This window comes from Bacillus sp. EU55 (genome assembly GCF_038005925.1).
In the GTDB taxonomy this organism is placed as follows: domain Bacteria; phylum Bacillota; class Bacilli; order Bacillales; family Bacillaceae; genus Bacillus; species Bacillus velezensis.
Map to the genome: position 1 here is coordinate 403,187 of NZ_JBBOUE010000001.1, position 113,885 is coordinate 517,071.

Sequence of the window (113,885 nt, forward strand, 5' to 3'; positions counted from 1 at the left end):
AGTTTGAGCAATGTTTTAACGGCTGCAAGCGGCTGGTGCAGCGGTCCGGCCTGCTCCAAATAACCGATGAGCGCTTTGATGAGAAAATCCCGCGGCTGTTTGTCCGCTGATTCTTTCTCCAGCATAGCCGCCGCGGAAGCGAGTCCTGCGGCGTCATATTTTTCCTCCGGAAGGGCTGAGACGGCTTCTTTCAGTTCCTTCAGGCTTTCAGCCAGCAATACGGTTTTGTCTTTCGGCTCAAATGAGGAAGCGGAGGCGATATAAAGGTCAATCATCTCCTGAGGCAAAGCGGTTTCGGTTGTCCTGTTTTCGACGATGAGATTGAGATGGCGGATGATAAACTCCGTGAGCGGCTCCAGGGCGAGCGGTTCTTTTTCCAGCTTAATCAGCGTGATGCACTCTCTCAGGAGCCCCTGCAGGACGATCACCAGCTCCCATACATAAGGAATAATGTCATCGCCGTACGTCTGAATCAGTGAATCGCGATGCCAGCAGATAAAGGTGGAGCGGGCCCTGTGAATATGCCGTTTTACCCGCTCATTAATGGAAGAGGGGCTTCCGTACATCAGCATATTAAAAAACTGCTGATTGCGCCTGAAGCCTTCAAGCTCAGCCATCAGTTTTTTGGCAAACCGTTCCTCAGGGGAGAGGCTTGTTTCTTCATTCAATAATGAAGCGGCGGCTACCATCTGTTTCTGGTTAAAGTCGAGCAGCTCCAGGAGCAGGTCTTCCTTTGATTCAAACAGCTTATATAAAGATGCTTTGGAGACTTTGCACTCCTCTGCGATCGCCTGCATCGAAACTGACGAAAAGCTTTTCCCGGAAAAAAGCTTTCTTGCCGCCAGCAGAATATCCGTTTTCTTATCATTCATAAGCCCAGATTCCTTCTTTCGTCACAATAGAAAACCCATCGGTTCACAGAAAACCAATGAGTATATGATGAAAATATTAACAAAAATTTTTACACAGTGTCAACGCTTTTGTTTGTGAAAAAGAAAAAGCCTGCCGGAGTGTTTCCGGCAGGCTGATGCGCTTATTTATCCGTTTTAAACCCTTGTTTTTCAAGCATTTCACGAATGTGAGGATAATAAAGCTGTTTATAGTAGGAGGTAATGCCTTGTGACCAGTTTCTTGTTTCCTGTCCGCCGGTGCGGTTTTGCATGTATTCGGACATCTGCTTGTCATAAGCCTCAATATGTGTTCTTAAACCTTCCTCTTGATACGTTTCATGATGAAGAACGGCTGCTTGCGGCAGACGCGGTTTTTTCGCGGAGCGGTCTGCCGGATGGCCGATGACGAGACCGGAAACCGGGAAAACGTATTTCGGGAGTTTCAGCAATTCAATCAGTTCATCCGGCTTGCCGCGCACGGCGCCGATCGGCACAGTGCCGAGTCCCATTGATTCAGCCGCAGCTGTTGCCGTACCGAGCGCAATCCCGACATCTACGGCTCCGACAAGAACGGACTCTAAACCGTTCGTCACCTCAAGCGGTGTATCATTATATTCTTCAAGCGCAATTTTGGCGCGGTTAAAATCGGCGCAGAATAATAAGAAAACCGGCGCTTGGTCAATCCACGGCTGGCCGCCAGCCAATTCGGATATTTTTTTCTTTCGTTCTTTATCCTTTACCGCAATAACGGTAAATTGCTGGCCGTTAATGGAGGTCGGCGCTGCTTGAGCCGCTTGGATGATAAGATCCAGCTGTTCATCTGATACGGGCTCATCGGTGTAGCTCCGGATGGAACGGTGGTCTGTTAATATTTGAAGGACTTCATTCATGTCATTCATCCTTTCGTTACTCTGATAGCTCTGTGCGGACGACGTCAAGCGGCGCACTCAGCAGGTTTTTGGCTTTTGCCACGAATCCTTGGAAGTGGTCAGTGGCGTTGTGGGATTTCATCGCTTCTTCATCTTTCCATTGTTCAAGCATGACGAAAGTATTTTCCTCACCGACTTTTTCGAAAAGATCGTATTGCACATTTCCTTCTTCCGCGCGTGAATGCTGAACAAGTGATTGCGCTTCTCCTAAAAATTCCTCGCGTTTATCCGCTTTTACTTTCATGTAAGCCTGTAAGACGATCATTGTTATTCCTCCTGATTGAGTTAATTTGTTATAGTTCGAATATTATCGAACTAACTGTAACATGTATCATTGCGAATGGTAAAGGAAAAACCCTCACCGCCTAAATTGTCACCCGCCGCTTTTATGTGTTACATTTGACTCATGAACATTCCAAACCATCCTGAAACCGAACGCTTACAGCTGACAAAGGTTCTTCATGCTCTGAGTGATCCGCTCCGCTTAGAGCTGGTCAAACAATTGGCGGAAACAACAGAAAAAACGTGCGGAACCTGCGCTGATGTCCGGGTCGCTAAATCAACGCTGTCCCATCACTTCAAAGTGCTGCGGGAAGCGGGGATCGCCCAAGTGCGCATAGACGGGAAGCACCGTTATTATTCCCTGCGCAAAGATGATTTACAAGCGGCGTTTCCCGGCCTGCTGGAGGCGATTTTGCAGACAGAACCGGACCGCTGGTAAATAAGTCCCCGAATTCCGGGGGTTTTTTTATGCGCCGAAAACTGCCCGGTAAAGTCTGTAGACGCCTTCTTGAATATCGCTCTCCTTCAGGCGGGCGAATCCCAGAATGAGCTGCGGCTTGTTTGAATCGCCTCCCGCTTTCAGACGGAACCGGCTCATCGCAAACAGATCGAGCTGTTCTGCATCCGCCCGTGCCAATATCTCTTTTTCTGAACGGGCGCAGTCAAACTCAGTGACAAAATGAAGCCCCGCATTGGCGCCCTTTACACTGATTCTATCTCCGAATGTTTCTTCCAAAGCCGAAATGAGGCGTTCCCGCATGTTCTTATAATGCTGCTTCATCTTTTTAATATGTTTCTGATATTCACCTGAATCGATAAATTCTTTCAGCGCGAGCTGGGCAAGCGTACTGCACGTATGCAGGTCATACGTTCTCTCTTTGAACGTCCGCAAAAGCCCGGGCGGCAGAACCATATAGCTGATGCGCAGACCTGGGAAAAGGGATTTTGAAAAGGTCCCCATGTAGATGACATTTTGAAACCGGTCAAGGCTTTGAAGCGCCGGTATCGTATCGGCGTCATATTTAAATTCACTGTCATAATCATCTTCAATGATGAAGCGGCCGTTCTGTTCGGCGGCCCAGTTTAAAAGCTGAATCCGCCGGGAAGCCGGCATGATCACGCCTGAGGGGAATTGATGGGAAGGCGTGGTGATCAATACAGAGGGCCGGCGCTTTTCGATTTCGGCCATGGACATGCCTTTCTCATCAAGGCCGGTCGTTGCTGTCTTTTTCCCGAGGTTTTGCAGCAGCCGGTACATCCTCATATATCCCGGGTTCTCCATGGCGTAGAGCGCGTCTTTTGGCAGCAGTTCCGTCAGCAGCTGCACCAGCATTTGCGTGCCCGCTCCGAGCACGATTTGTTCCGGGCGGCATGTAACGCCCCTTGTCAGGGAAATAAGGCGCGAAATTGTTTCACGGACTTCATATAAACCTTGCGGATGGACGAGTTCTCCGAGTGTGTGAAATGAACGGGCGGCTGCTTTATGCTCACAGCGGAACCAGCTTTTCAGGGGGAAATGCGCCGTATCCACGCTCATATGAGAAAACGAAATTCAGCCGCTCTTATCCGGCTCCCGCTCTTTCAAATCATCAGGCAATAGGAGCGAAGGCGCTTCTTCATGATAAACCGTATCAATTTCCTCCACGAAAAAGCCTTTTCTTTCGACCGCATATAAATAACCTTCTGAAAGCAGCTGCTGATAAGCTGAATTCACTGAATTCACGCTGACCTTCAGCGTCTCGGCAAGCTCCCGTTTAGACGGCACCTTTGTGTGAGGCATCAGGCTGCGCTTCAAAACGGCCGCTTTTATGTGCTGATAGATCTGCTGATAGATATAATCCGCCGTTTCCGAATGATCAATGGAAATCGTCAGCATCCAGACCCTGCTCCTTTCTGATACCATGGATAAATTGATTTTGGTACTTTTCATCATACCAAAAAGAAGTCAGAATGATAAGAAAACAATGCAGGGGGATGGAATCTATGAGTCGAACAGCATCATCGGAAGTGACAACTGCCCAGTGGCAGCAAAAACGGGATCAATTCGTTTCCAAGGGGGTCGGCAACGGAAACCGCGGCATGGCGGTAAAAGGGGAAGGGGCGCTTTTGTACGATTTGGACGGCAGACGATTCATTGATTTTGCCGGAGCGATCGGAACGCTGAATGTCGGCCATTCCCATCCGAAAGTGGTGGAGGCCGTGAAGAAACAGGCGGAGGATCTGATTCACCCGGGTTTTAACGTTATGATGTATCCGTCTTATATTGAGCTGGCCGAAAAACTTTGCGCCCTTGCGCCGGGAGATCATGCGAAAAAAGCGATTTTTCTCAATTCGGGGGCGGAAGCGGTGGAAAACGCCGTGAAAATCGCCAGAAAATATACGAAGCGCCAGGCTGTCGTGTCATTTACAAGAGGGTTCCACGGCCGCACGAACATGACGATGAGCATGACGAGCAAGGTGAATCCTTATAAATTCGGTTTCGGCCCATTTGCCTCAGAGGTGTATCAGGCGCCGTTTCCTTACTATTATCAAAAGCCGGCCGGCATGAGCGACGAGCAGTATGACGACTTTATCATCAGCGCTTTTGAGGATTTCTTTATCGCCGCAGTTGCACCGGAAACCGTCGCCTGTGTCGTAATGGAGCCGGTTCAGGGAGAAGGCGGCTTCATCATTCCGTCAAAACGTTTCGTGCAGCACGTCGCCGCTTTTTGTAAAAAACACGGCATCGTTTTTGTAGCGGATGAGATCCAGACCGGTTTTGCCAGAACGGGAACATATTTTGCGATTGAGCATTTCGGAGCCGTTCCTGATTTGATCACCGTATCCAAATCACTTGCGGCCGGATTGCCGCTGAGCGGCGTCATCGGCCGGGCGGAAATGCTTGATGCCGCCGCGCCGGGTGAACTCGGGGGCACATATGCGGGAAGCCCGCTCGGCTGTGCGGCTGCGCTTGCGGTCTTGGATATTATTGAAGAAGAAGGGCTGAATCAGCGTTCCGAGGAGATCGGCCGGATCATCGAGCATCAAGCGCGCGAGTGGAAAAAAGAGCATGCCTGCATCGGAGAAGTGCGCAGACTCGGTGCGATGGCGGCCATCGAAATTGTCAAAGATCCGGACACGCGGGAACCGGACAAAGCAAAAGCCGCGGCGATCGCTAAAACGGCGAACGAGAACGGACTGCTGCTGCTGACGGCCGGCATTAACGGCAACATTATCAGATTCCTGACGCCGCTTGTCGTGACGGATGAGCAGCTCAAAGAAGGCCTTTCCATTATCGAAGTAGCTCTGTGAGTTCAATTATTGGAATGCCGGCGGATGTGTCTGCTATCATGAAAGTGTGAGATACATCAACTAGCATTCAATGGCTTTACTATAGCAGAGAAAGGAATGTTCAATATGCCAGAACAATTAACAGTGTACAACCCGGCAACGGGAGAGGCGATCGAAAGCATCCCCCAGCAGACGGCCGAAGATGTTGAAAAAGCGATTGAACGTTCACATCAAGCGTTTCAATCATGGTCCAAAACATCAGCGGGAGAACGTGCCTCACTTTTGAGAAAATGGTATGAGCTGATTGTTGAAAATAAAGAAGAACTTGCGGAGTTAATTACGAAAGAAAACGGCAAACCGTACGAAGAAGCGGTCGGAGAAGTTTTATACGGCGCCGGCTATATTGAATGGTTCGCCGAAGAAGCAAAACGGATTTACGGCAGAACAGTACCTGCGCCGACAACGGGCAAACGGATTGTCGTCACCCGTCAGGCGGTCGGCCCGGTAGCCGCGATCACGCCGTGGAATTTCCCGAATGCGATGATTACAAGAAAAGCCGCGCCCGCTTTGGCGGCAGGCTGTACGTTCATCATCAAACCGGCGGAGGATACGCCGCTTTCCGCTTACGCCCTTGCGCGTCTCGCATATGAAGCGGGAATTCCGAAGGACGTGCTGCAAGTGGTGATCGGTGACGGAGCCGAAATCGGAAACGTCTTCACCAGCAGCCCGAAAATCCGCAAAATTACCTTTACCGGCTCAACGCCTGTCGGCAAAATCCTGATGAAAAACAGCGCCGACACCGTAAAACATATGTCAATGGAGCTTGGCGGACATGCGCCGCTGATCGTGGATGAAGACGCTGATCTTGATCTGGCGGTAGCCCAAACAATGGCCTCTAAATTCAGAAATGCCGGCCAAACCTGCGTCTGTGCGAACCGGCTGATCGTACACGAATCCGTAAAAGACGAGTTTGCGAAAAAACTGAGTGAAGAAGCTGCGAAACTCAAAGTCGGAAACGGTCTTGAAAAAGGCGTAAACGTCGGCCCTGTCATCAACAAAAAAGGCTTCGATAAAATCGTCGGCCAAATTAATGACGCCGTGGAAAAAGGCGCAAAAGTGCTGACGGGCGGAACGTATGACCAAAACGATGAAAAAGGCTGCTATTTCGTGACACCGACCGTGCTGTCAAATGTAGATACATCCATGAACATCATGCATGAAGAAACATTCGGCCCGGTTGCGCCGATCGTTACGTTCTCAGATATTGATGAAGCGATCAAGCTTGCGAACGATACGCCGTTCGGGCTTGCGGCTTATTTCTTCACAGAAAACTACCGCCGCGGCATCTATATTTCTGAACAGCTTGAATACGGTATCATCGGCTGGAATGACGGCGGTCCGTCCGCGGTTCAAGCGCCGTTCGGAGGAATGAAAGAAAGCGGCATCGGCCGTGAAGGCGGTACGGAAGGCATTGAACCGTACCTGGAAACCAAATACATGTCTATCGGACTTTAATGAGCCGAAAAGAAGTGGCTGGGACAAAACTAGCTTCAAATAATGAGAAAGGTGAATTTGGGGGTACTCAAATTCATCTTTCTTTATTTTTATGTATAAATTCTTCTATTACCTTAGAAGTTGGCAGTGAATTTTCTTAAATTCACTGCCATTAATGCGAGACCCATTTCGTTTGCTACCTTCGATTTTCCTCGTACAGAAAATCGAGTGAAACGCAAATTAGCCTTCAAGAATCCAAAAACTGGTTCCACATCGGTTTTACGTTTTCGATAGATGGCACTCGTTTTCTCTTCTGAAAGCTTCGCTCTCACATATTCTTTTTGCTGTTCCCATTTTTTGTTCACCATTAGTTTTCGATTGTTTCCTTCTTTTGCCTTGGTACATGATGAACGGAATGGGCATCCTGAACAGTCTTCGCACTCGTAGACTTTGAAACTCCTTTGGAAACCTGTAGCGTCCGTTCGGACAGAATGATATTGAAATTCTAAACGTTTCTGATTAGGGCACGTATATGTATCGGTTTCTTGATCATATACCCAGTTATCAGGATTAAATGTATTTTGTTTGTACTTTTTCTTTTGTTCCTTCAAAAACATGTTATATGTTATCAGTGCTTCTCGGTTTCTGTTTGAGAGAATATCACTAAAGTTTTGTTCACTACCATAACCTGCATCTGCAACTATATGTTTCGGTAACTCGAAATAATGTTGCTCGATCTCATCTAAAAATGGAATTAACGTACGTGTATCTGTTGGGTTTGGAAATAGACTATAAGCAAGCGCATATTGACCTTCCGTTGCGATTTGTACATTGTAACCAGCTTTCAATTGCCCGTTTTTCATATAATCATCTTTCATTCGCATAAATGTCGCATCTAGATCTGTTTTAGAATAGCTATTACGTGGTCCAAAGATTTTAAGATCCTGTTGGTACTTCCGTTTTCTTAGGATAAAATCAATCAACTGTTTACGCACTTGTTTCGGGTATTTTCGTTCCCTTCGTAAGGCTTTTCGTTCCGTAACGTCTGAAGATGCTTCTATTTGTTTATCATATTCGGTCACTACTTCGTCTACTTTTTGAACCATTTGAGTGAGCTCTCCAAATGATAGCTGTTCATCACTTTCCCGTTCCATTTGGGGTATGATTTCGTTCTCAAGCAACTCATTGTACAACTGGTTTGACTTATCAATTAAACGCTGATGAAATTTCTCAATCGCTTTCTTCCAGACAAACGTAAATTTATTCGCATTCGCTTCAATCTTTGTACCATCGATAAATATCGCTTCTTGATCGATCAGTTTTTCTTCAATCAATTGGCAGCGAAATTGGATGAAACATTGACGGATTAAATCTTTCACTACTGGTTGAACACGAAATCGGTTAATTGTACGGTAGCTTGGTTCATACCCTTGAGCTAACCACATCATACGGATACTGTCTTTTAATAGGGCCTCTATTTTACGCCCTGAAAAGACAGATTGAGTGTAGGCACATAGAATAATTTTAAGCATCATGCGTGGATGATAGGCAGGACAACCTTCATTTCGAAGAAATGGTTCAAACGCTTCTTGAGGGATACTTTCCACTAAATGATGGACATGGTAGGCAATATCATTATTTTGTAACTTTACTTCTAAATCTAAAGGCAAAACGATTTGATTCATGGTATAATCTTTAAACATAAGGACACTTCTTTCTGATTAGATTTTGTATGGTAACTTAATTTTATCAGAAGTTGTCCTTATTTTTTATTGTAAAATAATCAAAAACGGTGAAAGTTTACTCGTCGTAAAATTTCACCGTTTTTTTCGTCTTAGAGGTGGGTTTTGTCCCAGCCCCGTTTTTATTGAGCAGTCTGCCGGTGAATATCGCCGGCAGGCTTTTTTGATCTTGCGGGAATAATCGGTTCGATTCCAGACAAAATAACAGCAAATACGATTGAAAGAAGGTCGCCATCATGGATATATTACTGGCTCTTCTCCCGGCTTTATTTTGGGGGAGCATCGTGTTATTTAACGTCAAATTAGGCGGCGGGCCTTACAGCCAGACGCTGGGAACGACAATCGGGGCGCTCATCGTTTCGTTTGTGTTGTATCTGTTTGTCCACCCGGTGCTGTCTGGGCGCATTTTTATTGTCGGCATCATCTCGGGGCTGTTTTGGTCGCTCGGCCAAAGCAATCAGCTTAAAAGCATACAGCTGATGGGCGTTTCAAAAACGATGCCGATATCAACGGGAATGCAGCTCGTCTCGACTTCTTTGTTCGGTGTGATCGTATTCAAAGAATGGTCAACCCCGATCGCGATTACGCTGGGTATTCTCGCCCTTATTTTTATCATTATCGGGATTGTGCTCACATCTTTAGAAGATAAAAAGGGGCGGGCGGACGGAGAACCGGGAAACTTAAAAAAAGGCATTGTCATCCTGCTGATCTCCACGCTCGGTTATTTGGTCTATGTCGTTGTGGCCCGGCTGTTCGGCGTATCCGGATGGTCAGCGCTCCTGCCGCAGGCGATCGGGATGGTCATCGGCGGACTGCTCCTGACGTACAAGCATAAACCGTTTAATAAGTACGCCCTCAAGAACATTCTGCCGGGAATCATCTGGGCGCTCGGGAATATGTTTCTGTTCATCTCACAGCCGCGCGTTGGAGTTGCGACAAGTTTTTCCCTCTCTCAAATGGGGATCGTCATCAGCACGCTCGGCGGAATCTTTATTCTCCGTGAGAGCAAAACGAAGCGTCAGCTGGTCGCCATTGCCATCGGGATTATCCTGATCATTGTGGCCGCGGTATTCTTAGGCGTTGCGAAATCAAATTCATAACAAATGCAGGAGGTTTGAACATGTACACGGATTTAAAAGGAAAAGTCGTTGCCATTACGGGAGCTTCATCAGGATTAGGAAAAGCGATGGCGATCCGCTTCGGACAGGAGCAGGCGAAAGTCGTGGTTAACTACTATAGTAATGAAAAAGACGCCCAAACCGTTAAAGAAGAGATTCAAAAAGCGGGAGGCGAAGCGGTCATCATTCAAGGCGACGTCACAAAAGAAGAAGATGTCAAAAACATCGTGCAGACCGCGGTGAAGGAATTCGGGACATTGGATGTCATGATCAATAACGCCGGCATGGAAAATCCGGTTCAGTCACATGAAATGCCGCTTAAAGACTGGAACAAAGTCATCAATACCAATCTGACCGGCGCTTTCTTAGGAAGCCGCGAAGCCATTAAATATTACGTAGAGAATGATATTCAAGGAAACGTCATTAACATGTCAAGCGTACATGAAATGATTCCATGGCCTCTGTTTGTTCACTACGCGGCGAGTAAAGGCGGCATCAAATTGATGACGGAAACGCTGGCGCTTGAGTACGCGCCGAAGCGCATCCGTGTCAACAATATCGGACCGGGAGCCATCAATACGCCGATCAACGCGGAAAAATTTGCGGATCCCGTTCAGAAAAAAGATGTGGAAAGCATGATTCCGATGGGATATATCGGTGAGCCGGAAGAAATCGCGGCTGTCGCCGTCTGGCTTGCTTCAAAGGAATCAAGCTACGTAACCGGCATTACGCTGTTTGCTGACGGGGGAATGACCAAATATCCGTCATTCCAGGCAGGCCGCGGATAAGAAAAAAAGCGATCGCAGGCTCTTTAGAGCCGGATCGCTTTTTGCTTACGCGCGTTTTTTCTTTACAAGCGCCGTGATGGAAAGGATAATCGCCGCAGCTGACAGAACGATGGCTGCAATATCAAGCGCTGATACGCCGGATTTGCTTTCTTCGTTTGACTGTTCAGCTCCGTGCGCATCCGTCACGCTGGCCGATTTCGTGATTTTCGTAATCGAGTGAGGCGTGTCGGCTTTCTCATCACCCGTCCATTCTACAATGCTGCCGTCTTTGTAATATTGGTAAGCGTCCCAAGCGGCATCTCCGCTCTTTTCAGGATTTTTCGCAACGAACGTGAACTGCTGGAATTGGCCGGGCTGAATGCCGCCGTCCTTTGCTTCCCAAGTGACGGAGACCGCTTTGTCATCATGTTTGGATACGGATGTTTTCCAGCCCGGAATCGGCTGATACTGCTGAAATTCAACGCCGGCGGGCATTTTCAGCACGACTTTCGTTGTCGGGTCATTCTTTTCCACAGGCACTTTCATCGTGTACGTTTCCCAAGAACCGGCCGCGGATTCCGCCGGTTTGACTGAGACGTGGGCGCTTGCTGTCGCCGTAAAACCGACGAGTGACAGGGTCACAGCGGATATGAATAATAAAGCCTTTTTTTTCAACATGAGATACACTCCTTAGTTTGTCGTTGAGAATATTTGGTTGATTTCATTAAAATCGTTTGTCAGCCCGTGGACTTTGATCTTCCAGTTTCCCTTTTCGGTGATGGACAGGTTGGCGGCTTCGAATGTGCCTTCTTTCGTCTTCTTCAAATCAAAGGTGCTTTCATGCTGTTTGCCGCTGAAGCCCGTCTGGTAAACAGTGACCGTAAATTGCTGAATGTCTTTTACCAAGCTGCCGTTGTGATCGGTGACAATGACTTGAAATTCATTTTTACCCGGCTGGTTCGGCGTAATGTGCAAGGACAGGGTTTCCCCGTTTCCGATCGTTTCTGAGCCGTTAAAAGGCAATGGCGCAGGCGGCGGCGGGCTGGGCAGGCTTGTGAAGACGGCGGTTGTAAATAATACCGCGATGCCTAGTGCCCATTCAGCCTTTATCGTTGCGCTGATGCTCCTTTTTCTGCTGAACTTCGTCATCCATACGTGAACGGCGCCGAGCGCAAGCATGATGACAAACAGTCCGATTTTCAAAAGGAGCGTCTTACCGTAAGCGGTGTGAAAGAGTGAATCAAACGTGCGGATAATGAAAAATCCGTTCAGCACACCTGAAAATAACAGCACACCGACAGAGGCGAACGCCCAAGGAGAAAACCGTCTGACCGTTTCCCAAGCGATGGTTTTATCGGGTTTTCTCCACTCTGATGAAAGAAGCAGCACAAGCGCGGCGATACCGCCCATCCATACAGAAGCGGCCGATAAATGGAGAAAGTCCATCGCGATGCCGACCGCTTTTTCGTCGATAACCGCCGCATGCCCGGCGAATGCTTTTGCCAAAAGCGAAGCGAAGAAGAACAACAGCGGCGCCGTCCAGTACGCAAATGACCGGAATGCTTTCTTCTTCAACAGCGGGATCATGGACAGGGCGAGCAGGATAAATAAGCTGATCTGGATCATCCAGACGTACCCGCCTGCCGTTTTCAGAAGCGTTTCTTTTACATAGTCCGGCTGGAACGCGGCGCTCCAAGCGCCGCCCGCGTTTTCTTTCGTCTGGATCGGGAGCTGGCAGATAAGTGCGAGCCCCGTTACACATAAAGAAATCACGAGCAGCTTTACAGTTCGTTTTGCTTTTGATGAATCTTTATTATTTCTGTACCAAAACAGATGGAAAAAAGCCGTGCCGATAAACAGGGAGAGAGCGGTGTACAAAATACCGCGGTCGATGGCCGCTTCGGGATGAAGCGCCGCTTGCGATGATGTCTGCTCCTGAAGTTCTCCGCCGGCTTTTCCGACACTGAAAGGGATGACGCCGGATACCGGATGTCCGTCGGCCGATACCGCGTTCCATTCCGCTCTGTAAATATCATGCGGCAGATTTTTTTTCAATGCCGCGGTCATGATGCGGGCATCATTTTTTTGAATCACCGTTTTGCCCGCATCGACCCGTTCGCCGGATGAATTATAGACCTTAATGGAGTGGAAGCCTTCTTCAATCTGTTCATTAAACTCAATTTCAATCTGCTTCGGCGCTTGTTTTAATTCGCTGTTCTCACCCGGATTTGAGTTTGTGATGTAGGCGTGGGCGAAGCTTGTTTTCGGAATCAAAACAAGGAACAGCAAAAAGATGAGCCAGCGTTTGTTCTGTCTCATGGATGATGACACCGCCTTCCGGTTGGTTGTTGTTATGTCTTGCTGCAGGTGCATCCCTTCTGCCTGTCGTGTAAGATGATGTCCGCCGCCTCGTCAAAGGTGCAAATGACCCCGCCGAATCCTTTTTGAAACCGTTCTGCGTAATCAAGCGTTGAGAAGGGAATCGCCTGAGGCCGGCAGCAGTGAAGGTCAATATCGGCATGGACTAAAAAGTATGCGGAAGCGGCCGTCAGCGTCGTCTGGAGAAGAAAATCTTTACAAATGACGTGGGACACTTCTTCCTTTTTATCCTCATACCGCAAAATCGCGCAATGAATGCAGCACATCTGCTCAACGGCTTGTGAAACGGTAATAAGCTGAACAGAATACGAATGCTGAATCGGCCGCAGGCAATAGCCGCATTGATTGGCGCTTCGTTCTGAAGCGGGAGGGAGCGTAATGCCGCCGGGTGTCCGGATAATCCGGTTTGCATCCGCCAGCTGATTGACGTCTCTGTACACGGTCATCTCGGAGACGCCGAATCTCTCGCTTATGTCAGAGATTTTCAGCGCGCCCTCTTCTTTCAGCCATTCAAGCAAGGTTTGCTGTCTGTGAATCGGAAGCAATTCTTCATCCTCCTTTTTATGCGAATGAGTGATGAACCTCCCTCTAAGAGTAGATGTTTTCACAAATGCACACAAGAGCCTGATGATAAAATATGTGAAAAAATGTTGAACAATCACAAATGTAAAAGACGTAGTCAGACTCTGTTATAATAGAAGAGTTGAATGGAGGAATAAACATGAAAGAAACGACCTGCCCGAACTGCGGCAAGCCGATTACAGGCGACATGGTCAGATCATCCATGATCCCGTGCCAGTTTCAGTGCGGGCATTGCCATGTGAAATTGCGTGAATATAAAGTATCAGCTCCGATTATGGCTGTGGCCATTGCGATTACGGTGCTTTTGATTTATCTTGTGCAGATGGCCAGAACCGCCGTCATGCCGATGTTTCCGGCAGCGCGGTATGTGCCGGCCGCCATTTTCGCGCTCGTATGTGCGTATCCGGTGTTTATTGTCAGTGAGCGGCTCATTGCCAAACTCGTCGTCACAAAAGGACACATTATATACAGAAAGCGGTAAGACACCTTTGATGAGGTGTCTTTTTTTTGTTAAGGAGTTGTCACAGTCTCTGTGCCAAACTCCTCTTTACTTTTCATTGAATGGGGATTGTAAGCGTTTTATGATGAAGACACAGGGGAGAGAGAGAAACCCCGTGTCTTATTTATTTTCATCTGAAGGCAAGCAAACAGGGAGGGAATGAACATGCAGCAAGAACAGCAAGCTGGCATGAAAGTGAAGATACAGCGGTTCGGCAGTTATTTAAGCGGTATGATCATGCCGAATATCGGCGCATTTATCGCATGGGGAATTATCACCGCGCTGTTTATTCCTGCGGGATGGTTTCCGAATCCGCAGCTGAATACATTGGTAAGCCCGATGATTACGTATCTACTGCCGCTTTTAATCGCATATACGGGCGGAAAAATGATTTACGATCACCGCGGGGGAGTCGTCGGAGCGACGGCCGCCATCGGAGTCATTGTCGGAGCGGACATTCCGATGTTCTTAGGGGCAATGATTATGGGGCCTTTGGGCGGTTATCTCATTAAACAATTAGACCGTGTGTTTAAAGATAAAGTCAGACAGGGTTTTGAAATGCTGATCAACAACTTCACGGCGGGAATTATCGGAGCTGTGCTGACGATTATCGCGTTTTATGCGATCGGCCCGGTTGTCCTGTCTCTTAACAAATTGCTGGCGGCGGGTGTGGAAGTCATTGTCCACGCGAATTTGCTGCCGATTGCAAGCGTTTTCGTAGAACCGGCGAAAGTCCTGTTCCTGAATAACGCGATCAACCACGGCATTTTAAGTCCGATCGGAATCGAGCAGGCCGCCAAAGCGGGTAAATCCATTCTGTTCTTAGTGGAAGCAAACCCCGGGCCGGGACTCGGTATTTTACTGGCATATATGTTCTTTGGGAAAGGCTCTTCAAGATCGACGGCTCCGGGAGCGGCGATCATTCATTTCTTCGGGGGGATTCATGAAATCTATTTCCCTTACATTTTAATGAAACCGATGCTGATCCTCGCGGCGATCGCCGGGGGAGCGAGCGGACTGCTTACATTCTCGATCTTTAACGCGGGTCTTGTCGCCGCATCATCTCCGGGAAGCATCATCGCCATTTTAGCGCTGACGCCGAAAGGAAGCTACCTCGGCGTGCTGACGGGCGTCAGCGTTGCCGCGGCCGTATCGTTTATCGTCTCGGCGCTTATTCTGAAATCGTCTAAAGCGGGCGAAGAAGATTTGACAGCCGCGGCGGAAAAAATGCAGGAAATGAAAGGCAGGAAAAGTGAAGCGGCGGCCGCATTGGCGGACAAAGAGGAAGAGCCGGAAAACAGCGCCGCTGATATTTCCGCCGACCAAGTCAGCCGCATTATCTTCGCGTGTGACGCGGGTATGGGATCGAGCGCAATGGGCGCCTCCATTTTAAGAAACAAAGTGAAAAAAGCAGACCTGGATATTGATGTGACAAATACGTCGATCAATAATCTGCCGAATGACGCGGATATCGTCATTACGCATAAGGACCTGACTGACCGCGCGAAAGCGAAGCTGCCGCAGGCGGTGCACATTTCGGTTGATAATTTCTTGAACAGCCCGAAATACGATGAACTGATTGAAAAGCTTAAAAACTAATCAAACAGAAAGAGGGATTTTCATCATGGAAGTATTGGCTAAAGCGAACATCAAACTGAACCAGACGGTGAACTCAAAAGAGGATGCCATCCGCCTCGCGGGACAGACATTGATTGATAACGGCTACGTGAAGAACGGCTATGTGGAAAAAATGTTCGAACGTGAAGAAACATCATCCACGTTTATGGGGAATTTCATCGCGATCCCGCACGGCACGGAAGATGCAAAGGATGAGGTGCTTCATTCAGGTATTTCCGTCATCCAGATTCCGGACGGTGTGGAATACGGTGAAGGCAATACGGCAAAGGTCGTTTTCGGTATCGCCGGAAAAAACAATGAACACTTAGACATCCTGTCAAACATCGCCATCATCTGCTCAGAGGAAGAAAACATCGAACGGCTGATCAGTGCAAAGACGGAAGAAGAACTGGCCGCTATTTTCAGCGAGGTGAACTGACATGATTGCCCTTCATTTCGGAGCGGGAAACATCGGGCGGGGCTTTATCGGCGCCCTGCTCCATCATTCCGGCTATGACGTAGTTTTCGCTGATGTGAATGAAACGATGGTCAGCCTTCTCAATGAAAAGAAGGAATATACCGTGGAGCTTGCCGACGGCGGCCGGCAGACCGAAATCATCGGCCCCGTTTCAGCCATCAACAGCGCGGTGCAAGAACAAGAGCTGTACGGGCTGATCAATGAAGCAGCGATCATTACGACGGCGGTGGGCCCGAACGTTCTCAGACTCATCGCCCCGTCCATCGCGGAAGGGCTGAAGCGCAGAACGTCCTCTGAGCCTCTCAATATCATTGCCTGTGAAAATATGATCGGCGGCAGCAGTTTTCTGAAAAAAGAAGTTTTCGGACATTTGACGGAAGCGGAGCGGGAACTCGTGAACCGGACGGTCGGCTTCCCGGATTCTGCGGTGGATCGGATTGTGCCGATTCAGCACCATGAAGATCCGCTGAAAGTATCCGTAGAACCGTTTTTTGAATGGGTCATAGACAGAACCGGCTTTGCCGGCGGCCAGCCGGTACTGGAAGGTGCGTTGTTTACGGATGATCTTACGCCTTTCATCGAGAGAAAGCTGTTTACCGTCAATACCGGCCATGCCGTTACGGCGTACGTCGGCTATCAGCGCGGATTAAAAACCGTCAAAGAGGCCATCGGCCATCCGGAAATCCGGCGTGTCGTGTACGATGCACTTTCAGAAACGGGCGAGTACTTGGTGAAAGCGTACGGCTTTAAGCAAGCCGAACACGAGCAGTACATGAAGAAAATCATCGGCCGCTTTGAAAATGAATACATCACGGATGATGTGACAAGAGTCGCCAGATCACCGCTTAGAAAACTCGGAGCGAATGACAGATTAGTAGGGCCGGCCAAAAAAATAAAAGAACCGAACGCGCTGGCAGAAGGCATCGCCGCCGCCCTGCGCTTTGACTATCAGGATGATCCGGAAGCGGTTGAGCTGCAAAAGCTTATCGCGGAAAAAGGCACGAGCGGCGTTCTTCAAGACATTTGCGGTATTCAGCCGCATGAGCCGCTGCACGGCATCGTGCTCAAAAAGCTCAATCAATAAAAATGAACCCGCGTCGGGGGACGCGGGTTTTTTCTTACGTTATAATGAGAGGGAAGGGAGGCTGCGTGATGAATCAGAAGCTATTGCCCCATCGTTTTCCGTTTCTTTTGATTGACGGCACGACGAACAGTGAAGCCGGAAAATGGGCGGCTGCTTACAAAAACATCAGTGAAAATGACTGGTTTATAACTGAATCCCAAAGAGAGATGCCATTTTCGCTCGTCGTTGAAGCAATGGCCCAAACGGCGGCTTGCGCGGGAATTACCGGCGGTGACGGCCTCGGTCTTTTATCCGCGGTGAAGAAAGCGGAAAGGTTAGGTGCCGCTTTGCCGGGAGACCGTCTGGATCTTTTTTTTGAGGTCACGCGAATCAGGCGCGGTTTTGTGTTCGGCCGGGCGAAAGCGTCCGTTGCCGGGAAGCCTGTGGCGGAAGCTGAGCTCAGCATATTTATCCAGCCATCGTAAAAAAAGCCGCCTCCAGCGGCGGCTTTCGGACAAGTCTGTTATTTTGTATCATAATCTCTTTCACTTTGTGAATTGTCCCTTTGGTCATGTTTGTGTTTTTCGTCATTGGCGTTTTCTTTCAGCTCTTCCAGCGGAATCGGATCGGTTAAATCATGATGTTCAGGATTTTCATTCGGTTTGTTCTTTTGTTTTCTTTCTTTCTTTCATCCTCCATCACCTCAATATTTCTTTTCCTCAACGTTCTCCCCGCCAAACGCAGGAAGCGGTTTTTTGTTCCTGCGGGTCATATGTATTAAAATAGAGACGACTACATTATAAAAAGTGAGGTACATATATGCCGATACAAAGAGAAGACGCAGATATTAAACTGATCGCGATTGATATGGACGGAACTCTGCTCAATGACGAGCAGCTCATCCCGGAGGAAAACCGGCGGGCGATCAAGGAAGCGGAGGCGAAAGGAATTCACGTCGTCATCAGCACAGGACGCACGCTGATGACCTGCCGCGAACTGGCTGAGTCTCTCGAGCTGTCATCCTTTTTAATCACGGCAAACGGCAGCGAAATCTGGGATTCCAACTTTGAGCTGGTTGAGCGCAAGCTTCTTCATACCGATCATATTCAAAAATTATGGGATCTGAGGAATAAGCACAACACGAATTTCTGGGCCTCTACCGTCGATAGAGTGTGGAGAGGGGAATTCCCGGAAACGATTACGGATCATAAGTGGCTTAAGTTCGGATTCGAAATCGAGGATGACGAAGTGCGGAATGAGGTGCTGAAAGAGCTCAAAGAATACAAGGAGCTCGAGATCACAAACTCAAGTCCGATCAACATCGAAGTCAATGCCCTCGGTATCAACAAAGCGGCTGCGCTTGCGAAGGTATCGGAAAAACTCGGCTTCACGATGGAAAATGTGATGGCCATGGGTGACAGTCTGAATGACATTGCCATGATTGAAAAAGCGGGTGTCGGCGTCGCCATGGGGAATGCGCAGGACATTGTGAAAGAAACAGCTGACTGGGTGACTGATGTCAACACGGAAAACGGGGTCGCCAAAGCGATCCGCCACTGGGTGTTATAATAGAAAAAAGAGAGAGTCTCGGTATGAGACTCTCTCTTTTTTGTTTTGTCAGATTTGTGACTAGGTCCATGGTAGGTTTTCTGACAAAAGGATGTTCAAACCTGTCAGAATTAAATATAATGAAGAGAAATCCAACAATTCGGAATAGTCATTCCGAATAGCGGAATGATAATAATATAAAACGTTTACAATACAGGAGGGATCTTATGTTTCAGATTGACATCAATTGTGATTTAGGAGAGAGTTTCGGTGCTTATAAAATCGGGCTGGATGAAGAGATTTTGGACTATGTGACATCTGCAAACATCGCCTGCGGCTTTCATGCGGGTGATCCCAGCGTGATGCGCAAAACGGTTGCGCTTGCGGCGGAAAAAGGCGTGAAAATCGGCGCTCATCCCGGGCTGTTCGATCTGCAGGGATTCGGGCGGCGGCAGATCGCGATTACACCCGAGGAAGCGTATGATCTGACGCTGTACCAAATCGGCGCGCTGTCAGGGTTTTTAAAAGCAGAAGGTGTCGAAATGCAGCATGTGAAGCCGCACGGCGCTTTATATAATATGGCCGCCGTCAATCCCGGCCTGTCAGAAGCCATCGCTCAGGCGGTCTGTCATTTTGATCCCGGGCTTATTCTTTTCGGGCTTTCCGGAAGCGAGCTGATTAAAGCGGGAGATCGAATCGGACTGAGGACGGCAAGCGAAGTGTTTGCGGACCGCACCTATCAGGAAGACGGCACGCTGACGCCGCGTTCAGAGCCGGATGCGCTGATTCAGGATGACAAAAAAGCGGTCGGTCAAGTGATTCAAATGGTGAAAGACAGCACGGTGACATCACGTAAGGGACAAGCTGTAAGCCTGAAAGCGGACACGGTCTGCATTCACGGAGACGGAGCCCACGCCCTCACATTCGCAAAAACAATCAAAAAAGAATTAAAAGCGGCAGACATTCAAATCAGCGCGCTTGCAAAAGACTGAGCAGCAGAGGGAGGAAGACAGCATGGAGCAAAAGAAAAAAACAGCCGGAAAGGCTTCCGGCAAATGGTCGCTTCTTTTAGGCGCGACATTTTTGATGGCGACATCATCAATCGGGCCCGGCTTTCTGACGCAAACGGCCACGTTTACCAATACATTGGCGGCAAGCTTCGGCTTTATCATTTTAATTTCTATTATTTTGGACATTTTCGCGCAAACCAATGTATGGCGGATTATCGCGGTTTCCGGAAAGCGCGGCCAAGAGATTGCCAATATGGTGCTTCCGGGCGCCGGTTATGCCATTGCTTTTCTGGTCGTGCTCGGCGGACTTGCATTTAATATCGGAAACATCGGCGGCGCGGGTCTCGGTCTTCAAGTATTATTCGGGATCAAACCGGAGATCGGCGCTTTAATCAGCGCAGCGGTCGCGGTGCTGATTTTTGTCATAAAGGAAGCCGGAAAAGTCATGGACCGTTTTATGCAGATCGCCGGAATCGTCATGATCGTATTGACGGTGTATGTTGCCGTAACGACGGCTCCGCCGGTCGGACACGCCGTTGTGAAAACTTTTATGCCTGATCATATCAGTGTGCTGGCGATCGTGACGCTTGTCGGCGGCACGGTCGGCGGGTACATTACATTTGCCGGCGGCCACCGTTTGCTTGATTCAGGCATCCAAGGGAAAGAAGTCATTCCTCAGGTCACGAAAAGCTCCATCACAGGCGTTCTGATTACATCGATTATGCGGATTGCCCTGTTTCTCGCCGTGCTCGGCGTCGTCTCAAAGGGCCTGAGCATTGATCCTGATAATCCTGCGGCTTCTGTATTCCGGCTTGCGGCGGGAAATGTAGGCTATAAAATTTTCGGCGTCATCATGTGGTCTGCCGCTATCACGTCTGTCATCGGCGCCGCCTATACATCGGTGTCATTCTTCAAATCGTTTTCAACAAAAATCGAAAAGCACTCACATGGCGTAATTATCGGTTTTATCATCGTATCCACTCTTATTTTTGTCACGATCGGCCAGCCTGCTAAAATTTTGGTCGCGGTCGGTTCGCTTAACGGCTTAATTCTGCCGCTTGCATTAGCGATGATTCTGTTGGGCGCTTATAAGAAAAAAATCGTCGGCGATTACAAGCATCCGATCTGGCTCACGATTGCAGGGGCGATCGTAGTGGTTGTCATGGCGGTTATGGGTATCTATACATTATTCACGCAGATGCCGCAGCTATGGAGCTGATGATATGAAAAAACATATGAGAGACATGAGCCCCGAAGAAATCAGACAGCTGATCAGGAAGGGGCAGATGACCGGGCCGACGGCGGGGGTGGCCGCTTCTTACGCACAAGCCAATCTCGTCGTTTTGCAAAAGGATCTTGCCTTTGATTTTCTCTTATTCTGCCAGCGCAATCAAAAGCCTTGTCCGGTGCTTGACGTGACGGATGCGGGTTCACCCGTTCCGGCAATAGCGGCGCCGGGAGCTGATATCCGGACGGACTTGCCGAAATACAGGATTTATCGGCATGGCGTGCTTACTGAAGAGGTAACGGATATTACGCCGTATTGGAAGGATGATGATGTCGGGTTTTTGATCGGCTGCAGTTTTTCATTCGAGCAAGCCCTTATCAATCAGCAAATTCCAATCAGGCACATCGATGAGGGTTTGAATGTCCCCATGTATAAAACAGACATTGACTGTGTTCCCGCCGGCCCGTTTTCGGGAAAGATGGTCGTCAGCATGAGACCGATTCCGGAAAGGCTTGCAGTCCGCGCGGCGCAGGTCACGTCACGTTTTCCCGCCGTGCACGGCGCCCCCGTCCGCATCGGAAATCCGCAAAGCATCGGCATCAGCGATTTGCATCAGCCGGATTTCGGAGATGCCGTAACGGTGCGGGAAGGTGAAGTTCCCGTATTCTGGGCTTGCGGCGTTACACCCCAGGCGGTGATCATGGAAGCAAAGCCTGACATCGTAATAACACATTCACCGGGGCACATGCTGATCACCGATATACGAAATTAATCGCTTGCTGTCCTGTAAAGTGAGAAAGAATACAACGAGGTGATGACAATGATGCAGTATAGCGGAAATACAGCGCTTGATATACAGCCGTACGGTGATTCCGCCGTTATCATCCGCTTTGGCGGGCACATCAGCGAAGAGGTCAACAGCCGGGTGCATGCGGCGGCAGCCTGTATGGAAGAACGGCCGTTTCCGGGCTTCGTTGAATGTATTCCGGCATTCACAAGCTTAACGATCTTTTATGATATGTATGCCGTCTCAAACATAAAAAAAGGCGTCTCTCCTTTTGCCCTGGTCAAGAAAGAAGTGACAGAACGTCTCAGTCATATAATGACCGACCGCCAGGAAGAGCGCCGGGTGATGGAAATCCCCGTTTGCTACGGCGGTGATTTCGGTCCCGATTTAGAAGAGGTCGCTGAGATGAACGATCTGACCCCGGAAGACGTCATCCGCATTCATACTGAAGGCGAATATCTCGTTTATATGCTCGGATTTGCGCCGGGATTTCCGTTTTTAGGAGGAATGTCTGAGCGGATCAGAGCGCCGAGAAAGGCGTCGCCAAGGCCGTCCATCCCGGCCGGTTCAGTAGGAATCGCGGGAATGCAGACCGGTGTGTATCCGATATCCACTCCCGGCGGCTGGCAGCTGATCGGCAGCACCCCGCTCCGGCTTTTCAGGCCGGAAGAACATCCGCCGAGTCTTTTGAAAGCGGGCGATACGGTGAAATTCGTCCGGATCACGGCAGAGGAGTACAGCCGCATCAAGGAGGGAGCCGAATGAGTATGAAAGTGGTAAAACCCGGTCTCTTGACGACGGTTCAGGACACGGGGCGGACGGGGTATCAGAAATACGGTGTACTGGGAAGCGGCGCAATGGATACGATCTCTCTGCGCATCGCCAATCTTCTTGCCGGAAATCAAGAAAAAGAGGCGGGGCTGGAAATTACGCTTATGGGGCCCGGGCCTTCCTTTGAATTTTCAGAACCTGCGGTTATTGCCGTCACGGGAGCTGATTTCGCCCTTCATATTAATGGGGAGCCCGCCCCTCTGTGGAAACCGGTTTTGATAAAGGAAAACAGCGTCGTCTCGTTCGGGCCGTGCAAGATGGGGAGCCGCGCTTATCTCGCCGTCGCGGGGGGATTTGACGTGCCCGCCGTCATGGAAAGCAAAAGCACGTATGTCAGAGCGGGGATCGGGGGCTTTTGCGGAAGAGCGCTCCAAAAAGATGATGAGCTGCCGCTCGGCCGTATGACGCCATGTTCGGAATCAATCGCGTACCGTCTGAGCGATTCTTTCGGACAGCATGGTTTCTCAGCGCCTGATTGGTCTGTCAGCAGCAGGGGATTTCTGCCGCTGAAAAAAAATCCGGTCATACGAGTGCTTGAAGGCGCTCAATTTCACGCTTTTACAGAAGAAGCAAAATTGCGTTTTTATCAAGAGTCATATACGGTCACGCCTCAATCCGACCGAATGGGCTACCGGCTGAAGGGCGCTCCGCTTGAATTGCGGGAGCCGCTGGAGATGGTATCTGAGGCCGTGACGTTCGGAACGGTGCAGGTGCCGCCGGACGGCAATCCGATTATTCTGCTGGCTGACAGACAGACGACGGGGGGCTATCCGCGGATGGCGCATATCATATCCGCCGATCTTCCTCTCGTCTCCCAAACGATGCCGGGGGAACATATCACGTTCCGGGCCGTTTCGCTGGAGGAAGCGGAAATGCTGCTTTTGGAGAAGGAACAGCAGCTGAAGGAGCTGAAAGCAAGGCTCAAAATGGAATGGCTGATCTGACAAAGGGGCTAAAGACCATGGAAAACAAAAACAAAACCGTTATCAAATCAATGGAACTGCTTCATTTGTTTCTGACTGAACCGAGTCTGAGCTTAAATGAGCTGGTTTCTCTATCGGAAATGCCGAAGACCTCGGTTCACCGGATGGCAAGCTCACTGGAGGAAACGGGGTTTCTCACCCGGGCGGCGGACGGCCGTTATCAGCTTGGTCTGATCTTTTTACAATTCGGCCAGCTCGTCTCTGAACGTCTGGATATCAGGAAAATAGCCAAGCCGATTATGGAAGAGCTGTGCGGCGAAGTGGATGAGGCCGTTCAGCTGATCATGAGGGACGGAGATGAAGCCATTTACGTCGAGAAAATTGAAGGCACCCAAACCGTCCGCCTGTATACGGCAATCGGCCGCCGGTCGCCGCTGTACGCGGGAGCGTGCGCCAGAAGCATTCTATCGTTTCTGCCAAAAGAGGAGATTGACACATACATTCAGAAGACAAAGCTTGCCGCAATCGCCTCAGGCACGATGACGGATCGGGCTGAACTTCTTCAATCCATTGAAAGATCCTTGCAATCAGGGTATACGATCAGCTATTCGGAATTAGAAGATTACACGGCGGCGATCGGAGCGCCGATTTTCAATCACGAAGGTAAGGTGGCTGCCGGAATCAGCATCGCCGGCTTCGAAGCCCGGTTTTCAGAGGACAGGCTGCCATATTTAACCGAAAAGGTCAAAAACGCAGCACAGCATATTTCTGAGAAATTGGGTTATTGACCGAGCCAATTTTTCTTCACTCGCGTACATTACAATATCGATAGTAACGAGTGGAGGAAAGTAAATGGGACTTGTTTATACGGCGCTGGGGGATTCTTTGACGACGGGGAGGGGGGCCGGACCGTTTTCCGCCGGTTTTGTCCAGCGGTTCGGGCGTATGCTGGCAGAAGATTTACAGACAAGAACTGACGTATCCATCTTTGCCAAATCAGGCCTTGAGACGGGAGAAATTCTCGGGCTTATGTCCTTGCCGTACATTCAGAGGCGGATTCAGGCTGCTGATATGATTACGATTACAGGCTGCGGCAACGATTTGATCGATTCGGTTCAGGCATATCAGCAAACATCGGACGCTTCGGTGTTCACCAGCGTGTCCAGTCACTGCCATGAGAACTTTGAAAAGATGATAGCCAAGATCGCTGCCTTAAAAGGACCGCACCCGTCTCCTTATGAGATCCGCGTCTTTAATTTATACAATCCTTTCCCGGGAATCTCCATTGCAGAAAAATGGATATCCTCTTATAATGCGCACCTCAGCACACTCGCATCGGCGCCGCACGTCAAAATCGCCGACGTCCACAGCGCTTTCAAAGGAAAAATGAATGAATATCTCTCTCATGACCGCGTACACCCCAACAGCAAGGGATATGAAGTCATGGCATGCGTCCTGCGGGGGCTCGGATACGGAAGCCTCGCCCGCTCATAACGCGCGCTCCTTTTCATCGGGAGCGCGCTTGTCGTGCTCCTTAAAACAAACTTAAAATTGTCCGACTTTCGTTCTATCCGCGCAAAAAATACGCTAGAATAATGGGGGATAAAGACAGAAATAGAATTGTGTTCAAAAAATGATAACAGAAAGGATGGATTGCTTTGCTGCGCGCCTTAAAACTATCACTCGCGATGCTGATTATTATACTTGCGGCCGCCGCATTTACGTATGCGGAACATACCTCTGTCATACAGCCGGTTATGCTCGTGTTTCTCGGTGCGGTCATGTTCATTCAGGGGCTGGAGGAAAAACGGAAAGAAAACGACGGTTCCGGGAAATTCAATATCTATACCGCCGTTTTTGTATGGTCAATCTCCTTAATCGGTTTTACGCTTCACGCGATCTGAGTCTGATAGATCCTGAAAATGCTCCACAACGGGAAATGGTGAATAAAAACGGTGCAGTAAGGCTTTCCATTCCTGATATTCCGGCGATCCGCGAAAGCCTTTTGTATGATCTTCCAATGTCTCCCATTCCACAAGCAGTAAATATTTATGCGTCTTTTCCATACATTTGGACAAGGAATGGGACAGATAACCTTTCATGCCCGCTATAATCGGCTCCGCCCGGCGGAATGCCTCTTCGAATTCCCCCTCAAGACCTTCTTTTACATACAGCATGGCTGCTTCTCTGATCATCTGAAATTCCCCCTTTTTTTAATAGATACATTGTATAAGAATATGGCCCGTGACGGCAGGAAAAACAAAAAAATTTTAAACAATATGAGAAAAAAATCCTTGCCAGCCTGATTTGGTTTAGGAGAAAATAACAGTTGGAAGGCAGGGGAATAGACAGTGAAAAAAGGGTTATACCTATTACTTTTACTCGCAGGAATCATAGGTTTGATCGGCTGCTCAAAAACGGAATCGGCCGAAGACAGAATGAAAGATTTCGTAAAAGACTGGAACGGCGGTCATTACGATAAGATGTACCAAAGCCTCACCCAGGATGAAAAGAAAAAGCTATCCAAAAAGGATTTTGTAAAACGATATGAAACCATTTATGAACAAGCAGGGGTCAAAAATCTGAAAGTCACTGCCGAAAAACAGGACGAAGACGACAAGAAAAAAGATGACCTCCAGCACATCGATTATAAAGTCAGCATGGATACAAAAGCAGGGAAGGTCGCTTTTGAAAACACGGCCGTCCTGAAAAAAGAAAAAACAGACGATGGAGAATCATGGAACATCGACTGGAATCCTTCTTTTATTTTCAAACAGCTTTCCGATGACAAAACCGTGCAGATCGCAAATGAAGAACCGAAGCGCGGACAAATTTACGACAAAGACGGAAAAGGTCTCGCCGTGAATACCGAGGTGCCGGAAATCGGCATTATCCCTGGAAAACTCGGCAAGGATAAAGACAGCGTGATCAAAAAACTGTCTGAAAAACTGGACCTTTCTGAAGACGATATCAAAAGCAAACTGAACCAGGGCTGGGTAAAAGACGACTCCTATGTCCCGCTTCAAAAAATCAGACCGGATGATGAAAGCAAGGTCAAAAGCCTGCTCGCATTAGACGGCGTGACGAAAACGAAAGTCAGCTCCCGCTACTATCCGTACGGCGAAAAAGCGGCCCATCTGACCGGTTATATTAAAACCATCACAGCGGAGCAGCTGAAAAAAGCGAAAGACGGCCAATACAGCGATACTTCCAAAATCGGCATCGCCGGCCTTGAGAATGTATATGAAGACAAGCTCCGCGGCACGACCGGCTGGAAAATTTACGTCCCGCAAACAGGTGAGGTCATTGCAGAAAAGAAAGCCGAAAGCGGGCAGGATATTCATGTAACGATTGACATGAAAACGCAGACGAAGCTGTATGATTCTATGAAAGATGACAGCGGAGCGGCAGTCGCCCTCGAACCGCAAACGGGAGAGACCCTCGCGCTCGTCAGCGCACCGTCTTATGACCCGAACGGCTTTATTTTCGGCTGGAGCGGCAAAGAATGGAAAAAGCTGAATGAAGATAAAAACAATCCGTTTTCAGCGAAATTCAACAAACTTTATGCGCCGGGATCAACGATTAAACCGATTGCCGCGGCAGTCGGCCTGACAAACGGCACATTGAAAGCGTCAGAAAAGAAAAAAATCACCGGAAAAGAGTGGCAGAAAGATTCAAGCTGGGGCGGTTACCATGTCACACGCGTATCAGAGCGCCTGAATGAAGTGGATCTCGAAAACGCGCTGATCACATCGGACAACATCTACTTTGCGCAAAATGCCATAGATGCCGGAGCGGACGCGTTTACAAAAGGATTAAAAACATTTGGCTTTGATGAAGAGATTCCGTACCAATTTCCGATTGAAAAGTCTTCAATCGCTAACGGCAAGCTTGATTCCGAGATCCTTCTCGGAGATACGGGCTACGGCCAGGGGCAGATGCTGATGTCTCCGCTGCACTTAGCGGCTGACTATACCGCATTTGTAACAGACGGAAATCTCGTCAAACCGACATTGATCAAAGACGGAGAAAAAACACCGCAAATCTGGCATAAGCAAGTGGTGTCGGAAGCCAATGCCGAAGAAATCACAAAAGGGCTGAGAGGCGTCGTTGAAGATCCGCGCGGCTCTGCATATCAGCCGGCCGTAAGCGGCATTACCGTAGCCGGGAAAACCGGTACAGCCGAGCTGAAAACGTCTAAAGAAGATAAAGACGGCAAAGAAAACGGCTGGTTTGTCGGTTACGATTATAAAAAGAAAGACCTCTTGATCGCGATGATGATTCAAGACGTCAAAAAACGCGGCGGAAGCCATTACGTCGTTGAAAAAGCGAAAAAGCAGTTTCAGAATCATTAAATGACGATTTTTTGCGGGCTGAAAGGAAAATCGGCCGCCGAAGCAGAATGAAACAGCATGGGCAATTCCTGAAAACAGAGATACAAGAGGCTCTAAGAAAAAGGGGGATTTCACATGCAGCGCATTCAATTGGCTGAAGACCTGGAATTTTCAAGAGTGATACACGGGCTTTGGCGTCTGAACGAATGGAATGTTTCAGACGGAGAGCTGCTGAATCTGATTGAATGGTGTATCAGCCAAGGCATCACCACCTTCGACCATGCCGATATATACGGCGGTTATACGTGTGAAAAGCTGTTCGGCGGCGCTTTGTCCCTTTCGCCTTCAATAAGGGAGCGAATCGAAATCGTCACAAAATGCGGGATTGTCATTGAATCACCGGAACGGCCCGGAAACAAGTCGCATCATTATAATACGTCGAAGTCTCACATTTTAGCGTCGGCGGAGCAGTCGCTTTTGAATCTGAATACGGATTATCTGGATGTGCTGCTCATTCACAGACCGGACCCGCTTATGGACCCGGAGGCGGTGGCTGAAGCGTTTCACGCGATGAAAAGCTCGGGAAAGGTCAGATATTTCGGGGTGTCGAATTTTAAAGCGCACCAGTACAGAATGCTCGAATCCTATTTGGATGATCCGCTCATCACAAACCAAATTGAAATCTCGGCGTACGAGCTGGAAAATATTCATGACGGCACGCTGGATTTCTGTCAGGAAAAACGCATTCCGCCGATGGCGTGGTCACCGCTTGCGGGCGGGAGCGTCTTTACCGGACAATCAGATAAGGACGTCCGTATCCGTGCCGCGCTTCGATCCGTACAGGAAGAAATCGGCGCCGCTTCCATTGACGAAGTCATGTACGCATGGCTGTTCACTCACCCGGCGGACATCATGCCGATTGTCGGCAGCGGAAAAGAGAACCGCATTTCCGCCGCGGTGCGTGCATCCGCGTACAAACTCAGCCATGATCAGTGGTTCCGGATTTATACCGGTGTCCAAGGCTGCGATATTCCATAAACAGAACAAACGCCCGGAAGCTATCTTCCGGGCGTTTGTTTATGTGGTGTGCAATGTCTAAAAATAAGTAAGGTCACTTTGAAGTATAGCCGTGCGGACCAAGAGTAACAAGCGTCATGGCATATTATCTGACACATTTTTCTTTTTCAATACTGTCACACGGCCCAGTGCCAAATTGCCATTTGAAAATGGTTGAATAATCATTGAAAGCGTTTTATATTATAACTTACACCACTTTCCCCGGCAGCACTCCCCATATGCCATACTTCTCACAACTAGAAAATCTGGAGGCGCGTTTCATGTATATGACAGCGAGAGAACAAAAATTAATGAAACATCTATTACTGCAGAACCGGTACGAGACAGTGCATGAACTGGCGGAAGCTTTACAAGTCAGCACAAGAACCGTTCACCGCGAGTTGAAAACAATCAAACCGATGATGGAATCATTCGGTCTGGCACTTGATAAACAGCCCGGCAAAGGACTGAAAGCGGTAGGAAACCCGGAGGACAAACAAAAACTCCTGTCAGACCTGTCCTATGAACAGCATGAATACAGCGCTGAGGAGCGGAAACTTTTAATTCTATATTCACTATTAGAGTCTCAAGAGCCGATCAAGCTCTACAGTCTGGCGAACGAACTGCAAGTGACAAACGCGACGATCAGCTATGACCTGGATGAGCTGGAGACTTGGATTGCGCCCTTCGGCTTGACGCTGATCCGAAAAAGGGGCTTCGGCATTCAGCTGACGGGGCCGGAAAATGCGAAACGGAAAATCGTCGGCAATCTCATCGTCAACCGCCTTGATATTCAAAGCTTTTTGGAAGCGGTTGAATTGAATATTAAAGGAAAACCGGACGATGCTGAAAAAATGTTCGGCGTCGTAAATAAAGCGGAACTTTTGAAAATGGACCGGCTCTTAATTCAGCTCAAGGAAAAAATCGCGATCGCCTTATCTGACAGCTCATACATGGCGCTTGCGGTTCATTTAACCTTTGCGATGGACCGGATCAGGCTCGGAGAAACCATCACGATGGAGGCTTCGGAACTAAAAGCGCTGCAGCAGACGAGGGAGTACGGCTCTGCGCTGGAAATGGCAAAAGAGCTTGAAAAAGCGTTCGGCGTTTCAATTCCGGAAGCTGAGATCGGATATATCACCATTCATTTGCGGAGCGCCAACCGCAAATACAAAACGGAATTCAAACCGGAAGACATAGAGGTTGAAACGGCCTTGCAAACGAAGCAGCTGATCGGCTTCATTTCTGAAAAAATTAAAATTGATCTGACGGAAAATGGCTCTTTATACGACGGTTTAATCGCCCATCTCGAGCCTGCGATCAACCGGGTAAAAGAAAATATCGACATGTACAACCCGATGACCGAGCAAATTAAACGCGACTACTTTCTGCTGTACATGGCCGTAGAAGAAGGAATGGAAAAATTCTTTCCGGGGCTTCTTTTCTCTGATAATGAGATCGCTTTCATCGTTCTTCACTTCGGCTCCGCTTTGGAAATCAAACGGGAAGAAGCGAAGATCAAAGCGCTGATCGTCTGTTCAAGCGGCATCGGGTCGTCCAAAATGCTCGCATCCAGGCTGAAAAAAGAGCTTTCGGAAATCCGTTCCTTTGATATGTCTTCCCTCATCGAACTGAAGGACCGAGACACCGCTGCGTATGACATGATCGTATCCACTGTTCCGATCCCGTATGAAAACATTGATTACGTCATGGTCAGTCCGCTTTTAAACGAAGAAGACGCTGATCAGGTCAAGCAGTACATCAAAAGAAAAATTCCGCTGATTCATGACAAAAAAAGAAACGGTAAAAGAGAAGAGAAGCAGCCGGAGACGCCTGATATGCTGGAAGCGGCCGGCCGTATGGCGCATTACGCGGCGGTTATCCAAAGCGTGCTGCGGAACTTTTCGATCAAATCCATTGATTCAAACACGGCGTATGAGCTGTTTTTGAACCGTATGTTTGACATGCTGGAGCAAGAAGGATTGGTTCATAATGCCCAAAAAACCGCACAGCGCCTTGCTGAGCGTGAACGACAGGGCGGACTCGGCATTCCGGGAATGGCGATGGCCCTGTACCATCTCAAAAATGAAGAAATTGTCACGCCTTTTTTCAAAATTTATGATTTGACAGCTCCATGCAGTGTCAAAGGCATGGACGGAAATTCCCTGACCGCCGACCGCGCTTTGGTGATGATGGCGCCGGCTGATATGCCCGCTGAAGGGTCGGAAATACTAAGTGCGGTCAGCTCGGCCATTATCGAGTCTGAAGACAGTATAAAAGCCTTCCAGACGGAGGATGAGGCCGATTTATACAAACGTTTAAACAAGCTGTTTTATCATTTCATTCAGGAGAAAGGACAGCGGTAAACAGGAAGCGCACACCTCATGTGGGGTGTGTTTTTTTGTGCATGTATGAGGGTAAGGGGAAGGGAAGAAACTAAAAACACGGGACTATTGTATCATTCACTGATGGAATAGTTCTAAAACAAAATAGTTTTACAAGTTATATTTTTTGGTTTAAAATGGGTTGCGTGAGAAAGAAAATCTGACAGAGTTTTTTTGTGATTTATCATTATGGGAGATGAAAATATGGAGACATTACAGCATCTGATTCTGCATGACATTTCAAATAGCGAAGAGATCGAAGCTGTAAAAAGCGGTGCGTATACCCTGACCTACGCGGAATATCGAAAACGAATCAACCAGCTTGCACAAGCGCTTCTTGATAAAGGAATAAAAAAAGGCGACAGAGTGGCGATGCTTTGCAAAAACGGCCACGCGGCATCCATTGTCATGTTTGCGGCACTCGAAATCGGCGCGGTGGTTGTGCCGGTCAGCTGGCAATTAACACCTTACGAAATGAAAGGCATTTTAGCAGCCTGTGAACCGAAAGCTGTTTTTTACAGCACTGAATTTAAAGAGATCATGGAAGAAGTGCTTCCTGCGCTTGCATCTTCTCTTAAACTGAAGGTCGTAACAGGAACAGCTACGGAGACAACGCCTGAGTTTGACGCTTTATTGACAGGCTCCGGTGATACACCGGATGTCGAAACGGTGTCTGAAAACGATACGGCATTGCTGATGTTTACCTCAGGTACAACCGGCAATCCGAAACGCTGCATGATCACTCACGGCGGCATATACAACTACGTAAACGCGACATTGGCATACACGGGGAGAATGCAGCATGTCCGCTTCTTAGCATGCCATCCGAATTACCATACGAGCGCGATTATCTGCCAGATGGTCGGCACGATGAGCGGAACGACATTCATTATGACAGACAATCAGGACCCTGTGGAAAACTTGAAGCTCATCGAAAAAGAGAAAATTCAAACCGTGATGGCGCTGCCTGTCTATTACACATACCTGCTGAAAGCATGGGAAACGCATCAGACTGACATGTCTTCTATCGTTTATATGATGACGGGAGGCACAAAGGTGCCAAGCAGTCTGATCCAGCAGTATCTCGACATCGGCATCCCGCTCATGCACGGATACGGAAGCACGGAAGCGTGGGGCATCAGCTCTTGGAATCCGCAAATGGGAATGGATAAAGCCGCTTCCGCGGGTAAACCGATGGAAGAAGTGGACGTCCGCGTTGTAGATCCGGAAACAGGCGAAGTCCTTCCGCAAGGCTCAATCGGAGAAGTCGTTGTGACAAGTCCGTTTTTATTCAAAGGCTACGAAGGTAACGAAGAAGCGACACGAAAAGTGCTGAAAGACGGCTGGTTCCATACCGGCGATTCCGGCTATGTGGATGAAGACGGATTTATCTTTATCACCGGACGTTATAAAGATGTCATCATCTACGGCGGGGACAATATTTATCCCGACCAGATTGAAGAGGTCATTCAGCAAGTGCCGGGCATTCTCGAAACGGCGGTTGTCGGTATCCCTGATCCGCTCTACGGCGAAAAGCCGAAAGCGTTCATCGTGACAAACGGCAGAGAAGGCCTGACAGAAGAAGAAGTGACCCGATTCCTTCAAGAACGTCTTGCCGCCTTTAAAATTCCTGAAATTGAGTTCGTCAGCGAACTTCCGAAAAACAACCTTGGAAAAGTGAGAAAAGACGTGCTCCGCAAACAAGCGGTACGTTCATAATAGAAAAAAAAAACCCGGCTGCCGGGACTGACCCCTGTTTTTGAGACAGGGATCAAAACACCTTCATACAGCCAATTGCCGATATTGTATCGGCGATTGGCTGTTTAGTTTCGTTTGAATACGAATATTGTTATAATAATGAATGTATTCTATGGCAGTGCGTTCTACGATGGTCGTCGTAGTTCGATCAATGCTGTTAAGATAGAACGTTTCAGACTTTAGTGAGGAATGAAACGATTCGATGGAGGCATTATCAGCGGGCGTCCCTTTGCGGGACATGCTCATGGTAATGCCTTTTGTTTTAACAGCTTTCTGATACTCATAAGATGTATAAACAGAACCTTGGTCACTATGTAACACGCAGTTCTCTGGCAGTGCGGGCAGCTGATCAAGTGTGTGTAAGACAAAGTCTGTGTCCTGTCTATCGCCAATTGTAAAAGCAATCACTTCTCCATTGTATAAATCCAATATACTGGAAAGATACAATTGTTTCTGCCCATAAGGCAAATATGTGATATCCGTTACTAGCTTTTCCAGAGGGCGTTCAGACTGAAAGTTTCGATCCAATATATTCTCGGCCACGGCATATGGCTGCCCATCTTTCTTGCGCTTTTTCACCTTAACCCGGCATTGCCACTGATTCTTCTGCATAATGCGCTGAACCGTTTTATGATTCACACGCATTCCCTTTTTTAATATGGCTGTGATTTTCCGATAGCCATATCGAAACTTGTGTTCTCGGCACAACGTGCCGATTTGTTTTTCTAAATGGTATTTAGGGTTATCTTTCATCAGATTCTTCTTCCAACGATAATAAGATGCTCGTGAGATACCTAAATGAATACAGATATCCTGTATGGTCATTGTGCCGCGCAATGCTTCTACAAGCTCGACTGGCGTTTCGCTATCAGCTTCCTTTCCAATTCGTTGCACTTTTTTAAAACTTCATTCTGTTGTCTCAGATAACGATTTTCTGCCTGCAGTTTCTCTAATTCGGAAGAATACTCCGGGCCTTTTCCGTAAGTGTATTGCTTTCCGACAGGCTGTTCGAATCGATGTGTATCCCCAGTCTTATGCCATCTAACCCATGTCTGAACCTGTGTCTTATTCTTAATATTCAATTCCTGCATGATCTCTTTCATAGGCACGCCTGCCAATCTCATTTCTACAGCCTTCTGTTTCACTTCAACCGGATAACTCACTCTTGTCCCCATAGAAAAAACACCTCCAAGTCTAATTTCGGCTAACAATCATCCGTTTTCAAACTTGAAGGTGTTTTTTGTTTGTCTCATCTTATGGGGTCAGTCCCGCCAGCCGGGTTTTTTTCTTGCGTTCCATGTGAAACATTTTTCTCCGAAAACGTTTTGAACTGTCTCATTCATGTTTATCCAAAAGACAGCCGAGGTAGACAAGAAATATGAGATCGAACAAGAAGGAGGAACTTGACATGGAAAACTATCCGAAGGAATTCCCGGCGGAATCACAAAACCGCCAGCCGGGCATTGAGAGCGAAATGAATCCGGCGCCTGTTTATGAATACAAAGAATATAAAGGCGCTGATAAATTAAAAGGGAAAACCGCACTTATCACAGGGGGCGACAGCGGTATCGGACGCGCCGTAGCGGTTGCTTACGCGAAGGAAGGCGCAAATGTCGCGATCGTCTATTTTGATGAACACGATGATGCGAAAGATACAAAAAAACGAGTGGAAGAAGAAGGCGTAAAATGTCTGTTAATCCCCGGCGATGTCGGTGAGGAAGACTTTTGTAATGTAGCCGTTGAAAAAACGGTTGAAGAATTCGGGCGTCTTGATATTCTCGTGAATAACGCCGCGGAACAGCATCCGAAAGAAAGCATTAAAGACATCACAAGCGAGCAGCTTCACAGAACCTTTAAGACAAACTTTTACTCACAATTTTATTTGACTAAAAAAGCGATTGATTACATGAAGCCGGGCAGCGCGATCATCAATACGACATCCATTAATCCTTACACAGGCAATCCGCAGCTGATTGACTACACGGCTACGAAAGGCGCGATTAACGGTTTTACGAGATCCATGGCGCAAGCGCTCGTCAACGACGGTATCCGTGTCAACGCCGTGGCGCCGGGTCCGATCTGGACACCGCTTATTCCGGCGACATTCTCAGAAGAAACAGTCGCTTCCTTCGGTCAGACTACGCCGATGGGCCGGGCAGGCCAGCCTGTTGAACATGTCGGCTGCTATGTGCTCTTGGCCTCAGACGAATCATCTTATATGACCGGGCAGACGCTGCATGTCAACGGCGGCAAATTTGTAACCACATAAGGGGGCTGAAGCATGACGATATCGAAACATGACGTGAATGCATACTATCAAAAAGCGGGAATCGTTCTGACTGATGATGAAGTCGAAGACATTCAAATCATGGATTACGGCTTAGACAAGCTTGAGGAAACCGGGCTTCAGCTGTTTATTTACGTGAATACTGACCGCTACTGTTCGAAAGAATTGGTGCTCTTCCCGGGCCAGACGTGTCCGGAACACCGCCATCCGCCGGTCGGCGGCGAGAAGGGAAAACAAGAGACATTCCGCTGCCGCTGGGGGAAGGTGTACCTCTACGTAGAAGGTGAAAAGACAGAAAACCCAAACGTCCTCCCGCCGGAAGAAGACAAGGAATACTACACCGTCTGGCATGAGATTGTGCTTGAGCCGGGCGGACAATACACCATTCCGCCGGATACGAAACATTGGTTTCAAGCGGGAGAAGAAGGGGCGGTCATTACGGAAATGTCATCGACAAGCACGGATGATCACGATGTTTTCACCGACCCGCGCATTTAAGGATGAGGCTGCACGCCTCATCTTTTTTTGTATGGAAAAAAATGAATTTACCTGTATAATGGCTAATAAAGGAAAGAAGGTGTGGTCGTGTTTTCCTGTCAAATCCGGGAACATCTGACGATCAGATTGCTTGCCAAAGAAGATACGGACGAATTGTATTCTGTTATGAAGCGAAATCAAAACCATCTCAGCGAATGGCTCAGCTGGGCGGAAGAACTGGCTGATATCGATACGTACCGAGATGTGATCATCCCTGAATGGCGTTATAAATACGCGGAAGAGAATGGGTTTGACGCCGGAATTTTTGTGAAGGGCCGGTTTTGCGGCATGATCAGCATCCATAATGCCGATCCAGTCAATCAAAAAGCAGAGATCGGCTACTGGCTGGATCGAGAGCATGAAGGATTCGGCATTATCACCGCAAGCTGCCGGGCGGTCATCACCCATGCATTTCAGGATCTCGGCCTGAACCGCATCATGATCAGCGCGGCTGAAAAAAACACGAAAAGCAGGGCGGTGGCAGAACGGCTCGGATTTCAGAAAGAAGGACTGACGAGAGAAGGCATTTTCGTACAGGGCGCCTATCATGACACGGTGACCTACAGCATGCTGAAGCGGGAATGGAGCGAAGATCGGCAGAAGAGCACATTTCTTGGTTTAAATGTCTCCCCAATGTGGAAAAGTAACAGCGGAGACGTTAAAAAGGAGTGATTCTTCATGAATCAAAATGAAATCAAAGAAAAAGTGCTTGAAGTACTGGATCATCATAAAGTCGGTTCGCTTGCGACGGTAGAGCAAGGCAAACCGCATTCACGCTACATGACATTTTTCCATGACGGCTTAACGATTTACACGCCGACGAGCAAAGACACTCATAAAGCGGAAGAAATTGAAAACAATCCGAATGTTCATATTCTGTTAGGGTATGACTGTGAAGGATTCGGAGACGCTTATGTGGAAGTGGCCGGAACCGCCAAACTGAACAACTCAGCAGATTTAAAAGAAAAGCTGTGGGATCCGAAACTGGAACGCTGGTTTGACGGAAAAGACGATCCGAACCTGGTGATTCTTGAAATTGAACCGAAGCAGATCAAGCTCATGAACGCGGGTGAAAAAACGCCGGCCGAGCTGGAACTTTAAAAATCATTTGATCATTCAGGGGCAATCTGTTATACTTAATTGCTAAGTGACAACATGCAAATAAAAAAGAAAGTAAACTTCTTTTTTCTGTTTTGATATAGAAGCTTCAGGCTTCAACGGACAGCTTGAAAAAAAGCTGAGCTTATTCTTTTCCTTCTGACATTCGCCCCTAACGAAGAGATGGAAAAAAGACTTTTTGTTTTACAATTCACACCGGCGCGGCTTCGGAGCCGCAGTGACGATTGAGAGGTAGGGCTTTCGTTGTCTTGTGTTCAAGAACTTCCATGGTGTTTACTTTCGAAGAATGATTCTGTCGGAACTGTTAATACGAATCACCCGCGGGCTAAGGCGGGCAACCATATATTATTTATTTGCGTAAGAAAAGAATAAGACAAGACCGCGCCGGACATCCGGGCGGTTTTTTTATGCAACCGGCCGAAACCTCGCCGCAGTCTGCAGAGTCTAATCAGTAGAAAAGATTTGGAGGAATCATACATTGCACGTTATTACTTCACAAGTACTGTTTATCTTCTGTTTTCTGCTGCTGATACATTCGATTGAAACGCTTGCCTATGCAACACGGCTTTCCGGCGCGAGAGTCGGATTTATCGCGTCCGCGCTGTCATTATTTAATGTCATGGTCATCGTGTCGCGCATGTCAAACATGGTCCAGCAGCCGTTTACCGGACATCTGATTGATGCCGCCGGATCAAACGCCCTGTCTCTTGTGGGCGCCCAGTTTCGATTTTTAATATTCGGCTCCACGGTCGGAACGATGCTCGGCATCTGTCTTTTGCCGACATTCGTCGCGTTATTCTCCAGGGCGATTATACACTTGGCGGACGGAGGAGGCTCCGTCATGCAGGTATTTAAAAAAGGATTTTCACTGAACGGGCTGAAGCATGCGCGTTCTTATATCAGACTGCCGTCAGTCTCCTATTTAAAGGGGCTTCAATTCCGAATGATCCCGAAACGCTTGTTTGTCATTAATATGGTCATTACGTCTATTTACACGATCGGTGTTCTGTCCGCTCTGTACGCCGGCCTTCTGGCGCCTGAGCACAGCACGACCGCCGTGATGGCATCAGGCTTAATCAACGGAGTTGCGACTATGCTGTTGGCTGTGTTTGTTGACCCTAAAGTATCCGTACTGGCAGACGATGTGGCGAAGGGCAAGCGCAGCTACGTCTCCTTAAAATGGACATCATTGACGATGGTCACATCAAGGGTCGCGGGCACGCTTCTCGCCCAGCTCGTATTCATCCCCGGCGCTTATTATATCGCCTGGGTGACGAAATGGATGTAACGCATGAAAAAAGCTCCTCTGCAGAAGAGGAGCCTTTTTATTGATAATTTCTCAGGCCGCGATCATAAATAAAATTACCGAACGGAATAAAGGCCGCGATAAAACCGGCGGCTGACCATTTCACATGCCATTTGACAGTAAACGCCGCATACGCCAGCACCGCCAGATAAATGATAAACAAACCGCCGTGAATGGAACCGGCAATGGTGACGGCGAGCGGATGATGAGCCCAATACTTCAGCGGCATCGCGATAAACAGCAGCACCAAAAGCGACATTCCTTCAATAAACCCCATCGTGCGAAGTCTGCCGATAGGCGTGTGTAACATACAGCTCCCTCCTGTCGGACATCTTTTTTCCTCTATACTATAAGCAAAGGGCAGTCCTAATATGACCATTTCGCGTCTGTTCCTGAAAAAACCTTCATGATTTCAGCCTGTTGTTCTTGTCATTTTTCGGATTTCTCTTGATAATATAGCCAAAAGGGTAAGGAAGGACTACAGTCATGAAACTAGATAATGTGGATCTGAGCATCATAAAAGAGCTGCAGCGGGACAGCCGCCTGTCTATGCGGGAACTGGGCAGAAAAATCAAATTGTCAGCTCCGTCCGTCACAGAGCGTGTCAGACAGCTTGAATCCTTCGGCGTTATTAAGCGCTATACATTGGACATTGATCAAAAAAAGATCGGACTTCCCGTTTCCTGCATTGTCGAAGCGACGGTGAAAAACGGAAAATACGATCAATTCAAAACCTACATTCAATCCATTCCCAACATTGAATTTTGTTTTCGGGTCGCCGGCGCGGCGTGTTATATGCTGAAGATGAACGCGGACAGCCTGGAAACGATCGAACACTTCATTAACCGCACCTCTCCGTATGCCCAAACCGTGACCCACGTCATTTTCTCAGAAATTGACACAAAAAACGTCCTCGATTAGAGAGAGCGTGAGGAAGTCTGTTATAATAACAGGATGATTGTGAAAGAAAGAGAAGTGAAAAGCATGTCAAAAACAGTTGTATTAGCTGAAAAACCTTCAGTCGGCCGGGACTTGGCCCGCGTGCTGAAGTGTCATAAAAAAGGAAACGGATATCTTGAAGGCGACCGCTACATCGTCACATGGGCGCTCGGACATCTGGTAACGCTCGCTGACCCTGAAGGATACGGCAAAGAATTTCAATCATGGCGGCTTGAGGATCTGCCGATTATTCCGGAGCCTTTGAAGCTCGTCGTCATTAAAAAAACAGGAAAACAGTTCAATGCGGTCAAAGCTCAGCTTGTCCGAAAAGACGTCAGCCAGATCGTAATCGCTACAGACGCAGGACGGGAAGGGGAGCTTGTGGCCCGCTGGATTATCGAAAAGGCAAACGTCCGCAAACCGATCAAGCGGCTGTGGATTTCCTCTGTGACGGATAAGGCGATTAAAGAAGGATTCCAGAAGCTCCGCAGCGGCAAAGAGTACGAAAACCTGTATCATTCCGCGGTTGCCAGAGCGGAAGCGGATTGGATCGTCGGCATCAACGCGACCCGCGCCCTGACGACGAAATTTAACGCACAGCTGTCATGCGGACGCGTTCAGACTCCGACACTGGCGATGATCGCCAAGCGTGAAGCGGATATTCAGGCGTTCAAACCCGTTCCTTATTACGGTCTCCGCGCGGCGGCTGATCAGATGACGCTGACATGGCAGGATAAAAAAACAAAGCAGACAAGAACGTTCGATCAGACGGTGACCGGCCGTTTGACAAAAGATCTGCAAGGAAAGCCGGCAGTCATTTCAGAATTGAAAAAAACGGCGAAGAAAAGCTTCGCTCCCGGTCTTTACGACTTGACGGAATTGCAGCGGGACGCTCATAAGCGCTTCGGTTTTTCCGCAAAAGAGACGCTGTCCGTGCTTCAAAAGCTGTATGAACAGCATAAGCTTGTCACTTACCCGCGGACAGATTCCAGATTCCTTTCCGCAGACATCGTGCCGACTTTAAAAGACCGTTTAAACGGCATGGAAGTTAAGCCGTACGCACAGTACGTCAATCAAATACTGAAGCGGGGCGTCAAAGCGCATAAAGGATTCGTCAATGATGCGAAAGTATCGGATCACCATGCCATCATTCCGACAGAGGAGCCGCTGATCCTTTCAAGCCTCAGCGACAAAGAACGAAAGCTTTACGATCTGATTGCCAAACGTTTTCTCGCCGTGTTAATGCCGGCGTTCGAATACGAAGAAACAAAGGTTACAGCCGATATCGGCGGCGAAACATTTACCGCAAAAGGGAAAACGGTTCAATCGCCTGGCTGGAAAGCCGTGTATGATATGTACGAGGATGACGACGATCACGAGGAAGACAAAGACCAGACGCTCCCGGATCTTCAGCAGGGTCAGCGCCTCACTGTCTCATCATTGAAAGAAACGAGCGGACAGACGAAACCGCCGGCGCGCTTTAATGAAGGCACGCTGTTATCCGCAATGGAGAACCCAAGCGCCTTTATGCAGGGAGAAGAGAAGAACCTAGTGAAAACATTGGGTGAAACCGGCGGACTCGGAACAGTCGCCACCCGGGCTGATATCATTGAAAAACTGTTCAACAGTTTCTTAATCGAGAAAAAAGAAAAAGATATTTTCATTACGTCAAAAGGGAAGCAGCTCTTACAGCTCGTCCCGGAAGATTTAAAATCGCCGGCCTTAACCGCTGAGTGGGAGCAAAAGCTCTCCGCCATCGCAGCGGGCAAACTGAAATCCGCCGTGTTCATTAAAGACATGAAAACATATGCGGGCAAAACGGTGAAGGAAATCAAAAACAGCAGCCAAACTTTCAGACATGACAACATTTCAGGCACCGCCTGCCCTGATTGCGGCAAAATGATGCTTAAAGTCAACGGCAAACGCGGCACGATGCTCGTATGTCAGGATCGTGAGTGCGGCAGCCGGAAAACGCTGGCAAGAAAAACAAACGCCCGCTGTCCGAACTGTCATAAGAAAATGGAGCTTCGCGGCCAGGGCGAAGGCCAAACCTTCGCATGTGTATGCGGCCACCGGGAGAAACTGTCCGTCTTTGAAAAGCGCAAGGCGAAAGATAAATCCGGACGCGCATCCAAGCGGGACATCAACTCTTATATGAAAAGCCAAAACAAAGAGGAGCCGATGAACAACGCGCTGGCAGAACAGCTGAAAAAACTCGGCCTGGATAAATAGATCAGAGAAAGGCAGCATTTGTAACGAAATGCTGCCTTTTGTTGTGTTTTTAACTGTAAATGGGAATGCGATCCAGACGAAGAGGGAAAAGGTGAGCAGACGGCGCCCTCATTTAAAATTTCCCAATGTGAAAAAATGCTAGTATTCTTTTATCGTTTCCTATATAGTAAAAATACTTTGTGAAAAAATAAGATATGGGTCTAAAAAAGGATTTATAAAATAGGAGGATGGACTGTGAAGCAATTCGTTTTTCGTCTGATGATCCTTTTGATTTCGATCGTTCTGACGGCGGGGTGCGCGGAGGCCGGTACTGAAAAACAGGCGGCGGCCGAACCGTCCGGACCGCTTCAGCCCGCAGAGCATTTTATTTATCATAAGTTGATGAACGGGCGGGGGATGATCCGGACGAACATAGCCGGTGAGCCGGAATATTTATCTGAGTCTCTCGGACTATGGATGGCATTTTTGCTGAACAGGAAAGATGAACGGCAGTTTCAAGCGCAATATCAGCTTCTCACCGATTCGTTTCTGACGAAAAACGGGCTCGTGTCGTGGAAGATTGACGGGAATAAAGCGAGCGGCACCAATGCCTTAATTGACGATTTCAGAATTATGAACTGTCTGAATGAGGCCGGAACCCTGTGGGGTAACAGTGAATACGGGAAAACAGCGGTGCAGATCGGGAAGGCGCTGGAAAAATACAATACGAATGACGGGTATTTTACGGATTATTATGATGCCGCTTCAAATGCCGCATCAAAGACCGTGACGTTGTCCTATGTCGACCCCGGCGCCTTACAGATGCTCAGAGAAAAGGGGATTATCGATGAGAAAACGGAAAACCGGAACCTTGATGTTCTCAATCTTGCGCCCCTGAAAAATGGTTTTCTGCCGAAATCGTTCAATACTGAAACAAAGGAATACAAATATGACAGCGAAGTGAATGTCATCGACCAGCTGTACGCCGCCGTGAATCTGAAGCGGGGCGATGACAAAGCCGCCGTGCTGTCAAAATGGATCATAGAAGAATGGAAGTCGCGCGGACAGCTGTACGGACGGTACATCGCAGACACGAAGAAGCCGGCGGTTCAATACGAATCACCGTCCGTTTACGCCCTGGCCGTTCTTTTTTTAGCAGAACAAAAAGCTGATCCGGCTGTCATCAAGCCGCTTTATGAAAGAATGACTTCATTTGAAACACTGGACACGCTGAAACCCGATTACGGCGGCTATATGAGCGGGAGCGATACACATTCTTTCGATAACCTGCTGCCGCTTCTGGCTGAAAGGAAATTGTTTAATGAAAATATCATTCAATGAATCACAAAAACTGTGCAGCTACACAGCAGTTATGTTAGCGCTGCTGTCTTTTTTTATTTACTATGCGTCTCAGCAATCCGCAGGGCTTCTGATAACCTGCATCACATTGCTTGTTGCGGGAGCCGGCATATGGTTCGGGGCAATCTACGCGCTCGTCATCACCTTACTCGTCTTATTTGTTCTCGGCAGCCTGCTCCTGTGGTTTCAGACCGGGAGCTTTATGGCGTCTGCCGGTGCCGAAAGTCTGCAGGTGCTGGTCATTTGGGGGATTGCGCTGCTCGTCTTTTCTTACATAGCGGGAAGGATTCACGAGTTGGCGAAGGGGCTTGAGCGCTCAGTGAAACAGCTGCGTGAAGAGATTACGAGCTTTGTCGCCGTCGACAGGGTGACCGGCTTTGACAACCATCTGCGGATGAAGCTGGAGCTTTCTGAGGAAATCAAGCGGGCGGAACGCTACGGCAATTCCTTCGTCTTTTTGCTGCTGCACATGCATTATTTCAAGGAATTCAAATCCCTCTACGGAGAAAAAGAGACCGACCGCCTGCTGGCATTTATCAGCCGCCAAATCCGGTCAAGCGTTCGGGAAACAGACAAAAAATTCAGGCCGTCCGCCGAACGGTTCGGCATCGTGCTGACCCATACGCCTGAAGAAAACATGCCGGCCGTTCTGGCGAAGCTGAAAAAGGAATTGGATACGTACCGGCTGCAAAACGGTAAATACGTCTCCATCACCTTCCGTGTATGTTACTTGGCGTACCGAAAGGATTTACAGACGGCCGAGCAATTTTTAAATGAACTGGAAAACGAGATGATGATGAATGAACTCTAAATGGATACGTCTCTTACTCTCGGCGCTCTTCATGATTTCGGCGGTCTATATTCCCTGTACGGCGGGAGCAATAGACAAAAAGGACGGCATTCTCATTATTTATACAAGCGCGGACGGCGAAGAAACCGCTGAAGTCAAAATGCTTGATTTGATCGCGGGCCATTTCTCATCCGCCGTGACCGTGAAAAGCGACGGAGATATCACAGCCGCCGACCTCAAAAAGAATCGGCGCGTCATCTATTACGGCGTCACGAAGAAAAAGCTCAGCAAACCATTTGTGTCGCTGATCGGCAGCATGCCGCAGCAGCTTATCAGCATCGGCTATAACGCCGGACAGTTCCGCCAATTTGCGGGTTTGTCCCTGACAGAGAAAGAAACGGTATACCGCATTTACGGCAAAGAAGAAAAAACAGACATGCCGCTTGAAAAAGGGATGTCCGTGCTCGGCGTATCGGGAGTAAAAGGAAAGCCCCTTTATACATACCGGTCCGGTGACGGCAGCACCCGCCCTTTTATGTGGAAAACGGCGCGCTCTGACTATTATTTCGGTGTGACGAGCCTGTTAAATGATTCGTTTCTGACGGCGAAAGCGCTGCGCAGCGCTTTCGGAGAATCAGAAGGCGGCACCCTCCTTTACTTGCGGCTTGAAGACATCAGTCCGATGTCAGATGAAACATTGCTTTACGAAGCGGGCGCTTACCTGCATAAAAGACACATTCCGTTTATTCTGGCAGTCATTCCGGTCTATCTCAATCCGGAAAACGGAGAAAAAGTATACCTGGCGGACAAGCCGAAAATGGTAAGTGTCCTGAAAAAACTTCAGCAAATGGGCGGCAGCATCATTATTCACGGCTACACGCACGCATACCGGTACAGCGAAACGGGAGAAGGCTTTGAATTTTGGGATGCCAAAGCGGATCAGCCGATTACGTCAGAAAATGCGGATGATACTCCGGTCAAGCTTGAAAAGGAACAGGATTTTCCGAATGAAAAAGCGTACCGGGCGTATGTGAAGCCTTTTTGTGAAAAAGAAAACATCTACACGAGAACGAAGCTGGAGCAGGCGATTGACGATCTGACAGAACTCGGCCTTTACCCGCTGTCATTCGAAGCGCCGCACTATACGATGTCTGAAGAAGGCTACAAAATCGCATCTTCTTATTTCTCCAGCATTTTCGGACAAGTGCAGCTCAGCGGCACGACGTGGAAAACCTCGGGCGCCCCTCCGTTCGTCTCAAAGCCGGCTATGCTGGACGGGATGACGCTGTACCCTGAAACAATCGGTTATGCCGATAACTCAAAGGAAAATCCGCTCGGAGATATGGAGAATCATATTTCGCAGATGATTGATTTCGGCGGCGGAACGGCGGGCGGTTTCTACCATCCGTATCTCGGCATGAAATACCTCCCCGAGCTCGTCAATCAGATGGAGCGGATTCCCGGCGGCGAGTGGCTCGATCTGAAGAAAACGAAGCAAACGGTAACGTCGGACAGCGTCAGGATCAAAACGGATGGAGACGGAACCATTCATGTGGAAAACAAGATTCATCCGATAACGGCCTTTTTCAATCACCATCAGCAGACGCCTCTGGAAAAAGCGCTTTGGATTCTCTCCGGCGTGGTGTTATTGTTTATCATCATGTTCGCCTGCTACGTTCTTTATTTGCGCGCCACATTAAAAAAACGAATCTTTAAGGAGAGAAGAAGCCTTGAGTAACATTCTGTTTTTTATCTCATTAAGTTTAATATGGGTGATGCTTCTCTATCACATGTTTCTGATGCAGGGCGGATTCAGGCATTATATGACCTTCGAACGGAACATTCCGAAATGGCGCGCAAAGATGGGGGAGCTCCCGAAGGTCAGCGTGCTCATTCCCGCGCATAACGAGGAGGTCGTCATCAGGCAGACGCTGAAGGCGATGGTGAACCTGTATTATCCGAAAGACAGGCTTGAGATCATCGTCGTTAACGATAATTCCTCCGACCGGACGGGAGACATCGTCAATGAATTTTCCCGTCAGTATGACTTCATTAAAATGGTCATCACAAAGCCTCCGAACGCCGGAAAAGGAAAATCTTCGGCGCTGAACTCAGGGTTCGCGGAATCGAACGGAGACGTGATCTGCGTGTATGATGCGGACAATACGCCGGAAAAAATGGCGGTGTACTACCTGGTTCTCGGTCTGATGAATGATGAGAAAGCGGGAGCGGTTGTCGGGAAATTCCGTGTCATCAACGCGGCCAAAACGATCCTGACAAAGTTTATCAATATTGAAACCATCTGCTTTCAGTGGATGGCGCAGGGCGGCAGATGGAAATGGTTCAAAATCGCCACCATCCCGGGGACGAACTTCGCGATCAGGCGGAGCATTATCGAACAGCTCGGCGGCTGGGATGATAAGGCGCTGGCGGAGGATACCGAGCTGACCATCCGCGTGTATAATCTCGGCTACCATATCCGCTTTTTCCCGGCGGCCGTGACATGGGAGCAGGAGCAGGAGCCTGAGACATGGAAGGTGTGGTGGCGTCAGCGGACAAGATGGGCGCGCGGCAACCAATACGTCGTTCTCAAGTTTTTATCCCAATTTTTCAAGCTGAAACGCAAGCGGATCATCTTCGATCTGTTTTATTTCTTTTTTACGTATTTTTTGTTTTTCTTCGGTGTGATCATGTCAAACACGATTTTTATCATCAATCTTTTTTACGACCTGCATCTGGCAGTCGGGTTTTTGGCGATGATTTTGTGGATACTGGCCTTTTTCCTGTTTATGACTGAGGTCATGATTACTTTAAGCATTGAAAAAACAGAAATGAACAAACAAAACTTCTTTATCGTATTTCTGATGTACTTTACATACTCTCAGGCTTGGATCGTGCTCGTCATCTGGTCATTATTCACAGAGATCAAGCACCGCTTGTTCAAGCAGGAAGTCAAGTGGTACAAAACGGAGCGATACAATCAAAATAAAAGCGGGTGACCTTTTTGAAAAAAGCGATCATATTGATAACCGGCCTTTTGCTATTGATGTATAACGGGCAGGCGGCCGCGGCCCGGGAACTGAAAACGGACGGTTCCGCCCTCGGAACAAGCGCCGGCGCAAAAGAGCAGCAGGCGCTGACTGGCGATCTGATGACACTGTACGGGGCGAAAGACAGCGCAGAGCTGACCTATCAGATTCCTGCGGGAGCTTCGAATGCCGATCAGTCGCTTCTGATTGATTACGAGGCGTCAAACTTATTAATTGCCCCGTCTTCTTTAACCATCGCCATTGATGATGAACCCGTCAAATCTATAAAGCTTGACGGCAGTTCCAAGCGGAAAACGGTGAAGCTCAATCTCAGCAAAAGCCAATCCGCCCAAGGCTATCACAATGTATCATTACGATTTTACGGCGTATTAAAAGAGGGCGTCTGCGTCAGGCAGGATACGTCAGGCAACTGGATAAAAATTTATCCGGACAGCCGCCTTGTACTTTCAGAAGCAAGCAAGTCAAAGGGAGCGGATCTCGGCCATTTCCCGTATCCGTTTGCCCAATCAGGCAATACGGGTGAAGAAACCGATATTATTCTTCCTGACAAACCGACCTCGGCGGAAGCTGAAGCCGCAGTCAAAACAGAAGCATTTCTGAAAACGGCAGACAGCAGGCTGAAGGTATCCTATGTAAAAGAATCCGACGCCGGCAAAATCAGCAATCCGTCAATTGTCATCGGCGCTGATCAGCATTGGAACGGGAAAATAAAAGAACTTTTCGAACAGGGGAACATCAAAGCGGAAGACAACAAACTTCTTCTCGCTGAACGGGTTCTGACATCAGGGGACAAACGGCAGCCCGTCCTGTTTGTCACGGCGCAATCAGACAAAACGCTGGCGGATAAAATCCGCGTCATCACAGACAGCGCTTATTCAGCTCAGCTGGGCGGAGATACTTTGACAATCGGCCGCCTTCAGCCCGCTGCGGAAAAGACAGGCAATAAACTGACATTAGAGGACTTCGGCGCGGGAAATGTAACGATCGGATCAAACAAAACGGCGTCAGAGCACTTCTTTTACCCTGCGGCGGCCGCTGTTGATAAAGACGGTAAGGTCAAGCTTTCACTTACATTAAAAACGTCGGAATCGATCCGGACGAAGGCGGATTCAGCAAATGACGCCGAGAGAGCGGAGCTGAACGTCATGGTCAACGGACAGCCGAATGCGGTGCGTCTTGATGATCTCGGCAATAAAGATAAAGACGGCTTTTACCACGTCTCAATCCCGATTGATCCGAAGCTTTTGCGAAGCAGCAGGTACATTGATCTGCAATTTGTCACATCAGGCTTGAAACATAACAATCCGTGTATCGACCGTGACGAAAACAAATGGGTCTATATTGATAAAAGCAGCACGCTGACGTATCCGGTAAGCGATGCGGCGCAGAAAGCTGATTTCGGGCAATGGCCGCTCCCGTTTGCGGGCGGCGGGAAAGAGAAAACAGTGATCGTCATCCCGGATGACGTAAACATGCAGACACTGAAAGAGCTTTCTCTGGTGGCGGATTCATTCGGAAACGGCTTTACCGTAAAGACGGCATCAGACATGAAGGAAGCGGACGCCAAAGGCCGGAATGTTGTGTTTATCGGAGGCCTGCCGCAAATTCCGCTTTTGAAATCAAACGCCTCTAAGCTTCTCGTGCCCTCAGACCGCAGCGGAGCTTACGATGTCTCTTCGTTTCAAATGCTGAATGAGACAACGAAACAAGTCGCGTTTACACAGGAATCACCTTGGGACTCCGGCCGGAGCATCGCTGTTTTTGCTCCGTTATCAGGAAGCGGCGCGTCTGTCACAAAAGAGCTGATCAGCTTTTTAGACAGCACAAGCGATGCCGCAACCGTCATTAACGAAACGGCCGGCCGGCAGCTGTTTTCGAATCATCAGCAAATCAAGTCCGATGACAGCAGTCCGGCGGCTGATACGAAAAGCGGGTCCGCAGCACTGAACGTTACGTATATCGCTGTTTTCGCGGCGCTTATGATCATTGCGGCCGGTCTGATCTGGCTGACGGCAAGAAGGAAAAAAAGAAAAACGGATCATGAAAAAAGCGAAGAGTAATGAAGGAAAAAGAGGCCGTTAACAGGCCTCTTTTTTTGTATTTTTATTTCCATTTCTGGCGGCGGTTTTTTTATTTTTGAAACAGCATAAAAGCCCCTTTACAACTGAACGGGACGGGAGTATGATCTCTTTTATAATCTATATCGCTTAATCTGTAATCAGAGCGGGGGAACCAATTTGCGGCGCGTGATGCCGCTTGGGGTGAATCCTTTTTCAGGTAGGGCCAACTCTCATCAGCCCGAATCCGACAGCTAACTTCGTAAGCGTTCATGAGAGGAGATGAATGAAACCTGTGCACGATTATGGCGCAGGGGCATCCGTTTGCCTCTGTGTCTTTTTGCTGTGCTGAAATAAGGCATGCAATCAGCATTCGGAGACATCATAGCAGTAAGGGTTTGTAAATCAAACGGAAAATGAAAAAAAGGGGAAGACAACAAATGTACCATTCAATCAAAAGATTTTTGATTGGGAAACCGCTGAAATCACAGGCGGCCGGAGAGCAAAAACTCACGAAACTCAAGGCGCTCGCCATGCTTTCTTCAGACGCGCTGTCATCAGTTGCTTACGGAACGGAACAGATTCTGATCATTTTGGCTGCGGTAAGCGCGGCCGCGTTTTGGTATTCCATTCCGATCGCAGCCGGCGTTCTCATTTTGCTGCTTGCTTTGATTCTGTCCTACAGACAGATTATTTACGCTTATCCGCAAGGCGGGGGCGCTTATATGGTTTCAAAAGAAAACCTTGGTGAGAAGCCGGGTCTGATTGCGGGCGGCTCATTGCTTGTTGATTATATTCTGACGGTGGCGGTAAGCATTTCTGCCGGAACTGACGCCATTACATCGGCATTTCCGGCCCTGCACCCGTATCATTTGCTCATTGCTGTTTTGCTTGTAATTCTGATTATGATTTTAAATTTGAGAGGACTGTCAGAGTCGGCGTCCATTTTGGCGTATCCCGTCTATCTGTTTGTGGCGGCGCTTGTCCTTTTGATCGTCGTCGGACTGTTTAAGCTCATGACGGGCCAGGTTCATCCGGCCGAGCATACACCAATCGGCACACCCGTGGCGGGCATCACGCTGTTTTTGCTGCTGAAGGCCTTTTCATCCGGCTGTTCGGCACTGACCGGTGTGGAAGCCATTTCAAACGCGATCCCGGCCTTTAAAAATCCTCCGGCAAAAAACGCGGCCCGCACTTTGGCCATGATGGGGATTCTGCTGGCGATCTTATTTACGGGGATTACGGTGCTGGCGTACGGATACGGCACGGGACCGAAGCATGACGAGACCGTTATTTCGCAAATCGCCGCGGAAACTTTCGGACGGCATACGGTGTATTATTTCATTCAAGGCGTTACATCCTTGATTCTCGTGCTTGCGGCGAATACGGGCTTTTCCGCTTTTCCGCAGCTGGCGTTTAATTTAGCGCGCGATCAGTATATGCCGAGAATGTTTACGGTACGAGGCGACCGGTTAGGATTTTCAAACGGAATCATCTTTCTCGGTATCGCATCCATCTTGCTCATTCTTTTATTCGGCGGCCGCACGGAACATTTAATTCCGCTTTATGCCGTCGGCGTGTTCATTCCGTTTACGCTGTCGCAGACGGGAATGTGCATCAAGTGGATCAGGCAGAAGCCGAAGGGCTGGGCGGTAAAAATGCTGATCAACTCATGCGGCGCCGCCATTTCATTTATGGTGCTGTGTATTTTATTCGCGACGAAGTTCAATCTTGTCTGGCCGGTGCTGTTATTCATGCCTGCTGTCGTCATGCTGTTTTTCGTCATTAAAAATCACTACACCGCGGTCGGCGAACAGCTGCGGGTCGTTGATCAGCAGCCTGAGGAAATCAGGGGAACCGTCGTCATCGTGCCTGTCGCCGGTGTCACCACCGTCGTCCAAAAATCGATTCAGTATGCGAAATCATTATCGGATCAGGTCATTGCGGTTCATGTTTCCTTTGACAGAGAAAACGAAAAAAAGGTGGAAAAGCGCTGGGAAGAACTTCATAACGGCGTCCGCCTCGTCACCCTGCATTCCTCATACCGCAGTTTGGTTCACCCGTTTGATAAGTTTTTAGAAACGGTCGAACAAAAAGCGAAAAAAGAACAGTTCTCCGTGATGGTGCTGTTTCCGCAATTCATTACGAAAAAACGCTGGCAGACCATCCTTCACAACCAATCAGCCTTTTTACTCCGAGTCCGGCTGTTTTGGAAGAAGGACATCATCGTCGCCACCCTGCCGTATCATTTTAAAAAGTAACGGCAAAGACCGCAGGCTGAAATGCCGCGGTCTTTTTTGTAAAGGAGGACGCCATGGCTCAAGGCGCTTTTGTCATCATTCAAAATGACGGGCGGGACATATTGCTCGTAAAACGAAAAGACATTCCCTTATGGGATTTGCCCGGGGGCAGGATCGCAGAAGGTGAAACACCTGAATCCGCAGCCGTAAGAGAGGCCTTCGAAGAAACCGGTTATAACGTGACCATCATAAAAAAAGCCGGTGAGTATGAAAGGCCGGCATTTGAAGATACACAACATGTCTTCATCGGAGCCATTACCGGAGGAACACCGCTGATGAACGGGCCGGAAACCGCCGCATTACGCTGGTTTTCCCCAAACCGGCTGCCGCTGTTCATGGTGCCGAACAGGAAACTCCAAATAAAAGACGGACTCAATGGGGCGGCAAATCGTAAGGCAGTCCTTAAAGACCGAAATCTGTTATCCATCCTTGATCTGCTGAGAAAAAAGCTGAGAGTATAGCCCGTGTTTCAACCCGTATGAAAAAGGGGATGAATACAGGTAAAAGGAGGATGCAGTATGCCAAGTAAAACAGCAGGACACGTAATGACGGAGCTGCTTGAACAATGGGGAGTCGGTCATATATACGGCATTCCCGGAGACAGCATTAATGAATTTATCGAAGAACTGAGACATGAACGAAATAACCTGACATTCATCCAAACCCGGCACGAAGAAGTCGCAGCCCTGGCCGCCGCGGCTGAGGCAAAACTGACCGGGCAGATCGGTGTCTGCCTTTCAATCGCAGGACCGGGGGCCGTTCATCTGCTGAACGGTTTATACGACGCCAAAGCGGACGGCGTTCCGGTGCTGGCGATTGCGGGACAGGTGGCTTCCGATGAAATCGGCCGTGACAGCTTTCAGGAAATCAAATTAGAGCAAATGTTTGAGGACGTGGCGGTATTCAACCAGCAAGTACATACGGCAGAAGCGCTGCCCGATCTTCTGAATCAGGCGATCCGCACGGCTTACAGCAAAAAAGGCGTTGCCGTTTTAACCGTTTCTGATGATTTATTCGCGCAAAAAATCAAACGGGAGCCGGTTTACACATCGCCGATATACCTCAAAGCTGATATAGAGCCGAAAAAAGAACATCTCGTGACATGCGCGCAATATATTAACAACGCAAAAAAACCGGTCATTCTCGCCGGCCAAGGGTTAAAATCAGCAAAAGAGGAGCTGCTCGCATTCGCCGATAAAGCGGCCGCTCCGATTGTCATTACCCTTCCGGCAAAAGGCGTCGTGCCTGACAGCCATCCCCACTTTCTCGGGAATCTCGGACAAATCGGCACAAAGCCCGCCTACGAAGCAATGGAGGAATGCGATCTGCTGATCATGCTCGGCACATCGTTCCCATACAGGGATTATCTCCCGGATGATACGCCTGCCATTCAGCTTGATTCGGATCCGGCGAAAATCGGCAAGCGCTATCCCGTCAATGCGGGAATCGTCAGTGATGCGGCTCTGGGGCTGAAAGAGCTGACGGAATACATTGAATATAAAGAAGACAGAAGATTTTTGGACGCCTGCACCGAGCACATGAAGCATTGGTGGAAGGAAATCGAAAAGGATGAAACCGAAGCGACTCATCCGCTCAAGCCGCAGCAGGTCATTGCCCGGCTTCAGGATGCGGCCGCAGAGAACGCCGTCCTGTCAGTGGATGTCGGAACGGTTACGGTGTGGATGGCCCGCCATTTTAAGATGAAGAAGCAGGACTTTATCGTCTCAAGCTGGCTCGCCACGATGGGATGCGGGCTTCCGGGAGCGATTGCCGCAAGCCTTGCCGAACCTGAGCGGCAGTCCATCGCCATTTGCGGAGACGGCGGATTTTCAATGGTGATGCAGGATCTGCCGACGGCTGTTAAATATAAACTGCCGATTACAGTTGTCATTTTAAACAACGAAAATTTAGGCATGATTGAATATGAACAGCGAGTCAAAGGCAACATTGACTACGTCACCCAGCTGCAAAATGTGGATTATGCCGCTTTTGCAAAAAGCTGCGGGGCAAAAGGGATCAAAGTGACGAAACACGAAGAATTGGCTCCCGCTTTTCATGAAGCGCTCAACTCAAATGAACCGGTCGTCATTGACGCCGTCATCGGCGACGAGCCGCCGCTTCCGGGAAAAATCACTTACGGCCAAGCGAAAGGCTTCAGCAAATACATGCTGAAAAACTTCTTTGAAAACCAAAAAATCGAAATGCCGTCACTCAAGAAAAGCTTAAAACGGCTGTTTTAAGAAGCCGGCGGTTATAAAAAAATAAACAGGCAGCATGCCTGTTTATTTTTTTAGGCTTTCTTATTGATGATTATTTCTTTACTGACCCCTTCCATGGTAAGGAAGTGGTCAGCAGTTTGAACCCGCTTGGAAGCTTAGAGGACGGGAACCGTAACCGAAAGTATATCGTATTAAAATCTGCGGAAACGGTAAAGAAAATCGTAAAATCTGCAGCTAGCAAGCGACGGCTGATAAAAAAGCTTTTGGAGGGCCAGGACAGTTCATAACAAACGTGGTTCGCACATTAGCATCGCACAGCCCTTATCAGCAAAAACAGGAACAAAGACTGGCGTGGCGACGTACACCGTCAAGAAGGGAGATGTCCTCCCTGTAATTGCACAGAAAACTGCCGTAAACATGGCCACCATCCAGAGATTGAACAGTATCAAGGACCCGAATTTTATCAAAGTCGGCCAAGTATTAAAGCTGACGGACTCGGCCAGCTCTCCAACAAAAGGAAAAAAATCATCTTACACGCTGCCATCGGGCGTTTTTAAAGTGACAAGCCCCTTAACTAAGGGAACGGCCGTGAAACAGATCCAGACAGCTTTGGCAGCTCTCTATTATTATCCGGACAAAGGGGCAAAGAACAACGGAATAGATGGCTATTACGGTTCGAAAACAGCAAACGCGGTCAAACGATTCCAGTCCATGTATGGACTGCCTGCTGACGGCATTTACGGGCCGAAAACGAAAGCAAGGCTTGGAGAAATGTTAAAAAGGGAATAAAAAAGCAGGCTCTAAATTGCCTGCTTTTCTTTTTATTAGCCTAATTTCTCTTTTGAGATCTTATCCAAATTAGTAAAAAGTATATCCAGGCCCGAAAATAAGAAAGTTATGAAGAATGAAAGAAGAATTTCTCCACCTTGAAATATAGATATGTTTTCAATGAAATTACTGGAAACATATTTAATTGAGAAGTAAACAGCAGCCCATGCAAAAATGAATTCAAGTATATAGGCTAACCAAGCAGGTAATTTAAAAATATGAGTAATTCCTTTTACAATTGCCATAAGGATTAGCATATAAATTAAAGCTAAAATACTTACGACAACAGAAAATATGTATAAGTCTGAAAGTGAACCATAGATGATATACTCTCCGAAAAAATGATTTACAGTTATAGCTACAAAATAAATAACTAGGCTAGGTACAGTTATAGCGAAGAACAGGGAGAATCCAATAAGCCCTATGAATGCTACATGAGCTAAGTGGTTGGGTGGTGTATCCACAATCTCCTTTTTTAATAGAATCATAAAAATAAGAGATGAAATAACAAGACAGCATAGTATGGTGAGCAATACGGTAATAAAGATAGCCATGTTAACCTCCAATGAAAAAGTGCTATTAGAGTGAATCTAACAGCACTTTAAATTTTAAATATGTTAAATCAAAGCAACAATGAATTTAGCTAAAGTGGTAGCTACATCTGTAGGAGCTCCGATAGCTTTAAAAGCTTTTGTAAATTGTTTTACACCCCAATTTTCACCTTTATCCATAATGTCGGCAACCTTCTTAGAGTTTTTTCTAATCCATGCCGCAGCTTTAGGGGAGAATGGCTTTAAGGCTTTTGATAAAAGCCATCCACCTGAACGGCAGGCAGCTCTGAAAGCCTTATAGGACCACGAAACTACACCTTGGGTTTGGTAGTCACCATTGAGAGCCGCTTTGGTTGGAATAGTGCCAGGCATTCCAGTTGGAATAGTACCTGGTGCAGTTTTCGTTACCGGTACAGGAGTTGTGGTTCTGTTTTCAGCTGCTAAAGCACCTGAAGTACCCAAGAATGATGTAAGTAGAGTTGCGCTTAAAACTACAGGGATTACTTTCTTCTTCATATATATTTTCCTCCTAATAATTTATGAATAACAATAAAATGTTTCATCGCTAACGTTGTCCAATGAGCGAGGCTTTTAGCCTTGTCAGAAAGTCCAGACTTTTTAAGTGAAAGATAAAGATTCTCTCCACGTCAATACAACTCAAGGCAACATATTCGTTTAATAGCTTCTTTAAAACCAGTTTAAGCTAAAAGGAAAACGGCTTATCAATTATTATAAAAAATTGGTTTGGTAATTCCAGTGGCATTAGTAGTGATATCTCGGTTTTCTTCAGCTCAGGATGTGGGGACAAAAGAAGCAGTTACAAGGGCTAAAGATGTGGCGAATAGAATACCGTTAGCTACGTGTTTAATGAAAAATCCTCCTTTAGGAATGTAATCTGCCAGCGAAATGAAAGACTATGTATTTAGGATAGTCCTATATTATTCGCTTTGAATATTTTTCCACCTCCTTCAGAAACCATTCTATCAATAGGTATTTTTTGGGTAAATAGTATTTTTATACAGTATTTTTATGTTGAGGTATAATTTCCCTGTGTCTTAAAAACAAGTTAATCAGGTGAGTATGACGCAAAAGTAAATTGCGGTTTTTTTTCGTTTTCACTTTATGTTCAAATAGTTATAATATTGCAAAAATAGTGATTAGAGGGAGAGGTATATATGGATCAAGTTTTGCCGTCGTCCCAAGTTGGTGTCAAGATCAATGAATGGTACAAAATGATTCGCCAGTTCAGTGTGCCTGATGCTGAGATTTTAAAGGCTGAGGTCGAACAGGAAATAGAGGAGATGGAAGAGGATCAGGATTTGCTTGTTTTTTATTCATTGATGTGCTTTCGTCACCAATTGATGTTAGATTCCTTGGAGCCGGAAGACAGATATCGAGATCGCCCCACAGTCGACGAACTGCTTGAAAAAATAGAAAAGCCGCAAAAAAGACTTACAGGCCTCTTGAAGTATTACTCATTATTTTTTCGTGGAATGTATGAATTTGATCATAAAGAGTATGTTGATGCGATAAGCTATTATCGCAAAGCAGAGAGAGAGTTGAATGCTGTATCAGATGAAATGGAGCAAGCTGAATTTCATTACAAAATAGCTGATGCCTATTATCAAATTGATCAGCACTTTGTTTCCCTCAATCATTTGAAAAAAGCCAAGCAATTGTTTGAAAAAAATCAATTATACAAAGTGAAAGTGATTGGCTGTAATATGATGGTCGGTGCTAACATGTACGATATGTACAGGCTGACGGAAGCAGAATCATATTATCGGGAAGCATTAAGTATCGCCCGTGGGTTGGAAGAGGAAAAAGTGAAAAGGATTATCGGGTGATCTTTCATAACTTAGGCTTAGTTTATTTAAGAGGGGAAAGTTTGAGTGCCGCTGAAGAGAATTTTAAAAAGGCAATAGACGCTACTTAGAAGAGAAGCGCCTTTGGTCTGATTTCGCAGAGCTGACTGAAAAATTAGGTGACTTTCATTTTGAAAAGAGAAACTATGCAGAGGGAAGAAACTTTTTAAAGAAAACCATACATGCCCAAACACAAATCCTTAAGGTTACGGAGGCTATATCATGAAGAAGGTTATAATCAGCTCCGCTTTAATTGGTATTCTTTTTACTGGATTATTAAGTGTAACAAATGTTTATACTGCTGAAATGAGTGATTCTGGAACTTTCCACATCGCTGAAAAAGCTATAAATATTTAAGTGTTCTCCAATTTTTGACCTCCACCTTTTAAGACTGGGGGATTTCTTTTTCTTATCCAGTAATCAACATACGCAGCTTCATAAGGTTCTTAACCGCTGCGTGTATTGCGTTCACCTTTCCGTTTTGCTGTGAAGTGTTTTCTTGAACTATGCATGCATGAGAAAGACGCCGTCCATTTTTAAGCCTTTCTTCAATCATTCAAGGAAAAACAAAGGAGCTATCGAGAAGATCTCGACAGCTTGATAAACAGGCAGCATGCCTGTTTATTTTTTTGTTTGTTGAGCGGCTTGCTTGCATATAGCCGTCCTAAACGAAAACGGAGATTGTGAAAAGCCACGGCTGGCGAGCGATGGCTGATCAAAAAACTTATGAAGGACCAGTGCAATTCATCTCAAGAACAGCCAGAGAGCGGTCACAACAGCGATCATAAAGTAATCTCCATCATTCAGTGTAGTTCCATTTTTGACAAACATACGTGCCGTCCGGTTTGTCTTTGTCCCTTTCGGGGTTTTAAGCGCAATGTTCTTCCCTATATTGTAATAAACAATTTTAAACAAATAATATGCCAGCGAACAGAATAAAAAGAGCAACATGAACTTGCCAATAAACAATATCATGTTTCATTACTCCCTTTTGCAGTTTTTTCGTTTGAATATATGACGGAAAGGTCAGGATGTTATATAAAAGGAGAAGTATTTTACAGAGGCTGGTGTTATTCATTAATGAACGGTTCGCCGCAACATCCCCAGATCCGGATTTCAAAACGAAAGAGAAGCCCGAGGATTATTAAAAAACAGTCCCTAATGTGTCCGCTTTTTTTTGAAAATTTGATCCAAGATGAACATAAAGAGAGTGAATAAAAAGGACACCGTAATCATATCTATCAGAAATATATTAGGAGTATCTTTTATTAATAGCAGCCATACCACCTGCAAAACTAAAGAAATAGAAAAATAAGATATATATGTCATGATCCTCATATTTGTTACCCCCTTAGCCTAATTTCTCTTTTGTGATCTTATCCAAATTAGTGAAAAGGATATCCAATCCCGAAAATAAGAAAGTGATGAACAATGAAAGAAGAATTTCTCCACCTTGAAATATAGATATGTTCTCAATGATATGATTGGAAACGTATTGGATTGAGAAGTAAACAGCAGCCCATGCAAAAATGAATTCAAGTATATAGGCTGACCAAGCAGGCAATGTCAAAACATGAGTCATTCCTTTTACAATTGCCGTAAGGATTAGCATATAAACTAAAGCTAAAATACTGACGACGACAGAAAATATGTATAAGTCTGAAAGTGAACCATAGATGATATACTCTCCGAAAAAATGATTTACAGTTATAGCTGCAAAATAAATAACTAGGCTAGGTACAGTTATAGCGAAGAACAGGGAGAATCCAATAAGTGCGATGAATGCTGCATGAGCTAAGCGGTTTGGCGGTGTATCCACGATCTCTTTTTTTAATAGAATCATAAAAATAAGAGATGAAATCACAAGGCAGCATAAGAAAGTGAGCAAAACAGTAAAAAAGACAGTCATGTGACATCTCCAATGAAAAAGTGCTATTAGAGTGAATATAACAGCACTTTGCATTTACTTCATACGTATTTTTCTGACGATCATTTATGAATGATTTTAAAATGCTTTCATTGCTAAAGTTGTCAAATGAGCGAGGTTTTTAGCCTGACTGTCAGAAAGTCCGGACTTTTTAAGTGAAAGATAAAGATTCTTTTCCACGTCAGTCCAGCTTAAGGCGACATACTCGTTCAGCATTTTCTTTAAAACCGGTTCTATGTGTTGATTGAAAACGGATTCGAGTTCATTTCTTATTTTCTTTCCTGCTAATTTTTCAACAAGATTGAATAATTTTGTTTTATTTTTCAGCACTTCTCTGATTACATCTTTGACTGGTTTTGACACAGATGCATCGCTTTGTGCTTTAAGTCCGTAGGAAAATTGCGTATCAGTCTGATAAAAAAATGATTTGGTCGTTCCAGTGGCATTGGCAGTATTATTATGATTTTCTTTAGCTAAGGATGCGGGGACAAAAGTAGTAGTTACAAGGGCTAAAGATGCGGCAAACAGAATGCCTTTAGCTGCGTGTCTAATGGGAAATCCTCCTTTAGAAATGTAGTGTAGAGAGAAATGAAAGACTATGTATTTAGGCGGGACCTTTATTATCCGCTTTGAACATTTTCCCCTCTCAGATACCATTCTATCAATAGGTATTTTTGGGGTAAATAGGATTTTCATACAGTATTTTTCTTATAATTCAAAATCTTCTTTAGCAGGATTCATTTTGGCTGCAGTTTCGACGATGGGACATGTGCTGAAGCCTATATAACACATGTACAGGCTGTTTGAGGTGGAATCACATTATCGGAGCGGTTTTATAATTTAGGGTTAATGAATAAAAATAAACAGGCGGCATGCCTGTTTATTTTCGTTTGCGTGAAAGAGCGAAGAAAAATGGGAAGGCGGAGCCGGCCAATAACGTACCGAATAAAAACATGCCCCCGATGAACACATGATAGTTCACCCCGCCGATCCAAAGCCCCGTGATTAAGGAAACGATGCTTAATGCGATCATCAAAAACCCGGGAATCAGACGTTTCTTACCCGTTGTCCGATAAGCAAAAAGAGAACAGAAGATGCCGATGACAATCGGCACAATCCACAGATAAAAAAGGATAAATACTGACATAAGCAAAACTCCGATTTTTCTTCTATCATACCAAAAACGCCCGGAAAAAGATACGAACGGCACCCGGCGTCAAAAGAAAAACCGGCCGCTATGGCCGGTTTTTTTAACGAAATGAATCGTAGATCACAAACAGATTAAGCGCGATCACCAAAACCGCAATCAGCCAGGCGAGAGCCGTCACCCATTTTCGGTTCGTCAGGGCGCCCATCAGGCGTTTGTTGCTTGTAAACATAATCAGCGGCACGAGTGCAAAGGAGATGCCAAATGAAAGAACGACCTGGCTCCATACGAGCGCTTCTGTGGCGTTGACCCCCGAGATAATGATGATCATCGGCGGAATGATGGTAATGAAACGCCGCAAATAAAGCGGGATACGGTAACGGATGAAGCCCTGCATGATAATATCGCCTGACAATGTGCCGACAGAAGAGCTTGAAAGCCCTGCGGCCAGCAGCCCGATCCCGAAGAGAATGGCTGAAGCCGGTCCGATATAGTGGCCGAATTGCTGATAAGCCACGTCTAAATCTTCTACATACAGCCCGTTCTTGAAGAAAAGCGCGGCAGCGACGATGAGCATGCTTGCGTTAATCGCCCCGGCGATCACCATCGCGATGAGAATGTCAATCGTCTCAAATCTAAAAATCTTTTTCCGCTCACTATCCGTTTTTCCGACGACACGGCGCTGTGTCAGTGCGGAATGTAAGTAAATGGCATGCGGCATCACGGTTGCGCCGAGTATACCGGTTGCCAAGAGCACACTGTCCATTCCGTCAATTTTCGGGATAAACAGCCCTTCGAGAACGGAGGCGGCGTCAGGTTTGGCAAAGAAGGTTTGCAGAGCGAAGGCGATCACCACGACAAACAGAAGTCCGGCGATGCCCGCTTCCAGCGCCCGGTAACCCCGGCGCTGCAGCTCTAAAATCGCGAATGATCCGATCGCCGCGATAATGGCCGCTTCAACCATCGGTATGCCGAACAGCAGGTTGAGCCCGAGCGCCGCCCCGATAAATTCTGCCAGATCAGTTGCCATAATCACCAGTTCACCCTGTATCCACAGCCCGGCGGATACCCATTTCGGATACCGGTCTCTGGCGATTTCCGGAAGGTTTTTACCCGTGGCAATGCCGAGCTTCGCGGAAAGAACTTGAATTAAAAAAGCCATCAAGTTTGAAAAGAGGATGACCCACAGCAGCATATACCCATACTTCGAACCAGCTGAGATATTCGTAGCGAAGTTTCCCGGATCAATGTAGGCAATCGCCGCGATAAAGGCGGGGCCTAAAAAAGGCAGAAGCCGCTTGAATCCCTTGCTTTTGCCGTCAAGTGCATCCTGCACGGCTTTTGCTTGCAGTGATTGTGCTGAGATGTCTTTGCTCATTATGTCTCACCTAAATTCCGATAGATTTTTAGCTAAATAACAAAAAGTTTCCTAGATGCAAATTATTTTATCTACATCATAAATCCGCTATTATAAGATGTCAAGTTCTTTATGTTCAATAAACCGGCACATTGATGCCCTGTTTTATCTATGATATGTATCCCGCCGAAGAAAGATCCGAAAATGAAAACGACATCGTTCCGGGAAAGAAGCGATGCCGTTCGCAAAGCGTGTTTCCGCGTCGGATCATGCGCGGATGCGTGGAGCGTTCTTTTAAAAAGATGAAAAGAGGACACTTGCTCATATCACTTCACAACTTTCTGTCCGGTGCAACTGATCCTGAGAAAAAGACGCAGTATTTCCTCCGTTTTCCCGGGTAAAGAGAATAATAATGTTTCTTTCCATTGGAAGATAAAACCTTTCTGTACCATTCAAATGACCTCCGGAAAAACTCCGGCCGCTCTGAATAAACGTTTGAATCAACGATATATCAGTGATTCCAGTCCAATAAACCGCTGTTATCTATCAAAAATGAATCGTCATGGTCACTTGCGAAGAAAAGAAGTTGGAGCATTAGACTTATTTCAGTCTCCCGGGCGAAAAAGTATAATAACGTCAGGAAAGCTTTCCGGCCATATGATAAAAGAGGGGGAATTTTCTTGGTACGTCGTTTGTCGATCATTTCTTTAGCCATGATTTTTGCTGTTTCTTTATTCGCTTTTGGCGGCTCTGCATCAGCAGCAGCTTTCAAACCTAAAGCTGAACCGGACGTTTCCATTTTAGCCAGCGGGGGCACAGTCGGTATTTACGGTGCTAATATGCGCTCATGCTCTAAGGTCAGCTGTTCAACGATCACAACATTCTCAAGCGGTAAAAAAATTACAGGTTCTTGGGTAACCGGAGAATATGTTCAAGGCCACTACACCAATTCTAATAAATGGCTGAAAGTCACGTATGCAGGAGCGACAGGCTACGTTTCAGTCACCACGCTATCTTATTATTACGGTTTATAATCAGAAAAACCTCGTTCTCTTGAGAGCGGGGTTTTTCCTTTATTCCGATTCAATTTCCGCGTTTCGTTTCATCATCGTGTTTCATCAGCTGATCGATTTCTTCCTTAGAAGCGTTTTTTTTCCACTCTTTCGCCTGACTTGTTGCAATGGGAATGGCCCGTCCTTCTTCATAACCCTCATCTACCATCGCATTCGCGATTTCGATCGCTTTTTTCTTCACAGGTTCCTCGAGATTCTTCAATGATTGCGGATAATCCTTCATAGACCAAGGCATGTCTATCACTCCTTTATGAAAAGTGTTTCCCGCCTGAAGAAAAAGAAAACCGCCTCATCAAAAAGAATGACAGCTATTTTTACGAGAGACCAGCAATTTCTGAATAAAATATAAAGGATAAAGAAGCAAGTACAGATTGAATGCCCACCACATAAGATCAAAATCACCGATAAATACCCAAAAGGCTATCGCTTGCAGGCCTGAACAAAAGGTCAGCACAAGTGATATTAATGCGAAAGAGCGCCATAACGCATGTTTCCGTTTATAAAGAAACAAGCTGTACAGCCCGGTTATCGAAATGAAAATATCTAAGGGAAAGAATGACCAGTTCCAGGCCATGATCATGGCGTTATCATAATCTTTAAACACCATGTTTTTTGGAACCCACTCAAAAAAAGTAACAATCCAATAAACGATAAATCCAATATCTGTAATGAGGAAGAGAACCTTTAACCCTTTCATCATCTGTTTCTGTCCGTATGAACGCTGATGCCGTTTGATGACGTTTCACTTTCAGAAATAAAGTTTAAGGAAACGACACCGATGATGATCAGAAGAACAGAGACGGCTTTTATGACAGAGAACTGTTCATGAAAGAAAAAAATTCCGATCACGGAAATCAGCACGATCCCCATCCCCGACCAGACCGCATACGCGATGGAGACACTTATATATTTCAAAGTCAAAGTAAGAAAACAAAGGCTGCCGATATAAAACAATAATAATAAAATACTTGGGACAAGTTTTGTAAATCCATTTGATAATTTCATGCTGACCGTACCCAATACTTCAAAAATGATCGCTAAACTTAAATAAATCCATTGCATTCAACATTCTCCTTCAATCGTATTACTCAAAATTATACAATATACAGAATTTGAAGAAAATTAAACAATGGGATGTTTTCCGGATAAAAAATCCGTCCGGGTGTAAAAAGAAAACGCCATAAAGGTATACTATGAACAAAGAAATCAGAAAGGACGTGCAGGACGGGTGACAGAAGAGCGGACAGACCTGGAAAGACAACTGAGAGACATTCAAAAATGGGAAAAGGCGCAGCAGAGGGTGATGTTCTGGCAAACATTCACCCGCTTGCCGTTTCAGCTTTTGGACAAGCTGACACCGCAATTTATTCAGAGGAAAATCGGACTCATTCTCGATGAAACGGGAACGTTTATTCAGTCAGGCGGACAGTACCTTACATCAGAAAAGCGCATCATGAAAAAGTTTCAAAAACGGCTGCCGCACGGTACATGTCAAACGCTTCACGACATCCGCAATGCGCCGCTTGCCGTCATGGACGAAATCGCAGAAGCCATAGCGCGTACAAGCGTAAAGGCCGCGACGGTGCAGGGAGCCGCAACGGGAGTCGGCGGCGTATTCACGCTGGCGGCAGACATTCCGGCGATGCTCGGCCTGTCCTTAAAGACGCTGCAGGATATCGCGGTTGCTTACGGCTTTGATCCGAAAGACAAAAAAGAACGCGTGTTTATCGTCAAATTGCTCCAGCTTGCATCCAGTGACGTCATCGGAAAAAAAGCGATCCTGCAAGATTTACGGCAATATGATCAAAACGACCGCGCCTATCAGCGCGTCGCCTCGCAGATCCAAGGCTGGCGGGAAGTCGTTTACAGCTACCGCGATACGTTCGCCGCGAAAAAACTGCTGCAAATGGTTCCGGCCGCAGGCATCATCTTCGGCGCGTCCGCCAACCGTTCAGCTTTAGAAAGCATCGCGGAAACAGGCATCATGCTTTATAAAAAACGCCGGATTCTAAAACGCATGAAGGATACAGAATAATAAAAAACCACCCGAAAACACATTCAATGTGTTTTCTTTGTTTAGCAGTTCTGAAATCGGGAAACCAACAACCAACACCAATTAAAGGAGGAATTCAAAAATGGCACAAGATAATAACAAAATGAGCAGAGAAGAAGCAGGTAAAAAAGGCGGAGAAGCGACAAGCAATAACCATGACAAAGAATTCTATCAGGAAATTGGTCAAAAAGGCGGAGAAGCCACAAGCAAAAATCACGACAAAGAATTCTATCAGGAAATCGGTGAAAAAGGCGGAGAAGCCACAAGCAAAAATCACGACAAAGAATTCTATCAGGAAATCGGTGAAAAAGGCGGAGAAGCCACTAGCAATAACCATGACAAGGAATTCTATCAAGAAATCGGCCAAAAAGGCGGAGAAGCCACAAGCAAAAATCATGACAAAGATTTTTATAAAGAAATCGGCCAAAAAGGCGGAAACAGACGAAGCAGCTAATAAAAGCATAAAGGCAGACAACCTGCAGATCAAAAGTGATCCGGCGCATCAGCTGGATCGCTTTTTATTTTGGGGAAATCTTGATCTGAGCCGCCGTTGCGATACAATTAAATGAAAAAGGGGTTTTTCACTCGTGTCTGACATGCTGAATTTGCTCGCTATCGCCAATAAAGTCAAAGAAAAACACGACAATTTTTCAATCGCGGAGATCAATGACCACTGTGTGCGCCTCGCAGTGTTTACGGGAGAATATGACTGGCACCATCACCCTGACTCAGATGAATGGTTCATCGTTCTGGAAGGGGAGCTGCTGATTGATTTTAAGGACAAAGAAACCGCAGTGCTCAAAGCAAATGACAGCCTGCTCATCCCGAAAGGCACGATTCACCGCACCCGCTCTTACGTCAGAACCGTGAATCTCTGTGTTGAGCATACGCATGCGAAAACAGTCATCACAGAGGGACTGCCATGCTGATCAAAAAGATTGTATGTGAAACAGACGCCGCAAACGCTGAAGCATTTGCGCAAGCACAGTCAAGGTGGGGAGCATTATCATGTGTAAATGGCTTCGTCAAACAGGCCGGCGGCTGGCGGAAAAACGCAGACGGCCTGTTCATTGCAGAGATCATCAGCGTTTGGGAGAACAGACAAGCCTATGATGATTTTATGGAGAACGAACATGACCGCATATACGAAGAAAACGAGCAGAAGGCTGCGATTCTTTCAATAGAAGTGATGCTGTACGAAGAGGATGAACCTGTCATTTATAAGCTGTTACATCATCCGGACATCCGATACGAACCGGACTGGACGGTTCTGAAGGCATAATGAAAGCCCAAAACAGTTTGTTTTGGGCTTGTGTCTTTACTCGCGTCCGGGAAGCGTGTTATGGACATACGGCGGGACGGGATCCAGCTTAGCTATTTCGCCGTGCGCTTTCGGTTCCTTTTCGTATTCGAATGGTTCTCCGTCCGGCGCTGTTTCCTTCAGCCAATTTTGTTCAGCGCTTTCTGCTCCATCTGAGAAATGAATAAGCTTATGGGAGAATGACTGTTTTTCCAGCGCCTTCGGGAATGTGGAAGGAACGACCGGACCTTCCTGTTCTTCTAATTCTTTAATGGCCGCAAGCCATTGGTTTTGATGCATGGTATCGCGGGCCAATAAAAAGCTGAGCATATCTTTCACGCCTTTATCATCGGTCATTTCATACAGGCGTGCGACTTGAAGCCTTCCTTGTGATTCGGCGTTCAGATTGGCGCGGAAGTCTGCCAGAAGGTTTCCGCTTGCGACGATATAGCCTGCGCTCCACGGAACGCCCGTGCTGCTCTCCGGCATTGCGCCGAGTCCTGACACGATCGCATGATGCGGATTCATGCCGCCTAAAATGGACCCGATGACCGGATCATCAGCCGCTTTTTCCTGCTCTGCCAGCGGGGCGTCTTCTAACAGTCTCGCAATCATCGTCGCGATCATTTCGACATGGCCGATTTCTTCCGTCGCGGTATCCATCAGAAGATCCTTATATTTTTCATTGCCCCGTGTATTCCATCCTTGGAACAAATATTGCATGGCGACGGATATTTCCCCGTATTGTCCCCCTAAAATTTCCTGCATCTTTTTTGCGAACAGCGGGTCAGGACGATCCGGTTTAGCCGGATGCTGCAGTTTTTTCGTATGTGTAAACATGTCTCCATCTCCTTTTTTGATCTGTCCCTATTTACTTCCCCGGCGGGAAAAGGGATGAAACGGAGATGGGCGTATTGGTCCTGCTAAGGCTCGCGGCGCAAGGATAACAAATCCTGCACAAGCCCGCGGCCGATCACCTGTTCATATTGTCCGTAAATCGGGTCGAGGCGTTTCATCCATGTGTTCTTTTCCGCTTTGCTCAGCACATGAATATGAATGGATGAATTCTTCTTTATCTCTTCAAGCTGGTCTTTATTCATTTTCTCAGCGGATGCCTCGTTCCACTCCGTCGTTTCTCTCATCGCCTCCGTTAAGATGGTTCTCGTTTTTTCTGTCTGCGAATTCCAGAAATGCTCGTCGGTCATCACGGCATAACCGAGGTACCCGTGATTGCTGATTGTCAAATAATCTTGAACATTATAAAATTTTTTAGAATAGATATTTGAAATCGTATTTTCTTCTCCGTCTACGAGATTGCTTTCCAAGAGCTGAAACGTGGAATTAAAGGAATCCTGCCGCGGGTGCGCGCCGAGCAGACGGTACTGGTCTTCGATCACGCTGCTCGGCATGATCCTGAGCGCCTGTCCTTTCAAATCGTCCGGAGTGAAGATCGGCCCTTTATTTGACGTGAGCTGCTTAAACCCGTTCGTCCAGTACGCCAGTCCTTTCAAATGATGCTTTTCTAATGAAGCGAACAGGCGTGTGCCGATTTTGCCGTTGAGGCCTTCTTGCACGGCTTTATAGTTTGTAAACGCGTACGGCAGATCCAAAACACCCCATTCGGGAGACAGTGATCCGAGCTTTGAGGTGGAGGGAGCGATGAATTGCACGTCCCCGTTTTGGAGGGCGTTTATTTCTTCATTATCTGAATAGAGGCTCCCGTTTGGAAACACCTCTACTTTAATGGTGCCGCCGGACTTTTGATAGACAAGGTCCGCAAACTTATTCGCTGCCCGCCCTTTAGGCGTGTTCTCAGCAACGACATGGCTGAATTTGAAAACGATTTGATCTTTCAGGCCTTCCTGTTCGTCATCATAATACGGTTCTTCCGTTGAGAAACGATCATGAAAGCCGATGAATAAAGCGGTTCCGATACCGAGTACCATCAGGCTGAGACAAGTCAGCAAGCTTTTCATCGAAAACCCCCTCCGCCATTTTCTATAACAAGCATAATCGGGCGGGCCGTTTTCGTAAAGAGACGGAAAGGAAGAGGCCAATGACGAAAAAAAAGCTCACCATCCGCTGGAAAATCACCATACTTTCGTATATCGTCGTGCTTTTTACCTTTTTGATCGTCGGCATCGTGCTGATCGGCAATATTCAGCATACAGAGGAGCGCGAGCTGAAAAAACGGCTGATGAATACCGCGCGGACGGTATCTGAGATGACCGATGTCAAACGCGCCCTCGAGCAGAAAAAACAAAGGGAAGACGTGCGCCATGCGGTCGAAGAAATAAGGATCATCAATGAAGCGGACTACATCGTCGTCATGGATATGGATCATATCCGCTATTCACATCCCGTCAGCACAATGATCGGAAAGCGTTCAAGGGGTGAGGACGAAGCCGCGGCGTTCGCCGAGCACATTTATTTTTCCGAAGCAAAGGGAGAGATCGGCACCGCCGTTCGCGCTTTTTATCCCATCAAAGACCGGGATTTGAATCAGATCGGCGTCGTTCTGGCCGGTAAAACGCTGCCCGGATTCGGTGAAATTCTTCTTCAGCTGAAACATGAAATACTGTTTATCGTTCTGCTGGCGCTAGGGTTCGGACTGGCCGGCTCCTTTTTGCTGGCCCGCCACATCAAAAAACAGATGTTTTGGCTGGAGCCCCATGAGATCGTGAGAATGTATGAGGAACGGACCGCTACGTTTCATTCGATGAATGAGGGCGTCATCGCGATCGATAATCAGCATCACATCACCATTTTTAATGAAAAAGCGAAGCAGATATTCAATGTAAGACAAGAGACCGATGGCAGGCTGATCTGGGACGTGTTAAAAGATTCGCGGCTCCCTGAGATCGTCGAGCGGAACCGAGCCGTATATAATGAAGAAATCCAAGTCAGCGGAAAGGTGATCATGAGCAGCAGAATTCCGATCGTCATGAAAAAGAAGGTCATCGGAGCCGTCGCCATTTTTCAGGACAGGACGGAAGCGGCGAAAATGGCGGAAGAACTGACAGGTGTGAAAAATTTTGTCGATGCGCTCAGAGTCCAAAATCATGAACATATGAACAAGCTTCACACCATCGCGGGACTCATTCAGCTCGGAAAATCAGAAAAAGCGCTCCAGCTTGCTTTTAAGGAATCATCAGAACAAGAAAGCGTCACCGATTTTCTTCATCAGGCCATTCAGAATGACGCTGCGGCGGGGCTGCTGTTAAGCAAAATCAAAAGAGGAAAAGAGCTTGGCATTTCTGTGAAAATTGATGAAAACAGCAGTTTCTCGGCATTTCCGGAGCATGTCGACCAGCATGACATCGTCGTCCTGCTCGGCAATTTAATCGAGAATGCGTTCGGCGCATTCGAAACAGCGGACACGGAGGACAAACATATTGACATCAGTATCGAGCAAAATGATGAGGTGCTTGCTATATTAATAGAAGACAACGGAAGCGGGATTTCCGATCAGCACATCCCGCGCCTTTATGACAAAGGGTTTACCGTCAATAAAACGGGAGGAACGGGATACGGCTTGTACCTCGTCAAACAAATCGTCGACAAAGGGATGGGCGTTATTGAAGTCGACACACGGCAGGGACAGGGAACGGCATTTTCTATTTTATTTCCGATGAAGGGGGAGGAATCATTCGATGGACATCAAGGTGCTGCTTATTGAAGATGATCCGATGGTGCAGGAGGTGAATAAAGAATTTATCACCGGTGTTTCGGGGTTCAGCGTCATCGCCACAGCCGCTGACGGAGACGAGGGAATCAGGCTTATTAAAGATCTGCGGCCCGGGCTCGTGGTATTAGACGTATATATGCCGAAAAAAGACGGAATTAAAACGCTCCAGGAAATCAGAAAACAAAAGCTCGAAGTGGACGTCATCATCGTCTCGGCCGCAAAAGACAAAGAAACAATCCAGCTTATGCTGCAAAACGGTGCGGCCGACTATATTTTGAAGCCGTTTAAGCTGGAGCGGATGAGACAGGCGCTCGAAAACTATAAACAATATAAACGGAAAATTGAAGAGCATGACACCATGTCGCAAGAGCAGCTTGACATGCTGCTTAAAATTCCGCAAAATCCGTCCCGGGATCTGCCGAAGGGGTTAAATCATTTTACGATGAATGAAATTTTGACCTATATGAAACAGCAGACGGAGCCGCTTTCAGCTGAAGAAGCCGCCAAAGCGCTCGGAATCGCCAGGGTGACGGCGCGGCGTTATCTTGATTTTCTTGAGAAAGACGGCCAGATTAAGCTCGATATTCAATACGGGGGAGTGGGCCGGCCGGTTAACCGCTACAAATTCGTCCGCTAGCCGAGACCAAAAAGACCAAAATGTCCGTTATGATCATAAGCTTCCCCCCTTCGTTTGAAAACGCTATCATTTTCATATAGACGCAGCGAGAGGCAAGGGGGAGCAGGGATGAAAATTTTCAAAAATCTTACGGTGCAGGTCATCACGGCGGTTATCATCGGCGTCATTGTCGGACTCGTATGGCCTGAGGCCGGGAAGCAGATGAAGCCGCTCGGCGATACATTTATCAATGCGGTAAAAATGATTATTGCACCGATCATATTCCTGACGATCGTGCTTGGCATCGCCAAGATGGGAGACATGAAAAAAGTCGGCAAAGTCGGGGGAAAAGCATTTATTTATTTTGAAGTCGTGACCACCATCGCCCTTATTATCGGACTTCTGGTCGTCAATATCATGAAACCCGGTGAGGGGCTTGATTACAGCAAGCTTGAAAAAGGGGATGTCTCTCAGTACACGCAAAACGGGGGACAGGGGATTGACTGGATTGAATTTATCACTCACATCGTTCCGTCAAATATGGTTGACGCTTTCGCAAAAGGCGACATTCTTCAGGTCTTATTCTTTTCTGTTTTATTCGGTGTCGGCCTGGCGGCGCTCGGTGAAAGAGGCAAAAGCATTATTGATTTCTTTGATAAACTGTCGCATGTTTTTTTCAAAATCATCGGCTACATCATGCGCGCGGCGCCGATCGGCGCATTCGGGGCCATGGCCTATACGATCGGGCACTTCGGCCTTGATTCCATCAAGCCGCTGGCGAGTCTGATGCTGTCTGTATACGTTACGATGTTCCTGTTTGTATTTGTCGCTTTGAATATCATTTGCAAACTATTCGGTTTCAGCTTGTGGAACTATCTCCGTTTTATTAAAGATGAACTGCTCATCGTTCTTGGCACAAGCTCTTCTGAGTCCGTCCTTCCGCGGATGATGGATAAAATGGAGCGCTACGGCTGTTCCAAATCGGTTGTCGGCCTTGTCATTCCGACGGGATATTCTTTTAACCTGGACGGCACCTCGATTTATCTTTCCATGGCGACGGTTTTTCTGGCGCAGGTGTTCGGCGTTGACCTTACCATCGGCCAGCAGGTTACGATCATTCTCGTGCTGATGCTGACATCAAAAGGCGCGGCGGGCGTAACCGGAAGCGGATTTATCGTGCTCGCCTCCACTTTATCGGCGCTTCAGGTTATTCCGCTGGAGGGGCTGGCGCTGCTCCTCGGCGTCGACCGCTTTATGAGTGAAGGAAGGGCGATCGTCAACCTGATCGGAAACGGAATCGCCACCATCATCGTAGCCAAGAGCGAAAATGAGTTTGACGAAGTGAAAAGCACACAGGCCGTAAAAGAAATGAAAACGGCGGTATAAAAGGAAAGGAACGGCATGCATCGGGCATGCCGTTCTTTTTTTCGGCTGCCATGAGTAAAAAAGATAAATTTGTTTAAATTTATTAGGAGGTGGACAAAGACCTTAGCGTCATTTTGTTATATAATTTACAATTAGAGAGTGAAAGATGAAATCTAAGGGCTTTTTGTCCTAGCAGGAGTGTATAAATGGCGGCTATTTTTAAATTTTTTCAGCATCCGGGTGTCAGACGTTTTTCGGTTTTTCTTGTTTTGACTGGGGTGTTAGTTGTATTCCGAAGTATGATTAATTTGATTTTGCTTACGTTTATTTTTACTTTTCTGATGGATCGGCTGGAGACTGTCATCCGGCACGTGTTGAACCATTTTTTCCGGATCAGCCAGAGGGTGGTCATCACCATTTTATATATTGCGCTGGCTGTCGGGGCGACTGTCGGAGGCTTTGTCTTTTACCCGATTGTTGCCAAGCAGATTGAACAGCTGATTAAGCAGATCAAGCACATCGCGTATCATCCCGATGTCATTCCGTTTTATGATGAGATATCGAGCGTGTTCGGCGATATCAATATCGGTTCCTATGTAAAAGAAGGTTTTAATGTACTGTATACATACTTGGCCGATATCAGCACTTTCGGTTTGCAGGTCGTGATGTCACTGATTCTCAGCATGTTTTTCCTGTTCGAGAAAAAGCGGCTCACGGAGTTTATGAAAAAATTTCAGCACAGCAAGCTGTCTGTTTTTTACTACGAACTTGCTTTTTTCGGCAGCAAATTTGCGAGAACATTCGGCAAAGTGCTTGAAGCCCAATTTATTATCGCGCTGGTGAACTGTATCCTCACCTTGATCGCATTGGCGATTCTGCATTTTCCGCAGCTGTTCGGCCTGTCAATCATGGTCTTTTTCCTCGGGCTCATTCCCGTGGCGGGTGTGGTGATTTCGCTCATTCCGCTCAGCATCATCGCGTATACGACGGGCGGCGCTGCGTATGTCATCTACATCGTGCTGGTCATTTTCGTCATCCATGCGATTGAGACGTACTTCCTTAATCCGAAACTGATGTCAGCGAAAACGGAACTGCCGATCTTTTTTACCTTTACGGTTCTGATTTTCTCGGAACATTTCTTCGGCATTTGGGGCTTGATTATCGGAATTCCGATTTTTGTGTTCCTGCTTGATATTCTGGATGTCGTCAATAATGAAGAGAAGGAAAAAAAAGGACCGGTCCCGGATAAGACATAACGTCGGCTCCGGCTCTTCACGAATATATGACTAATGTTATAATGCAGACAGTGCCTATATACGGGCACTGTTTATTTTTTGTGAAAAAGGAGGAAGGCTGTATGACTGAGCCGATTTTACATATTGAAGGCCTTGACAAAACAATAGGCAAGAAGCACATTTTAAAAAACATCAGCATGGATGTCAGGCAGGGCGAGATCATCGGTTTGCTCGGTCCGAACGGGTCGGGAAAAACCACACTTATCCGAATCATCGTCGGTCTTTTAAAGAAAAACAGCGGCACGATTACAATTAACGGCTTTCAGCATGATGCTGATTTCGAAAAAGCGCTTGAATCCGTCGGAGCGATCGTGGAAAATCCTGAATTCTACCCGTACCTGACGGGGTGGGAAAATCTGAAGCACTTTGCCAACATGCACAAAAACATCAAAGAGGACAGGCTTCAGGAAGTCATCGAGCGGGTCGGGCTCACAAATGCCGTTCATGACAAAGTTAAAACGTATTCCCTTGGTATGCGTCAGCGTCTCGGGATTGCACAGGCCATTCTTCACCGTCCGAATCTGCTCATTTTAGATGAACCGACAAACGGGCTTGATCCCGGCGGAATGAAGGATTTCCGCGATCACTTAAAGGAACTCGCGGAGTTTGAAGGGACGAGCATCCTTTTTGCGACGCATTTATTGCGTGAAGTGGAGGACCTTTGCGACCGTGTCATCATCATTCAAAAAGGTGAGATCAAAACAGAGGTTGTTCTGCGCGGCGCTGAGGAAAAAGAAGAAAAAGCCGTCCTCGACATTCAGCCGGCTGACGAAGCCTTCGAATGGCTGTCCCAACAGCAATTTGCTCCGGAGAAAAACGGCGGGGGCATTACCGTCACCGTAGCGAAGAAGGACATCCCGGCATTAAACCGTGCGCTCGTCGGACAAGACTTTCTCGTGTATTCCATCATGCCGTATGCGGAATCGCTGGAGGATGAATTCATGAAAGTGACGACGGCGCTTCAAGAGGAGGGAGAGACGAATGTTTAAATTGACAGCGAATGAGCATATGAAACTCTTTAACCGAAAAGTCTCATTGGTGGCGCTGATTCTGATGGCCGTTCTCCAATTTATTATGGCGCTTGTCATTAAACGGCTTGTCATCAGTTCCGGAACGGATGAGAATTTCATCGGCTATATGGCGTACGCGCCCGGGCTGAATATTCTGCTTGAGGCATTAACGATCGTGATCGCGGCAACGATCATTTCCGCTGAATTTGATAAGAAAACGATCAAATTTTTATTAATCCGCCCGGTAAAGCGGGAGCGGATTTTTGTATCTAAACTCATTACCGTATTTTTGGTCAGCTTGTACCTGTATGCGGCGTACTATATTCTGTCTCTGCTGTTCGGCATGGCTTTCTTCGGCGTGTCGGTGACATCTGAATCAGGGACGCTTCTTATGAACACCCTGAAAGTAATCGGCACGAACTGGGTCGAGGCGTTTGCGATGGCATGCTTTGGCTTGCTGTGTTCTTCTGTATTCCGAAACAGCGCAACGGCCGTCATTTTGTCATTTATCGTGCTGTACGGCGCAAAATCACTCGTGACGATTATGTCGCTCTTCCAAAACAAATGGGGAAGTTTTCTGCTGTTCGCAAATACTGACCTGACGCAATATATGAGCGGGGCAAAACCGCTGTTTGCGGGAATGACGCCGTTATTTTCCGCAGGCATTATCATTATCCATATCGTATTCTTCTTAGCCGTCGCTTGGTGGAGCTTTTGCAAACGTGATGTTCGGGTATAAAGTAAAGGAATGACATTTTTGTGAAAAAGATCACGATAAATCAATAATTTATGCTATTTTGATTTATAATAAAGGTAATGACGGAGGTGCTCACTTGAGAAATTTTATTACCGCATTACCGATTGTGTTATTGCTTGGTTTTTCCTTTGTGTCATTCATGTTCCAATTCGAACATCTTGTTTATTTCAGGCTTGCGCTGGGTTTGTTTTCTACAGTGGGGCTGTTTCTCTTATATAAAATGAAGTCGGGATTCCGTTATTTCATCATCTACCTGTATGCAAGCTGGATCGTGCTTGCGGCGGTTACCGCGTTTGAAGAGCCGATTTTTTCAAGCTTTTTCTTTGGCGGGCTTGTGATGACGATGGGTTATCTCACATATATGCTGATTTATCTCGGGCTTAAGCAGGACCGCGGCCCGGAAGCAGCCTGAACGCGCTATTCCATGGAATAGCGTGTTTTTTTTGTACAGCCTCACAGTTGCGAAACGAGACTTGAATCTCTATAATACTTATTAACTTTATCGGAATTATAATGGGGGGATTCCAGTGTCTTTATGGATACAGAATGAACGGCAGAGGGAATGGGTGGAAAAAATCGGCCTGCTTGCAGACGAATTTCAAAAAACAGCCGCGCTTGATGATGAGGCGGGCCGTTTTCCCGCGGAGAAAATTCAAAGACTGCGCGACGCGGGATATACGGCGTTAACGGTACCTGAGGCATTCGGCGGTGCAGGCATTTCCGTTTATGATATGGTGCTGTTTCAGGAACGGCTGGCGCGGGGAGACGCGGCCGTTGCTCTCGGAATCGGCTGGCATTTATCCGTCATGGGTGAGCTCGGAGAAGGAAACAGCTGGGATGAAGGTGTCTTTTCATTTATCACAGAAGAGGTGAAAAAGGGAGCCGTCCTGAACAGGGCAGCGACGGAACGGCAGACCGGCAGTCCGACGAGGGGAGGAAGACCCGGCACCTCCGCTGTCAAAAAAGACGGAAAATGGGTGCTGAACGGCCGAAAAACCTTTACAACCCTTTCGCTGACTTTGGATTATATGCTTGTGACGGCATGGATTGAAGAAAAACAAACGACCGGTGTTTTTCTCATTCATAAAGATCAGGCAGGTGTTTCAGTCGAAGAAACATGGGATATGATTGCCATGAAGGCGACCGGAAGCCATGATCTCCTTTTAGATCATGTCACGGTCAGTGATGAGCGGCTTGTGGAGCTTATCAGCGGGCCGAGAGCGGCGAAAGTGAATGGCTGGCTGCTTCACATTCCCGCTGCTTATCTGGGTATCGCTCAAGCGGCAAGGGACTATGCCGTCCGGTTTGCATCCGAATATTCGCCGAACAGCCTGAACGGACCGATTAAAGACGTGCCGGCCGTTGGGCAGCGTGTCGGGGAAATGGAGCTTGAATTGTTAAAAGCGAGACAGTTTCTCTTCACGGCGGCGCAAATGTATGATGACCCGAAACGCCGCCCTTTCATCAAAAGCGAGCTCGGCGCGGCAAAACATATTGTGACAAATGCCGTCCTTTCTGTTGTTGATAAAGCAATGAGAATCACCGGCGCAAAAAGCCTGGAGCGAAATAATCCGCTTCAGCGGTATTATCGGGATGCCCGGGCCGGCCTTCACAATCCGCCGATGGACGATGCGGTCATCGGCAAATTAGCGGCGGAAGCCTTTGAGCAATAAAAGGGGCTGGGACAAAACCCACCTCTAAGACGAAAAAAACGGTGAAATTTTACGACGAGTAAACTTTCACCGTTTTTGATTATTTTACAATAAAAAATAAGGACAACTTCTGATAAAATTAAGTTACCATACAAAATCTAATCAGAAAGAAGTGTCCTTATGTTTAAAGATTATACCATGAATCAAATCGTTTTGCCTTTAGATTTAGAAGTAAAGTTACAAAATAATGATATTGCCTACCATGTCCATCATTTAGTGGAAAGTATCCCTCAAGAAGCGTTTGAACCATTTCTTCGAAATGAAGGTTGTCCTGCCTATCATCCACGCATGATGCTTAAAATTATTCTATGTGCCTACACTCAATCTGTCTTTTCAGGGCGTAAAATAGAGGCCCTATTAAAAGACAGTATCCGTATGATGTGGTTAGCTCAAGGGTATGAACCAAGCTACCGTACAATTAACCGATTTCGTGTTCAACCAGTAGTGAAAGATTTAATCCGTCAATGTTTCATCCAATTTCGCTGCCAATTGATTGAAGAAAAACTGATCGATCAAGAAGCGATATTTATCGATGGTACAAAGATTGAAGCGAATGCGAATAAATTTACGTTTGTCTGGAAGAAAGCGATTGAGAAATTTCATCAGCGTTTAATTGATAAGTCAAACCAGTTGTACAATGAGTTGCTTGAGAACGAAATCATACCCCAAATGGAACGGGAAAGTGATGAACAGCTATCATTTGGAGAGCTCACTCAAATGGTTCAAAAAGTAGACGAAGTAGTGACCGAATATGATAAACAAATAGAAGCATCTTCAGACGTTACGGAACGAAAAGCCTTACGAAGGGAACGAAAATACCCGAAACAAGTGCGTAAACAGTTGATTGATTTTATCCTAAGAAAACGGAAGTACCAACAGGATCTTAAAATCTTTGGACCACGTAATAGCTATTCTAAAACAGATCTAGATGCGACATTTATGCGAATGAAAGATGATTATATGAAAAACGGGCAATTGAAAGCTGGTTACAATGTACAAATCGCAACGGAAGGTCAATATGCGCTTGCTTATAGTCTATTTCCAAACCCAACAGATACACGTACGTTAATTCCATTTTTAGATGAGATCGAGCAACATTATTTCGAGTTACCGAAACATATAGTTGCAGATGCAGGTTATGGTAGTGAACAAAACTTTAGTGATATTCTCTCAAACAGAAACCGAGAAGCACTGATAACATATAACATGTTTTTGAAGGAACAAAAGAAAAAGTACAAACAAAATACATTTAATCCTGATAACTGGGTATATGATCAAGAAACCGATACATATACGTGCCCTAATCAGAAACGTTTAGAATTTCAATATCATTCTGTCCGAACGGACGCTACAGGTTTCCAAAGGAGTTTCAAAGTCTACGAGTGCGAAGACTGTTCAGGATGCCCATTCCGTTCATCATGTACCAAGGCAAAAGAAGGAAACAATCGAAAACTAATGGTGAACAAAAAATGGGAACAGCAAAAAGAATATGTGAGAGCGAAGCTTTCAGAAGAGAAAACGAGTGCCATCTATCGAAAACGTAAAACCGATGTGGAACCAGTTTTTGGATTCTTGAAGGCTAATTTGCGTTTCACTCGATTTTCTGTACGAGGAAAATCGAAGGTAGCAAACGAAATGGGTCTCGCATTAATGGCAGTGAATTTAAGAAAATTCACTGCCAACTTCTAAGGTAATAGAAGAATTTATACATAAAAATAAAGAAAGATGAATTTGAGTACCCCCAAATTCACCTTTCTCATTATTTGAAGCTAGTTTTGTCCCAGCCACTATGTATGGCTGTTGTGCCGGAGCAGTTTTTGATGCTTGCGGTCAATTCTGTCATAGATCACATTCATCAGCTTTTGATTATTCATAATGGCCGCCTTGTTTTCTTTTATCAGCTGTTCGTATGTTTTTATTTTACGTTTCGCCATGAGCCCGCACCTTCCTTATATATTTGTATTCGCTTTCTAATTCTCCGAGCGATAATTCATATAAATGCCGTTCCGACTTTTTGTATATTCCGTTATTGATCAGCAAATGGATCAGATGTTTTTTTCGTCCTTCAACTGATGATCTGAGCTGAGGAGAAGACCTCATGATTACCCTCCTAATCAAATGATATTGAGAATCATTATCAGTTAATGAAAGTATACAATGGGCATATTCATATGTAAAGGAAAAATACCGCCAATTTTTCGACAAAAAGTTTCCCGGGGAATAATGCTGTCGAATATTGCATTTGCTCAGATCAAAGCTGCTATTTTTCCGCTTTTCCATCCATACTATGAATGAGAATGGAGGAGTCCTTACATGAATGATCAAACGGCAAACTTAAAACGGGGCGAAAAAGGCGCGATTCTTAATATCGCCGCGTACCTCATCCTTGCCGCCGTCAAACTGGTGATCGGTCTTATTTATCATTCCGAAGCGCTCAGAGCGGACGGATTAAATAATGCCACGGATATTGTCGCATCACTGGCTGTGCTGATCGGGCTCCGGATTTCCCAGCGCCCCGCGGACAGTGATCATGCTTACGGACATTATCGGGCTGAAACAATTTCTTCATTAATTGCGTCTTTTATTATGATGGCGGTCGGTATTGAAGTGCTGATCGGAGGGGCAAAGGCGATTGTCAGCGGAACGAAGGCCGAGCCGAGCTTCATTGCGGCATGGACGGCGCTCGGGAGCGCGATTGTAATGTACGGCATGTATGTATATAACAGCCGACTTGCGGATCGGGTTAAAAGTTCTGCGCGCGCTTCATGCGGCGGCGAAAGACAGCCGTTCTGACGCCTATGTCAGTATTGGGGCGTTTATAGGCGTCTTAACGGCCCGGCTTCATCTGCCGTGGATTGATCCGGTCATTGCTTTTCTGATCGGAATCATCATCTGTAAGACGGCATGGGACATCTTCAAAGATGCATCCCACTCATTGACGGACGGATTTGATCTGAAAGATTTGGAGCCGTATAAACACACAGTGAAAGAAATAAAAGAGGTCAGCAGGCTGAAGGATGTGAAAGCAAGGTATTTGGGGAGCACGGTTCATGTGGAAATGGTCATTACGGTAGATCCGGGACTGTCTGTGAAAGAAGGCCATGAAGTAGCCGATGAAGTCGAATATGCAATAAAACATGAACATGATGTGACTCATGTCCATGTTCATGTAGAGCCTGAAGTCATAAACAAAGATCGTGAAACGAATTAAATATGCTGTGATAAAAACTCTGTGACTTCTTCGGGCGTTTTCGCGTTTGCGCTGTGAAGATGCGCTTTCTTTTCGCCGTTTTTAAAGATCAGAAGGCTCGGTATGCCCATTACCTGATATTTGTCGGCAAGCTCAGGGAGCTCGTCTCTGTTCAGCTCATACCAATCATTTTGATTATATTCTTCCAAAATATCGCCGATGAACATATTCATGCGCGTGCAGTCAGGGCACCAGTCAGCGAAAAATTTCACGATGATTTCCTTGTCGGATTGAATAAGTTCATTAAATTGTTCTGTTGTACTGATTTTTTTCATATGACACATCTCCTTTTCCATGCCATTTTAATATAAAATAAAAAGGAATTACATACAAATGCTTTCATATTCAGAATGCCCAAAAATAATTAGATCATTTTCTGAGGAAAGTGATAAGATAGTAAAGATGAATTGTTGTGGGGGGAATATCCATTGAAAACAAGTCTAGGATTGGTGTACGGCGGAAAGTCAGCCGAACACAATGTATCGCTGCAGACAGCATTAGCTGTAACAAAAGCGCTTAATACTGAGAAGTTTGATATACATCCGATTTACATCACTGAAAAAGGAGAATGGCAAAGAGGCCCGCTGCTGACTGAGCCGGTTTCCAACGTGAAAATGCTTCAGCTGGAACAAAACGGTGAAAGTTTCGCTCTATCAGCATTGAACCGGGAAATGTTTCCTGAAGCGTCGCCTGACGAAAAGGCGCCGATCGATGTCGTATTTCCGCTTCTCCACGGACCGAACGGTGAAGACGGCACCATTCAGGGTCTGCTGGAATTGCTGAACGTTCCTTATGTCGGCAACGGGGTGCTTGCATCATCAGCCGGCATGGATAAAGTCATCATGAAGCATTTGTTCGCTCAAGCGGGGCTTTCGCAGGCGAAGTACGCCGCTTTCTTAAAAAAGGACTGGAAACAGACGCCGGACAGCTGCTTACAGCAGGTTGAAGAGGAGCTTGGGTATCCATGCTTCGTCAAACCGGCGAACCTCGGATCAAGCGTCGGAATCAGCAAATGCAGAAACCGTGAAGAGCTTGAAAAAGCCTTCGAACTGGCTTTTGAGTATGACCGGAAAATTGTGGTGGAAGAAGGAATCGCCGGCAGAGAAATCGAAATCGGCGTACTCGGAAATGACGAACCGAAATGCTCCGCCGTCGGTGAAATCGCGCCGAAAACCGACTTTTACGATTACAAGGCGAAATATGAAGACGGCGACACGGATTTAATGATTCCCGCGCAAGTGACGGATGAACAATATGCGGAAATCAGCGAGATGGCGATTAAAGCCTTCAAAGCGATTGACGGATCAGGCCTTGTCCGCGCCGATTTCTTCCTGACCAATGACGGTCAAGTGCTCATTAACGAAGTGAACACAATGCCGGGCTTTACGCCATTCAGCATGTTCCCGCTGCTTTGGAAAGAAGCAGGCGTAGATTACAGTGATCTGATCGAACAGCTGGTTGAGCTGGCAAAAGAACGCCATGCCGAAAAACAGCTGATTAAACATACATTTTAATGAAGACGGACACTGCCTGAAGGGGCAGTGTCTTTTCCCGTAACAGACAACATTTTCAGAAAGCGAGGTGCCACCTTTGATAAAGCGAACTGTAAAACGAATCGCAGATATGGTCAAAGGCACACTGACAAATCCCGTATTTGAACAAACAATGATTGAGGGCGCCGCAACCGATACGCGGACTTTGGAAAAAAATCAGCTGTTCATTCCTTTAAAAGGCGAGCATTTTAACGGCCACACCTTTGTGCCGCAAGCATTTGAAAAAGGCGTTTCCGCGGTGTTGTGGGACCGCTCTGAACCGAATCCGCCGGAAGAGCGTGCTGTCATCCTGGTCGATGACACGCTGGAGGCGCTGCAAACATTGGCAAAAGCTTATTTGAAAGAGCTCGGCACACGGGTTATCGGGGTGACCGGGAGCAACGGAAAAACGACAACGAAAGACATGCTTCACGCCGTTCTCGGCACGCAGTACCGCGTTCACAAAACCGCCGGCAATTTCAACAATCATATCGGCCTGCCGCTGACCGTGCTTGCCATGCCTGAAGATACAGAAATCGCCGTTTTAGAAATGGGAATGAGCGCGAGAGGCGAAATTGATTTTCTGAGCCGTCTTGCTGAACCGGAAGCGGCCGTCATTACCAATATCGGCGAATCCCACATGCAGGATTTAGGCTCAAGAGAAGGAATTGCGGAGGCGAAACTTGAAATTATAAACGGACTTCGGGAAGACGGCGTTCTGTTTTATTTCGGGGATGAGCCGCTGCTTCGCGAAAAGACGTACACTTGCCGGACAACGACATACGGCGCAGGCGCGGACAATGATCTCCGCCTGAAAGAAATAAAACAGGCGGAAGAAGGCACGTACTTCAATATCGACGGAATCGACCGTTCTTTCTTTATTCCGGTTCTCGGCAGACATAATGTGATGAATGCCATGTCCGCATACGCCGCCGGCATCTATTTCGGCATTACGCCGGAAAATGCCGCTCTGGGACTGAGCCGCCTGAAGGTGACGGGGATGAGATTGGAACTGGTCAAAACGGACAACGGCATCTCGATCGTAAACGACGCGTATAATGCGAGCCCGACGTCAATGAAAGCGGCGGTCGAATTAATCGAAACGATGAAAGGCTATCGGAAGAAAATGCTCGTGCTCGGTGATATGCTTGAACTTGGTGATGAAGAAAAAGCATTCCACGAAGAATGCGGAGCTGCGGTCAATCCGGCGGAAATCGACCATGTATTTACTTACGGCACACTCGGCGCATTCATCGCTGACGGAGCGCGCCGGCATTTTGAAGAAGGGCGCGTCAGCCATTATCTTGACAAAAAAGAACTGCTTCACGCCATACAGAAAATGGCCGATTCCGGCGATCTCCTTCTGTTTAAAGCATCGAGAGGTATGAAGCTCGAAGAAATCGTTAAAGATTTATTAGAGAAGAACTGAAAAAATACTGATCAGCATTATAAAAATATACAAAAATGAAGAAACTAATTCAGGGTGAAATAATTCTGTCCGTATGAAAAAGAAAGACCGCCGGCTGGGAAATCCCGTCCGGCGCGGGGTCCGGCCCCGTTCGCGGGAAGAATCCGGTCAGGCCGCTTCCGGCCGCCTGACCATCTCGCCTTATTGAAAAACACATAGTGTAATGGTAAGATTAAACGTAAAGTAATTCGGGCTTTGTATACGTATGATCCTGTCCTTTGGATGAAAGGGCGGTTTTTAGTGGTAAATCACGACATTACTGAAACAGCAATCAGAAGGAGTTTGAATAATTTGACTATAACGTTTCAAGATTTCCAATTAAGTTCTGATCTCATGAAATCAATCAATCGTATGGGATTTGAAGAAGCAACACCGATCCAGGCACAAACGATTCCGCTCGGACTTTTAAATAAAGATGTCATCGGACAAGCGCAAACAGGTACAGGTAAAACAGCTGCGTTCGGTATACCCCTTGTTGAAAAAATGAACCCCGAGTCTCCTAATATTCAAGCAATCGTAATCGCGCCAACCCGTGAATTAGCCATTCAAGTATCTGAAGAGTTATATAAAATCGGACAAGATAAGCGTGCGAAAGTACTGCCTATTTACGGCGGCCAGGATATCGGACGTCAAATCCGCGCATTGAAGAAAAACCCGCATATCATCGTAGGTACGCCGGGGCGTCTTCTTGACCATATCAACCGCCGCACGATCCGTTTAAATAACGTGAACACGGTTGTCATGGATGAGGCTGATGAAATGCTGAACATGGGATTCATTGATGACATTGAATCCATTCTCTCAAACGTGCCGAGCGACCACCAAACGCTCTTATTCTCAGCAACAATGCCTGCGCCGATCAAACGGATCGCAGAGCGTTTCATGACTGAGCCGGAACACGTAAAAGTAAAAGCGAAAGAAATGACTGTGTCCAACATTCAGCAGTTCTACTTGGAAGTGCAGGAGCGCAAAAAATTCGATACGCTGACTCGTCTTCTTGACATTCAGTCTCCGGAACTTGCGATCGTATTCGGACGTACGAAACGCCGTGTCGATGAGCTTGCTGAAGCCCTGAACCTTCGCGGATATGCGGCTGAAGGAATTCACGGCGACTTAACGCAGGCGAAACGTATGGTTGCGCTCCGCAAGTTTAAAGAAGGTGCGATCGAAGTGCTTGTAGCGACTGACGTTGCCGCCCGCGGACTTGATATCTCAGGCGTTACCCACGTTTACAACTTTGACGTGCCTCAAGATCCTGAAAGTTACGTTCACCGTATCGGAAGAACGGGCCGTGCAGGAAAAACGGGTATGGCGATGACGTTTATCACACCGCGTGAGAAAAGCATGCTTCGCGCGATTGAACAAACGACAAAACGCAAAATGGACCGCATGAAAGAGCCGACGCTTGACGAAGCATTAGAAGGACAGCAGCAGGTGACGGTTGACCGTCTGCGCACGGCGATCAGCGAAAACAACCTGAACTTCTACATGACGGCAGCTGCGGAATTGTTAGAAGATCATGATGCAGTGACAGTTGTGGCTGCAGCCATTAAAATGGCGACAAAAGAGCCGGACAGCACGCCTGTACGCCTCACTGATGAAGCGCCTATGGTCAGCAAACGCTATAAAAACCAGCGTACTTCTAAGCGCAGAGACGGCCAAGGCGGCGGCTACCGCGGCGGCAAAGGGAAAAACAACAACCGTTCTTCCTACGATAAAAAACGCTCAAGCGACCGCCGTTCTTCAGGTGACAGACGCCAGAAAAAATCATACTAAAACACAGGAAGCGGACCCTTTTACGGGGTCCGCTTTTTTTTTGATATGCCGGAAAGTGAATCTTTTTTGCAAATCAGCCGTATTTGTATGTATGATAAAAAATGGGAGGTAGGTATGTTGAGAGCACAGCCAAAAAATCGAATCAGTCCAAGCGGCTTAAAAGTCTGGCGTCTTCAGGAAATCATCCTGTCCGCCTTCTGTCTTCTGGCCGTTATAGCAGCAGCTGTTTTAAGCCATTTCTACCATTGGCCGTATTGGATCACCGGAGTCCTCGGCATCATTTGGGTTATCGGTTCAGTAATATCCGTCTATGCCATACCGAAAATCAGGCACAGGATCTGGCGCTATGAAGTCCATGAAAATGAAATTGATATTCAATCCGGCATTTTTATTATCAAACGGGTCATTGTGCCGATGGTGAGGGTGCAGCACGTAGATACTTCACAAGGCCCGCTCCTCAGAAAGTACCGTCTGGCCTCAGTCAAAATCTCCACGGCGGCAACCGTTCATTCCATTCCGGCGCTTGATATGGAGGAAGCTGACCGGCTGAGGGATTCCATTTCCCGTCTGGCAAGGGTGACGGAAGATGATGTCTGAGCCGAAACGTCTGCATCCGGCGGCCGTGATTTTGAACTTATTCCATATTATTATCGAAACCATTAAAAACATTATTCTGCCATTTTTTCTCGTCTATATTGTAAACTCCAACCACTTCATCCGCTTTTACGGAGGCATTGCGCTCGCCGTCCTGCTTATCTGGCTGATTACGGCTAGTGTGATTGAGTGGAGAAAATTTACATACCGGATTGAGGACGGAGAATTCAGAATTGAAGAAGGCTTGTTTTTTACGAAAAAGAGATACATCTCCATTGACCGGATTCAATCAATGAATACGAGTGCCGGCATCATTCAGCAGCTTTTTAAGCTTGTTAAGCTTCAAATCGAAACGGCCGGCGACGGGAAAAACGCCGAGGCCGTCTTATCCGCCATTACTGTGGAAGAGGCGGAACGGATCAGAGCGGCTGTTTTTCAGCAAAAAGCGGAGCAAGAAGAACGAGGGGAGACCGCAGCGGAGCAGGAACCGATGCGCGGGGAAGATGTGCAATCCGTTTACCGCCTGTCTGTAGGTGAGCTGCTTATGGCCGCCTCAACATCCGGGGGAATCGGTGTCATCATCTCAGCGGTATTCGCCCTCTTTTCTCAGATTGATGAAGTACTTCCGATGGACTGGCTCTATGACAGGTTTTCCTTTCTCAAGCATGCGAGCATCGGCATATACGCCGTGATCATTTTCATAGGATTGTTCATCGCCTGGCTGTTAAGCATCGCCGGTATGATGATCAAGCATGCCAACTTTAAAATAGAAAAAAAGGAACACGAATTGGTCATTACCAGAGGAATTATTGAAAAACATCAAGTGACAATCCCGCTCCGTAAAATCCAAGCCATTAAAATGAAAGAAAATGTGATCAGGCAATTATTCGGATACGCGACGGTGGCGATTGTCAGCGCCGGCAGTGCGGGGAATGAGAAAGAAGGAGCTCAGACGATTCTGTTTCCGATCATCCGCAAATCAAAGCTCGGAGTGATGCTGAACGGTTTCACACCGGATTACGTGCTGGAAGAAAACCGAAATCATTTGCCGAAAAGGGCGCTGCGCCGGTATTTATTCCGATCCATAATCTTCTCGGTTTTCGTGATCATCCCGCTTTGTATTCTGTTTAAACCGTGGGGATATGCATCGCTCCTTGTGCTTCCCGTCGAACTGGTGCTTGGATATGCCTCGTTTAGGACAGCGTCATGGTGCATAAACGGCGGCAGGCTTCAGATCACCACGAGGCTGGTCGGGAAGACGACCACGATTATGCTGAGAAGAAGAATGCAGATGTTTGAAGTCAGCCGCTCCTTTCTGCAAAAAAGAAGGCGGCTCGCATCTGTGGCTACCGCAGTGAAATCAGCTCACCACATGGAGCATGTCATGCTGAAGGATGTCAGCGAGGAAGATGCCGAACGCATCGGGCGCTGGTATTCATATGAAAAAGCGGACGGTTAATACCGCCGCTTTTTTTGCTGCACGCATAAAAAGGAAAGCAAAAATCCGCCTGCCAGTCCGAACAAATGCGCCATAATGTTAATATTAGAGTTGATAAACGTCGACAGCACCGCGATGATAAGCAGGGTCATAATCATTTTCGACTGATCCCGGCCGATCAGCTCCTTGCGGAAAACAGTCAAAAACACATACACGCCGAAAAGTCCGAAGATCGCGCCGGATGCGCCGACATGCACATAATCAAGCGGTTCGGCAAGATACGTGCCGATATTGCCGATGATGCCCGATACGATGTACACAATCAGAAAACGGACTTTTCCGAGCATCTGCTCAAGCGGGGGCGCGAATAAAAAGAGAGACATGGAGTTAAACAAAAGGTGAGTGAAATTCGCGTGTAAAAACATCGGTGTCACCAGCCGCCACCATTCTCCCGAGGAAACGCCGTAATTATAGCCTGTCACAGCATCTGACCACATCATGACGGAATGAAGCGGCATACTGAAAAACAGCCACAAGAACGCCTGCAGCGCCAAGATACAGCTGACGGCCGGATAACGTCTGATAAAAGTCTGGAAATTTTCCGTTCGTATAAACATCGCAAGCCCCTTTGCATCTGATTTGTTACATATATAGTAACACGTTTATGACATAAACCGTTTTTTAGTACGGACTTTTAGGAGGAATTCACATGATTTTCGGAATCGGAATCGACATCGTTGAACTGCACAGAATTGAAAACATGCTCAGCCGGCAGGCGAGGTTTCCGCAAAGAATATTGACGGAGGCTGAATACGCCCGTTTTACATTGCTGTCGGACAAAAGGAAAATTGAATTTCTCGCGGGAAGATTTGCGGCAAAAGAAGCCTTTTCGAAAGCATACGGCACAGGTATCGGCAAAGAGCTCAGCTTTCAGGATATTGAAACCGGAAACGACACGGCGGGAAAACCAGTGCTGACCTGCGCCAAGCTTGACGGCGCGGCGGTTCACGTTTCCATTACCCATACAAAAGAATACGCCGCGGCACAGGTCGTGATTGAAAGGTTGTCACGCTAGTCTGCATATTAGCCGAAACCCCTTCATATATTTGATAGTGCATTAAGGGAGACAAGTTGTTTGAGGCTTTTATGGTACGCGTCCGTCCGTTCAGGGCGTACCGTTAAAGTCAAACAAGCGATTTCTTCCCTTTACATCAATTGAGAAGAAGGGGTTGAAAAAGGTGAGAAAAAGCTTTGTTTTGCTTTTAACGGGACTGCTTGCCGTCCTTATTCTTTCGGCCTGCGGCCAAAAGTCACAGGAAGATATCGTGAACGGTTTAGATAAGAAGGCGAAAGAATACACCTCGTATAAAGCGAAAGCCAAAATGACCATTGAAACGGGGAGTGATCCGCAAGTATATAATGTGGAAATCTGGCATAAAAAACCTTCCCTGTACCGGGTCTATCTGGAAAATCCGAAAAAAGACCAAAACCAAGTCATTTTACGGAACGCCAACGGAGTCTTTGTCCTCACGCCGTCTTTAAATAAGAGCTTCAGATTCCAAAGCGACTGGCCGAATAACAGCAGCCAAGTATATTTGTTTGAGTCACTTATAAAGGACGTGCAGCATGACAAAGACGCCGTCTATTCCGCCAAAGATAAAAAGTACACGTTTGAAACAAAAACAAACTATCAGCACAACAAAATGCTGCCGACTCAGGAAATCACTTTCAACAAAAAGGACATGAGCCCGTCGCTCGTTAAAGTTATGGATACAGACCGGAAAGTGATGGTAAAAGTCGAATTCAAAAGCTTTGAATTCAACAAACCGTTTGATAAAGACTCTTTTGACGAGAAGAAAAATATGACGCTTTCCCAGATGGACGTCGCCACAAGCGCCAAGCCGTCTGATTCATTTGCGGTCAAAACACCGCTTCAAGTGCCGGCCGGCGTCAAAAAGCTTGAAGAGAAAGATATTTCAACTGCGGACGGCAAACGGATCGTCATGACTTACGGCGGAGAAAAATCCTTCACCCTTATTCAAGAAAAAGCCCATATCGCAAAAGCCGCCTCTGCCGTCACGCTGAAAGGCGAACCGGTTAATCTCGGCTTCACGGTGGCCGCATTATCTGATACGTCTTTAACGTGGACATATGACGGAGTGGATTATCTTCTGTCATCACAGGATCTGACAAAAGATGAAATGGTGGCCGCCGCCAAAAGCATGCAGGGACAGTCGTCAAAATAACGTCAAAAAAGAGGCCGCCGCTGTCGGTCTCTTTTTTGATTCCATTTCACTTTGCAGAATAATTTTAGTATGATAATAACAATATGAATCGAAAATAATGCTAGGAAGTGTATCGAATGAACACAGCATCCTTTTACAGAGAAACGTGGGCGGAAATCAACCTGTCCGCGATTAAAGAAAATGTCACGCATATGAAAAAACACATCGGGCAAAACGTCCATCTCATGGCGGTTGTAAAGGCGAACGCTTACGGTCACGGAGATTTGGAAGTTGGGAAAGCCGCGCTTGAAGCGGGTGCCTCTTGTCTTGCCGTAGCCATACTGGATGAAGCGATTTCATTGAGAAAGCGGGGCATTACAGCGCCGATTCTCGTGCTTGGCGCCGTGCCGCCCGAATATGTACAAGCAGCTGCCGAGTATGACGTAACACTCACGGGATATTCTGTTGAATGGCTTCAGGAAGCTGCGCGCCACCTCGGAAGTGCAACAGTGCCGTTTCATCTGAAAGTCGACACCGGCATGAACAGACTCGGAGTCAAAACGGAGGAAGAAATCCAAAGCGTGTTAAAAATCCTCGGTCAAAATCCCGGTTTAGTCTGTAAAGGCGTATTCACCCATTTTGCTACCGCGGATGAGAAAAACAGAGATTATTTCCTCTTCCAGTTTGACCGCTTTAAAAAATTGATCGCTCCGCTTCCTTTAAAAGAATTGATGGTGCACTGCGCGAACAGCGCTGCCGGACTTCGTCTTAAAAAAGGCTTTTTTAACGCGGTTCGTTTCGGCATCAGTATGTACGGGCTTCGTCCTTCTGCTGACATCCAAAGCGAAATTCCGTTTCAATTAAAACCGGCTTTTGCGCTGCACTCTGTTTTATCCCATGTGAAAAAGATCCGCAAAGGGGAAAGCGTCAGCTACGGCGCAACATATACGGCAGAGAAGGATCAATGGATCGGAACGGTTCCCATCGGCTATGCAGACGGGTGGCTCCGCAAGCTGAGCGGCACGTCTGTGCTGATCGGCGGCAAACGGATGAACATCGCGGGAAGAATCTGCATGGATCAATTGATGGTCGAATTAGATCAATCTTATCCGCCGGGCACCAAAGTCACCCTGATCGGCAGCCAGAAGGGAGAAACGATCACGATGGATGAAATCGCCGGGCGGCTTGGGACGATTAATTACGAGGTCCCTTGTACCATTAGTTCCCGCGTTCCCCGTATGTTTTTGGAAAATGAGAGTATAATGGAAGTAAGAAATCCTTTACTGCAAGATAATACAAGCAAGTAGCCGTCATCCGGAAAAAGAGAATTTATAAAACAGCTTTGCTTGACGTTTGAATAATGGTATCATTATGTCTGGATGGATGAATTGGTCGTATCCGTAAGTTTGGTGGAGGTGTATGTTTTTTGTCTGAATCCAGCGCAAGAACCGAAATGAAAATCAGCTTGCCCGAAAACTTAGTAGCTGAATTGGATGGTGTAGCGATGCGGGAGAAACGAAGCAGAAACGAACTGATATCACAAGCAGTGAGAGCGTATGTCAGCGAACGGACAACTCGCCATAACCGTGATTTGATGAGACGCGGGTATATGGAAATGGCGAAAATCAACTTGAATATCTCTTCTGAGGCTCACTATGCTGAGTGCGAAGCAGAAACGACCGTTGAGCGCTTAGTCAGCGGAGGATAATCATTTTGATTGTAAAGCGCGGCGATGTTTATTTTGCTGATTTATCTCCTGTTGTTGGCTCAGAGCAAGGCGGCGTACGCCCGGTTTTAGTGATCCAAAATGATATCGGAAATCGCTTTAGCCCGACTGCTATTGTTGCAGCCATAACAGCCCAAATACAGAAAGCGAAATTACCAACCCACGTCGAAATTGATGCAAAACGCTACGGTTTTGAAAGAGATTCCGTTATTTTGCTGGAGCAAATTCGGACGATTGACAAGCAAAGATTAACGGATAAAATAACTCATCTGGATGATGAAATGATGGATAAGGTTGATGAAGCCCTGCAAATCAGTTTGGCACTCATTGATTTTTAGTCATATTTTGGTTGCTCATATAGAGCAACTTTTTTTGTTTTCGAAAAACATAAGCGCTATAATAAAGAGATAATCAAACAAAATTTGTTGTTTTGTGTCGGGAGGTCAGTGAAACCCATGTCGAATCAGAAAGTGTATCAGTTCATCATTGATCAGCATGATGAACTGCTTGATACTTGGACAGCCAAACTAAAAGAAGTAGGCAATCAGGAAGACTATCAGCTTACGAATCACATATGTGAAAATATTTGTAAAGACTATATAGACATTCTTTTATTATCGACTAAAAATGACGAGGCTACGGAAGAGCAGATCAGTGAGCTCGCACTGCGCGCCGTTCAGTTCGGTCTGTCACTGAAACTTCTTTCAGCCACCCTGTCAGAGTTTTGGAAACTGCTTTACGAAACGATGGTCGACCTTAATATGGCCGATCAGGACAGAGCAGATTTGATTTTGGAAATAGACAGCTTTTTCAATCCGATCAACACGGAAATTTTAAATCAGTATTCTATCTCCTGGGAAAAAACGGTTACTTTGCAAAAAATCGCGCTTCAGGAATTGTCGGCTCCGCTGATCCCGGTATTTGAGCATGTAACGGTCATGCCGCTTGTCGGGACGATTGATACGGAGCGTGCAAAGCACATTATGGAAAATCTGTTAAACGGCGTCGTGAAGCACCGTTCACAGGTTGTATTAATTGATATCACGGGCGTGCCGGTCGTTGATACGATGGTGGCGCACCATATTATCCAGGCGTCAGAAGCGGTGCGGCTTGTCGGCGCGAAATGCCTGCTCGTCGGAATCCGTCCGGAGATTGCGCAGACGATCGTTAATCTGGGAATTGATTTGTCGCAGGTTATTACGAAGAATACCCTTCAAAAAGGAATTCAAACAGCGCTTGAAATGACAAATCGAAAAATCGTTTCATTGGGGGAATAACATTGTGAGACATCCAAAAATCCCGATCCTGAAACTGTATAACTGCTTATTGGTATCCATCCAATGGGAACTTGACGACCAGACAGCTTTGCATTTTCAAGAAGATCTGCTTAACAAAATCTATGAAACCGGCGCAAACGGGGTCGTCATTGACCTGACATCCGTTGACATGATCGATTCATTTATCGCGAAAGTGCTCGGCGATGTCATCACCATGTCTAAATTGATGGGCGCAAATGTCGTATTGACGGGAATTCAGCCGGCTGTGGCGGTCACATTGATTGAACTCGGAATCTCACTTGAGGAAATTGAAACGGCGCTCGATTTAGAGCAAGGGCTTGAGACATTGAAGCGGGAATTGGGGGAATAGCGATGAACGACCAATCCTGTGTGAAAATCATGACAGAATGGGATATCGTAGCCGCCAGACAGCTTGGCCGCAACGTTGCGAAGGAATTAGGCTTCGGCACGGTGGACCAGGCCAGAATCACGACGGCTATCTCAGAATTGGCCAGAAACATTTACTTATATGCAGGCAAGGGCCAGGTCAGCATAGAACAAGTAAACGACAGAGGGAAAAAAGGCCTTAAAATTATAGCAGAAGACAAAGGACCCGGAATCCCCGACATCCGTAAAGTGATGGAAGACGGCTTTTCAACGTCAGGCGGACTGGGAGCGGGACTTCCGGGCGTCAAAAGGCTGATGGACGAATTCAGCCTGCAATCTGTTGCAGAGGAAGGAACAGAGATTCAAGCCGTGAAATGGCTTCGGTAGGAGGTTAGAACGTGGATTTCAGGGAGGTTATAGAGCAGCGGTATCATCAGCTGCTTAGCCGATATATAGCCGAATTAACAGAAACATCTTTATATCAAGCCCAAAAATTCAGCCGAAAAACGATTGAACATCAGGTTCCTCCGGAGGAGATCATCAGCATCCACCGAAAAGTAGTAAAGGAACTGTATCCGGATCTGCCGGAAGATGTTTTTCATTCGCTGGATTTTTTAATAGAAGTCATGATTGGCTACGGGATGGCTTATCAGGAACATCAAAGTCTGAGAGATATCCAGCAGGAGCTTCGTTCAGAAATTGAAATTGCCGCAAATGTTCAGCAGACGCTGCTTGGCACAAAAATTCCTGAAGAAGAAGATCTGGATATCGGGGCAATCAGCGTCCCCGCCAAACAGATGAGCGGGGATTATTATCACTTTGTCAAAGACAAGGAATCGATTAACATCGCGATAGCCGATGTCATCGGAAAAGGAATACCCGCCGCATTGTGCATGTCGATGATCAAGTATGCCATGGACTCTCTTCCGGAGACCGGCATTCACCCCTCCCAAGTGCTGAAAAATCTTAACCGCGTTGTAGAACAGAACGTGGACTCAAGCATGTTTATCACCATGTTTTACGCAAACTACAATACGAAAAATCACCAATTTACATATGCTTCTGCGGGGCATGAACCGGGCTTCTACTACTCTGAAAAAGAAAAAAAGTTTTATGATCTGGAGGCAAAAGGATTGGTGCTGGGAATTTCTCAGGATTTTGATTACAGCCAATATGAACAGCACATGGACGAAGGAGACATGATCGTTCTTTTTTCTGACGGCGTCACCGAATGCCGTACCGAAAACGGTTTCTTAGAGCGCAGCGACATTCAGCGCATGCTGGAAGAACATATGGACTGCTCCGCGCAGGATATGGTCAAAAATATTTACGACAGCCTGCTGAGACTCCAGGACTTTCAGCTTCATGACGATTTTACGTTAATTGTTTTGAAAAGAAAGGTTTAAAAAAACAGCAGCACGGGTAAAAAGCCATTAGCACGAGTAAGGATAACTTTCAGAGGTGATACGATGAATTTAACGGTAGATATAAAGGAGAATCTTTCAGATATACAAATCAATATCGCTGGAGAAATCGATGTATACTCAGCTCCGGTGGTTCGTGAAAAGCTGATGCCCCTGGCAAACGAGGGGAAGGACATGAGAATCTGCTTAAAAGATGTAAACTATATGGACAGTACGGGTTTAGGCGTTTTTGTAGGCGTGTTTAAAACGGTGAGCAAGGAAGGCGGCTCTCTGAAGCTTGAGAATCTTTCCGACCGGCTCGTCCGTCTGTTTGAAATTACGGGGCTTAAGGACATCATCGACATTTCGGCAAAGTCAGAAGGTGGCGTGCAATGAGTACATCAGTTGATTATATAGAGATGAAAATTCCGGCCGAACCGGAATATGTAGGAATCGTCAGGCTTACGTTATCAGGGGTCGCAAGCAGAATGGGCTATACCTATGATGACATTGAAGATTTAAAAATCGCTGTCAGCGAAGCTTGTACAAACGCTGTCCAGCATGCATACAACGATGAAAATAAGGGAGAAGTATCCGTGCGGTTCGGTGTGTTTGAGGATCGGCTGGAGGTCATTGTCGCCGATCAGGGAGACAGCTTTGATTTTGATCAGAAGCAGCAGGATCTCGGGCCGTACACACCTTCGCACACAGTCGATCAATTGTCAGAAGGAGGGCTCGGTCTGTATTTAATGGAAACGCTCATGGATGAAGTCAAAGTTCAAAGCAACTCTGGCGTAACCGTGGCGATGACAAAGTATTTAAATGGGGAGCGAGTTGATCATGGCACAACCATCAAAAACTACGAAACTAACTAAAGATGAAGTTGATCGGCTCATACGCGACTTTCAAACACATGATAATAAAGAAGCCCAGGAAACACTCGTCGAGGTGTATACCAATCTCGTCGAAATGCTGGCAAAGAAATATTCAAAAGGAAAAAGCTTTCACGAAGACCTCCGCCAGGTCGGAATGATCGGACTTCTCGGAGCCATTAAACGGTATGATCCCGAGGTCGGCAAATCCTTTGAAGCATTTGCGATTCCGACCATCATCGGCGAGATCAAACGCTTCCTCAGAGATAAAACATGGAGCGTACACGTTCCGAGACGGATTAAAGAACTCGGGCCGCGCATTAAAATGGCGGTGGATCAGCTGACGACAGAGACGCAGCGGTCGCCGAAAGTCGAAGAAATCGCAGCCTTTCTCGATGTGTCAGAAGAGGAAGTGCTTGAAACGATGGAGATGGGAAAAAGCTATCAGGCGCTTTCTGTCGATCACAGCATCGAAGCGGATGCGGACGGAAGCACCGTCACGATTTTAGATATCGTCGGTTCGCAGGAGGAAGGATACGAACGCGTCAACCAGCAGATGATGATCAAAAGCGTGCTTCATGTGCTGTCCGACCGCGAAAAACAGATTATCGATCTAACATTTGTGCAAAATAAAAGCCAAAAAGAAACAGGGGACATTCTCGGAATATCTCAAATGCACGTCTCGCGCCTGCAGCGGAAAGCGGTGAAAAAACTGAGAGAGGCCTTGATTGGAGATCCCTCCATGGAGCTAATGTAATGATTCAGGTTGAAGAAAATGAACATGTTCAAACTCTTGTATACCAATTAAATAAAGAAGGCAAGTCCATATGCGGCGACAGCTTTTTTATGAAGGCGAATGAAGAAGAATTAGTTTGCGCGGTAGCGGACGGTCTCGGCAGCGGATCTCTTGCCAACGAATCCTCGTCAGCCATTAAAGACATCGTGGAAACGTATGCGGATGAGGATGTGGAAAGCATCATTGAGCGCTGCAATCAAGCGATGAAAAACAAAAGAGGGGCGACTGCCTCCATCTTAAAAATCAATTTCATCAAAAGGGAATTGACATACTGCTCGATCGGCAATGTCCGTTTCTTCCTGCACTCCCCATCAGGCGAAGTCTTTCATCCGCTGCCGATTTCGGGTTACCTCTCAGGCAAACCGCAAAGATACAAAACGTATACGTCATCATACGAAAAAGGGGCGAGGTTCATCATCTACACGGATGGGCTTGAGGTCCCGCATATCCGCACCTACTTAAAGCAGGGACACTCAATAGAAGATATATCAAAATCACTTCATCCGTACACAACATCCAGACGTGATGATTTGACCTATATTCTAGGGCAGCTTTTATCGTAAGGCTGCTTTTTTTATGTTCCGCCGTTTTTTGATACACTAGAGAAAGAATGAAGAGATGGAGGCTTTTGTGATATGGAAACGTTAGCCCTTTTGAAAAAACAAATTGCTGAAGAAACAGCGTTATCCCAAAAACATGTCGAAAGTGTCATCCGCCTGCTGGAAGACGGCAATACCGTCCCGTTTATTGCGCGGTACCGAAAAGAGCAGACCGGCTCAATGGACGAGGTGCAGATTCAGGCAATCTCCGAGCGGTGGCAATACATACAAAACCTGACGCAGCGGAAAGAAGAAGTCATCAGATTGATCTCTGAGCAGGACAAGCTGACGGAAGGGCTGAAGCAAAAAATCGAACAAGCGGTCAAGCTTCAGGAAGTCGAGGATTTATATCGTCCCTTCAAACAAAAACGGAAAACAAAAGCCACCGTCGCCAAAAGCAAAGGCCTTGAACCGCTTGCGGACTATATTCTTTCTCTCCCGAAAGAAAACCGCCTTCCCGACATCGCTGATCAATATATCAGTGCAGAAAAAGAAGTCGCTTCAAGAGAGGAAGCCATTGAAGGCGCGAAGCACATCATAGCCGAACAAATCTCGGATGATCCTCATTTCAGAAAGTGGATTCGCCAGGAAACGTATAAAAAAGGAATTCTCACTTCCGCGGCAGGCAAGTCAGCCGCAGATGACGAGAAAAACGTCTATGAAATGTACTACGAGTACGAAGAGCCGATCCAAAAGGTCGTTCCACACAGAGTGCTTGCGATGAACCGCGGTGAAAAAGAAGGAATTTTAAAGATTGCGATCGAACCGCCCGCCGATCAGATAAAAACTTATTTAGAAAAGCAAATCATCAAACACCGTGAAACGCCTGTGAAAGAAACGCTGAAAGAAGCCATTGAGGACAGTTACAAACGTCTGATCCAGCCGGCTATTGAGCGCGATATCCGCAAAGAGCTGTCAGAAAAAGCAGACGCGCAGGCGATTCATATTTTCGCTGAAAACCTGCGTAAGCTCCTGCTGCAGCCGCCGATGAAGGGAAAAGTCGTGCTCGGCGTCGATCCGGCCTTCCGTACGGGGTGCAAACTGGCAGTTGTTGATGAGACGGGAAAAGTGCTGAAAATCGACGTCATTTACCCGCACGCTCCCGTAAAAAAGACAGCGGAAGCCCGGAAAAAAATCAAAGAATTGCTGGACCGGTACGAAGTCGAGGTTGTGGCGATCGGAAACGGCACGGCATCACGGGAGACAGAGCAATTCGTCGTTGATGTGCTGAAAGAAACAGAGCGTGACATTTATTATGTCATCGTCAATGAGGCCGGAGCAAGCGTGTATTCCGCGTCAGAAATCGCCCGTGAAGAATTTCCGGATTTTCAGGTCGAAGAGCGCAGCGCCGTCTCCATCGCGCGGAGGTTGCAAGACCCGCTGGCCGAGCTTGTAAAAATCGATCCTAAATCCGTCGGCGTCGGGCAATACCAGCATGATGTGAGCCAAAAGCATTTAAATGAATCACTCCGTTTTGTCGTAGAGACCGTCGTCAACCAAGTCGGGGTGAATGTCAATACAGCATCAGCCGCGCTTCTTCAATATGTAGCCGGGTTATCCAAAACCGTTGCCGGCAATATCGTTAAAAAAAGGGAAGAGCTCGGCAAATTCACAAACCGCAAAGAGCTGAAAGAAATCCCGCGTCTCGGCGCAAAAACATATGAACAGTGCATCGGCTTTTTGAGAGTGCCCGGAGGACCGGAGCCGCTCGACCGCACCGGGATACACCCGGAAAGCTATAAAGAGACAAAGGCGCTGCTCAAAAAACTGCAGCTCACTGCGAATCAGATCGGAAGCGCGGACGTAAAAGAGAAAATAAGCGCACTGCCGCTGTCTGAAACGGCTGAAGAGCTCGGTATAGGGGAAATTACACTTACGGATATTTGCGGGCAGCTGACAAGGCCGGAGCGAGATCCTCGTGACGAAGTGCCGAAGCCTTTGCTGAAAAAAGACGTTCTGCAGCTTGAGGATTTAAAGGAAGGAATGGAATTGCAGGGCACCGTCCGCAACGTTGTAGACTTCGGCGCTTTCGTCGATATCGGCGTCAAACAGGACGGGCTTGTGCACATTTCAAAACTGAGCAATCAATTCGTCAAACATCCTCTCGACGTCGTATCGGTCGGAGACATCGTCACCGTATGGGTCGAAGGGGTGGACGTGCAAAAAGGCAGAGTGTCGCTGTCTATGGTAAAATAAAAGCACTGCTTACGAGCAGTGTTTTTTTCTGTAGAAATACCAGCACTGATTCAGCAGTTTGATTTGGTAATTGTCCTTTTTTAAAAACGCTTTTTGCATTTGTTTCATCAGCCAATTCGGCATGGCTCATTCCTCCTCAGCTTTTAGTTAGAGGTCGGTTTTAACTCATTGTATGCGAACGGTGAATTGTCCCGTTCAATGTTTTTAAAGCGGGGTGCACTTATGGATAACGAACAACTTCAAAAGCTGACGGAAGACATCTCTGCACAAGATTTCGGAAAGCCGTTCCGTCACAGAGCCTTCTTCAATGACCGGCTGAAAACGACAGGCGGCCGGTACATGCTGTCTTCCCATAACATCGAATTAAACCGCAAATATCTGATCGAACACGGGCAGAGCGAGCTGGTAGGAATCATCAAACACGAGCTGTGCCATTATCATCTTCATCTTGAGGGAAAAGGGTACAAGCACAGAGACAAAGACTTCAGAGACCTGCTTCAGAAAGTCGGAGCGCCGAGATTCTGCACGCCGCTGCAAACCAAAAAGCCACAAAAGAAAACATATATGTATAGATGCGCGGCTTGCGGCCAACAGTATATAAAGAAGCGGGCAATGAACCCGGAAAGATATGCCTGCGGAAAGTGCAGAGGAAAAATCAAAAGAATTTTTTAAAAAGGCTTGACTCATTTTAATGTTCTATGTTAAATTATAAAAGTCGTTGAGAGACAATGACACTTTCTTAAAAAAATAAATGTTGCTTCTTGACACAATATGCCGCATCATTTATAATAAAGAAAGTCTGATTATTCCACAGTAGCTCAGTGGTAGAGCTATCGGCTGTTAACCGATCGGTCGCAGGTTCGAATCCTGCCTGTGGAGCCATATGGAGAAGTACTCAAGTGGCTGAAGAGGCGCCCCTGCTAAGGGTGTAGGTCGCGTAAGCGGCGCGAGGGTTCAAATCCCTCCTTCTCCGCCAGATAAGTTCTCAACCAGACGGCCCGTTGGTCAAGCGGTTAAGACACCGCCCTTTCACGGCGGTAACACGGGTTCGAATCCCGTACGGGTCACCATTTACCTTCGTTGGGCTATAGCCAAGCGGTAAGGCAACGGACTTTGACTCCGTCATGCGTTGGTTCGAATCCAGCTAGCCCAGCCATTTTATTTAAAATTTTTGAATCACTTTTAGAGCGAGCCATTAGCTCAGTTGGTAGAGCATCTGACTTTTAATCAGAGGGTCGAAGGTTCGAGTCCTTCATGGCTCACCACTTGTCACGCGGGTGTGGCGGAATTGGCAGACGCGCTAGACTTAGGATCTAGTGTCTTACGACGTGGGGGTTCGAGTCCCTTCACCCGCACTTTCTTTTCAAAGTGCTGATCACTAGCTTACATGCTTAGTGGAAAAACAGCTTCATAACACGCGGTCGTGGCGGAATGGCAGACGCGCTAGGTTGAGGGCCTAGTGGGTGAATAACCCGTGGAGGTTCAAGTCCTCTCGGCCGCATCAATGATACCAAGGGTTTTGACGCCCTTGGTATTTTTTATTTCTTTTAAAAAAATGTGTTTTGTGACCAAAAGTGTCCACTAACTTATAGTAAGTCGTCTAATTTGTCAGCCATCTCTTTCTGTTTGTTAGGATATAAATGGCCATATACGTCAATCGTTGTTTTCACAGAAGCGTGACCTAGACGTTCTTTTATTGTGATGTAGTCTTCACCTTGATTTATTAAAAGAGCAACATGTGAGTGTCGAAAATCATGTAATCTGATTGGTTCTAGGTCGGTGTCTCTGCAAAAATATTTTATCTTTCGGCTGAAAATATCCTTTGATGATGGTGTATCCTTATATTGAAATACATAAGTGTTTTCTGAATGAGGAATCATCAATGATTTGAATAATTCTTTTTGGTGTCGTTTCCAATGTTCTAATAGCTGTAATAATTTTTGGTTTATACTTATGCGCCGGAAGCCATTCCTTGTTTTTGGTTTAGTAACAATAAATTCACCTTTTATAAGAGTGGCTGACTTTCGAATATCCAGTTCCATTATGTAGGGGTCTATATCGTTCCATTGCAAAGCTAACATTTCGCCGCATCTTAATCCTGTCAGGTAAGCTGTTGTATAAAATGTTTTAAACAATAGTTGATCGTCAGGAATGAAACTGATAAATTTTTTGAATTCTTCAGGTCTCCAAAACTTCATTTTTTTATGGTTTAGAGGTAATCTCTTTACTTTGCCACAAGGGTTTCCTTTTATCACATCTTCATTTATTGCTTTTTCAAATAATTGGCTCAATGTAGCTAAAAGGTTATTTACTGACTTGTTACTCAATTTTTTTTCAATAAGATGTTTTCTGAATTCAATGATCTCATTGTGTGTAATTCTTTTGATATCTGCATGTTCAAAATAATCTCGTATATGTTTGTTGATTGTGTATAACTGTACACTATGATAACCCGGTTTACTTGAAGTTTTACATTCATCTAAGTACAACTCTATTAATTCTGGAAAACTGATTTTTTTATTTCTTATCCAGTCTTTTGATGCGTGTTTACTTCTAAAGTTGGCCTCTAATGTAAGGGCATCCTTTTTTGTTGGGGCAGTTGGTCTTTTTCTTATTCTTTTTCCAGTTATAGGATCATTACCTAAACTTACATCTACTTTATATTTTCCACTCTTTGTTTTTTTGATCGGCATTACTATCTCTCCTTACCCAAACGCTTTAAGCTGGTTATTCCAGAAATTGAATACACTGTTCAGGGTGTTGCCGGGCTGCGCGAATTTATAATCGACAACCGCAGATAAAGGCACTTCAAAATAAGACGCCACTTGCTCTTGAGTGAATTCTCTAATGATGGGGATGGCATCATGAATCATTCTGTCTGTGAGTAACAGTTCTGAGGCAAAAAGATTTGCTTGATGTTCAAGTTTATCTTTCAGGGCACTTGAACAGTTCAGAATCTTAAAAGTATTGAGATTTTTGTGTAGGTAATAATGCCCTAACTCGTGGGCAATTACAAAGTGTTCGTATTTTAAATTTTCATTGATATGAATTAGATATTGATTTGTGGGTTCATCAAATTGAAGAAATCCATTTGCTTGTCCTAGATTATTTTTTAAGATGTAAATACCCAAAGATTCACATATTTGATAAACGTTATTTGTGCCATATTCTTTTATTACAGCTAACGATTTATGTTTTATTCTTCTACTTGTATAAATGATAATCACTCTTTCTTTTTTAACTCGTCTATGAATTTAATTCCGTTTTTTAATGCTTTCTTAATTAATAAAGCAGTTTCTTCATCGAATTCACCGTTATTCATAAAAAGGAGTGTATCTTCATCCTTTAATTCTTGGATGGCTTCGTTAATTGTTTTGTTAAGCAGATTATTGTCATTAGATTCTTTGTTTTGGTTCACCTGTTCTTTTCCTAATAAATAATCTGTTGTTACATTGTAAACGTCACTTATCTTTTTCAAAGTGGATGTATCGGGGTCTCTGTAATCTCTTTCATAATTAGATAATGTGTTTTTGGATATTCCGATTTTATTAGCAGCTTGCTGTTGATTCCAACCTAAGTTTTCTCTACATATTTTTAGTCTTTGACCTAATGTCATATTGTTTTCACTCCACGAAAAGTTGATTATGAAAAGAATGATACCACTATAAGTGGATTTTTTCATTTTAGTTAACGAAAAGTTGATATATAATATTGACATCAACTTTACGTTGTTTTATTCTTGTTATACAAGTCAACTAAACGTTAACTTAATCATTATTATTTACGTTAAATGATAAAAAAATACACAAAAAGTTGATTTTTTCATTGACGAACACGTAACGTTGATTTATAATGAAATTAACCACGAAAAGTTGATTAGGAAAGGAGAAAATATATGAAACAGTTTTTAACTGCTAAGGATATTCAAGATATTCTAGGGGTTAAACAAGCCAAATCATATGAAATTATTCGTCAACTGAATGCTGAAATGTTAAGAGAAGGTTATAAGGTCATTCGGGGGAGAGTTAATAAACAGATATTTGAAAAACGTTACTTTTATGAAAGTAATGAAAGTAAAACGGGCTGATAATATGAGTTTAAGGCAAACAAATTCATTCATGAGGGATGCTGTACCGTTGGCTAGGCAGATGGAAGGTCATTGGTCGGTGAGAATGAAACTGGCGCTAAATCAAGTTATTATAAAGCATCTTTTGAATAGGCCACTTTCATCGAATAATATTCAGGTGCTGCTTAAAAAAGGCGTTTCATATCGCCGGATTTGTAAAAATTACGGTATCGGCAGAAAAGACCTTTCTGCACTTCAACAAAAACGTATAGTGTGAAGTCATATACCACTATCGGTATTGTTGGAAAAATTGAAAGGGGGAATGCGATGAAAGTAAAAGTGAATGCAACGATTGTCATGGACCTTGAAGCCTTGGAAGCTGATAAGAATTTCGAACATTTTGCCGATTATGCAATTTCGGAAACTTATGTAGTGGAAGCACCAACTTATGATTTAGCCAATGTGGAAGTATCAAAACAGCTTAAAGGATGGCATTGGTGGTGTATATGGTCGGTTGAGCCAACAGGTAAGAAAGATAGCCGAGTGTTCACCTTGTACAATGATGCATTGTACGAAAAATGTCGGTAGAAAGGATGCTGCTCTTTGAAAACTACATATAGACAAAAAAAGCGCCTTGACGAATGATCATCAAGAACGCCGTGTAAAAGATTAGACACCTTTATTATACGGCAACTTTATGGAAATGTCATGCGTGAGTATTTGAGTGATGAACAGCAATCACTTTAAATGCTGTAGCAGGCTAGAATAAGCGTGCGGCATGGCTGTAATCAGCCTGATGGCTATAAATAGCCTACTAGGTCGCCATGAAGGAATTTCCCGTTAGCGACTGACAAGCGCCACGATGGAGACAGTACCGGAGCGAATCTGTAAATATAAAATTGAAATTTAACTAACCGAATAAAAATAACGGAATGGAGATGTAAAAAAATGAACTTTAACTTTATTGTACCTGACGAAAAAATGACTTTTGGTGAGCTGAAATTCTTGGGGTTGAACCGTGAGCGTTATGCCTATGTGGATGGGAAAAGAACGGATACCCTTGAGTCACGTATTTATAATTTAGGATCAAGCGTTCAAGGTGGGCAAATTGAGGTAACTGTACCGGCTTATGTTGAATTAAAGGAATATGGCTTCTTTCAAGATGTTGAATTGAAAAATCCTAAAATTTCAGCCGGAGCAAGAGCGAATGGAAATTTCGCAAACGTAAACTGGACAGTTGAGGTTGAGGATATTCTTATTAAAGGCGGTTCTTCTGTAAAACCTGCGGCGGCAACCAGTGGCAATGATAAGAAGTAAAAAGCTCCCTATAAGCCGTAAAACGGGTGATGTATATGATTAATTTATTACGGAACCGTGTTTGGAAGTATAGGGGCAAACGTATACGTCCTTATATGAGGAATAACGTAAAACTGGCAGGCGCAATTATTTTTGTGCCTGTTTTTTTGTTATCTATGTTCATCTTCTGGAAAGATCAGTTGATTCACTTGGATGTTATGGAAACTGTAAAGCATTTTGAGTGGAATGTACCTCTGATGATCAAAAGTGTACTGTGTTCTTTTTTGGCTGTGGCGGCGTTTGCTGTTATGGCTTATTTTCTGTTTTATGATGCGTATAAAAAGCTGTATCACAGGCAAAAAATTACGAGGATGATTTTTTCGAATAAATTTTATGAAAAGGAAAGCGTTCAGGTGAAAAAGCTGTTTTCGAATGATACGGCTGCTAAAGAAAAAATCACTTACTTTCCAAGAATGTATTATCAAGTCAAAAACAATCACATTTATATCCGTATAGCTATGGATATGAGCCGTTTTCAGAATCGCTTCCTAGACTTGGGAAAGGATTTGGAGAACGGCTTATTTTGTGACCTGGTGGATAAAGAAATGGAAGAAGGCTTTGTCTGCTTCAAACTGCTTTATGATGTGAAGAAAAATCGAATTTCAATAGATGACGCAGTGGCGAAAGATGGTGTTTTGCCGTTGATGAAACATGTGTCATGGAAGTTTGACAAGTTGCCGCATATGCTTATTTCTGGTGGTACAGGCGGAGGGAAAACCTATTTCATGTTAACGATCATAAAAGCGTGTGTAGGGCTTGGGGCAGATGTGAAAATCTTAGACCCGAAAAATGCCGATTTAGCCGACTTGGAAGAGGTGCTCCCTAAAAGAGTCTATTCGCAGAAAAATGGCATCCTTATGTGTCTGAGAAAGTCGGTTGATGGCATGATGGAGCGAATGGATGAAATGAAGAAAATGCCCAATTATAAGACGGGTGAAAACTATGCCTATTTAGGGCTAAAACCTGTTTTTATCTTCTTTGATGAATACGTGGCATTTATGGATTTGTTGGATATGAAAGAAAGGAATGAAGCCTTATCCTACATGAAACAATTGGTTATGTTGGGTCGACAAGCTGGTTATTTTCTTGTTTTAGGGGCACAGCGCCCGGATGCAAAATATCTAGCGGACGGGATACGAGATCAGTTTAGTTTCCGTGTGTCGTTAGGCTTGATGTCTGACACAGGGTACGGAATGATGTTTGGTGATGTGGATAAAGCATTTGTGAATAAAAAAGTGACGGGGCGAGGATATGCCAATGTAGGCACAGGTTCGGTTTTAGAGTTTTATAGTCCAATTGTGCCGAAAGGGTATGATTTCATGTCATCTATTAAAGAATCGCTGGTTGGAGTCACGGGAGCGCAGGCGACGGCAGTCGCCAGCGGCAGCGTAAGCGACCAGACGGCCAGCGGTGAGCGAAGGAGCGAAGCGAGTGAGTGAACTACAAAACCCCCCCCACGCTAACAGGGGGGTAGTAATGTTAAAAGAAGAAAAAGAGAATGTTGAAAATCCTTTAGTATCAATGGTTGATTACATTCGTGTGACTTTCAAAACTCATGATGTTGACCACATTATCGAGAATATTCTTCACTTGAACAAAGATTTCATGACAGAAAAGCCGAACGGCTTTTACGGATATGTCGGAACGTTTGAACTGGATTTCATCAAGGTTTTTTACTCTTCGCCCGGAGATAATAGAGGTATTCTGGTCGAGTTATCGGGTCAAGGCTGTCGACAATTTGAGTCGTTCTTAGATTGCCGGAAGAAAACATGGTTTGATTTCTTTCAAGACTGTATACAGAATGGCGGTTCATTTACTCGCCTTGATCTGGCAATTGACGATAAAAAAACATACTTTTCAATCCCGGAATTGTTGAAAAAAGCCCAAAAGGGCGAATGTATTTCACGATTTAGAAAATCAGATTATAACGGTTCTTTTGATCTCTCGGATGGTCAAATGGGTGGAACAACAATATACTTTGGTTCAAAAAAATCAGAAGCTTATCTATGTTTCTATGAAAAAAATCATGAACAGGCTGAAAAATACAATATTCCGTTAGAGGATTTAGGTGACTGGAATCGCTATGAAATTCGTTTGAAGAACGAACGAGCACAAGTAGCCATTAAAGAACTGATTAAACGACAGGATTTGACATATATCGCATTGCAGATTATTAACAACTATGTGAAATTCGTTGATCCGAACGAAAGAGAACGCCGATACTGGGAAACAAGTGATTTTTGGCAAGCTTTTATAGGTGATGTAGGGAAACTGCAACTTTACATGAAGCCGCAAAGAGACTTTTACCAAAAAACAAGGAACTGGTTGAAAAACTCATGTTCCCCCACCATGAAAATGGTGCTGGAAGCTGACCAACACTTGGGACGCAATGATCTTTCGGACATGATTATGGAAGCTGAGCTGTCAGACAAACAAGAAAAGATGCTGGATGTGTTTCTTGCTGAAGTGGCGGACATGGTCGTTTAGCGTTTTAAATAGACTGCTATCGCTCTTAAACACAGGTGATGCGATTAAACGTATGTGTCAACGGTACCGGAACGAAGTGAGGATAAGGAGTTGACATATTCAGCGCCACTAAAACCCTCTTGGCATTGAACAAACAACCGTTTGTTCCTGCCTACCGGCGAGGGAGTCCCCCGATGATTCGGGGGAATAGGGGGATAGATTATTAGCGATCCAACGGGCTTCCGTTGGTGGGGTTGGGCAAAGCCCAAGAAAGGAGAAGTTTTTGAATGGCGATTGGATCTATTGATTTTGCTACTTCTACTGGAGGAAAATATGCTGACCCAATGAGGGTTTTTCTAATTGTGCTTGATGAACATGTTTTTATTCTGAATGCCTGTTCTTTGGAGGACGTTAACAATTTCTTAAAAAAGGAGTTCCCCCAAAATATTGAAAAGCCATTTGCAATTATGGAGTTAACCAATTATCAGCTTAAAATATTGGATAAACCTTATATCGAGAAACTCGTTGATGATTGTAGAGAACTTTTTAATACTCGCTTTTCTAAGAGAACGTTAAGGGAGGAATAAATATGAATGGCGTTAATCTCCTTAATCCAGCTTTGCTGGAAAGGGAATTAGAGTCAATTGGTCATTTGGATTTGTTTGATGAAATTGTTGAACAAATGAAAGAAGTCGCTCCTCATGAAGAATCATTTATTGTTCAGGTGACTGCTGAGGTGAATGGTTTTTACCAGAAGGTATATGCAGTGTTTTCGATTGTCGAGGAAGATGAATTAGAAGAGCAGCACGAAAAAGATGTTCAATTTGAAGTTATTGGCTATTCCAAACCAGTTGCGCAGTAAAGTGAAGGGATGTGTTCTTTCGTGATCGTTCATCATCTAAAGATACTTCCGGAAGAGTTTGAAGCTATTTCTAAAGGGGCTACAGAGGTTACAGTCAGCGAAAATATTTATAAGGCTAAAGATGTTTTGTGCCTTCATGAATGGAAGGGCGAGTGTACGAAGCGAGTCATAGAAGTGCTTGTTTTGGATAGGCGTCAGTCTTTGACTCCTGGTCTTATAGTGTTAAGGGTCGAAAAAATTAAGGAAGGAGAAAATAATAGCGTCTTATTCAAATAATTCATGCATGGGGAGGAATAAAGGTGAATAATGTCAATCTTCTCAATCGGGCGGCTTTGGAAAGTGCATTGGAGGCAATTGGATGTGTGCATGATACTGAAAGTATAGTAGAGAAAATGCAGGACTACGTCATTTATTACACAAGAGAAGCTGAACGATTTTTAGTTGAAATCTTAACCGTTGTGGAGAATTACACAAGGAAGCTTTTTGTAATGTTCAACATCTTAGAAGATGAAGATGGTGAAACAGAAGAAAAAAACGTGGAATTTGAAAGTGCTCACTTGGATAAGGGGTGAGTAGTTTTTCTACTGTTAACGATCAATTCGAGGGTATCGGTTATTCGGAATGAGGAGGACTTTATGAATTATAAAATTGTTAATGAGTCTACTCTTATAGATACATTGGAGCGACACCTAAATGGTCATCTGTTAGATGATGTTTTAGAAAGGCTGAGTGATGAAATTTCAACTAACTATGAACAGATGATTATTGTTCATGTTCGTAAGGATGATGGCGGCGAAATGGTGGCGAATTTGTACTTTCATTTTCGAGTCATGGAAGAATATGAGGATGAAATTTGTTATGTATGACCCGCATGTTATTAGAAAAGATTATGAAGCAACCTACTTAAAGAATGGAGGACGATGATAGAAGGAGTGGTTATGTGTCTGCTGTTGACGATCAATTCAGGAGCTTGGGGTTTAACGTAGGCATCCCGTCGTTGGTTTTTGTAAGGAGTCTAAGCAGAGATTGTATGTTGGTTGTGGAAGGTCAAAGGGTCAAAGGTTTTTCTGAGTACAGATACACCTTTTATAAAACGAGGTATCTACCGGATGGACGAATGACAAGTGTAAAAGTGTATATAGAGAATCAAGCCATAAAAAGGGTGTTACTTCGTGTAGCATCCTTTTTATCTTTCCTAGAGAGTACAAGGCAAATAGAAAGCGAGGTTTTAAGATGAGGGAAGTCTTGAAAAGTATTAATGGTAAGCCTGTAAAGTTCCTTGTGGGAGATGTAAATGAGCCGAATTATGAAAAAATCGCTCGTTCTATATTAAGACTATCCCGAAAAATAAAACAGCCTGAAAGTGAGAAAGGCACAGCTTAAAGGGGTGAAAAGATGCTTCAAAAGGAAAATGAAAACGAGAAAAAAGAAGAATCATTTTTTAAGGCTGCTATCCAAAAAATAAAACAAGTCCGTCGGCCTGAGAAAACAAATATAAAAGTGCCGCGAGATCGTACCCGATTGGTCGCAGGGACGTTGTGGACGTGTGTAGGAGCGTTACTTCTCTTTTGTCTCATGTCTGTTTTGTTGTCTGTTAACACTCGATCTGCTGTGAATGATATAAGGAATCAATCCAGTAAGCCTGCTGAAAGCGAAAAACAGAAAATGTCTACAACGGCGGCTGAAAATTTTCTGTCAGGCTTCATCAATGAATATATCAACGTGAAAAATGATCAAGATGCCATTGACGAACGAAAAAAGAATCTTGAGAGTTACATGGTGAAGCAGACACAAACGAGCTTTGAAGAAGGCGAACGCTTCGATATGGATGGCTTTAAGGGTGATCGTCAGCTAAATGATTACAGCTTGTATAACGTGAAAGAAGGTGATAAAGGGAAGCTTTTTCAGTACAAAGTGACATATACGAATCTCTTTCTGGTAGAAAAAGAAGTTGAGAAAAAAGTAAAGGATGGGAAAAAGGAAAAGAAAGTGAAGGAGAAAGTTACAGAAAATGAAAAAGCTGAAAAACAAGTGCTATTAAATATTCCTGTAGTCAATAAAGGCGATGCGTTCGCTGTCTCTGCTGTCCCGTACTTCACTGAGATATACGACTTAAAGGGCAGTGTATCAGCTTCTGAGAAGGAAGAAACGAGGGACGAATACGCAGGAAATAAAAAGGAAGCGATTGAGTCATTTCTTACATCTTTCTTTGAAAAATATGCTTCTGAAAAACAAGAGGAAATGGTGTATATGATGAAAAAGCCGGAAGCGCTTCAAGGAAGCCTTGTATTCGGTGAAGTGAAAAGCGCTAAGGTCTTCGGGACGAAAAAAGGTTTCGAGGTTATTTGTGCTGTCCAATTTAAAGAAAAAGAAAACGAGATACCTGTCAATGAAAGCTTTACGCTCGAATTAACAGAAAAAAGCGGTCAATTTTATGTGAATGAATTAAAACACAATTAGAAAGGGGAAAACAAAATGGATTTATTCAACCATTTGATTATGGGGGCTGGCCTCCCTACTCTTAGCGGGGTTAAAGGCTGGGTTTTGGACATTGTCTCGCAGTTTATTGTGATTGTTGTCGTGGCTTTGGCTGCTAAGCACTTCGTGAAATTGAAAATAGGCGGAATTGTGGCGGCTTGTGTTCTCGGAAGTGCTGTTACATGGACTATTCGTCACTGGTCGCAGTTCTCCGGCTGGGTTGACGCACTCATGAACAAATTGTAAGGAGTGGTATTGTGGGGCGTCTAGTTTTTAATTATCGGAAGGCAATGCGGGAGCCGAAAAAAATTCAACAGCTTACCGAGAATTTTTCATTGCCGTTTGCTATTGAGTTGATACCTGCAATCAACTACTTTATTTTTGTGGCTCTATGCTTCGGTTTTTGGTACGGCGTGAGGATGATTTTCCCTCACGCTTTTGAAAATACATTCTTTATCGTGATTTTTGGTACCCCGGTATTGTTAACCATGCTTGTAACGAAAATTAAACCGGAAGGAAAAAACATCTATCTGTATTTCTTTGACTTTGCAAAATACTATTTTCTGATTAAGCTTCCTGAAAAGAAGTTTTGTAATGACCGTAAGGTGGATTTAAGTAATGAAAAGCAAATTGAGTTCCGAAAATTAGTAGAGGTGGTGGGAAAATCGAATGAAATTAAGAACACCGATGAAAGCCATATACAACAACCTGTTGTTGACAAGAACGGGAGACGTTTGGGCGTATTACCGCATAAAAAGCAGTTCCATCCCAATGCAGAATAAAGAAAAAGTCGAGAATTACAAACAAAAATGGAAACACTTATTCGAAGAAATTACTTCATATGATGACTTTCATTTAATGATGTATCCAAGTGAATATGAGTTGGAAAAACGATTTGAGGATTTAGAATCTGATCTTGCCGAAGATGCTTTGGATGTGGCTCGTTATTACAATGAGGAAACAGTAAGACTCTTGGAACAACGTTTAGGGCGGCTTACCAAGTATGATTTTATCTTCGGCATTAAATTGAAAAACAGCCTTGTTAACATCAGCGTTGAAATGAAAGACAATGTATTGTCATTGTTCAATACGGCGACTGATACAGTCGTCAAAATGTTGGGGTGGGAACAAAATGTTCCGACCTCCTTTTTTTATAAGTATGAAGAAGTTGAAGAGACATTAGCCAATGTAATGGCGTCCATTCGGGGCGAACGGCTGACGAAGCAGGAAATGACGTACATGAATCGTTATCATTTTGTGCGTGGCTTAAAGCATCGAATCGAAGAGGAAAGCGAGATTAGAAACGTCAGATCAATCACGAATACACTTATTGACCCTACAAATCCTTCTGTATTACATCTCCATAGTGATCAAGATGAAGGCTTCACTTCTTTTGTTGTCGTTGATGAATTTTTGCACAATATGTCTGAAAGTGATTTGTTTTATGAAGCGCAGGCTCTTCCGTTTCCAGTAGAAGTACAGATCAAGGCACAGACAGAATCGAAGTCTATCACTAAACCAGCCTTAAATATCAAGAAGCAACAATTGAAAGAGGAACAGCGTGAACAGCATAGCACAGGTGACCGCAGTGACGTTTCAACTGTGACCAGTGCGACGATGGTGCGGCATCTGCAAGATGAAATAAAAAAAGAAGAAGTGTACTTGATGAACTGGCTGGCCGTCATTGTGGTTCATGGCAAAGATAAAAAGGACTGTACCCGAAAGGCTACGATTGTTAGGCGTCATTTAAAAGGGGCAGGCATCACATGCAGGCTTCCTGTGGCGGATCAATTGAAACTGTTTTATAAGATGCTGCCCGGCGAAAAGTTAGATATAACGGATAAAAACTGGATTCAAAAAACAACACAAGATGGGCTGGCTGAAGGTTTGTTTGCTGTTAACTCTGATATAGGTTCAAAAATAGGATTCTTTCTTGCTTGGGTAGATCGCTTTATAGAGCACACCGATTTAGAAAGCGCCATTCTATCAAGTCGTGATTTTGTCTTGTTCCATCCATTCTTAGCAAATCAGCAGTTAAAAGGGTCGAAGACACGTTCACCTCACTGTCTGATTACAGGAGACACAGGAAACGGCAAGTCTTATCTCGCAAAATTGATTTTTAATTATATCAGCATGCTGAACGTTAAGGCGCTTTATATTGACCCGAAAAAAGAAATGAGGAAATGGATACGCCGAGTTTTAAACGATCAAGAGATCAGAGAAAAGTTCCCTCTGTATATCGCTCATTTAGAAAAATACAACTATATTACGTTAGATCATGAAGATAAAGGAAACTGGGGCGCATTAGACCCGATTTCCTTCCTCCCGCCTATGAAAGCGAAAGACCTCGTTCAAGTCATCTTTGAGCAAGTCTATGATTTTAAAGGAAAAGACGATGTAAATACGGCGTTTCTACGTGCGACATCAAATCTCATTGAGATGAAACAAAAAGGGGAACAAGTTGGCTCCCTCCATATTGTGAAGGAAATGCAGAATCATCCGGAAGAAGCCGTGAGAAAAGCAGGCGATTATTTAAATGAAGTTGTGGCGGACTCCATCCTGAAATTATGTATTCATGATGGATCAAATCCGGCTCTATCACTTGAAGAGAGAATCACAATTTTAGAAGTGGAAAATATGGATTTGCCGGAGCACTCGGAGCGATTTGAGAATTATACAACCACACAATTAAAATCAAGTGCGGTTATGTTTGCGCTCGGTAAATTCTGTGAGCTGTTTGGAATGAATCAAGATGAACAGACAGTTGAGTTTATAGATGAAGCGTGGATATTCACCACTTCCCAGCAAGGGAAAAAAGTCGAACGTCAAATGCGGCGTATAGGTCGCTCTTATAATAACGCTGAGTATTTTATCTCACAGTCTACAAAAGACGCATTGAAAGAAGAGGACAACGGTAACTTTGGTGTTGCTTTCGCTTTTGATGAACCGAACGAACGTGAAGACGTGTTGAAATGGATGAACATGGAGGTCACAAAAGAGAATCTAAAAATGATGGAATCCATGTTTCAGGGGCAATGTCTCTTTAAAGATTATTATGGCCGTACTGCCAAAATATCAATTGAATGCCTGTTTGAAGAATGGGAAGGTGCATTGAAAACAGTTGAGAAAAAAGCTGTCGCATACGCCGAGGAAAAATATTTATAAAGGGGATGGAAAAATGGAGGTTGCGCTCTTGAATTCTTTGGTTCTGACCAGCCCGGGTTGTTATAAGGCTGACAAAATCACGATACAGGAAGTTCATGATGTACTAGGGTGTTACGGTTGGCGCTATAAAAGCTTTATTGGGCACAGGTCAACGGCTCTATTTATGCAAGCGCTGCTAGGAATCAGAGTGGAGCATAATCGCAAAATGTTCAGGCACATGAAGTATCAAAAAGCAATTTGTTTTAAATTGTATGATCGTTTTCCTGAATGGAAGGTGCTGACCGAAAGGGATTTAGCGAACGCAAAATATCAGTTCTATTTACTGACAAGGCTAGATTAGGAGGAACGACATGAAAAAGAAAAAAATTCTTATAGTGTCAGCTGTCATTTTGCTGTTTCTCACCATTATTACAGCAGTGTCTACCATTGCGGCGGATGGAGACACAACTACACAGCCCAAAATTGAAAAGTCGGGAGGCGTTGAATTAGAGTCGAAACGATTTCCGATTTCCCGGTATCAGGCGAATAATGAAGCATCTGATAAATTTCTTGAAGGACCATTTGTGGGGATGACAAATGTGACATTCTCTTTTGCCGCAAATATCGTTCGCGTGGTCGATGCGGGTATGGATGTCATGTATAACCTTAAGCCGATAGATAAATTTGCGGACAGCATCACGAATGTATCAAAAACGGTATATAAATCGCTGAAAAAGAATTTTGGGGAAGCGCTTTTTATCTTTGTAGGCGGTTATGTTGTGTATCTATTTTTTGTAAGAGGAAGTGTGAAGGATGCTATGAGACGTAGCATTCTTTTTATTGTTGTATTAGTTATTGGGGGCTTATGGGTATCAAACGCTGGTTATTACATGAAGGGATTGAATGCCCTTTCTGTTGAGATACAAGGGAAGCTGTTGAAAGCAGGAAACGGTTTGATTGGAATAGTAGAAAATGAGGGCATTTATGCTGATGCTTCAAAAATAGAGAAAGGTAAGGAAATGGAAGGAACAGTCGCTGTAATGCGTAATGTGTACTTTGAAATTGCCTTGAAAAAGCCCTATCTCATTGTGAATTATGACCAAACAAGTGCGGCTAAAATCAATGAGAAAGGAGACAGCAAAGAAGAATTAAGTCGTGTTGATAAGCTGTTGTCCTATAAATTGTCTGATGAAGGACAGAAAGAGAAGATGAAATATATAAAGGAATATGAATCGGATAAATATAAAAATGACGCAATGACAATAGGAAATGTGTTTAACCAGTTGGGGGAATCGTTTATAGCTGTTGGGGCGGCAATAGCGATTGGAATCCCTTTTCTTGGTTTGGCGTTTCTGAGTTTCTTATTACAGATTATCGCCTTAGCGATTGTATTTTTTTTTCCGTTTGCGTTTATTATTGCCTATGTCCCGCAACTTGCTATGTCGGGCTTTGTTGCTTTAGGACGTTTGGGAAGCGTTTATCTCTTAAAAGCAATGTTGGGCATTTTAATACTTTTTGTATATGTTCTCTGTTTCATGGTTGATACACTCATCCCTCCTAACGGTTTTGGAATGTATCTGTTAAATACTGTTGTATTGGCGGCTATAATGTGGATTGCAATTAAGAAAAGAGATTCGATTGTTCAATTTGTGACTGCCGGAAAAGTTGTATCTGTTGATAATAACATGGTAGACAACATGAGAAAGGAATATGTACAGCCTTCTTGGGAAGCCGCAAAAAAAGGTGCAGGCAGACTATCTGGGGCAATTGGGCAAATTGGAAAGGTGTTTGGCAACAGAAAAGGAAAAGGCGGATTCGAAGATCAAGAATCGCCATCTCCTGAGGGAGCGAGTGCAGGCGGAAGCAGTCCGGGGATGGTGACTGGATTCAACAAGGGAGCTATTTCGAGGACGCCGCAACAAAATGAAAAAGCATCTTTATCCCCGTCTTTTGACCAAGAGAGAAAAGCACTTGAAAGAAAGCCGCAAAACATGAGAAAAGAAGAGCCTAGATTAACGCCGAGTGAATTGCAGAAAAAACAACAGCTTAATTCTTTTACAAGAGACTGGCGGCGAGAAGGTGTTAAAGCTCCTATGATGGATGATGTTTTGAAAGAAGAGCAGGAAGGAGCTTATAAGCGTGCACCAATGCTTCAAGAGAAGAGGGATGAAAAAGACCGGTCTGACCAAAGGGAATTTGTTGAGAATCACGATGTGGCTTCTCCTGAGACAAACGGAAATCTTCATCATCAGCAGGAAGAAGAAAAAATAAAAAGAGCACCTTTATA

The 113,885-nt window shown here is 45.9% G+C and carries 120 protein-coding genes, 7 tRNA genes, 7 pseudogenes and 1 riboswitch (2 of these 135 running past the window's edge); of the genes and pseudogenes, 102 read left to right on the top strand and 32 right to left on the bottom strand.

What is annotated here, in order from left to right:
- The 3 genes from NYE50_RS02005 to NYE50_RS02015 form a co-directional block, all read right to left on the bottom strand.
- Positions 1-872, bottom strand: partial view of a TetR/AcrR family transcriptional regulator gene (locus NYE50_RS02005; RefSeq protein ID WP_022552589.1) — the 5' portion only. Its footprint begins 4 nt before the window's first position; 872 of the gene's 876 nt are visible here — the first part of the coding sequence; its start codon is at positions 870-872; its stop codon lies beyond the left edge, outside the window.
- Positions 873-1,033: 161 nt separating this feature from the next.
- Entirely contained in the window at positions 1,034-1,780 is a 747-nt protein-coding gene (gene nfsA / locus NYE50_RS02010; RefSeq protein WP_013351013.1) for an oxygen-insensitive NADPH nitroreductase, read from the bottom strand.
- Positions 1,781-1,796: 16 nt separating this feature from the next.
- Positions 1,797-2,084, bottom strand: coding sequence for a putative quinol monooxygenase (locus NYE50_RS02015; RefSeq protein WP_159353778.1), 288 nt, complete (start codon positions 2,082-2,084; stop codon positions 1,797-1,799).
- A gap of 141 nt (positions 2,085-2,225) precedes the next feature.
- On the opposite strand from NYE50_RS02015, the gene NYE50_RS02020 reads away from it, so the two are divergent.
- On the top strand, positions 2,226-2,540 hold the full coding sequence (locus tag NYE50_RS02020) for an ArsR/SmtB family transcription factor (RefSeq protein ID WP_012116810.1): 315 nt from the start codon (positions 2,226-2,228) through the stop codon (positions 2,538-2,540).
- A 27-nt stretch (positions 2,541-2,567) separates the two neighbouring features.
- Here the strand turns inward: NYE50_RS02020 and gabR are convergent.
- Positions 2,568-3,977, bottom strand: a pseudogene (gene gabR, locus NYE50_RS02025) (MocR-like transcriptional regulator GabR).
- A gap of 107 nt (positions 3,978-4,084) precedes the next feature.
- On the opposite strand from gabR, the gene gabT reads away from it, so the two are divergent.
- Positions 4,085-5,392, top strand: a complete 1,308-nt coding sequence (gabT, locus tag NYE50_RS02030; protein ID WP_224988913.1) for a 4-aminobutyrate--2-oxoglutarate transaminase — start codon at positions 4,085-4,087, stop codon at positions 5,390-5,392.
- Between the two features lie 105 nt (positions 5,393-5,497).
- Positions 5,498-6,886, top strand: a complete 1,389-nt coding sequence (gene gabD / locus NYE50_RS02035) for a succinate-semialdehyde dehydrogenase (RefSeq protein WP_007410282.1) — start codon at positions 5,498-5,500, stop codon at positions 6,884-6,886.
- Between the two features lie 113 nt (positions 6,887-6,999).
- On the opposite strand, the gene NYE50_RS02040 is transcribed toward gabD, so the two are convergent.
- Entirely contained in the window at positions 7,000-8,568 is a 1,569-nt protein-coding gene (locus NYE50_RS02040) for an IS1182 family transposase (RefSeq protein WP_340762868.1), read from the bottom strand.
- 275 nt (positions 8,569-8,843) lie between these two features.
- Between NYE50_RS02040 and NYE50_RS02045 the strand changes: the two genes are divergently transcribed.
- Positions 8,844-9,707 (top strand): RhaT/GlcU family sugar-proton symporter, encoded by an 864-nt coding sequence (locus NYE50_RS02045; protein ID WP_003156317.1) that lies wholly within the window; start codon positions 8,844-8,846, stop codon positions 9,705-9,707.
- Between the two features lie 20 nt (positions 9,708-9,727).
- Positions 9,728-10,513, top strand: coding sequence for a glucose 1-dehydrogenase (gene gdh, locus NYE50_RS02050; protein WP_007410286.1), 786 nt, complete (start codon positions 9,728-9,730; stop codon positions 10,511-10,513).
- A gap of 45 nt (positions 10,514-10,558) precedes the next feature.
- Here the strand turns inward: gdh and NYE50_RS02055 are convergent, their stop codons facing one another.
- The 3 genes from NYE50_RS02055 to NYE50_RS02065 are packed head-to-tail and all read right to left on the bottom strand — an operon-like array spanning position 10,559 to position 13,416.
- Positions 10,559-11,170, bottom strand: a complete 612-nt coding sequence (locus NYE50_RS02055) for a YcnI family copper-binding membrane protein (RefSeq protein WP_190664063.1) — start codon at positions 11,168-11,170, stop codon at positions 10,559-10,561.
- A 12-nt stretch (positions 11,171-11,182) separates the two neighbouring features.
- Positions 11,183-12,811: a copper resistance CopC/CopD family protein gene (locus NYE50_RS02060; RefSeq protein ID WP_063096197.1), complete on the bottom strand. Its 1,629-nt coding sequence runs from the start codon at positions 12,809-12,811 to the stop codon at positions 11,183-11,185.
- A gap of 32 nt (positions 12,812-12,843) precedes the next feature.
- Positions 12,844-13,416: a DeoR family transcriptional regulator gene (locus NYE50_RS02065; protein WP_007609432.1), complete on the bottom strand. Its 573-nt coding sequence runs from the start codon at positions 13,414-13,416 to the stop codon at positions 12,844-12,846.
- Between the two features lie 176 nt (positions 13,417-13,592).
- Between NYE50_RS02065 and NYE50_RS02070 the strand changes: the two genes are divergently transcribed.
- The 5 genes from NYE50_RS02070 to NYE50_RS02090 all read left to right on the top strand — a co-directional run bounded on the left by NYE50_RS02070 (position 13,593) and on the right by NYE50_RS02090 (position 17,595).
- Positions 13,593-13,934, top strand: a complete 342-nt coding sequence (locus NYE50_RS02070; RefSeq protein WP_007609433.1) for a hypothetical protein — start codon at positions 13,593-13,595, stop codon at positions 13,932-13,934.
- A 177-nt stretch (positions 13,935-14,111) separates the two neighbouring features.
- Positions 14,112-15,551, top strand: a complete 1,440-nt coding sequence (locus NYE50_RS02075) for a PTS mannitol transporter subunit IICB (protein ID WP_224988932.1) — start codon at positions 14,112-14,114, stop codon at positions 15,549-15,551.
- A gap of 25 nt (positions 15,552-15,576) precedes the next feature.
- Complete coding sequence (locus tag NYE50_RS02080) at positions 15,577-16,008, top strand: PTS sugar transporter subunit IIA (protein ID WP_012116817.1); 432 nt, start codon at positions 15,577-15,579, stop codon at positions 16,006-16,008.
- 1 nt (position 16,009) lies between these two features.
- On the top strand, positions 16,010-17,131 hold the full coding sequence (locus NYE50_RS02085; protein WP_160216727.1) for a mannitol-1-phosphate 5-dehydrogenase: 1,122 nt from the start codon (positions 16,010-16,012) through the stop codon (positions 17,129-17,131).
- Between the two features lie 68 nt (positions 17,132-17,199).
- On the top strand, positions 17,200-17,595 hold the full coding sequence (locus NYE50_RS02090; RefSeq protein WP_003156298.1) for a 3-hydroxyacyl-ACP dehydratase FabZ family protein: 396 nt from the start codon (positions 17,200-17,202) through the stop codon (positions 17,593-17,595).
- A gap of 38 nt (positions 17,596-17,633) precedes the next feature.
- Here NYE50_RS02090 and NYE50_RS02095 read toward each other — a convergent pair.
- Positions 17,634-17,792 (bottom strand): annotated as a pseudogene (locus tag NYE50_RS02095) (hypothetical protein); the annotation flags it as partial.
- Between the two features lie 137 nt (positions 17,793-17,929).
- On the opposite strand from NYE50_RS02095, the gene NYE50_RS02100 reads away from it, so the two are divergent.
- The 9 genes from NYE50_RS02100 to NYE50_RS02140 all read left to right on the top strand — a co-directional run bounded on the left by NYE50_RS02100 (position 17,930) and on the right by NYE50_RS02140 (position 25,341).
- On the top strand, positions 17,930-18,679 hold the full coding sequence (locus NYE50_RS02100; RefSeq protein ID WP_095273139.1) for a Cof-type HAD-IIB family hydrolase: 750 nt from the start codon (positions 17,930-17,932) through the stop codon (positions 18,677-18,679).
- A gap of 206 nt (positions 18,680-18,885) precedes the next feature.
- The gene (locus tag NYE50_RS02105; RefSeq protein WP_007609444.1) at positions 18,886-19,650 is read left to right on the top strand and encodes a 5-oxoprolinase subunit PxpA; all 765 of its coding nucleotides are present in this window, start codon (positions 18,886-18,888) and stop codon (positions 19,648-19,650) included.
- Between the two features lie 22 nt (positions 19,651-19,672).
- Complete coding sequence (locus NYE50_RS02110; protein ID WP_061861856.1) at positions 19,673-20,887, top strand: NRAMP family divalent metal transporter; 1,215 nt, start codon at positions 19,673-19,675, stop codon at positions 20,885-20,887.
- Positions 20,888-20,891: 4 nt separating this feature from the next.
- Positions 20,892-21,668: a putative hydro-lyase gene (locus NYE50_RS02115; protein WP_159353785.1), complete on the top strand. Its 777-nt coding sequence runs from the start codon at positions 20,892-20,894 to the stop codon at positions 21,666-21,668.
- A gap of 48 nt (positions 21,669-21,716) precedes the next feature.
- A complete protein-coding gene (pxpB, locus tag NYE50_RS02120; protein WP_159353786.1) occupies positions 21,717-22,448 on the top strand; it encodes a 5-oxoprolinase subunit PxpB in 732 nt (243 codons plus the stop codon).
- A gap of 2 nt (positions 22,449-22,450) precedes the next feature.
- Positions 22,451-23,458 carry a 5-oxoprolinase subunit C family protein gene (locus NYE50_RS02125; protein WP_159354691.1) on the top strand — a complete coding sequence of 336 codons (1,008 nt, stop codon included), beginning with the start codon at positions 22,451-22,453 and terminating at the stop codon, positions 23,456-23,458.
- A 17-nt stretch (positions 23,459-23,475) separates the two neighbouring features.
- Positions 23,476-24,225 (top strand): IclR family transcriptional regulator, encoded by a 750-nt coding sequence (locus NYE50_RS02130; protein WP_017419257.1) that lies wholly within the window; start codon positions 23,476-23,478, stop codon positions 24,223-24,225.
- 64 nt (positions 24,226-24,289) lie between these two features.
- Entirely contained in the window at positions 24,290-24,931 is a 642-nt protein-coding gene (locus NYE50_RS02135; RefSeq protein WP_014416924.1) for a GDSL-type esterase/lipase family protein, read from the top strand.
- 194 nt (positions 24,932-25,125) lie between these two features.
- Positions 25,126-25,341, top strand: coding sequence for a YczI family protein (locus NYE50_RS02140; protein WP_369719110.1), 216 nt, complete (start codon positions 25,126-25,128; stop codon positions 25,339-25,341).
- On the opposite strand, the gene NYE50_RS02145 is transcribed toward NYE50_RS02140, so the two are convergent.
- A complete protein-coding gene (locus NYE50_RS02145) occupies positions 25,312-25,632 on the bottom strand; it encodes an antibiotic biosynthesis monooxygenase family protein (protein WP_003156282.1) in 321 nt (106 codons plus the stop codon). The two genes, NYE50_RS02140 and NYE50_RS02145, sit on opposite strands and share 30 nt — an antisense overlap.
- Before the next feature lie 156 nt (positions 25,633-25,788).
- On the opposite strand from NYE50_RS02145, the gene NYE50_RS02150 reads away from it, so the two are divergent.
- The 4 genes from NYE50_RS02150 to NYE50_RS02165 all read left to right on the top strand — a co-directional run bounded on the left by NYE50_RS02150 (position 25,789) and on the right by NYE50_RS02165 (position 32,930).
- Positions 25,789-27,792 carry a penicillin-binding transpeptidase domain-containing protein gene (locus tag NYE50_RS02150; RefSeq protein WP_224988930.1) on the top strand — a complete coding sequence of 668 codons (2,004 nt, stop codon included), beginning with the start codon at positions 25,789-25,791 and terminating at the stop codon, positions 27,790-27,792.
- Between the two features lie 114 nt (positions 27,793-27,906).
- Positions 27,907-28,809, top strand: coding sequence for an aldo/keto reductase (locus NYE50_RS02155; protein WP_159353789.1), 903 nt, complete (start codon positions 27,907-27,909; stop codon positions 28,807-28,809).
- A gap of 299 nt (positions 28,810-29,108) precedes the next feature.
- Positions 29,109-31,193 (top strand): BglG family transcription antiterminator, encoded by a 2,085-nt coding sequence (locus NYE50_RS02160; protein WP_159353790.1) that lies wholly within the window; start codon positions 29,109-29,111, stop codon positions 31,191-31,193.
- Positions 31,194-31,415: 222 nt separating this feature from the next.
- Positions 31,416-32,930, top strand: a complete 1,515-nt coding sequence (locus NYE50_RS02165; protein WP_159353791.1) for a class I adenylate-forming enzyme family protein — start codon at positions 31,416-31,418, stop codon at positions 32,928-32,930.
- Between the two features lie 63 nt (positions 32,931-32,993).
- Here the strand turns inward: NYE50_RS02165 and NYE50_RS02170 are convergent.
- A protein-coding gene (locus NYE50_RS02170) for an IS3 family transposase (RefSeq protein WP_099721935.1) occupies positions 32,994-34,144 on the bottom strand; the annotation gives its coding sequence in 2 pieces (ribosomal slippage) (positions 32,994-33,871 and positions 33,871-34,144; 1,152 coding nt in all).
- A gap of 233 nt (positions 34,145-34,377) precedes the next feature.
- On the opposite strand from NYE50_RS02170, the gene NYE50_RS02175 reads away from it, so the two are divergent.
- The 5 genes from NYE50_RS02175 to NYE50_RS02195 all read left to right on the top strand — a co-directional run bounded on the left by NYE50_RS02175 (position 34,378) and on the right by NYE50_RS02195 (position 38,200).
- Positions 34,378-35,238 (top strand): SDR family oxidoreductase, encoded by an 861-nt coding sequence (locus tag NYE50_RS02175; protein ID WP_071181537.1) that lies wholly within the window; start codon positions 34,378-34,380, stop codon positions 35,236-35,238.
- A gap of 12 nt (positions 35,239-35,250) precedes the next feature.
- Complete coding sequence (locus NYE50_RS02180) at positions 35,251-35,754, top strand: D-lyxose/D-mannose family sugar isomerase (RefSeq protein WP_061861863.1); 504 nt, start codon at positions 35,251-35,253, stop codon at positions 35,752-35,754.
- 87 nt (positions 35,755-35,841) lie between these two features.
- Positions 35,842-36,465 (top strand): GNAT family N-acetyltransferase, encoded by a 624-nt coding sequence (locus tag NYE50_RS02185; protein WP_022552606.1) that lies wholly within the window; start codon positions 35,842-35,844, stop codon positions 36,463-36,465.
- Positions 36,466-36,471: 6 nt separating this feature from the next.
- Positions 36,472-36,894: a pyridoxamine 5'-phosphate oxidase family protein gene (locus NYE50_RS02190; protein ID WP_003156270.1), complete on the top strand. Its 423-nt coding sequence runs from the start codon at positions 36,472-36,474 to the stop codon at positions 36,892-36,894.
- A 496-nt stretch (positions 36,895-37,390) separates the two neighbouring features.
- Positions 37,391-38,200: a lipid II flippase Amj family protein gene (locus NYE50_RS02195; protein ID WP_012116831.1), complete on the top strand. Its 810-nt coding sequence runs from the start codon at positions 37,391-37,393 to the stop codon at positions 38,198-38,200.
- Positions 38,201-38,237: 37 nt separating this feature from the next.
- On the opposite strand, the gene NYE50_RS02200 is transcribed toward NYE50_RS02195, so the two are convergent.
- Positions 38,238-38,528 (bottom strand): DUF3817 domain-containing protein, encoded by a 291-nt coding sequence (locus NYE50_RS02200; protein WP_003156265.1) that lies wholly within the window; start codon positions 38,526-38,528, stop codon positions 38,238-38,240.
- 176 nt (positions 38,529-38,704) lie between these two features.
- Here NYE50_RS02200 and NYE50_RS02205 point away from each other — a divergent pair, with 176 nt between their 5' ends.
- The 11 genes and pseudogenes from NYE50_RS02205 to NYE50_RS21895 all read left to right on the top strand — a co-directional run.
- Positions 38,705-39,139: an Lrp/AsnC family transcriptional regulator gene (locus tag NYE50_RS02205; protein ID WP_007410180.1), complete on the top strand. Its 435-nt coding sequence runs from the start codon at positions 38,705-38,707 to the stop codon at positions 39,137-39,139.
- Between the two features lie 63 nt (positions 39,140-39,202).
- Positions 39,203-41,389: a DNA topoisomerase III gene (locus NYE50_RS02210; RefSeq protein ID WP_094296448.1), complete on the top strand. Its 2,187-nt coding sequence runs from the start codon at positions 39,203-39,205 to the stop codon at positions 41,387-41,389.
- Between the two features lie 234 nt (positions 41,390-41,623).
- Positions 41,624-42,709 (top strand): lipoprotein YdaJ, encoded by a 1,086-nt coding sequence (locus NYE50_RS02215; protein WP_224988879.1) that lies wholly within the window; start codon positions 41,624-41,626, stop codon positions 42,707-42,709.
- Positions 42,690-43,538, top strand: coding sequence for a diguanylate cyclase domain-containing protein (locus NYE50_RS02220; RefSeq protein WP_159353793.1), 849 nt, complete (start codon positions 42,690-42,692; stop codon positions 43,536-43,538). Before NYE50_RS02215 ends, NYE50_RS02220 begins: the two co-directional genes overlap by 20 nt.
- On the top strand, positions 43,528-45,255 hold the full coding sequence (locus NYE50_RS02225) for a DUF2334 domain-containing protein (RefSeq protein WP_224988877.1): 1,728 nt from the start codon (positions 43,528-43,530) through the stop codon (positions 45,253-45,255). Before NYE50_RS02220 ends, NYE50_RS02225 begins: the two co-directional genes overlap by 11 nt.
- On the top strand, positions 45,248-46,516 hold the full coding sequence (locus NYE50_RS02230; RefSeq protein WP_224988876.1) for a glycosyltransferase family 2 protein: 1,269 nt from the start codon (positions 45,248-45,250) through the stop codon (positions 46,514-46,516). Before NYE50_RS02225 ends, NYE50_RS02230 begins: the two co-directional genes overlap by 8 nt.
- A 5-nt stretch (positions 46,517-46,521) precedes the next feature.
- Positions 46,522-48,627, top strand: coding sequence for a cellulose biosynthesis cyclic di-GMP-binding regulatory protein BcsB (locus NYE50_RS02235; RefSeq protein WP_224988875.1), 2,106 nt, complete (start codon positions 46,522-46,524; stop codon positions 48,625-48,627).
- Between the two features lie 134 nt (positions 48,628-48,761).
- Positions 48,762-48,908, top strand: a riboswitch (cyclic di-AMP (ydaO/yuaA leader).
- Positions 48,909-49,064: 156 nt separating this feature from the next.
- Positions 49,065-50,885: an APC family permease gene (locus tag NYE50_RS02240; protein ID WP_025649980.1), complete on the top strand. Its 1,821-nt coding sequence runs from the start codon at positions 49,065-49,067 to the stop codon at positions 50,883-50,885.
- A 53-nt stretch (positions 50,886-50,938) separates the two neighbouring features.
- Positions 50,939-51,385, top strand: coding sequence for an NUDIX hydrolase (locus tag NYE50_RS02245; protein WP_017419242.1), 447 nt, complete (start codon positions 50,939-50,941; stop codon positions 51,383-51,385).
- Between the two features lie 57 nt (positions 51,386-51,442).
- Positions 51,443-53,164 carry a pyruvate oxidase gene (locus tag NYE50_RS02250; RefSeq protein ID WP_224988874.1) on the top strand — a complete coding sequence of 574 codons (1,722 nt, stop codon included), beginning with the start codon at positions 51,443-51,445 and terminating at the stop codon, positions 53,162-53,164.
- A gap of 504 nt (positions 53,165-53,668) precedes the next feature.
- Positions 53,669-53,932, top strand: a pseudogene (locus NYE50_RS21895) (peptidoglycan-binding domain-containing protein); the annotation flags it as partial.
- Positions 53,933-53,967: 35 nt separating this feature from the next.
- Here NYE50_RS21895 and NYE50_RS02260 read toward each other — a convergent pair.
- A complete protein-coding gene (locus NYE50_RS02260; protein ID WP_025649978.1) occupies positions 53,968-54,525 on the bottom strand; it encodes a hypothetical protein in 558 nt (185 codons plus the stop codon).
- A 63-nt stretch (positions 54,526-54,588) separates the two neighbouring features.
- The gene (locus NYE50_RS02265) at positions 54,589-55,038 is read right to left on the bottom strand and encodes a hypothetical protein (protein ID WP_025649977.1); all 450 of its coding nucleotides are present in this window, start codon (positions 55,036-55,038) and stop codon (positions 54,589-54,591) included.
- 659 nt (positions 55,039-55,697) lie between these two features.
- Between NYE50_RS02265 and NYE50_RS21900 the strand changes: the two are divergent.
- Both NYE50_RS21900 and NYE50_RS02275 read left to right on the top strand, forming a co-directional pair.
- A pseudogene (locus NYE50_RS21900) lies at positions 55,698-56,154 on the top strand (response regulator aspartate phosphatase); the annotation flags it as partial.
- 455 nt (positions 56,155-56,609) lie between these two features.
- Positions 56,610-56,744, top strand: coding sequence for a hypothetical protein (locus tag NYE50_RS02275; protein ID WP_254926347.1), 135 nt, complete (start codon positions 56,610-56,612; stop codon positions 56,742-56,744).
- A 387-nt stretch (positions 56,745-57,131) separates the two neighbouring features.
- Here NYE50_RS02275 and NYE50_RS02280 read toward each other — a convergent pair whose 3' ends face one another.
- The 5 genes from NYE50_RS02280 to NYE50_RS02305 form a co-directional block, all read right to left on the bottom strand.
- A complete protein-coding gene (locus NYE50_RS02280; protein ID WP_159353797.1) occupies positions 57,132-57,362 on the bottom strand; it encodes a hypothetical protein in 231 nt (76 codons plus the stop codon).
- A gap of 376 nt (positions 57,363-57,738) precedes the next feature.
- Positions 57,739-58,296: a hypothetical protein gene (locus tag NYE50_RS02290; protein ID WP_224988873.1), complete on the bottom strand. Its 558-nt coding sequence runs from the start codon at positions 58,294-58,296 to the stop codon at positions 57,739-57,741.
- A gap of 96 nt (positions 58,297-58,392) precedes the next feature.
- Positions 58,393-59,010 carry a hypothetical protein gene (locus NYE50_RS02295; protein WP_021495090.1) on the bottom strand — a complete coding sequence of 206 codons (618 nt, stop codon included), beginning with the start codon at positions 59,008-59,010 and terminating at the stop codon, positions 58,393-58,395.
- Positions 59,011-59,194: 184 nt separating this feature from the next.
- Positions 59,195-59,461, bottom strand: a complete 267-nt coding sequence (locus tag NYE50_RS02300) for a hypothetical protein (protein WP_014416946.1) — start codon at positions 59,459-59,461, stop codon at positions 59,195-59,197.
- A 103-nt stretch (positions 59,462-59,564) separates the two neighbouring features.
- Positions 59,565-60,842 (bottom strand): Nramp family divalent metal transporter, encoded by a 1,278-nt coding sequence (locus NYE50_RS02305; RefSeq protein WP_094032124.1) that lies wholly within the window; start codon positions 60,840-60,842, stop codon positions 59,565-59,567.
- A 656-nt stretch (positions 60,843-61,498) separates the two neighbouring features.
- Between NYE50_RS02305 and NYE50_RS02310 the strand changes: the two genes are divergently transcribed.
- The gene (locus NYE50_RS02310) at positions 61,499-61,852 is read left to right on the top strand and encodes a hypothetical protein (protein WP_007410203.1); all 354 of its coding nucleotides are present in this window, start codon (positions 61,499-61,501) and stop codon (positions 61,850-61,852) included.
- 58 nt (positions 61,853-61,910) lie between these two features.
- On the opposite strand, the pseudogene NYE50_RS02315 reads toward NYE50_RS02310, so the two are convergent.
- The 3 genes and pseudogenes from NYE50_RS02315 to NYE50_RS02325 all read right to left on the bottom strand — a co-directional run.
- Positions 61,911-62,126: pseudogene (locus NYE50_RS02315) on the bottom strand (DUF2188 domain-containing protein); the annotation flags it as partial.
- A gap of 57 nt (positions 62,127-62,183) precedes the next feature.
- On the bottom strand, positions 62,184-62,591 hold the full coding sequence (locus tag NYE50_RS02320) for a DUF5360 family protein (RefSeq protein ID WP_159353800.1): 408 nt from the start codon (positions 62,589-62,591) through the stop codon (positions 62,184-62,186).
- The gene (locus NYE50_RS02325; protein ID WP_007410206.1) at positions 62,588-62,953 is read right to left on the bottom strand and encodes a DMT family transporter; all 366 of its coding nucleotides are present in this window, start codon (positions 62,951-62,953) and stop codon (positions 62,588-62,590) included. Before NYE50_RS02325 ends, NYE50_RS02320 begins: the two co-directional genes overlap by 4 nt.
- Before the next feature lie 166 nt (positions 62,954-63,119).
- Between NYE50_RS02325 and NYE50_RS02330 the strand changes: the two genes are divergently transcribed.
- The 4 genes from NYE50_RS02330 (at position 63,120) to NYE50_RS02345 (ending at position 65,226) form a co-directional block, all read left to right on the top strand.
- Complete coding sequence (locus NYE50_RS02330) at positions 63,120-63,926, top strand: EcsC family protein (RefSeq protein WP_012116852.1); 807 nt, start codon at positions 63,120-63,122, stop codon at positions 63,924-63,926.
- Between the two features lie 100 nt (positions 63,927-64,026).
- Complete coding sequence (gsiB, locus tag NYE50_RS02335) at positions 64,027-64,398, top strand: glucose starvation-inducible protein GsiB (protein WP_012116853.1); 372 nt, start codon at positions 64,027-64,029, stop codon at positions 64,396-64,398.
- A gap of 133 nt (positions 64,399-64,531) precedes the next feature.
- The gene (locus NYE50_RS02340) at positions 64,532-64,873 is read left to right on the top strand and encodes a cupin domain-containing protein (RefSeq protein ID WP_022552625.1); all 342 of its coding nucleotides are present in this window, start codon (positions 64,532-64,534) and stop codon (positions 64,871-64,873) included.
- Complete coding sequence (locus NYE50_RS02345; RefSeq protein ID WP_021495086.1) at positions 64,867-65,226, top strand: DUF4937 domain-containing protein; 360 nt, start codon at positions 64,867-64,869, stop codon at positions 65,224-65,226. The genes NYE50_RS02340 and NYE50_RS02345 overlap by 7 nt, the downstream gene beginning before the upstream one ends.
- A 36-nt stretch (positions 65,227-65,262) precedes the next feature.
- Here NYE50_RS02345 and NYE50_RS02350 read toward each other — a convergent pair whose 3' ends face one another.
- Positions 65,263-66,084, bottom strand: coding sequence for a manganese catalase family protein (locus tag NYE50_RS02350; RefSeq protein ID WP_022552626.1), 822 nt, complete (start codon positions 66,082-66,084; stop codon positions 65,263-65,265).
- An 83-nt stretch (positions 66,085-66,167) separates the two neighbouring features.
- A complete protein-coding gene (locus tag NYE50_RS02355; protein WP_012116857.1) occupies positions 66,168-67,220 on the bottom strand; it encodes a TRAP transporter substrate-binding protein in 1,053 nt (350 codons plus the stop codon).
- A gap of 80 nt (positions 67,221-67,300) precedes the next feature.
- Between NYE50_RS02355 and NYE50_RS02360 the strand changes: the two genes are divergently transcribed.
- The 9 genes from NYE50_RS02360 (at position 67,301) to NYE50_RS02400 (ending at position 77,376) form a co-directional block, all read left to right on the top strand.
- Complete coding sequence (locus NYE50_RS02360; protein ID WP_014416956.1) at positions 67,301-68,923, top strand: ATP-binding protein; 1,623 nt, start codon at positions 67,301-67,303, stop codon at positions 68,921-68,923.
- Positions 68,898-69,569, top strand: a complete 672-nt coding sequence (locus NYE50_RS02365; protein ID WP_003156219.1) for a response regulator — start codon at positions 68,898-68,900, stop codon at positions 69,567-69,569. Before NYE50_RS02360 ends, NYE50_RS02365 begins: the two co-directional genes overlap by 26 nt.
- A gap of 108 nt (positions 69,570-69,677) precedes the next feature.
- Positions 69,678-70,934 carry a C4-dicarboxylate transporter DctP gene (dctP, locus tag NYE50_RS02370; protein ID WP_007410214.1) on the top strand — a complete coding sequence of 419 codons (1,257 nt, stop codon included), beginning with the start codon at positions 69,678-69,680 and terminating at the stop codon, positions 70,932-70,934.
- Between the two features lie 185 nt (positions 70,935-71,119).
- On the top strand, positions 71,120-72,169 hold the full coding sequence (locus NYE50_RS02375; RefSeq protein WP_014416957.1) for an AI-2E family transporter: 1,050 nt from the start codon (positions 71,120-71,122) through the stop codon (positions 72,167-72,169).
- Between the two features lie 101 nt (positions 72,170-72,270).
- Positions 72,271-73,197 (top strand): ABC transporter ATP-binding protein, encoded by a 927-nt coding sequence (locus tag NYE50_RS02380; protein WP_045206838.1) that lies wholly within the window; start codon positions 72,271-72,273, stop codon positions 73,195-73,197.
- Positions 73,190-73,957, top strand: coding sequence for an ABC transporter permease (locus NYE50_RS02385; protein WP_007410217.1), 768 nt, complete (start codon positions 73,190-73,192; stop codon positions 73,955-73,957). Before NYE50_RS02380 ends, NYE50_RS02385 begins: the two co-directional genes overlap by 8 nt.
- Positions 73,958-74,051: 94 nt before the next feature.
- The gene (locus tag NYE50_RS02390; RefSeq protein WP_053573670.1) at positions 74,052-74,387 is read left to right on the top strand and encodes a hypothetical protein; all 336 of its coding nucleotides are present in this window, start codon (positions 74,052-74,054) and stop codon (positions 74,385-74,387) included.
- A 115-nt stretch (positions 74,388-74,502) separates the two neighbouring features.
- A complete protein-coding gene (locus NYE50_RS02395) occupies positions 74,503-75,648 on the top strand; it encodes an acyl-CoA dehydrogenase family protein (protein WP_014416959.1) in 1,146 nt (381 codons plus the stop codon).
- Positions 75,649-75,807: 159 nt separating this feature from the next.
- Positions 75,808-77,376 carry an IS1182 family transposase gene (locus tag NYE50_RS02400; protein WP_340762868.1) on the top strand — a complete coding sequence of 523 codons (1,569 nt, stop codon included), beginning with the start codon at positions 75,808-75,810 and terminating at the stop codon, positions 77,374-77,376.
- A gap of 98 nt (positions 77,377-77,474) precedes the next feature.
- On the opposite strand, the gene fbpB is transcribed toward NYE50_RS02400, so the two are convergent.
- On the bottom strand, positions 77,475-77,621 hold the full coding sequence (gene fbpB, locus NYE50_RS02405) for a Fur-regulated basic protein FbpB (RefSeq protein ID WP_003156206.1): 147 nt from the start codon (positions 77,619-77,621) through the stop codon (positions 77,475-77,477).
- Positions 77,608-77,787: a Fur-regulated basic protein FbpA gene (locus NYE50_RS02410; RefSeq protein ID WP_224988906.1), complete on the bottom strand. Its 180-nt coding sequence runs from the start codon at positions 77,785-77,787 to the stop codon at positions 77,608-77,610. The genes fbpB and NYE50_RS02410 overlap by 14 nt, the downstream gene beginning before the upstream one ends.
- A 213-nt stretch (positions 77,788-78,000) precedes the next feature.
- On the opposite strand from NYE50_RS02410, the pseudogene NYE50_RS02415 reads away from it, so the two are divergent.
- Positions 78,001-78,898, top strand: a pseudogene (locus tag NYE50_RS02415) (cation diffusion facilitator family transporter).
- On the opposite strand, the gene NYE50_RS02420 reads toward NYE50_RS02415, so the two are convergent.
- Positions 78,895-79,212 carry a thioredoxin family protein gene (locus NYE50_RS02420; RefSeq protein ID WP_003156200.1) on the bottom strand — a complete coding sequence of 106 codons (318 nt, stop codon included), beginning with the start codon at positions 79,210-79,212 and terminating at the stop codon, positions 78,895-78,897. The pseudogene NYE50_RS02415 and the gene NYE50_RS02420 overlap by 4 nt on opposite strands.
- Positions 79,213-79,365: 153 nt before the next feature.
- Between NYE50_RS02420 and NYE50_RS02425 the strand changes: the two genes are divergently transcribed.
- From NYE50_RS02425 to NYE50_RS02445, 5 genes are all read left to right on the top strand, one after another.
- On the top strand, positions 79,366-80,451 hold the full coding sequence (locus tag NYE50_RS02425) for a D-alanine--D-alanine ligase (protein ID WP_224988905.1): 1,086 nt from the start codon (positions 79,366-79,368) through the stop codon (positions 80,449-80,451).
- 76 nt (positions 80,452-80,527) lie between these two features.
- A complete protein-coding gene (locus NYE50_RS02430; protein WP_224988903.1) occupies positions 80,528-81,898 on the top strand; it encodes a UDP-N-acetylmuramoyl-tripeptide--D-alanyl-D-alanine ligase in 1,371 nt (456 codons plus the stop codon).
- Positions 81,899-82,228: 330 nt separating this feature from the next.
- Complete coding sequence (gene cshA / locus NYE50_RS02435) at positions 82,229-83,713, top strand: degradosome RNA helicase CshA (RefSeq protein WP_014416963.1); 1,485 nt, start codon at positions 82,229-82,231, stop codon at positions 83,711-83,713.
- Positions 83,714-83,830: 117 nt separating this feature from the next.
- A complete protein-coding gene (locus NYE50_RS02440; RefSeq protein WP_224988901.1) occupies positions 83,831-84,310 on the top strand; it encodes a PH domain-containing protein in 480 nt (159 codons plus the stop codon).
- Positions 84,300-85,766 carry a PH domain-containing protein gene (locus tag NYE50_RS02445; RefSeq protein WP_031378638.1) on the top strand — a complete coding sequence of 489 codons (1,467 nt, stop codon included), beginning with the start codon at positions 84,300-84,302 and terminating at the stop codon, positions 85,764-85,766. Before NYE50_RS02440 ends, NYE50_RS02445 begins: the two co-directional genes overlap by 11 nt.
- On the opposite strand, the gene NYE50_RS02450 is transcribed toward NYE50_RS02445, so the two are convergent.
- Positions 85,763-86,362 carry a rhomboid family intramembrane serine protease gene (locus NYE50_RS02450; protein WP_015239195.1) on the bottom strand — a complete coding sequence of 200 codons (600 nt, stop codon included), beginning with the start codon at positions 86,360-86,362 and terminating at the stop codon, positions 85,763-85,765. The two genes, NYE50_RS02445 and NYE50_RS02450, sit on opposite strands and share 4 nt — an antisense overlap.
- Before the next feature lie 92 nt (positions 86,363-86,454).
- Here NYE50_RS02450 and acpS point away from each other — a divergent pair, with 92 nt between their 5' ends.
- The 14 genes from acpS (at position 86,455) to NYE50_RS02520 (ending at position 97,226) form a co-directional block, all read left to right on the top strand.
- Positions 86,455-86,820, top strand: a complete 366-nt coding sequence (gene acpS / locus NYE50_RS02455; RefSeq protein ID WP_014304402.1) for a holo-ACP synthase — start codon at positions 86,455-86,457, stop codon at positions 86,818-86,820.
- A 154-nt stretch (positions 86,821-86,974) separates the two neighbouring features.
- Positions 86,975-87,991, top strand: a complete 1,017-nt coding sequence (locus tag NYE50_RS02460) for a LolA family protein (RefSeq protein ID WP_224988899.1) — start codon at positions 86,975-86,977, stop codon at positions 87,989-87,991.
- 116 nt (positions 87,992-88,107) lie between these two features.
- A complete protein-coding gene (gene alr / locus NYE50_RS02465; RefSeq protein ID WP_053285486.1) occupies positions 88,108-89,277 on the top strand; it encodes an alanine racemase in 1,170 nt (389 codons plus the stop codon).
- 119 nt (positions 89,278-89,396) lie between these two features.
- Positions 89,397-89,678 (top strand): type II toxin-antitoxin system antitoxin EndoAI, encoded by a 282-nt coding sequence (gene endB / locus NYE50_RS02470; RefSeq protein ID WP_003156188.1) that lies wholly within the window; start codon positions 89,397-89,399, stop codon positions 89,676-89,678.
- A 5-nt stretch (positions 89,679-89,683) separates the two neighbouring features.
- Complete coding sequence (gene ndoA / locus NYE50_RS02475; RefSeq protein WP_003156187.1) at positions 89,684-90,034, top strand: type II toxin-antitoxin system endoribonuclease NdoA; 351 nt, start codon at positions 89,684-89,686, stop codon at positions 90,032-90,034.
- Positions 90,035-90,151: 117 nt separating this feature from the next.
- Complete coding sequence (locus NYE50_RS02480) at positions 90,152-90,973, top strand: STAS domain-containing protein (protein ID WP_159353821.1); 822 nt, start codon at positions 90,152-90,154, stop codon at positions 90,971-90,973.
- 4 nt (positions 90,974-90,977) lie between these two features.
- Positions 90,978-91,343 (top strand): RsbT antagonist protein RsbS, encoded by a 366-nt coding sequence (gene rsbS / locus NYE50_RS02485; protein ID WP_007609584.1) that lies wholly within the window; start codon positions 90,978-90,980, stop codon positions 91,341-91,343.
- A 2-nt stretch (positions 91,344-91,345) separates the two neighbouring features.
- The gene (locus tag NYE50_RS02490) at positions 91,346-91,747 is read left to right on the top strand and encodes an anti-sigma regulatory factor (RefSeq protein WP_003156178.1); all 402 of its coding nucleotides are present in this window, start codon (positions 91,346-91,348) and stop codon (positions 91,745-91,747) included.
- A gap of 11 nt (positions 91,748-91,758) precedes the next feature.
- A complete protein-coding gene (locus NYE50_RS02495; RefSeq protein ID WP_007609589.1) occupies positions 91,759-92,766 on the top strand; it encodes a PP2C family protein-serine/threonine phosphatase in 1,008 nt (335 codons plus the stop codon).
- A 63-nt stretch (positions 92,767-92,829) separates the two neighbouring features.
- Positions 92,830-93,159 carry an anti-sigma factor antagonist RsbV gene (gene rsbV / locus NYE50_RS02500; protein WP_159353822.1) on the top strand — a complete coding sequence of 110 codons (330 nt, stop codon included), beginning with the start codon at positions 92,830-92,832 and terminating at the stop codon, positions 93,157-93,159.
- The gene (gene rsbW, locus NYE50_RS02505) at positions 93,156-93,638 is read left to right on the top strand and encodes an anti-sigma B factor RsbW (protein ID WP_007609591.1); all 483 of its coding nucleotides are present in this window, start codon (positions 93,156-93,158) and stop codon (positions 93,636-93,638) included. The genes rsbV and rsbW overlap by 4 nt, the downstream gene beginning before the upstream one ends.
- A complete protein-coding gene (gene sigB, locus NYE50_RS02510) occupies positions 93,604-94,392 on the top strand; it encodes an RNA polymerase sigma factor SigB (protein WP_003156171.1) in 789 nt (262 codons plus the stop codon). The genes rsbW and sigB overlap by 35 nt, the downstream gene beginning before the upstream one ends.
- The gene (locus tag NYE50_RS02515) at positions 94,392-94,994 is read left to right on the top strand and encodes a PP2C family serine/threonine-protein phosphatase (protein ID WP_128496463.1); all 603 of its coding nucleotides are present in this window, start codon (positions 94,392-94,394) and stop codon (positions 94,992-94,994) included. Before sigB ends, NYE50_RS02515 begins: the two co-directional genes overlap by 1 nt.
- 72 nt (positions 94,995-95,066) lie before the next feature.
- Positions 95,067-97,226: a Tex family protein gene (locus NYE50_RS02520; RefSeq protein WP_121984504.1), complete on the top strand. Its 2,160-nt coding sequence runs from the start codon at positions 95,067-95,069 to the stop codon at positions 97,224-97,226.
- Positions 97,227-97,235: 9 nt separating this feature from the next.
- Here the strand turns inward: NYE50_RS02520 and cmpA are convergent, their stop codons facing one another.
- The gene (gene cmpA, locus NYE50_RS02525) at positions 97,236-97,349 is read right to left on the bottom strand and encodes a cortex morphogenetic protein CmpA (protein WP_159353823.1); all 114 of its coding nucleotides are present in this window, start codon (positions 97,347-97,349) and stop codon (positions 97,236-97,238) included.
- Between the two features lie 99 nt (positions 97,350-97,448).
- On the opposite strand from cmpA, the gene NYE50_RS02530 reads away from it, so the two are divergent.
- The 8 genes from NYE50_RS02530 (at position 97,449) to NYE50_RS02565 (ending at position 98,727) form a co-directional block, all read left to right on the top strand.
- Complete coding sequence (locus NYE50_RS02530) at positions 97,449-97,898, top strand: SprT family protein (protein WP_021495077.1); 450 nt, start codon at positions 97,449-97,451, stop codon at positions 97,896-97,898.
- A 135-nt stretch (positions 97,899-98,033) separates the two neighbouring features.
- A tRNA-Asn gene (locus NYE50_RS02535) sits at positions 98,034-98,108 on the top strand.
- Positions 98,109-98,111: 3 nt separating this feature from the next.
- A tRNA-Ser gene (locus NYE50_RS02540) sits at positions 98,112-98,202 on the top strand.
- A gap of 19 nt (positions 98,203-98,221) precedes the next feature.
- Positions 98,222-98,296 (top strand) — tRNA-Glu (locus tag NYE50_RS02545).
- Positions 98,297-98,307: 11 nt separating this feature from the next.
- A tRNA-Gln gene (locus tag NYE50_RS02550) sits at positions 98,308-98,382 on the top strand.
- 33 nt (positions 98,383-98,415) lie between these two features.
- Positions 98,416-98,491, top strand: a tRNA-Lys gene (locus NYE50_RS02555).
- Between the two features lie 8 nt (positions 98,492-98,499).
- Positions 98,500-98,581, top strand: a tRNA-Leu gene (locus NYE50_RS02560).
- Between the two features lie 62 nt (positions 98,582-98,643).
- A tRNA-Leu gene (locus NYE50_RS02565) sits at positions 98,644-98,727 on the top strand.
- Between the two features lie 85 nt (positions 98,728-98,812).
- On the opposite strand, the gene NYE50_RS02570 is transcribed toward NYE50_RS02565, so the two are convergent.
- The 3 genes from NYE50_RS02570 to NYE50_RS02580 are packed head-to-tail and all read right to left on the bottom strand — an operon-like array spanning position 98,813 to position 100,842.
- On the bottom strand, positions 98,813-99,919 hold the full coding sequence (locus tag NYE50_RS02570; protein ID WP_159353825.1) for a tyrosine-type recombinase/integrase: 1,107 nt from the start codon (positions 99,917-99,919) through the stop codon (positions 98,813-98,815).
- A 12-nt stretch (positions 99,920-99,931) separates the two neighbouring features.
- On the bottom strand, positions 99,932-100,453 hold the full coding sequence (locus NYE50_RS02575; RefSeq protein WP_159353826.1) for an ImmA/IrrE family metallo-endopeptidase: 522 nt from the start codon (positions 100,451-100,453) through the stop codon (positions 99,932-99,934).
- Positions 100,450-100,842, bottom strand: a complete 393-nt coding sequence (locus NYE50_RS02580; RefSeq protein WP_025649960.1) for a helix-turn-helix domain-containing protein — start codon at positions 100,840-100,842, stop codon at positions 100,450-100,452. The genes NYE50_RS02575 and NYE50_RS02580 overlap by 4 nt, the downstream gene beginning before the upstream one ends.
- Positions 100,843-101,121: 279 nt before the next feature.
- Here NYE50_RS02580 and xis point away from each other — a divergent pair, with 279 nt between their 5' ends.
- The 19 genes and pseudogenes from xis to NYE50_RS02670 form a co-directional block, all read left to right on the top strand.
- Positions 101,122-101,313, top strand: a complete 192-nt coding sequence (gene xis, locus NYE50_RS02585; RefSeq protein WP_127070133.1) for an ICEBs1 excisionase — start codon at positions 101,122-101,124, stop codon at positions 101,311-101,313.
- Positions 101,314-101,317: 4 nt separating this feature from the next.
- Positions 101,318-101,569, top strand: coding sequence for a hypothetical protein (locus NYE50_RS02590; protein ID WP_224988907.1), 252 nt, complete (start codon positions 101,318-101,320; stop codon positions 101,567-101,569).
- Between the two features lie 50 nt (positions 101,570-101,619).
- Complete coding sequence (locus tag NYE50_RS02595; protein ID WP_159353827.1) at positions 101,620-101,880, top strand: hypothetical protein; 261 nt, start codon at positions 101,620-101,622, stop codon at positions 101,878-101,880.
- Positions 101,881-102,085: 205 nt separating this feature from the next.
- Positions 102,086-102,177 (top strand): annotated as a pseudogene (locus tag NYE50_RS21905) (hypothetical protein); the annotation flags it as partial.
- A gap of 63 nt (positions 102,178-102,240) precedes the next feature.
- Positions 102,241-102,609 (top strand): YdcP family protein, encoded by a 369-nt coding sequence (locus NYE50_RS02600; protein WP_039062652.1) that lies wholly within the window; start codon positions 102,241-102,243, stop codon positions 102,607-102,609.
- A gap of 35 nt (positions 102,610-102,644) precedes the next feature.
- Positions 102,645-104,087 carry an ATP-binding protein gene (locus NYE50_RS02605; protein WP_159353828.1) on the top strand — a complete coding sequence of 481 codons (1,443 nt, stop codon included), beginning with the start codon at positions 102,645-102,647 and terminating at the stop codon, positions 104,085-104,087.
- On the top strand, positions 104,080-105,135 hold the full coding sequence (locus tag NYE50_RS02610) for a replication initiation factor domain-containing protein (RefSeq protein ID WP_159353829.1): 1,056 nt from the start codon (positions 104,080-104,082) through the stop codon (positions 105,133-105,135). The genes NYE50_RS02605 and NYE50_RS02610 overlap by 8 nt, the downstream gene beginning before the upstream one ends.
- 266 nt (positions 105,136-105,401) lie before the next feature.
- The gene (locus tag NYE50_RS02615; RefSeq protein WP_159353830.1) at positions 105,402-105,701 is read left to right on the top strand and encodes a hypothetical protein; all 300 of its coding nucleotides are present in this window, start codon (positions 105,402-105,404) and stop codon (positions 105,699-105,701) included.
- 2 nt (positions 105,702-105,703) lie between these two features.
- Positions 105,704-105,976 carry a hypothetical protein gene (locus NYE50_RS02620; RefSeq protein ID WP_224988897.1) on the top strand — a complete coding sequence of 91 codons (273 nt, stop codon included), beginning with the start codon at positions 105,704-105,706 and terminating at the stop codon, positions 105,974-105,976.
- Positions 105,977-105,997: 21 nt separating this feature from the next.
- The gene (locus NYE50_RS02625; protein ID WP_061861735.1) at positions 105,998-106,252 is read left to right on the top strand and encodes a DUF3850 domain-containing protein; all 255 of its coding nucleotides are present in this window, start codon (positions 105,998-106,000) and stop codon (positions 106,250-106,252) included.
- A gap of 23 nt (positions 106,253-106,275) precedes the next feature.
- Entirely contained in the window at positions 106,276-106,548 is a 273-nt protein-coding gene (locus tag NYE50_RS02630; protein WP_064107267.1) for a hypothetical protein, read from the top strand.
- Positions 106,549-106,611: 63 nt separating this feature from the next.
- On the top strand, positions 106,612-106,842 hold the full coding sequence (locus NYE50_RS02635) for a hypothetical protein (protein WP_159353831.1): 231 nt from the start codon (positions 106,612-106,614) through the stop codon (positions 106,840-106,842).
- A gap of 74 nt (positions 106,843-106,916) precedes the next feature.
- Positions 106,917-107,213: a hypothetical protein gene (locus tag NYE50_RS02640; RefSeq protein ID WP_077391998.1), complete on the top strand. Its 297-nt coding sequence runs from the start codon at positions 106,917-106,919 to the stop codon at positions 107,211-107,213.
- A gap of 158 nt (positions 107,214-107,371) precedes the next feature.
- Entirely contained in the window at positions 107,372-108,436 is a 1,065-nt protein-coding gene (locus NYE50_RS02645) for a conjugal transfer protein (RefSeq protein WP_159353832.1), read from the top strand.
- A gap of 15 nt (positions 108,437-108,451) precedes the next feature.
- The gene (locus tag NYE50_RS02650; protein ID WP_025649948.1) at positions 108,452-108,700 is read left to right on the top strand and encodes a hypothetical protein; all 249 of its coding nucleotides are present in this window, start codon (positions 108,452-108,454) and stop codon (positions 108,698-108,700) included.
- Positions 108,701-108,711: 11 nt separating this feature from the next.
- Complete coding sequence (locus tag NYE50_RS02655) at positions 108,712-109,236, top strand: conjugal transfer protein (RefSeq protein ID WP_039062660.1); 525 nt, start codon at positions 108,712-108,714, stop codon at positions 109,234-109,236.
- Positions 109,124-111,619, top strand: a complete 2,496-nt coding sequence (locus NYE50_RS02660; RefSeq protein WP_159353833.1) for an ATP-binding protein — start codon at positions 109,124-109,126, stop codon at positions 111,617-111,619. Before NYE50_RS02655 ends, NYE50_RS02660 begins: the two co-directional genes overlap by 113 nt.
- Positions 111,620-111,632: 13 nt before the next feature.
- Complete coding sequence (locus NYE50_RS02665) at positions 111,633-111,959, top strand: YddF family protein (RefSeq protein WP_159353834.1); 327 nt, start codon at positions 111,633-111,635, stop codon at positions 111,957-111,959.
- A 10-nt stretch (positions 111,960-111,969) separates the two neighbouring features.
- Positions 111,970-113,885, top strand: partial view of a CD3337/EF1877 family mobilome membrane protein gene (locus NYE50_RS02670; protein ID WP_224988895.1) — the 5' portion only. 457 nt of this gene lie beyond the right edge of the window; only the first 1,916 of its 2,373 coding nucleotides appear in the window; its start codon is at positions 111,970-111,972; its stop codon lies off the right edge, out of view.

Bases quoted from the DNA above. Each gene is read 5' to 3' on its own strand.
- nfsA (WP_013351013.1), bottom strand. From the start codon at position 1,780: ATGAATGAAGTCCTTCAAATATTAACAGACCACCGTTCCATCCGGAGC.
- NYE50_RS02015 (WP_159353778.1), bottom strand. From the start codon at position 2,084: ATGATCGTCTTACAGGCTTACATGAAAGTAAAAGCGGATAAACGCGAG.
- NYE50_RS02020 (WP_012116810.1), top strand. From the start codon at position 2,226: ATGAACATTCCAAACCATCCTGAAACCGAACGCTTACAGCTGACAAAG.
- gabT (WP_224988913.1), top strand. From the start codon at position 4,085: ATGAGTCGAACAGCATCATCGGAAGTGACAACTGCCCAGTGGCAGCAA.
- gabD (WP_007410282.1), top strand. From the start codon at position 5,498: ATGCCAGAACAATTAACAGTGTACAACCCGGCAACGGGAGAGGCGATC.
- NYE50_RS02040 (WP_340762868.1), bottom strand. From the start codon at position 8,568: ATGTTTAAAGATTATACCATGAATCAAATCGTTTTGCCTTTAGATTTA.
- NYE50_RS02045 (WP_003156317.1), top strand. From the start codon at position 8,844: ATGGATATATTACTGGCTCTTCTCCCGGCTTTATTTTGGGGGAGCATC.
- gdh (WP_007410286.1), top strand. From the start codon at position 9,728: ATGTACACGGATTTAAAAGGAAAAGTCGTTGCCATTACGGGAGCTTCA.
- NYE50_RS02055 (WP_190664063.1), bottom strand. From the start codon at position 11,170: ATGTTGAAAAAAAAGGCTTTATTATTCATATCCGCTGTGACCCTGTCA.
- NYE50_RS02060 (WP_063096197.1), bottom strand. From the start codon at position 12,811: ATGAGACAGAACAAACGCTGGCTCATCTTTTTGCTGTTCCTTGTTTTG.
- NYE50_RS02070 (WP_007609433.1), top strand. From the start codon at position 13,593: ATGAAAGAAACGACCTGCCCGAACTGCGGCAAGCCGATTACAGGCGAC.
- NYE50_RS02075 (WP_224988932.1), top strand. From the start codon at position 14,112: ATGAACATGCAGCAAGAACAGCAAGCTGGCATGAAAGTGAAGATACAG.
- NYE50_RS02080 (WP_012116817.1), top strand. From the start codon at position 15,577: ATGGAAGTATTGGCTAAAGCGAACATCAAACTGAACCAGACGGTGAAC.
- NYE50_RS02085 (WP_160216727.1), top strand. From the start codon at position 16,010: ATGATTGCCCTTCATTTCGGAGCGGGAAACATCGGGCGGGGCTTTATC.
- NYE50_RS02090 (WP_003156298.1), top strand. From the start codon at position 17,200: ATGAATCAGAAGCTATTGCCCCATCGTTTTCCGTTTCTTTTGATTGAC.
- NYE50_RS02100 (WP_095273139.1), top strand. From the start codon at position 17,930: ATGCCGATACAAAGAGAAGACGCAGATATTAAACTGATCGCGATTGAT.
- NYE50_RS02105 (WP_007609444.1), top strand. From the start codon at position 18,886: ATGTTTCAGATTGACATCAATTGTGATTTAGGAGAGAGTTTCGGTGCT.
- NYE50_RS02110 (WP_061861856.1), top strand. From the start codon at position 19,673: ATGGAGCAAAAGAAAAAAACAGCCGGAAAGGCTTCCGGCAAATGGTCG.
- NYE50_RS02115 (WP_159353785.1), top strand. From the start codon at position 20,892: ATGAAAAAACATATGAGAGACATGAGCCCCGAAGAAATCAGACAGCTG.
- pxpB (WP_159353786.1), top strand. From the start codon at position 21,717: ATGATGCAGTATAGCGGAAATACAGCGCTTGATATACAGCCGTACGGT.
- NYE50_RS02125 (WP_159354691.1), top strand. From the start codon at position 22,451: ATGAAAGTGGTAAAACCCGGTCTCTTGACGACGGTTCAGGACACGGGG.
- NYE50_RS02130 (WP_017419257.1), top strand. From the start codon at position 23,476: ATGGAAAACAAAAACAAAACCGTTATCAAATCAATGGAACTGCTTCAT.
- NYE50_RS02135 (WP_014416924.1), top strand. From the start codon at position 24,290: ATGGGACTTGTTTATACGGCGCTGGGGGATTCTTTGACGACGGGGAGG.
- NYE50_RS02140 (WP_369719110.1), top strand. From the start codon at position 25,126: ATGCTGATTATTATACTTGCGGCCGCCGCATTTACGTATGCGGAACAT.
- NYE50_RS02145 (WP_003156282.1), bottom strand. From the start codon at position 25,632: ATGATCAGAGAAGCAGCCATGCTGTATGTAAAAGAAGGTCTTGAGGGG.
- NYE50_RS02155 (WP_159353789.1), top strand. From the start codon at position 27,907: ATGCAGCGCATTCAATTGGCTGAAGACCTGGAATTTTCAAGAGTGATA.
- NYE50_RS02160 (WP_159353790.1), top strand. From the start codon at position 29,109: ATGTATATGACAGCGAGAGAACAAAAATTAATGAAACATCTATTACTG.
- NYE50_RS02165 (WP_159353791.1), top strand. From the start codon at position 31,416: ATGGAGACATTACAGCATCTGATTCTGCATGACATTTCAAATAGCGAA.
- NYE50_RS02175 (WP_071181537.1), top strand. From the start codon at position 34,378: ATGGAAAACTATCCGAAGGAATTCCCGGCGGAATCACAAAACCGCCAG.
- NYE50_RS02180 (WP_061861863.1), top strand. From the start codon at position 35,251: ATGACGATATCGAAACATGACGTGAATGCATACTATCAAAAAGCGGGA.
- NYE50_RS02190 (WP_003156270.1), top strand. From the start codon at position 36,472: ATGAATCAAAATGAAATCAAAGAAAAAGTGCTTGAAGTACTGGATCAT.
- NYE50_RS02200 (WP_003156265.1), bottom strand. From the start codon at position 38,528: ATGTTACACACGCCTATCGGCAGACTTCGCACGATGGGGTTTATTGAA.
- NYE50_RS02205 (WP_007410180.1), top strand. From the start codon at position 38,705: ATGAAACTAGATAATGTGGATCTGAGCATCATAAAAGAGCTGCAGCGG.
- NYE50_RS02210 (WP_094296448.1), top strand. From the start codon at position 39,203: ATGTCAAAAACAGTTGTATTAGCTGAAAAACCTTCAGTCGGCCGGGAC.
- NYE50_RS02220 (WP_159353793.1), top strand. From the start codon at position 42,690: ATGAAAATATCATTCAATGAATCACAAAAACTGTGCAGCTACACAGCA.
- NYE50_RS02225 (WP_224988877.1), top strand. From the start codon at position 43,528: ATGAACTCTAAATGGATACGTCTCTTACTCTCGGCGCTCTTCATGATT.
- NYE50_RS02240 (WP_025649980.1), top strand. From the start codon at position 49,065: ATGTACCATTCAATCAAAAGATTTTTGATTGGGAAACCGCTGAAATCA.
- NYE50_RS02245 (WP_017419242.1), top strand. From the start codon at position 50,939: ATGGCTCAAGGCGCTTTTGTCATCATTCAAAATGACGGGCGGGACATA.
- NYE50_RS02250 (WP_224988874.1), top strand. From the start codon at position 51,443: ATGCCAAGTAAAACAGCAGGACACGTAATGACGGAGCTGCTTGAACAA.
- NYE50_RS02260 (WP_025649978.1), bottom strand. From the start codon at position 54,525: ATGGCTATCTTTATTACCGTATTGCTCACCATACTATGCTGTCTTGTT.
- NYE50_RS02265 (WP_025649977.1), bottom strand. From the start codon at position 55,038: ATGAAGAAGAAAGTAATCCCTGTAGTTTTAAGCGCAACTCTACTTACA.
- NYE50_RS02275 (WP_254926347.1), top strand. From the start codon at position 56,610: ATGAAGAAGGTTATAATCAGCTCCGCTTTAATTGGTATTCTTTTTACT.
- NYE50_RS02280 (WP_159353797.1), bottom strand. From the start codon at position 57,362: ATGATATTGTTTATTGGCAAGTTCATGTTGCTCTTTTTATTCTGTTCG.
- NYE50_RS02290 (WP_224988873.1), bottom strand. From the start codon at position 58,296: ATGACTGTCTTTTTTACTGTTTTGCTCACTTTCTTATGCTGCCTTGTG.
- NYE50_RS02295 (WP_021495090.1), bottom strand. From the start codon at position 59,010: ATGAAAATCCTATTTACCCCAAAAATACCTATTGATAGAATGGTATCT.
- NYE50_RS02300 (WP_014416946.1), bottom strand. From the start codon at position 59,461: ATGTCAGTATTTATCCTTTTTTATCTGTGGATTGTGCCGATTGTCATC.
- NYE50_RS02320 (WP_159353800.1), bottom strand. From the start codon at position 62,591: ATGATGAAAGGGTTAAAGGTTCTCTTCCTCATTACAGATATTGGATTT.
- NYE50_RS02325 (WP_007410206.1), bottom strand. From the start codon at position 62,953: ATGCAATGGATTTATTTAAGTTTAGCGATCATTTTTGAAGTATTGGGT.
- gsiB (WP_012116853.1), top strand. From the start codon at position 64,027: ATGGCACAAGATAATAACAAAATGAGCAGAGAAGAAGCAGGTAAAAAA.
- NYE50_RS02345 (WP_021495086.1), top strand. From the start codon at position 64,867: ATGCTGATCAAAAAGATTGTATGTGAAACAGACGCCGCAAACGCTGAA.
- NYE50_RS02350 (WP_022552626.1), bottom strand. From the start codon at position 66,084: ATGTTTACACATACGAAAAAACTGCAGCATCCGGCTAAACCGGATCGT.
- NYE50_RS02355 (WP_012116857.1), bottom strand. From the start codon at position 67,220: ATGAAAAGCTTGCTGACTTGTCTCAGCCTGATGGTACTCGGTATCGGA.
- NYE50_RS02360 (WP_014416956.1), top strand. From the start codon at position 67,301: ATGACGAAAAAAAAGCTCACCATCCGCTGGAAAATCACCATACTTTCG.
- NYE50_RS02365 (WP_003156219.1), top strand. From the start codon at position 68,898: ATGGACATCAAGGTGCTGCTTATTGAAGATGATCCGATGGTGCAGGAG.
- dctP (WP_007410214.1), top strand. From the start codon at position 69,678: ATGAAAATTTTCAAAAATCTTACGGTGCAGGTCATCACGGCGGTTATC.
- NYE50_RS02375 (WP_014416957.1), top strand. From the start codon at position 71,120: ATGGCGGCTATTTTTAAATTTTTTCAGCATCCGGGTGTCAGACGTTTT.
- NYE50_RS02380 (WP_045206838.1), top strand. From the start codon at position 72,271: ATGACTGAGCCGATTTTACATATTGAAGGCCTTGACAAAACAATAGGC.
- NYE50_RS02385 (WP_007410217.1), top strand. From the start codon at position 73,190: ATGTTTAAATTGACAGCGAATGAGCATATGAAACTCTTTAACCGAAAA.
- NYE50_RS02400 (WP_340762868.1), top strand. From the start codon at position 75,808: ATGTTTAAAGATTATACCATGAATCAAATCGTTTTGCCTTTAGATTTA.
- fbpB (WP_003156206.1), bottom strand. From the start codon at position 77,621: ATGGCGAAACGTAAAATAAAAACATACGAACAGCTGATAAAAGAAAAC.
- NYE50_RS02410 (WP_224988906.1), bottom strand. From the start codon at position 77,787: ATGAGGTCTTCTCCTCAGCTCAGATCATCAGTTGAAGGACGAAAAAAA.
- NYE50_RS02420 (WP_003156200.1), bottom strand. From the start codon at position 79,212: ATGAAAAAAATCAGTACAACAGAACAATTTAATGAACTTATTCAATCC.
- NYE50_RS02445 (WP_031378638.1), top strand. From the start codon at position 84,300: ATGATGTCTGAGCCGAAACGTCTGCATCCGGCGGCCGTGATTTTGAAC.
- NYE50_RS02450 (WP_015239195.1), bottom strand. From the start codon at position 86,362: ATGTTTATACGAACGGAAAATTTCCAGACTTTTATCAGACGTTATCCG.
- acpS (WP_014304402.1), top strand. From the start codon at position 86,455: ATGATTTTCGGAATCGGAATCGACATCGTTGAACTGCACAGAATTGAA.
- alr (WP_053285486.1), top strand. From the start codon at position 88,108: ATGAACACAGCATCCTTTTACAGAGAAACGTGGGCGGAAATCAACCTG.
- NYE50_RS02480 (WP_159353821.1), top strand. From the start codon at position 90,152: ATGTCGAATCAGAAAGTGTATCAGTTCATCATTGATCAGCATGATGAA.
- NYE50_RS02490 (WP_003156178.1), top strand. From the start codon at position 91,346: ATGAACGACCAATCCTGTGTGAAAATCATGACAGAATGGGATATCGTA.
- rsbV (WP_159353822.1), top strand. From the start codon at position 92,830: ATGAATTTAACGGTAGATATAAAGGAGAATCTTTCAGATATACAAATC.
- rsbW (WP_007609591.1), top strand. From the start codon at position 93,156: ATGAGTACATCAGTTGATTATATAGAGATGAAAATTCCGGCCGAACCG.
- sigB (WP_003156171.1), top strand. From the start codon at position 93,604: ATGGCACAACCATCAAAAACTACGAAACTAACTAAAGATGAAGTTGAT.
- NYE50_RS02515 (WP_128496463.1), top strand. From the start codon at position 94,392: ATGATTCAGGTTGAAGAAAATGAACATGTTCAAACTCTTGTATACCAA.
- NYE50_RS02520 (WP_121984504.1), top strand. From the start codon at position 95,067: ATGGAAACGTTAGCCCTTTTGAAAAAACAAATTGCTGAAGAAACAGCG.
- cmpA (WP_159353823.1), bottom strand. From the start codon at position 97,349: ATGCCGAATTGGCTGATGAAACAAATGCAAAAAGCGTTTTTAAAAAAG.
- NYE50_RS02530 (WP_021495077.1), top strand. From the start codon at position 97,449: ATGGATAACGAACAACTTCAAAAGCTGACGGAAGACATCTCTGCACAA.
- NYE50_RS02570 (WP_159353825.1), bottom strand. From the start codon at position 99,919: ATGCCGATCAAAAAAACAAAGAGTGGAAAATATAAAGTAGATGTAAGT.
- NYE50_RS02580 (WP_025649960.1), bottom strand. From the start codon at position 100,842: ATGACATTAGGTCAAAGACTAAAAATATGTAGAGAAAACTTAGGTTGG.
- xis (WP_127070133.1), top strand. From the start codon at position 101,122: ATGAAACAGTTTTTAACTGCTAAGGATATTCAAGATATTCTAGGGGTT.
- NYE50_RS02590 (WP_224988907.1), top strand. From the start codon at position 101,318: ATGAGTTTAAGGCAAACAAATTCATTCATGAGGGATGCTGTACCGTTG.
- NYE50_RS02595 (WP_159353827.1), top strand. From the start codon at position 101,620: ATGAAAGTAAAAGTGAATGCAACGATTGTCATGGACCTTGAAGCCTTG.
- NYE50_RS02600 (WP_039062652.1), top strand. From the start codon at position 102,241: ATGAACTTTAACTTTATTGTACCTGACGAAAAAATGACTTTTGGTGAG.
- NYE50_RS02605 (WP_159353828.1), top strand. From the start codon at position 102,645: ATGATTAATTTATTACGGAACCGTGTTTGGAAGTATAGGGGCAAACGT.
- NYE50_RS02615 (WP_159353830.1), top strand. From the start codon at position 105,402: ATGGCGATTGGATCTATTGATTTTGCTACTTCTACTGGAGGAAAATAT.
- NYE50_RS02620 (WP_224988897.1), top strand. From the start codon at position 105,704: ATGAATGGCGTTAATCTCCTTAATCCAGCTTTGCTGGAAAGGGAATTA.
- NYE50_RS02635 (WP_159353831.1), top strand. From the start codon at position 106,612: ATGAATTATAAAATTGTTAATGAGTCTACTCTTATAGATACATTGGAG.
- NYE50_RS02645 (WP_159353832.1), top strand. From the start codon at position 107,372: ATGCTTCAAAAGGAAAATGAAAACGAGAAAAAAGAAGAATCATTTTTT.
- NYE50_RS02650 (WP_025649948.1), top strand. From the start codon at position 108,452: ATGGATTTATTCAACCATTTGATTATGGGGGCTGGCCTCCCTACTCTT.
- NYE50_RS02660 (WP_159353833.1), top strand. From the start codon at position 109,124: ATGAAATTAAGAACACCGATGAAAGCCATATACAACAACCTGTTGTTG.
- NYE50_RS02665 (WP_159353834.1), top strand. From the start codon at position 111,633: ATGGAGGTTGCGCTCTTGAATTCTTTGGTTCTGACCAGCCCGGGTTGT.